The sequence below is a fragment of the Corynebacterium sp. UMB6689 genome, from assembly GCF_030215295.1.
Lineage (GTDB): Bacteria > Actinomycetota > Actinomycetes > Mycobacteriales > Mycobacteriaceae > Corynebacterium > Corynebacterium aurimucosum.
The window spans coordinates 1-115,343 of sequence record NZ_JASOLS010000002.1; the positions used below are offsets into that span (position 1 = coordinate 1).

The window sequence follows — 115,343 nt, forward strand, 5'->3', positions numbered from 1 at the left end:
TGGTCGACCGACGATGCGAGGTCGGAATCAATCAAGGTCGGCGTACCTGCCGTGTCGGCGCCGACCTTTGCCAGAGAGGCCTGCGCCTCAGCATTAACGCCCTGCGCACGATGCTGTTCAGTGGTCTTTACTCCTGCAGAATGAATCTCCCAATCGGGCGCATGCTTCTTAGCTAGGGCAGCCGCCATCTGAGACTTGCCGCGGTTGGTATTGCAAAGAAATAGTACGGAGGTCATGCCACCCTACTGTAATCGTGTTGCGGTGTGCCAGTAGGAGACCAGAGCGCTAGTTCTTCTTCACCGCGTAATACACCGGCAGGGACTTCCAGTTGAAGGTCACGTCCTGGACGTTCTCCGACCACCCGCCGACCACGTTCGGGTAGAACAGCGGGATCGAAGGAAGGTCACGCAGCAGAAGCTCTTGCGCCTGGTTGTAGAGCTTCGCGGCTTCCTCCTCATTTGCGGCGCCGTTGGCCTTCACGATCAGCTCATCGAATTCCGGGTTGGAGTACTTCGAGTCGTTGGAAGCTACACCCGTGGTGAAGTTTGGCCCGAGGAAGTTGCCCATGGAGGGATAGTCGGCGAACCACGCCGTGCGGTAGGCACCGTCCATACGCTCGCTGCGGTAGGCATCGCGGAAGGACTTGAAGTCCGGGTAGGGGTTCCCCACGGCTTGAATTCCCAGCGTGTTGCTGATGTTGTTGGCTACGGCATCGGCCCAATCTTTGTTGTCGCCGTCGGTGTTGTAGTTAATGGGGAACGAGCCTTCAAAAGCACCGTACTTCTTATCGGCCTCCGCCCAGAGCTTCTTCGCCTCCTCCGGGTTATAGTCCAGGTTCTCCGAACCGGGCAGGCTGTCGTTGTAGCCATTCAGGACCGGGGAGGTGAACTCGCGGGCCGGTGTGCGGGTGCCGTGGAAGATGGTCTCCGCGATTTCCTCGCGGTTGATAGCCATCGAGATTGCCTTGCGGCGCAGCGCGCCTTCTTCCCCACTAAAGTGCGGGGTCTCCATGTGGATGGACATCTCCAGGTAGGTGGCAGCAGGCTTGGTTTCTTGGCGGTCCCCCAAGTCCTGTTCATAGCTTCCGAAGGCAGAGGACGGGATGGCTTCGAGGACATCGAGGTTATTCGCCAACAGGTCCATGTAGGCCGCGCTGGAATCAGCGTAGAAGGTGAACTCGATGCCGTCGTTCTGCGCGGCACGGTCACCCTTGTACTCTGGGTTCGGCTCGATGATCAGGTTCTGGTTGTGATTCCATTCCTTGATCTTGTAGGGACCGTTCGACACTGGGGATTCGCCAAAGCCCTGCGGGTCCTCCAGTGCGGCTGCGGGGACTGGGAAGTAAGCGTTGTAGCCCAAGCGGCTCGGAAAGTCGCTCTCCGGCTGGGTGAGCTCGATAGTGAAGGTGCGCTCATCGATGACCTTAAGGCCCTCCATCTCCTTGACGCCTTCCCCGTAGCCCTTGATGGAGGAGAAAAAGCTCTCGTTGAGCTGTTCGTTGGCCACCGCGTAATTCCACGTATCGACGAAGGTATCCGCAGTTACGGCAGAACCGTCGGAAAATTTCAGGTCGGGCTTGAGCGTGACCTTGTAGGTCTTCTCCCCTTCCTTGTCGATGGACTCCGCCATCTCGTTGTGCACGTTACCCTCGGCGTCGTAGTACACCAACCCGGAATACAGCATGTCGACGATGCGTCCGCCGCCGTTCTCATTCGTCATTGCGGGGATCAGGCCCTGCTGCGGCTCGGTGCCCAGAACTCGGACATAGTTGGAACCACCGGCGCTATCGGAGCTATCGCTTCCGCAGGCGGTCAGGGTAAAAGCAAGAGAGGCGGCGCCGATGACGCCGAGGAGCTTGCGCATGAGAGTCCTCCTGAAAGAGTCGACCAATTATTGTGTTACATAACACTAGAACGAATTTAACATGAGGTGCTTCACATAATTGCTTGAACACAAAAAGAACCTCAGGAGAGGACTCATCTGAGCCATCCTGAGGGTTCAGCCCGCGATCGTCCGGAAAGGCCGCTCTAGGGCCCAGCACAAGCTGGGCCCTATTACGACGCCCTCCTTAGTACAACGCGCTGGCCAGCTTCGTGCGTGCGGCGAGCACGCGCGAATCACCGGAATCAAAGAGCCCAAAAAGCTCCAAGAGTCGGGTCTTAAGCTGTTCTTTCTCATCCCCGGCGGTACGCTTCATGGCCTCGATGAGGCGCTCGAAGGCGCGGTCGGGAGCACCGGCAACCACCTCCGCGTCGGCGGCATCGAACTGCTTGGACACGTCCTCCGGGGCAGCATCCGCCGCAGCGATAGGATCCTCGCTGCGGTTAGCCGGGTCCAGGCGCTTGAGTAATAGCGTGGTGTCGCGGGCCTGCTTAATCTCCACGTTGTCTGGCTCGGCAGCCAGGATCTCCTCGTAGGTAGCAATAGCGGAATCGAAATCGCCGCGGTTGAGTGCGTCCTCAGCCAGGCTCAGGCGCGGATCCGCTGCTTCTTCCTCGGGGGTCTCCCCCGCCACATCTTGGTCAGGCAAGCCCTTGAGCTGGGGGCCGAGCTTGTCGACGATCGCCGCAACCCACTGCTCCAAGTTCTCACGTGGCTGCCCGCCCTCGAAATTGGTGACCGGCTGGCCTGCAGCGATGGCGACAGTGGTCGGCAGATTCTGCACGCCGAAGACCTGCGCCACCTGGGGAACGACATCGGCATTGATGTAGCCCACGATGAACTTCAGGCCACCGGCGGCCGCCATCTCCTCGAAGTCCTTCTTGAGCTGCTCGGAGGCAGGCGAGCGCGGCGAGCCGATCAAGGCGATAACAGGTACCTCGGCAGAGCGGCGCACCAGGTCATTCTCAAAGTTCTGCTCGGTGACCTCGAAGAAGGGCTGCACACCTGCCGAGGCACCAGTAGTGCCCTGTTCCTGTGCTTTCGCCTTGGCCTCCGCCTGCTGCTTGATGGCGCCCAGGTCGAGGGCTCCTCCTACGTACGGTCCAGTCACTTGTTCTCCTCCAGGTAACGGTTAACGGAATCTACTTTTTGGGTTATCTGCCCGCTCACGCCTTCGCGGATATCGGCCTTAATCACCAAGCTCGTGCGCGGCGACACGGCGCGTACGGCATCGGTGGCCTCCTTGATGACCGCGAAGACCTCGTCCCACTCACCTTCAATGATGGTGAACATGGAGTTGGTCTCATTAGGCAGGCCGGAGGCCCGGACAACACGCACGGCTTCGGCCACGGCCTCGGACATTTCAGCGCTTTCATCACCCACAACAGTGGGGGCTACGGAAAAGGCAACAATCATGCCCGCTATCCTACCGCCGGTCCCAGCAGTGCCGGTGCCAGTGGCGGCGGTCCTCACCGCGCCCACCGGTATCCCGTGGCCACGCCACGATATGCGCCACCCCGGGAGGGATGTTCTGATTGCAACCCGGGCACACGTAGTACTTCTGAGCAGCCGCGCTGCCGACGTGCCGCATAACGAAAGGCTCTCCATTAGTCCACCGCGGCCCGGGTACAGTCTGCGATCCGAGGAAAGCACTTCCATCGCGGGGCAATGAACGCGGCTCTTCGCGGATTCTACGATTGCGGCGTGGCACTAGAACAACCGCAGCTCGTTGGATTCGATGCCGCGCAGCTCCTGGTAATCCAGGACGACGCAACGGATGCCGCGGTCCTCCGCCAAGGTCCGTGCTTGGGGCTTGATTTCCTGCGCGGCGAAGACGCCATGCACGGGTGCTAGCAGGTCATCGCGATTCAGCAACTCGAGGTAGCGCGAAAGCTGCTCGACTCCATCAATGCCCCCGCGGCGCTTGACCTCAACGGCGACAAACTCGTTCTTGGCATTCTTGGCCATGATGTCCACCGGCCCGATAGCCGTGGGGTACTCGCGACGCACTAGCGAGTACTTCTCTCCCAACGTTTCAATATGCTCGGCCAAGAGCTCCTGCAGGTGCGCTTCCACGCCATCCTTGACTAGGCCGGGATCTTCCCCCAGCTCCATAGTGATGTCCTGGTGGATCTCAGCAATGGTGATGCGTAGCTGCTCACCCTTCGGGTTCTCCACCAGCCACAGCTTTTCTCCTGTGTCTTCGCCATCGATATCCTCAATCGCCGACTCTTCAAAGGTGCATGGTGGTGTCATCCAGTTCAAAGGCTTGTAGGCGCGGTCATCCGCATGGATGGACACCGAACCATCGGCCTTGATAAGGATGAGCCGATCCGCCATCGGAAGGTGGGCGTCGAGGCGGCCGACGTAGTCTACGGAGCATTGGGCGATGACAAGACGCATGTCCTCTACCCTATCGTTGAGCGCTACTTCTTAGGTAAACGGGTAGCTCGCTGGCGCATCTGGTGATAGTCCAACTTTTCTTGGCGCTTCGAAGGGGCTGATTCGACCCACGCATTCAGGGCCATGATGCCCTGCGCATCCGAGGCAATCTCATAGTCCCTACCATCGATGCGAAGCTGGATGATTTGGTGATCCGAGGGCATAAAAGAAGCCTCGTCACCATCCATCGGGCGAGTCTTGCCCAATTCGATGTCGAGGCGATTGAAGCGCTTGTTGGCGCGCGGCATGACGGAGCGGAGCTTGAAGTAGTCCATATACTCGCCGTCATAGCGCACGAGACCATGACGCCAAGAATGAGAGTCCTTCGACGGTAGTTGGCGCAAAAGGATGCTCGTGCCGCGGGAGCGCACGGTGAAAAAGCGCACCGCCGCTAGGATGAGGAAAACCAGAACGACCAGTGCACACAGACCTAAAAGAATTGTTAGCCCCTGAAGCACCTGAGAATTCATGGAATGATGTCCTTCACAGCGAGTACGAAACGATGGATTGATTGTACCGCCGTTGACGGAAGCAACGCTAGTCCTTACCCAAGAACACGAAAGAACCCCACCCCCTCTTATCGAGGTTGTGGGGTTCCTAAGTGAGAGTGGGAAGGGCGGTCATTGCTGCCCGTCGTTTCCCTCTCCGCTCATCCGTTAGCTGTTGAGGCGGCGGGCGGCGCGCAACGCGGCGTCGCCACGAGACCTCGTCAGCTCGCGCTCAGACTTCAGGTCTTCCTGTGCCTGTGCTTCATCGACCTCAGAGGCCCAGATGGACCAATCAGCGAGGACGGTGATCTTGTTCTCGGACACGGAGAGGAAGCCACCCTGGACGGCAGCGACGAGACGATCGCCGTCCACCGGGTGGATGGTCACAACACCATTGTCGATCAACTGACCAACCATGGGCTCATGTCCAGGAAGCACGCCGATCTCACCCTCGGTGGTCTCAGCCGTCACCATGGTGGCCTTTCCGGTCCACAGCAGGCGCTCAACCGAAACCAATTCGGCGGTGATGTCAGCCATGTGCCTCTCCCTACTTCTTCTCGGTCAGCTTCTTGTACGCAGCCTCGACGTCGTCCAAGCCACCCAGGCCGTTGAAAGCCTGCTCCGGGTAGTGGTCGAATTCGCCGTTGCAGATGCGCTCGAAAGCGTCGATGGTATCGGCCAGCGGCACGTAGGAACCCGGCAGGCCGGTGAACTTCTCTGCGACGAAGAAGTTCTGGCCCAGGAAGCGCTCGATACGACGAGCACGCTGAACGGTGATCTTGTCTTCCTCAGACAGCTCGTCCATACCAAGGATGGCGATGATGTCCTGGAGCTCCTTGTTCTTCTGCAGAATACCGATGACACGCTGTGCCACCTCGTAGTGGCGCTCGCCCACGATGGACGGCTCCAGAATACGAGAGGTAGAGGTCAGCGGGTTCACTGCCGGGTAAATACCCTTCGAAGCAATACCACGGTCCAACTCGGTAGTGGCATCGAGGTGGGCGAAGGTGGTCGCCGGAGCCGGGTCGGTGTAGTCATCGGCCGGCACGTACACGGCCTGCAGGGAGGTAATGGACTTACCCTTGGTAGAGGTAATACGCTCCTGCAGCACACCCATCTCATCAGCCAGAGTCGGCTGGTAACCCACGGCGGAAGGCATGCGGCCCAGCAGGGTCGAGACCTCAGAACCGGCCTGGGTGAAACGGAAGATGTTGTCGATGAACAGCAGCACGTCCTGGTTCTGCACATCGCGGAAGTACTCCGCCATGGTCAGACCGGACAGAGCCACGCGCATACGGACTCCTGGCGGCTCGTCCATCTGGCCGAAGACAAGCGCGGTGTCCTGGAGAACGCCCATCTCTTCCATCTCGAGGAAGAGGTCGGTGCCCTCACGGGTGCGCTCGCCGACGCCGGCGAAGACGGAGGTACCGGAGAACTCGCGTGCGATACGAGTAATCATCTCCTGGATAAGAACGGTCTTACCCACACCTGCACCACCGAACAGGCCGATCTTGCCGCCCTTGACGTACGGGGTCAGCAGGTCGATGACCTTAATGCCGGTCTCCAGGATCTCGGTCTTACCTTCCAGCTGGTCGAATGCCGGCGGCTCGCGGTGGATACCCCACTGCTCGCCGTCGCGGCCCAGACCCGGCTGGTCAAGGCAGTCACCGAGGGCGTTGAAGACGTGGCCCTTGACCACATCGCCCACCGGGACGGAAATCGGCTTGCCGGTGTCGGTCACTGCGGCACCGCGGACAAGGCCGTCGGTCGGAGCCATGGACACGGCACGGACGAGGTTGTCACCGAGGTGCTGAGCGACCTCAAGGGTGACGGTCTTTGCAACAGCCTCGAGGGTCACCTCGACGGTCAGTGCGTTGTACAGTGCCGGCAGCCCGCCACGCGGAAACTCCACGTCGACGACCGGACCGATGACACGCACCACACGGCCGGCGGTAGCCGACGACTGTGTGTTCTGCTCTTGCAGAGCTGTAGTCATAATCTAGTCACTTTCTGCGCTTTCGGCGAGCGCCCCAGCGCCACCGACGATCTCTGTGATTTCTTGGGTAATCTGCGCCTGACGAGCCTGGTTGGCCACGCGCGAGAGGTCCTTGACCAGCTCGGTAGCGTTGTCGGTTGCAGACTTCATTGCGGTACGGCGTGCGGCGGACTCGGAGGCCGAGGACTCCAAGAACATCGCAAACAGGAGGCGAGAAACGTACTGCGGAAGCAACGCTTCCATCAGGGTGTCCGCATCCGGCTCGAAGTCGTAATCAGGAGTGATCTGATTATTCGGCTCGGCGTCGGAAAGCGCGGACTCACCCAGATTGTAGTCCTCTTCCTCGATAACCGGTACCACCGGCAGCAGCTGCTGCACACGCGCGGTCTGGGTCAGCATGGACTCGAACTCGGTGTACACAACGTGTACTTGGTCGAAACCGCGAACGGTCTCGCCCTCCACGTGAATACCCTCGCGGGTCTTGGCCTGGCCATTCGAACCGGCAACGAAGCCGTCGATAATGTGGCGGCGCACATCGTGCGTCTTTTCCCAGGTCGGATCCTGCGAGAATCCAGTCCAGCTGCCAGCGACCTCGGCCTCACGGAACTTGTAGAAGCCAACGCCCTTATTACCGGTGACGTAGCGGACGGTCTCGAAACCCTCGCTCTTCAGCAGGGCTTCCAGCTCGGCCGCCTTCTTGAAGATGTTGTTGTTGTAGCCACCGCACATACCGCGGTCAGAAGAGACCACGAGAATGGCGGCTACCTTGGCATCTTCGCGTTCCCGGAGCATCGGGTGATCCAGGGACGTGTGCGCCGCCAGCTTGTTGAGCACGCTGGACAGTTCACGTGCATAAGGCTGCGCCGCTTCTACCCTGGCCTGAGCCTTGGTAATGCGCGAGGTAGCAATGAGCTCCTGTGCCTTGGTGATCTTCTTGGTGGAATTGACGGACCGGATACGGTCACGCAGTTCACGAAGATTAGCCATGGTGTTCGCTCCTCCCTTCTTTTTCTAGACGGTTAATTCTTAGAGCGTGCGAAACTCTATTTGGCCGTCTTGCGGGAGACGTTGAGCTCGGTCTTGTTCACGTCATCCGCGGCGAGCGGGTCAACCGGCGCCTCGGTGCCGAGGTTGTGGCCCTCGGTGGTGCGGAAGGACGGAGTGAAGTCCTTAGCTGCTGCAACAAGTGCATCCTTGGACTCGTCGGTCAGAGCGGTGCCGCCCTGGATCTGCTCGAACACCTGCGGGGTTGCAGAGTTGAGGTGATCGTGCAGCTCCTTCTCGAAGCGGCGTACGTCCTCGACGGGAACGACGTCGAAGATGCCCTGGTCTGCGAGGAAGATGGATACCATCTGGTACTCGACAGGCTGCGGGGAGGACTCGGCCTGCTTGAGCAGCTCGACGAGGCGCTCACCGCGCTCCAGCTGAGCCTTGGAGGCCGGATCCAGGTCGGATGCGAAGGCCGCGAAGGCCTGCAGGTCACGGTAGGCAGCCAGCTCAAGACGCAGGTTACCGGCAACCTTCTTCATACCCTTGGTCTGTGCAGCACCACCAACACGGGAGACGGACACACCGACGTTAATTGCCGGACGGACGCCCTGGTTGAACAGGTCGGACTCCAGGAAGACCTGGCCGTCGGTAATAGAAATAACGTTGGTCGGAATGAAGGCGGAGACGTCGTTCGCCTTGGTCTCAATGATCGGCAGTGCGGTCATGGAACCTGCACCCATGTCGTCGGAGAGCTTTGCAGCACGCTCCAGCAGACGGGAGTGGAGGTAGAAGACGTCGCCCGGGTAAGCCTCGCGGCCCGGCGGACGGCGCAGCAGAAGGGAAATCGCACGGTAGGCCTCAGCCTGCTTGGTCAGATCATCGTAAATGATCAGGACGTGGTTGCCCTGGTACATCCAGTGCTGACCCAGAGCGGCACCGGAGAACGGTGCCAGCCACTTGAAGCCGGCGGCGTCGGATGCCGGAGCAGCCACGATGGTGGTGTACTCCAGAGCGCCGTGCTGCTCCAGGGTGTGGCGCACACCAGCGATGGTGGAGCCCTTCTGGCCGATGGCGACGTAGATGCAGCGAACCTGCTTGTTCTTGTCGCCAGATTCCCAGTTAGCCTTCTGGTTCAGGATGGTGTCGATACAGACAGCCGTCTTACCCGTCTTACGGTCACCAATGATCAACTGACGCTGACCGCGACCAATCGGGGTCATCGCGTCAATAGCCTTGATGCCGGTCTGCATCGGCTCTTCCACCGGCTGACGCTGCAGCACGGACGGTGCCTGCAGCTCGAGGACGCGGTCCTCTTCAGCGGTGATCGGGCCCATGCCGTCAATCGGCTGGCCCAGGGGGTTAATTACGCGGCCGAGGAATTCCTCGCCCACAGGGATGGAGAGAACCTCGCCGGTCCTCTTGACCTCGTCGCCTTCTTTCAGCGACTCGAAGTTGCCCAGGACCACGACACCGATGGAGTTGGTGTCAAGGTTCTGTGCGACGCCAATCACGCCGCCCGGGAACTCGAGCAGCTCATTCGCCATGACGGACGGCAGGCCCGAAACCTGCGCAATACCGTCAGCTGCCGAAATGACCACGCCGACCTCCTCACGGGAGGCCTCCGCGGAGTAGCTCGAGGTGTAGTTCGCAATCGCGCTACGGATCTCGTCGGAGGAGATCGTCAGCTCCGCCATGTTCTTCCTGCTCTCGGTAGTATCTTCCAGCAATTACTTAATCGTTTCTGTCGTTTCGGCTTATGCCATCTGCGCGCGAAGGCGGGCGATCTTGCCTGCCGTCGAGCCATCGATGACTTCATCGCCGACGCGGATGGTCATACCACCGAGGAGGCTGGTGTCAACCTCAGAGTGGATGGACATCGCACGACCATAAATTTTGCCCAGCTTTTCAGCGAGTGCTGCCCGCTGGCTATCGTTCAGCTCACCCGCAGTGGTCACGCGCGCGATGGTACGGCCCTGCAGCTTGGCTGCGGTGTCCGCCAAACCGGCGAGATCATCAATCGGGTTCTGCTCCGGGCGGCCAATGGCCTGCAGCGCGAGCGCCTCAGTAACCATCGTGACCTTGCCGTAGAGCACGCTTGCCAGCAGCCCGACCTTACGATCGGACGTAGCAGTACGGTCTGAAAGCAGCTGGGTCAGTTCGCCTTCTCGGTCAAGCACGCGCGACAGGGAGAAGAGCTCGTCTTCTACCTGGCCCAGCTTGCCCTCAAACTCAGCGCCACGCAGCAGTGCGCGGCGGCCGAGGATGATGAGGCCACGGGCGATATCACGCGGGCTCGACCACTGTGCGGCGGCGGCCTCCTGCAGCACCTGGAGTGCTACCGGGGTGACCTTCCCGCCGAAAAGGGTCTGGACCAGGGACTTGCGCTCCTCTGCGGTGGCGGCGTCGTCGGTCAGAGCGACGCGCAGTTCGCGGTCGCCGTCGAGGACGCGGACTACCTCGAAGAGGTCCTGGCCTGCCTGGGTAGCAGTCGCTACCGAGCGGTCGCTGGAGAGGAACTCATCCAGCTTGGACTCAGTGGTAGCGAGTGCTTCGCGGCTAGCTGCCTTCATCGTTGCCTACTTTCCGGCCGGTGCCACAGTGTCGAGCTCGGACAGGAAGTTATCAATCGTGGAGGACTGCTTGGTGGCGTCCGAAAGTTCGCCGCCGAGCAGCTTCTCTGCCAGGTTGATGGAGTTCTGCCCGATGTCGGAACGCAGCTCAGACACGACCTGTGCACGGGAAGCTTCAAGCTGCTTCTCGCCGGCGGTCAGGATGCGACGAGACTCTTCCTCTGCAGCTTCCTTAGCCTCTGCCTCGATCAGCTTGCCGCGCTCACGCGCCTGCTCACGAATCTCCGCAGCCTCTGCTCGAGCGTCAGCGAGCTGAGCATTGTACTTTTCCAGGGCGGCCTTTGCTTCGGCCTGCTGAGCCTCCGCACGCTTAAGGCCACCTTCGATCCGGTCTTCACGCTCCTGCAGCATCTTGTTGTATGCCGGAAGAACGAGCTTCCAGAACACAAGCAGGATGATGGCGAACGGAATGAGGGACCAGACCAAGTCGTACATCTTGGGCAGAAGGATGGAGTTACCGCTCTCCAGCGGCAGGTGCTCACTTCCCTCTGCTGCAAGGTAGTAAATGACGTTGTTCATGGGGCTCCGTTCTTAAAGTTCGATTTACTTTGTGTAAAGCGCTCTTTAGAACAGGAAGCCTGCAACGAGGCCAATCAGGGCGAGGGCCTCAACGAAGGCGATACCCAGGAACATGGTGGTACGCAGCTGACCAGCCATCTCCGGCTGGCGAGCCATGCCCTCGACGGTCTTGCCGACGAGGATACCGATGCCCAGACCCGGGCCGATGGTTGCGATGCCGTAGCCGATAGCACCGAGACCCTTGAGGGTGGACTCGTCAGCGGCCTGAGCAAGAATGATTTCGTTCATGATGAAAGTCGTTCCCTTTCAATGTTTTCCCACGGATTTGTCCGCGGGGGATGTGGTGGTTTTGGGGTATTTAGTTAACCGCGAGGTTCGCGTTGTTGTTAGTGCGAATCTGCATGCAGCGATAGTTCGATGTATACCGCCGTCAGCAGGGCAAAGATATATGCCTGCAGGAAAATGACGATAATTTCGTAAATCGTGAACAGAACCGCTGCGACCAGCGTCAGGCCACTCATGGCAGTCCAGCCGTTGAACTGGAAGAAGAAGAAGTTCGTTGCCGAGTACAACAGGACCAAAATGAGGTGGCCAGCCAGGAAGTTCGCCATCAGACGAAGAGCCAGCGTGACTGGACGCATGACAAACGTAGAGAAAGCCTCAATCGGCACAACAAGCACGTGCAGCAACGGCGGCAGGTTAGGAATAACCACCGAAGACTTGATGAACTTGCCGAAGCCAAAGCGCTTAGCACCGGCGTAGATCATGGCGATGTACGCGACGGCTGCCAGCACGATTGGCATACCAATACGAGCGTTCGGAGAGATGTTTAGAGCTGGAACAATAGTTGCTACGTTCCAGAACAAAACACCGAAGAAGATCGTGGCCAAGATCGGAAGGAATCGACGTCCTTCCTTACGGCCCAAGATGTCTTCTGCGATGTGAATTCGTACGAAGTCAATCGCATGCTCCGCTACGTTTTGCAATCCTTTAGGAACCAGCTTCGGGTTCCTAAAGGCGACAACAAAAAGGAGCACCAGAATGGCCGCCATGAACAGGCGAACCAGCATGATGCGATCCAAAGCGAACCAACCGTTGGCGAAATCGGCGAACAAGAGATCGACGACTTCACCATCATCGGTTACGTGCCCCGGGAAAAATTCTGGATCCAGTTCGGGTGCGTGAAACTCACCCTTCATGGCCAATGTCGTAACGCTCAGCGTTCTCTCCCGTGTTCGGGCCACACAGCTTGTCGAAGGCTATGTGGTGCGATGGACGTCTCAAGCTCTCTGCCCTGTCCACGGACTCCGTCGCACATCAGCGTAAACAGGGCAAGGATAAACCGTACTTTTTCGGGATAGCATGACGCTAACCCGCGGTAACCCGAAGAGAATGCTATCAGTTCGCCCTCAAGTTTTCGCACGTGGGGGCACCGTTGCGGACCTAAAGCCACAGCCCAGCACCAGAAAGCCTCATAAAAGGCCCGCATTCTGCCAAAACCCTGCTGAGTGTATTTGGTCACATACCCACGTTTTCCCACCTTGACGGGGGTAATGAGCAGGTTGAAAGACGTGTCTTACTACACAAAAAGCCACCCTCCCGGGGTCACCGGAAGCAGTGGCCTGTGATGAAGATCGAGGCACGCTAGGACACGTAGGTCACGTTGGAAGTAATCACACCCCAGACCTCGGTTCCCAGCGTCACCGCCAGCGCTAGCAACACAGTCACAAACAGCGCCATCGTGTCATAGAAGTCCAAGTCCTTAATCAGCAACAGCACCATGATGAGGATGACCACCTTGAGCAACCAGCCGCCGAGAACCACAGCCATCGTGGTCGAGGGAGTAGTCCGTGCGGTAAGGAGCACCGAAGCTGCGGTAAAGAGCACGAAGCCGCCTCCGATAGCAGCGCCGACGAGCACTCCCCAGATGCCGGGCAACCCACGAACGCCACCCCAGAGGGCCAGGGATGCGATGGTCACTACGACGAGGCCAATGGCTCCGAGGCGCAGGGCGCGCTTGAGGGGACGACGATGATCGTCATAGGGCGATAGCTCTTCGGAAGTCGTTGAATCAGTCACAGCCCCATACCCTACCTCAGGAGGGATCCGTTTCCAGCACCACGCTAGTCGAGCGCGGCCGGCGTCCAATCTTGCCCTGGCGCAGCGGAATCAAGGTCACGCCAAAGGCTACGAGGAGCGCAAAAACAGCGAGCACCACCGCGACAGGGGCTGGAACGATGGAGAAGGAAACCGCCCCGAAAGCCACCGCGGAGACCCACAAGTAGAGCACCAGAACGGTGCGGCGGTGCGTATGCCCCAGCGACAGCAGCCGGTGGTGGATATGCGCCTTATCGGCAGCGAAGGGCGAGCGCCCCTGCGAAACACGCCGAATGACCGCCCAGACAAGGTCTAGGACTGGAATAAAGACCGCAGCAACAACGACGATGACGGGTGACATCAGCGCCACGATGTCCACGGTGCCGTAGAGGGACATGTTGATCTTGCCGGATGCTGAGGTCGACGCCGCGGCGAGCAACAAACCAATCAGCATCGCTCCACTATCCCCCATGAAAATGCGGGAGGGCTCAAAATTATGCGGAAGGAATCCGGCACACACACCAACGAGTGCCGCCGCGATAATCGCCGGCGGATAGGCCGATACGGTACCGCCTTGGTCATGCAGAACAGTCAAGGAGAAGACCAGGATGGCCCCGCCGGCAATCATGCCCAGCCCAGCCGCCAAGCCGTCGAGGCCGTCGACGAAGTTGATGGCATTAATGAGCAGTACGGTAAAGAATGTGGTCAAGAGTGTTCCCTGGACCTGGTCCAGAATGACCGTGGTTCCATCACCAAAAGGCAGAAAGAGAAGCGTCCAGGTCAAGCCCAATCCGCTCATAATGGCTGCGGCAACGAGCTGCCCGATGAGTTTGACCAAAGCACTCAGTTCCAACAGGTCATCCACCACACCGACAACCACGATGGCGGCAGCGGACCAGAGTACAGCGTTCATCTCTGGCGTGACGGGCATAAACCCGCGAGTCAAGGCTGGAAGCTGGCCGGCGAGGTACACGGCGGCGGCAAACCCCGTAAACATCGCCACTCCGCCAAGCTGCGGGGTGGGCTGGGAGTGACTATCGCGCAGGCGTATCTCCGCCACCTGGCCACTGCGCACCAAAAAGGTGCGCACCAGTCCGGTGGTGAGGTAGGTAAACGCCGCGGCGACGAAGATCACCAACGCCAGCTCACGCAGCGGCACTCCGGTTCCAGCCACTGATGTCTCCTTAAGAGGATTGGGAGCCCGGGCGTGTGCGCAGGGACTCTGCAGACACTCCGATGACCTCGCCGATCTGCTCGGCGCTCAAAGCACCTTCGCGCAGCAGATACGGGTGTGAGCCGGACAGATCAATGATGGTGGAGGGCTTGCCCACCTCAGCTTCTCCCCCGTCGAGGTAGACCGTGACGGCCTTACCCAGCTGCTGCTTGGCAGCAATCGCAGTGGTCGGCGGAGTCTGTCCAGAGATATTCGCTGAGGACACCGCCATCGGGCCGACCTCGCGGAGGAGCTCGATTGCAATGGGGTGCAGGGGCATGCGCAGCATCACCGTGCCGCGGGTATCGCCCAGGTTCCACGGAAGCGAAGGCGCTTGCGGGACCACGATGGACAAACCACCCGGCCAGAAGGCCTCGATAAGCGTTTGTGCGGTGTCATCCAAAGTGGCGACAAGGCCTTTTACGGTGTCCCAGGATCCCACGAGCACCGGCACCGGCATGTCGGGGCCGCGGTGCTTGGTGGCCAGCAGGCTCGCAACGGCGTCATTATCGAAGGCGTCGCAGCCCAACCCGTAGAGCGTATCGGTGGGCATGACGACGAGCCGCCCTGACTTGGCAGCCTTGACGGCAAGGGCCATTCCTTCTTCGCGTTCTGCCGCGTCCGCACAGTTATAAATCTGTCCCTGCATTGGTCTCTCCTTTAATTCCGTTCCTATCGGCTTGTCGACCAATCTTCGACCAATCTACTGTACTCCCCGTTCGGCCGTGACAAAGCGGGCGGTGCCAGTCAGATCCTTAAGTACCTCGATGTGCGTGAACCCGCCATCCGCACGCAGGGCTTCTTGCACCTGTTCAGACGTGTCATCATCGTGTTCAATGCCCACCTTTCCGCCGGGGCGAAGCAGTGCGGCGATGGTCGGAATCATCTCTGTGATGGTCTCCATGCCGTCTGCTCCCCCAAACACCGCCTCGTGGGGGTCTTGGTAGACCTCCGGATCCAGGTCCGGGGTCTCGGGGACATAGGGCGGGTTGGTCAGCACGAGGTCGACGGTGCCGTGCAGCTCCGAAAGCACATATGGATCCGTCACGTCGCCCTGGATCAGCTGCACATCACGGTCATGACGTGCAACGTTGCGGCGGGTGTAGGCCAAGGCGGCGTCGGCAAGCTCCACTGCCCACACCTCGGCCTGCGGCACGTAGTGGGCGACGTACAACGCCAGTGCACCGGATCCGGCGCACAAATCCACGACGCGGGGAGGGTGCGCGTTAGTCTTCGTCTCCCACGAGTTAAGTTTCTTCGTCTCCCACGAGTTAAGTTTCTTCGTCTCCCACGAGTTAAGTTTCTTCAGAAACTTAACTCCCCAGTCGGCGAGCACCTCCGTCTCTGGGCGCGGGATGAACACACCGGGGCCGACCTCGAGTTCGAGGGGGCCAAACCACGCCGCTCCTAGGATGTGCTGGAGGGGCTCGCGCGCTTCACGACGCCCCACCAACGCCCCATATGCCACGTCAAAGCCGGGGATCGGAGCCTCGTTTAGCGGGATATCCATGTGGCCACAGTGAATGAGGTGGGCAGCCAACAGGCGCGCATCCCACTCGGGTGAGGGTACCCTGGCAGCGCGAAGGCGCTCCGTGGCATCACGAAGCGCCTCCTTATAGGTGTGAAAAGTCACCGTATCTAACCGTGCCTTAGCCTTCTAGCCTTCGGCCTCAAGGCGCTCCGCGCGCTCCTGGGCTTGCAGAGCTTCGATGAGATCCTGCATATCGCCGTCGAGCACGGAGTCAAGATTATTGGCCTTGTAACCAATGCGGTGATCGGTGATGCGGTTCTCCGGCCAGTTATAGGTGCGGATGCGCTCCGAGCGGTCCATGGTGCGCACCTGGGAGGCGCGCTGCTCGCCGGCCTCGGCCTCGCGGGCCTCGCGCTCCATCTGGTCCAGGCGAGCCTGCAGCACCTGCAGGGCACGCGCCTTGTTCTGAATCTGCGAGCGCTCCTTCTGACAGGTCACCACCAGGCCAGTGGGCAGGTGGGTAATACGCACAGCGGAGTCAGTGGTGTTCACGCCCTGACCACCCTTACCGGAGGAACGGTAAACGTCGACACGGATGTCCTTGTCATCGATATTGACGGAGTCGATCTCCTCCGGCTCCGGGTAGACCAGCACACCAGCAGCAGAGGTCTGGATGCGGCCCTGGGACTCGGTCACCGGCACGCGCTGTACACGGTGGACGCCGCCTTCAAACTTGAACACGCTCCACGCGCCATCGCGCGAGGGGGTCTTGGACTTGAAGGAGATGGACATATCCTTCACTCCGCCAAGGTCAGACTCGTTGAGGCCCAGGACCTCCCACTGGAAGCCTGCCTTGTCGGCGAAGCGCTCGTACATGCGGGCCAAGTCACCGGCGAAGAGCGCTGCCTCTTCGCCACCAGCACCGGCCTTGATCTCCATGATGATGTCCTCGGAGTCATGCTCATCGCGCGGGGCTAGGAGGTCCGCGAGTTGCTCCTCCAGCTGCACGACGAGCGGCTCGAGGCGGTCAACCTCAGACTGGAACTCGTGATCCTCGTAGGCCATCTCCTTGGCGTCGGCCAAATCCTGGCGGGCCTGCACCAGCTCTTCGTTGACGGCGACGATGGGGCGCAGCTCAGCGTAGCGCTTGGACAGCTTGCGGAATTGCGACTGATCCCCGGCTACGTCTGGGTCAGCCATCTGCATTTCGATGCCTTGGTACTCGGAGATGATGTCATCAACGAGGGAAACCTGGTTAGACATTACTTGTAGTCCTCCTCGTCCGTGTCTGCCGCCATGGGCGCGGACGAAGCGACCTGCATGAGGAACTCGCCGTTGGAGCGGGTCTTCTTGAGCTGCTTGATGAGCAAGTCAATGGCGGCGAAGGAGTCCAAGCCGGAGAGGATGCGGCGCAGTTTGGTCATGATGCGTGCCTCCTCCGGAACGAGCAGGAGCTCGTCCTTGCGGGTACCGGAGGGGTTGACGTCCACGGCCGGGAAGATGCGGCGCTCGGAGATAGCGCGGTCGAGCTTGAGCTCGGCGTTGCCGGTGCCCTTGAACTCCTCGAAGATGACAGTGTCACCGGTGGAGCCCGTCTCCACCATCGCGGTGGCGATGATGGTCAGCGAGCCGCCATTTTCGATGTTGCGGGCAGCGCCCAAGAAGCGCTTCGGCGGGTACAGGGCGTTGGAGTCCACACCACCGGACAGGATGCGGCCCGACGCCGGGGAGGAGTTGTTGTACGCACGGCCTAGGCGGGTGATGGAGTCGAGCAGAACGACGACGTCCTTGCCCTGCTCCACCAAGCGCTTGGCGCGCTCGATAGCCAGCTCCGCCACCGAGGTGTGCTCTGACGGAGGGCGGTCGAAGGTGGAGGCAATGACCTCACCGTTGACGCTGCGCTGCATGTCCGTGACCTCTTCGGGGCGCTCATCCACGAGGACCACCATGAGGTAGCACTCCGGGTTATTCGTGGCAATGGCGTTGGCGATGTTCTGCAGGATCGTCGTCTTACCGGCCTTCGGCGGGGAGACGATGAGCGCGCGCTGGCCCTTACCAATCGGCATGATGAGGTCGATGACGCGAGTGGTGAGGATCTTCGGGTCCGTCTCCAGGCGCAGACGCTGGTTCGGGTACAGCGGGGTGAGCTTGGCGAAGTCCGGGCGCTCCTTCGCGGTGGACGGATCCAAGCCGTTGACCGTGTCAACCTCCACCAGCTGGTTGTACTTGCGGCGGTTGCGGCCGTTGCCGTGGGTGTGGGTCGGGCCGGAAACTTTGACCTTGCCGGTCAGGGCGTCGCCTGAGCGCAGGCCAAGGCGGCGCACGAGGTTGTTGTTGACAAAGACATCGGAGCTCGCCGCGCGGTAGCCGGTGGTGCGCAGGAAGGCCACGTTGTTGTCCACGACCTCGAGGATGCCGCCGACTACCTGCACTTCATCGCCCTCGCGGATCTGCAGGTCATTGCCACCGTTACCGCCGCCATCGCGGTCACGCCCGCGGCGGTTGCGACGGTTACGGCGGTTACGGCGGCCTCCGCCGCCGTTGTTGTCATCATCGTTGCGGTGGTTATCGCGGCGGTTGTTGTTCTGGCCACCGCCGTTATTGCCGCCGTTATGACCGTTGCCACCGTTGCCGTGGTCACCGTTGTCGGAGTTCTTTCCGCCACGGGACTGGCTGTCCTCGGACTTGCCGTTGTTGTCCTCTGCGCCATTGTCATTCCCGTTGCCCTTGGACTCTCCGCGGGCCTCGCGCTCCTGACGGCGCGCACGGTTGCGGCGAGCACGGCGGGCCTGGGAGCGGGACTCGTAGCGCTGCTCGTCGTGGCCGTCCTTGTGCTCGGACTCCTGAGCACTGTCCTCACCCTTCTGGGAGTTCTCGGATTCCTGCTGTGGCTGGTCCTGTTTCTTCTTGTCCTGCTCCGGCTGCTCGGAGGCTTGGTCAGCAGCACCGGCGGGGCGCGAGGCCTTGCGGGCAGCGCGACGCGGCTGTGCGTCCTTAGCCTCGCCCTCGGCAGCAGCCTTTGCGCCGCGTGCCGGAACCTGGCCGGTGGTCAATGCAGTGATGAGGTCCCCCTTGCGCAGTCCAGAAACGCCGCGAAGTCCGCGCTCCGCAGCCAGCTTGCGCAATTCCGGCAGCTTCAGGGATGCGAGATCCTGTGCTGCGGTCTTGTCCGTATCGCTCACGGATATCCTTTCGTCGCTTCACCAACGCGCGCTGTCTTATCTGCCGCACCTGCACTGTGTGTGGTGCTGTTCCAAGCGGGCGTTGGAAGCCAGTGTGTAATTGAGATGGTCCACCGCCACCAGCGAGTTCACGCGACCGCGATCCCCGTGGGCGGTGGTTTTCTTTGGCTCTCCCCCCTCTCCGGCCCTGCGGTACGGAACATGAAGAACTCCTTGCAGAACTCCTGAAAAGTTCTCAAGGAAGCGGCCGCGGGTCAATCGCGGGGAGATATTTTAAGAAGGCGACTGCGAGCGTGTCTCTCCCCTCTCACCGTCGCGCACACCGTTGGACTGCCATGAGTTTTCACCACAGGTGTGTGCGCCGTAGAGGGAGCTCGGAGGTGCGGGGAAGGCCTTCCCCGCCAGTCGCCGACAACTATACCGCATCCTTCCACCGCGCTCACACTGACACGGCTAAAGTAGTGCGCATGCTCTCCACAATGCAGGATATCCCGCTGTCCCTCACTCGCATCCTGGAGTACGGTTCCACTGTCCACGGCCAAACCCAGGTGGTTACGTGGCACAGCGCCAATCCCGGCAATGAACGCGAAGAAACCACCTTCGCCGATATCGGCGCGCGCGCCGCTGCCTTCGCCCACGCCCTGCATGACACGCTCGGCATCACTGGCGATGAACGTGTGGGCTCCCTAATGTGGAACTGCGCCGAACACCTCGAAGTGCTTTTTGGCACCGCTTGCAAGGGGGCAGTATTTACCCCGCTCAACAAGCAGCTCATGAATGATCAGATCCGGCACATCATCAACCACGCTGAGGTCCGCGTCATCGTCGCGGATTGTCGCCTCGCCGAGCAACTGGCCCAGGTTCTAGAAGGCGTGGACTGCGTGCGTGCGGTGGTATTCACGGGTGTCGACAAGCCCAGCACCGCTCTGCCGGGCAACGTCGAGATTTATTGCTATGAGCAACTGCTGGATGGGCGCTCCACCGTGTATGACTGGCCGGTTCTGGATGAGCACACCGCCGCCGCACTGTGCTACTCCACCGGCACCACCGGTGCACCCAAGGGCGTGCTCTACTCCCACCGCGCCCTGTACTTGGAAGGTATGCAGCTGCGCTCCTCCGATTCCTTGTGCGTGACCCACGGGGAGACATTTCTGTGCTGCATCCCCATCTATCACGTGCTGAGCTGGGGAGTTCCCTTCGCGGCGTGGATGACGGGCACGCCGCTGGTGCTTCCCGACGCCGACGTCTCCCCCGCCACCCTGGCCAAAATCATCGCCGCAACCTCCCCGCGCGTGGCGCACGGTGTGCCCACCATTTGGATTCAACTCTTCGTTCACTACCTCAAGAACCCACCGGAGCGCATGACCCTGACGGAGATCTTCGCTGGCGGCTCTCCTGTGCCGCCGCAGCTCATCAAGAGCTGGGAAGAGCGCTACGGCGTGGACGTGGTCCACGTGTGGGGCATGGCGGAAACCACCACGGTGGGCACCGTGGCTCGCCCGCCTTCAGGCGCCTCGGGTGAGGCCCGCTGGGCCTACCGTATTTCCCAAGGGCGCTTCCCAGCCGCCCTGGAATACCGCGTGGTTAACGACGGCCACGTAGTCAACACGACGGACCGCAACGCCGGTGAGATTCAGGTCCGCGGCAACCTGGTTACTGGCGCCTACTACCACTCGCCCGCCTCGGAGGATGGCGGCGCTGCTCACGAGTTCCGCGGGAAAGACGTCGAGGACGCGGCTTCCAAGTTCACGGCGGACGGCTGGCTACGCACCGGCGACGTCGGCTTCGTCACCGAGGATGGCTTCCTTACCGTGGAAGACCGAGCACGCGATGTCATTCGCTCCGGTGGTGAGTGGATTTATTCCGTGCAGTTGGAGAACCTCATCATGGCCAACCCGGTGGTACTCGAATGCGCCGTCATTGGCTACCCCGACAAACAGTGGGTCGAGCGCCCGCTGGCTGTCACCGTGCTCGCCGCAGATATCAGCCCCACGATTGAGACCGCCGAGCGCCTGCGCAATGGAATGCGCTCTGAGCTGCCCTCCTGGATGCTGCCGGAGTACTGGACCTTCGTGAAATCCATCGATAAAACCTCGGTGGGCAAGTTCGATAAGAAGGACCTGCGCGCCCACCTTGCGGAGGGCGAATACAACATCATCCGTCTCAAGGGCCCGGGTGAGGCGCAGCGCCTCGATGCCGAAGAAGGCGACGGGGAAGCTTAGTCCCCTCCTATTCATTTGGCGCGCTTCGATCTAGACTTGCCAGCAATGTCCGCCCAGCCATCCCAGCCTTCGCCACGCACCTCCGTCCCGCTGACTCTGCCATTGCCGCGTGTACGGGGAGCGGGGACGCTGCCCACGGACCTGCCGGCACCAGGAACCGAGGGCCGCCGTACACTCGTGGATCGCTACGGCCGCCAGGCCCGCGACCTGCGCGTTTCTCTGACGGATCGCTGCAACCTGCGCTGCACCTACTGCATGCCCGCCGAAGGTTATGAGTGGCTGCCCACCGAACACACGCTCAGCGATGAAGAGACCATCCGGCTGATCCGCCTCGCAGTGGACAAGCTCGGCATCCAGCAGGTGCGCTTCACCGGTGGCGAGCCCCTTCTTCGCGGCTCCTTAGAGAAAATCATCGCCGCCACAAAAGCGCTCACTACCGATGAGGGCCGCCCTCCTACTGTTGCTCTCACCACCAACGGGCTGGGCTTGGATAAACGCCTGCCGGGGCTGCAGCGCGCCCGGCTGGACCGCGTCAATATCTCCCTGGACACGCTCGATCCGGAGCTCTATGCCCAGCTCACCCGACGCGACCGCCTGGCAGATGCGCTCACATCCATCGATGCCGCGCTGGCCGCCGACATGGATCCGGTCAAGGTCAATGCTGTCATCATGCCAGGCGTCAACGAATCCGCCATCCTGCCGTTGGCCCGTTTTTGTTTAGAGCGCGGCGCGCAGCTTCGTTTCATTGAGCAGATGCCGCTGGGCCCACGGGAGAAGTGGACGCGTTCCCAGATGGTCACCGCGGAGGACATCTTGGCACGCTTGGCCGAAGACTTCGAGCTCACCCCGGCTAAGAAACCCCGCGGCTCCGCGCCGGCTGCACTGTGGTCCGCGGTCTCGCGCGATGGCTCCCTCCCCACAGGACACATCGGGGTGATCGCCTCCGTGACGCGGCCCTTCTGCGGGGATTGCGACCGCACGCGCCTGACCGCAGACGGCGCGGTGCGCAATTGCCTCTTCGGCAACTCGGAAACCTCCTTGCGCGACCTCATGCGGGCCGGTGCCAGCGATGCGGAGCTCGCCACCGCGTGGGCGGGTGAAATGTGGAGGAAATTACCGGGCCATGGGGTCGATGATGAAGGTTTCCTCCAACCAGATCGCCCGATGTCCGCCATCGGCGGCTAGATTGGGTGCAATGACAAGCACTGGGACTGACTTAAGTATCGAGGAGTATTTCGACCGCCTCCACGCGCTGGTCCGCGCCCTGCCTGCGGAGCATGTCCCACTCTCGCAGGGTCACGTATTGGCTGAGCCCCTCGTCGCCCGCCTGCCCCTGCCAGCGCAAGATAATTCCGCGATGGATGGTTTCCTCATTCCTCAGCCCTCCTCACCCGACAGCCTCACCGTTCCTTTCACTCTGCCCATCGTGGGTGATGTGCCTGCCGGCGCGTCTGCCCAGGCCCCGCAGCCCGGCACTGCGCTGCGCATCATGACCGGTGGTGCAGTACCCGCGGGCTTTGATGGTCTGGTCATCCCTGTGGAGGACACCGATATTCCGCCAGGCCCCGGGCCGCTGCCCGAGACCGTTACGGTGCACCGACTTCCCGAGCGCAACCACATCCGGCGGCGCGGCTCCCACATCGAGGCCGGGCACCAACTAGCCGGTGCCGCCACGCTGGTCGACGCCTCCCTCATCGCCGCCGCCATTTCTGCCGGGGTCAGCACCGCCGTGGTCCACCGCATCCCGCGAGTGAGCATTATCGCCACGGGCGAGGAGCTGCGCAACGGCCAGCTCCCGGATTCCAATGGGCCGATGCTCGAAGCACTCATGAGTGCCACCGGGCCCGTTGACATCACCCGCACGGTATGTGGCGATTCACCCGTTGAGCTGCGCCGCCGCTTCGACAAGGCTGCCGCAGAATCCGATCTCATCGTCACCACCGGCGGGGTATCCGCAGGCGCTTTTGACGTGGTTCGCGCGGTCGTTGAGGATACTGTGGAGCGCGGCTCTTATTGGTTCGGGCACGTCAACCAACGCCCCGGCGCGCCGCAGGGCCACGCGCTGTGGAACGGCGTTCCCGTGGTGTGTTTGCCGGGCAACCCGGTGGCGGCGTTCGTCTCCGTGCATCTCTACCTCACCCCGCTTCTGCGTTCCTTGCGCGGCCTTCCCCGCCCCACCGGAGTTTTAGACCGGCCGCATCTGACGGCTGTCGCCCGGGCCGACTTCCCGCATCCGCACCGCCCGCTGATTCAGCCGTGCTCAATTGCTCTGGAGGGAAGCATTACCGCCTCTCCGCCGCCTGGTCCACGCATGCGCAGCCACCACGTTGCAGCACTGCCGGGCACGCAAGGTTTCGCGCTGCTGACGAGCTCCGTCACCGCAGGGGAGCAACTTACCGTCTACCCCTACTAGATTCAGGGTCTCCCCTTCTACAGCCCCCACCCCTCCGTTGCTGCCAAAGATCGCGCCTCAGAAACGCGGATCGGCCCACTCTTCGTCAGCTAGGCTAGGTCCACCGGAGGAAAGGACCCGCTGCAACAATGAAGTTCACTCATCTTAATGAGGCCGGCTCCGCCTACATGGTGGACGTGACCGATAAGAAGCCCACTGTGCGCACCGCCACCGCCCAAGGCGAAGTGGCATGCTCGCCGGAGGTCCTCACCGCACTGCGGGAGGGAGCCGTGCCGAAGGGCGACGTGCTTGCGGTTGCTCGAGTGGCCGGTATTGCGGCGGCGAAGAAGGTCCCGGATCTCCTGCCGCTGGCCCACACCATTGGTGTGCATGGCTGCGCAGTGGACATAGACCTGCGCGAAGACCACGTCTTCATCGAAGCCACCGTGCGCACCGCCGACCGCACCGGCGTAGAAATGGAGGCGCTGACCGCGGTGAACGTCGCCGCCCTAGCGCTCATCGACATGGTCAAAGGTGTGGATCGCTCCGCTTATATCCGGCGCTGCGGCATCACCGCGAAGTCCGGCGGTCGCTCGGGTGATTGGTCCCGTGAGCTGCCCGGCGCGGAAGGATAGAGAACAATGCCAGGTGTCATTGTTTTGGCGGGCGGACGCGGCACACGCATGGGTGGTGTGGACAAGGCAAGTATCACTCTCGCCGGTGAGCGCCTTATCGACCGCCTCCTGCGCCAGTTGCCCTATGACGCGCCGGTGGCGGTTGTCTCGCCCTACCACTTAGGCATGCCTCAAGTATGTGAAAAGCCCCTCTTTGGCGGGCCTGCCGCGGGAATCGCCGCGGGCCATGCCGCGTTGGTCGGCTCCTCAGAGTCCACCACCGCCATCTTTGCCGTCGATGCCCCGGATTCCCCACAGATGCTCCCCGCACTCGAGGTGGCTTTGGCAAGCTCCGGCGCTGATGTCGCGGTAGCCACACTTGATGGGCTGTCGCAGCCGCTGTGTGCACTGTGGCGCACCGAGTCCCTCGCCCGCGCTCTGAATGAGCTCGGCAATCCCCGCAATAAGTCAGTCATGCGCTTACTCGGACTCGCGAAGAACATCACCGAGATCGAAGGCACCGCCGCAGTGCACGATATAGATACCCTGGACGAGCTTCGCGAACGGCGCGAGCGGCGAGCTATTCAACGATGATCTGGCCGTGCTGGCCCTTCTCTGCGTTCGTCATGAGGTGGTTCACAAAGGAGTAGGTCCCCGGCTCGTTGAAGGTCATCTCCACGAATCCGCCCTGGGCGGGCAAGAGGTCCAGCGCCTGGGATCCGGAATCCTTCGCGTCCTTAATCAGGTAGGCGCCTTCCTTGTACACGGTGTCGAATTGCTCGCCCACAACGTGGAAGCTCAGAGGCAAATCCGGGCCGAGGTTAACCAGCCAGATACGCACGGTATCGCCCACCTTGGCGCGCAGCGGTGCTAAGCCCTCGTCGTATTGATTGGGATAGTAGTTGAAGGCGGCGAGGTCATAGTCGCCATTGCTGACTCGCTGCGCATCCGCACCTTCAGCTTCCCTGCCCGCGGTGGCGAGGAAAACCTCGCTTGCCGTCATGACGTACTCCGCGTCAACGTCCCCCAGTGCATCCTCACCACGCGGATCGATAATGACTGCTCCTGCCATGCCGTTGGCAATGTGTAGACTCATCGGCATCGTTGAGCAGTGATACATCCAGATGCCTGCCCGGTGCGCGACAAATTCGTATGTCAGCGACTCGCCCGGCTGAATCGTCTTCATGTTCTTATCTGGGTTGACTTCACCAGCGTGAAAATCCACCGAGTGCCCCATCGAGCCCTCGTTCTTGATGGTGATACGAAATCGGTCCCCGACCTTGCCGCGCAGGGTTGGTCCGGGTGCCTGCCCGTTGAAGAGCCACCGGGTTTGGCGCACTCCTGGGGCGACCTCAGCCTCCTCTTCTGTCATCACCCAGGTCTCCTCGTGAAGGTCGCCTTCCGCGGGAGCAAGGGAGGCACCGACGGCGTCGAAGCCCTCGCGTGCCGCCATGCGCTCGGCTGCTGAGGGCACCGTCGCCGGGGCACCAGCAGAGCCCGTGCTTGGCGACGCCCCCGCATGCTCATGGTCCCCAGATGCTGGCTCGTCGACGTTGACCATAAACGTCATCCCCTGCATTTTGTGCCCGGCGATCGTGCAATAGCCTTCCACGGATTCATCGATGATCCCAGCATCCAGCTGCACGGTCTCACCTGGTTCTACCCTTCCGGTTTCCTCACGTCCGATCTTCAAGTCATGGACCTGGTCGCCCGTGTTATGAAAATTCACCACCAGGTGGCTGCCCGCAGCCACGTTAATAGAGGACGGAACAAAGGCCATGCCGTCGACAGAGACATCCACAGTGACGGCATCGGCGGAAGCTACCAGCGCCGGATCTTGTTTCCCCATCCGCGAATTGGTCACTGCCAGTGCAATGACCGCCACCAAGGCAACAATGATGATGAGCCAGGATGCCCACTGCTTCTCAGATTGCTCCTTTTTAACGGGCACGCTTGACATGAACTTCTCCTTGAGATGACGAGACGGCCCACACTAGGGCCGCACAATTGGCGATGAGGCCTAGCCCCATCATGATAAGCCCGGCGAAGGACACGCTAGTAATGCCAGTGAGGCTCAGCACGCCGCCAAGGTTGATGAGCGCTACGCGCACGAACCCTGGAAGGTGGCCTCGCGCGGGATGAGCAGCCCCGGCCAGGATGGGCAGCATGTGGTGGAGTACCCCGGTCACGAGCTGCAGGAGGCCGGCGCCGACGAATGTGGGCATCAGGAGTAACGTCACCGCGCGCGGGTAGGCCCCGGCGAGAGTGGCCGCCGCGTCACCGGCACACAGTGCCAGCATCCATACCAGTCCCGCCATCGCGGACACGCTTGCCGTGGTCTTCACGCCACCAAGCGCACCGGCAAGTACTGGCTGAATGATGAACACAGCGGCAAGGACGGTGAGTAGCTGCGCCATGCCGGCGGCGCGGGTGAGCCCGGAGGCGTCGGCAAGCATGGCCACCCCCAGCCCCACGCAATGCACGGTCAATGCTCGACCACACCGGGCCCGGGCGGCTGATGAAATTGGCGTTCGGGTCAAGGTGGGAAGCAGCGTGACGACGGTGCCCACGATGGTCAGCAGTGCAAACCCCCACACCATGCCGCGTGAATGCGCCGCCACCAACAGCGAGTAATTACCCACCCCGTGCGCAGCCAGGATAACCAACAGCACAGAGACCACCATGAAGCACGCCGCGGCCAGATAAAAGGGCACGGTGACTGCAAAAGAGCCAGAAAGAGAGCCTCGAAGCTTAGACCACAACGCCCACAGGTGCCACGTGACTGCGACGATGACGAGTGAGGAGCCAATATCCGCGAGCATTCCCCAGTCGTAGCCTGCGCGGTCGACGAGCAACAGGACCAGACCTACCTGCACTAGGCCCACCCGTGTGCCCACCCCGCGGAACCCGACGGCTGGGGTGCGGGTCAGCGCCTCCGTGAAGTGGGTGCTGAATACGAGGATCGCGGTGGTCAGCGCTCCGAGGGTAAACGGATGGATGAGATCCCACCACACGACGGGTGCTCCCAGATAACTCGCCACGGTGATTCCCACGCCCACCGCGATCCACAAGGCCACGAGGCTAAAGGCAATGGTGTGCCAGCGCCGGCGAGCTGCCAAGGAGACGTCACGTAGAGGCACGTCTGACATTTTTATTTGCACGGATATAATCGTAGTAAATTGGTTGCACGGGCAGCAACGCCAGCTCTCCCTAGAAAATCGAAACGGAAAAGATCAATGAACTTGCCGCTTATCGACGCCTCCAAGGGCCACGACATCCCCACCCTCAACGCCTCCGAAATCCCTCACGCAGTGCGCCACGGCGCCATCCATGGGGCACTCGGCACCCTCAACGTGGGCGAAGCCATGATCCTCATTGCCCCGCACGACCCACTTCCGCTGCTCAAAGAGGTGGACCAGCGGGAGGAGGTTTTCGCTCGCGAGTATCTTAAGAAAGAACCACAAGACGTCCACATCAAATTCACGCGAACCGCCTAAAGCTTCCGTAAGCTGACTGACCATGCACCTCGCAAAGATTGCAATCCCCGTCATCGCCGCCGCGCTGACTGTTGCCGGTTGCGCCTCTGATTCCACAGAACCCTTGCAGGTGTTTGCTGCATCCTCGACAAGAGTGTTGAATGACGAGCTTGCTAGCGCCTCCGGGACTCCCCTGGCCTTCAACAACGGCGGCTCTTCTGCTTTGGTGCAGCAAGTCGATGAGGGAGCGCCCGCAGACCTTCTCCTCACTGCTTCTCGGGAGACCATGGAGAATGCACTCGCTCAGGGCAGCGTGGAGACGCCCGTGGCCTTAGCCAGCAACGTCATGGTTATGGTCGTGCCGAAAGGTAATCCTCAAGGTCTTCGCTCTGCAGCAGACCTGGAGCCCTCGGCACGCCTAGTTCTCTGTGACCCGAGCGTGCCTTGCGGAGCCATTTCCACGCGCATTATAGAGGCCAATGGCTGGCATCTGTACGCATCATCTTTGGAGAGCCAAGTCGCTGATGTCCTGGGAAAGGTTGCCTCCGGTGAAGCGGACGCCGGGTGGGTCTATTCCACCGACGCCGCCGCCAACGAGGACGTCGAGGCCATTCCGCTCGCCCACGCGGAAAACTTCCGCAATGAGATCATGGGCGCTGTGGTGGCTTCTTCATCCCGGCATGAAGAAGCCCAAGAAGTCCTCTCGCTTCTCGCGTCGGATTTTGACAGCACCTGGGAACAATTCGGCTTCACTCCGGTGAACTAGGTGTCGGGCATGATTCTGCGCGAACAGCGCCCACGAGCCCCTTGGCCGGTCATCGCCGCCGGCGCATTGGCAGCTATCTACATTCTCGCCCCAGTCCTCGCCTTGGGAGTGCGGGTGCCCTGGGGGCAACTCTCGGACACGCTAAGCTCGCCGATGACCCAGGATCTTCTCCGCGTCAGCCTGTCCGCGGCGGCGTGGTCTACAGTGCTGTCCACGTTGCTGGGCACTTGCTTGGCGCTGTGGCTGCAACAGCTACACCGCGTCTCCCACCTGGTGAGGCTGGTGGTCTACCTCCCCTTGGCCATGCCTCCCGTCGTGGGCGGCTTGGCTCTCACTGCGCTGCTGGGGCGCCGTGGGCTGCTTGGTCCTGTTCTGGAGCAGGCTGGACTGCACGTGTCTTTCGCCTTCCCGGGTGTCGTGGCAGCCCATGTCTTCGTCACGCTTCCCTTCGCGGTGGTGGCGGTGGACTCCGCGCTGCGGCAACTCGATCCTGAGGTCATCGCCAGCGCGCGCGGCATCGGCTTAGGAGCGGGAACCATCCTTCGGCGCATCATTCTCCCAGCCATCCGCCCCGCTGTGTTCACCGGTGGTGCGCTGGCTTTCGCCCGCTCACTGGGTGAATTCGGAACAACTATCACCTTCGCCGGTTCCCTGCCCGGCTCGACCCGAACCATGCCGAGCGGAATCTACCTAGAGCGCGAGGTCAGCGCGGACAATGCCTATGCCCTTTCCGCCGTGCTTATTGGAATAGCCATCCTTGCGCTCACCGCCGCCGGACTGCCCCTGTTGCTGCGGCGTCGCCGCGAGCCGAAGGTGCGCATGCTCAAGCCGATGGATCCTGCGGCACTTCGCACTGCCACCACCCCTGTGGACTCAGCCCACGATCTTTCCGTAACTATCGGCAACGCCACCACCACGTTCCGGGGCGGGCGCATGACCGCGGTGGTCGGGCCCAACGGTGCCGGAAAGACCACGCTTCTGCGTTTCATTAGCGGGCGACTCCAAGGGGCACACACCAACGCCGAACGCGTGATCATGCTTTCTCAAAACCCTGGGCTGCCGCCCACTGCCACCGTGGCTCAAGCGTTGACGATGGTGACCAAAGACCCGCAAAGGACCAAAGAGTTGATCAACGCCGCCGGACTGCAAGAGCTGGGCCATGTATCCGAGCTTTCCGGTGGTCAAGCCGCACAGGTTGCCCTCCTCCGCGCGCTGGCGGCGCGCCCGGCGGTATTGGTTGCGGATGAGCCCTTTGCCGCCATGGACGTAGAATCCGCCGCGCGTTGGCGCCACTTATTGCGCCTTTCAGCCGCTGACCGTACCACGGTCATCGTCACCCACAGCCGCGTGGACCTCGACACGCTGGCGGACGACATCCTGGTGATGGAAGCCGGCAACATCATCTCTCAAGGCTCCGCGGAGCGCCTACTGGAACGGCCCCCGTCCCGTTTTATGGCAGAGCTGGCGGGCGTCAATGTGCTTCGCGGCTACCATCAGAATGATGCATTTCAGCCAGCTCGCAACGGCGAGCACTGGGCGGCCTTTCACCAGTCTGCGCTGCGCTTCGACCCCGCTGGCGCACTGAGCGCAACCATTGTGGCCGATCTGGGCAAAACCACCCTTATTGACATTGACGGCCAACGGCTCACAGTGGGCGAGCCAGCAGGCAACAATGCTCCCAGCGACGAGGTCTCCGTGGCCCTCGACGCCACCGCCCTCACGGTCTACACCCGTACTTAATCCATGGGATTTTACCCACGTCGTCACGCAGATCGTGGTGCCTCTGAGCACCGCAGTGGAAGAGAATCAGGACCTCGGATGTAGAATCCTTCTAGAGTTTTTCAAGGAGTCACAGTTCATGTCCGCATTTGCTACGCCTAGCCCCCGCTCCTCCAGCGAGCTGTTTCCTGACACGATGAAGCTCTCCCCCAAGCAGCGCGACGTCCTCTCGGCCTTACAGAAATTCCCGCAAGGAGCACGGGCTGCCGAGATTGCGAAGAAGATGGGCATGCATGTCAACACCGCGCGCGGCCACCTGGATGAGCTCGTTCGCGCTGGCGCGGTGCGAGTAGTTACTGCTCCGGCGAAGGGGCGCGGACGCCCCTCACTGATCTTTCAAGTGCGGGTGCCGGACAACCGTTCAGTGGCGGAGGAATACGTCACGCTGATCAGCGTGCTTATCACAGCGCTGGCGGAAAAAGACCAGCTCAACGATTATTCCTCCGATCAGGCGCGGGAGCTTGGCCGCGAATGGGCCAAAACTGCGGCCACCAGCCATGGTGCTGAGGCACTCGGCTCGCTTTATCGGATGATGCGCGATATGGGCTTTGACCCGGTAACCTCGTCTGATCACTTCAACGAGGAGGGCCGCACTGATGTGGAGCTACACGCTTGCCCATTTGTCAGCGCCGGTGTGGAGCCCTCCCCCTTCGTCTGCGCCATCCACGATGGCTACTTGGAGCAGGCGGCTGCCGATTCCGGTGGGAGGTTAAGCCTGAAGCTGATCCCGAAGTCCGGAAACGGCGTGTGCCGAATCAACGTGGAAAAGGAGGCTAGCTAGCCTAACCGCGCTCGACGGAAACCGGCCCGGCGACCTCCAGCTCCAGCACGCGCAGGTTCTGTCCGCGGGCATCCTCGAGGATCTCTTCCTCGATGGGCTCGGTGTGCAAGACCATGACGGTGGGGCCAGCACCGGACAGGTAGGCGGCATAGCCGCGGTTGCGCAGGCGGTTGACCCACTCCGCGGTCACCGGCAGGACATCAGCGCGATAAGGCTGGTGCAGACGGTCGCGGGTGCCTTCCCACAGCAGGTCCGGATAGGCGGTCAACGCCGCCACGTTCACCGCAGTACGGGAGACGTTGAAGGCGGCATCGGCGTGCGTGACGTGCGAGGGAAGCACGCGGCGCACCGCCTGGGTTGATGCATGGAAGTCCGGGACCAAGGCCGTGGCCTTGATAGTCGGGTGCACGTCTAAGGTGGCGGCGCGGTACTCCGGGAGCGAGCGGCCGTCGACAGGCACGGTGGTCCAAGAGACCACGGCGTTTCCTAGCACGGAGGCCGCGGCGTTATCCGGGTGGCCTTCGAAGGCTGAAGACAGCTGAACGACTTGCTCCTCGGAGAGCGGGAAACCAGCCAGGCCATTGCCCGCGGCCACACCGGCTACCGCAGCGGAGGCCGAGGAGCCCAAACCGCGGGACTGCGGGATGTTGTTCGTGCATACCACGCGCAGGCCAGATACTTCTACGTCGGCAGCCTTCAGCGCAGAACGGATGGCCTTGACTACCAAGTGGGAACCGTCGCGAGGAAGCTCGTCGGCGCCCTCGCCGAAGATCTCTACCTCCAAGCCGGAGCGCGTGACTTCTACCTCTACGGTGTCGTAGAGGCTCAGCGCGATGCCAAGGGTGTCGTAGCCGGGGCCCAGGTTGGCCGAGGAGGCCGGGACCTGGACGGTGACCTTGGTTCCTACTTCGATATCGATACTCATTGTTTTTACCTAAGCCCCTTAGACGCCCAGGCGGATGACGGAGTGAACAGCCTTGACCTCATCGAGCTCGCCGAGGGCGGCGACGATATCCTCCAGCACCGCTTCCTTAGCCGCGTGGGTGACCACGATGAGGCGAGCGGTGGCATCGCCGTCTTCCTGGCGCACGGTGCGCAGGGAGACCCCGTGGCGGGCAAAGACACCGGAGATGGCGGAGAGCACGCCGGTGCGGTCTTCAACTTCCATGTCGACGTGATAACGAGTTTCCACTTCTCCGAACTCCGCAATAGGTAGGTTGGCATAGGTGTTCTCCCCCGGCGCACGGCCGCCGTGGACGATGTTGCGTGCCGCACCGATGACATCACCCAGCACAGCAGATGCCGTCGGGTTACCGCCGGCACCGTTGCCGTAGAACATCAGGGAACCAGCGGCCTCCGCCTCAACGAAGATGGCGTTATAGGACTGGCTGACCGAAGCCAACGGGTGCTCCTTCGGAACCAACGTCGGGTGCACGCGGGCGTTGACGGATTCCGCACCGGTCTCCTCATCCACGAGGCGCTCACAGATGGCCAGCAACTTGATGGAGTAGCCGGCCTGGTTGGCAGCCGTGATGTCATCGGCGGTGATCTTGGAAATACCCTCGCAGTAGACATCGTCGAAGGTCAGGCGGGTATAGAAGCCCAGGGATGCCAGGATGGCAGCCTTGGATGCAGCGTCGTGGCCCTCCACGTCAGCGGTGGGATCGGCCTCGGCGTAGCCCAGGCGAGTGGCCTCAGCCAGCGCATCCTCATAGGAGGCACCGGTGGACTCCATGGCGTCCAGGATGAAGTTGGTGGTGCCGTTGACGATTCCGGAGATGCGCTGGATCTTGTCACCGGCCAGGGAGCGGCGCAGCATGCCGACGACCGGGATGGCGGCGGCTACAGCGGCCTCGAAGTAAAGGTCAACGTCGGCGCGGTCGGCAGCTTCAGCGAGCTCATCCGCGTGCGCGGCCACGAGAGCCTTGTTGGCGGTGACCACGGATTTACCGGCGTTGAGGGCGGCGAGGACAAGCTCGCGCGGGAAATCAATGCCGCCGATGACCTCGACGACAAGGTCGATATCATCGCGCAGGACAAGTGCCTTGGCGTCGTCGGTCAGCAGCTCCGCCGGAACGCCCGGGCGCAGCTTGTTCTTGTTGTGCACGGCAACGCCGCGGATCTCCACGGGGCCGCCGATGCGGTGTGCAAAAGCGTCAGCGTTCTCCTGCACGAGGCGGAAAACCTCAGCGCCCACAGTGCCAAATCCAAGCAGCGCGATTCCTACGGGTTCGCCTTCGGGCTTCTTGCTACGGTTCGTCGTCATGGTGTCCCCTTGTTGAAATTGCGAAAGATTCTTACGTGCTAGCCCATCACTATACAGAACGAGCTGTCTATTTCTATACGAAATGGCCGGCACAACGTGCGACCGGCCATGTCTTTGTGAATAAAATGCGGTGAGCTGTGCCAACGCCGCGCTAATCGACGTCCAACGCCAGCAAGTCCTCCACCGTTTCCCGGCGCAGCATAAGTGAGGCTTTGCCGTCACGCACGGATACGACCGCCGGGCGCAGAGCGCCGTTATAGCGCGAGGCCATCATGTACTGATAGGCGCCGGTGGTGGCGAAAGCGAGGAGATCCCCGGTAGTGATATCCGAGGGGAAACGGCGCTCGTTGACCAGAATGTCACCAGACTCGCAGTGGAAGCCCACGATGCGCGAGTCCACCGGCTCGCCCTGGGTGCGGCGGTTGACCACGCGCACGTCATACTCAGAGCCATAGAGCGCCGGCCGGATGTTATCGGACATGCCGCCGTCCACGGAGAGGTAACGGCGCATCGGCAGATCCGCCTTGCCGGTCTCCACGTCCTTGACCGTGCCCACGCGGTATACGGTGACCGCGGAGGCACCCACCAGCGAGCGGCCGGGCTCCACCAGCACGAAGGGCGGCTTGATACCGAGCTCAGTGGCGGTGCGCTCCACGGCGTCGAGCAGGTCCTTAGCCAGCGTGGCGACGTCGAGGGCTTCCTCGTATTCCATGTAGGGAATGCCGAAGCCGCCGCCCAAGTCCAGCTCCTCAAGGGCAACACCGAGCTCGGAGTGAATGCGCTTGTAGAGGCTCAGCACGCGCTCGGCGGCCAGCTTGAAGCCATCGGCATTAAACACCGAGGAGCCCACGTGGCAGTGCAAGCCCACGAGCTTTAGGTTCGCGGATTCCAGCACCGTGCGAGCGACATCGAAGGCGGCGCCGGTGGACAGGGAAATGCCGAACTTTTGATCCTCATGAGCCGTGGCGATGAATTCGTGCGTGTGGGCATCCACGCCAGGCTTGACGCGGATCATCACCGGCTGCACACGGCCGGTGGCCGCAGCAATGCTGTTAAGCCGCGAGAGCTCCTCCGCGTTATCCAAGACCACATGGCCAATCCCCTCGTTTACGCACAGCTCAAGGTACTCATCTTCCTTGTTATTGCCGTGCGCGGTCATGCGCTCCGGCGGGAAGTCCGCGGCTAGCGCCAGCTTGGCCTCATTGAGGGAGGCCACGTCAAGGCACAGGCCCTCCTCATCCACCCAGCGCACGATGCGCTTGGTAATGAAAGCTTTAGAGGCATAGTGCACGTGGTCGGGGCCGCCGAAGGCCTGGGCCATGTCCCGGCAGCGTGAGCGGAAATCTTGCTCATCGAAAACATAGAGCGGGGTGCCGTATTCTTCAGCCAGCTCGGTCAGGGAAACGCCACCAATCGAGACCACGCCATCGGAGTCACGAGCAGCGTTGCGCGGCCACACGTGGGCCGGAAGGGAATTGAAATCAGTCATCGATACCTTGTCTTACATCTTCTCCGGTGCGCTGACCCCCACCATGGTCAAGGCATTGGCCATGACCTGGCGGGTGGCGCTGGCCAGGGCAAGGCGTGCGGAGTGAATCGACTCGGTCTCTTCACCAGCCTTCGGCAACACCTGGCACTGGTCATAGAAGCGGTGGAACACGGCGGCAAGCTCCTCGGCATAGCGCGCGATGCGGTGCGGTTCGCGCAACGTGGCAGCGGTGGCCACAACTTCCGGGAACTCGCCCAGGGTGCGGATGAGGTCGCCCTCCTTATCGTGGGTGAGGAGGTCGAGAGGGGCGTCGGCAAGCTCGGCGGTGTCGAAGCCCAGCTCTGCTGCCTTGCGCAGGATGGAACAAATGCGGGCGTGGCCGTACTGCACGTAGTAGACCGGGTTATCCGCCGACTGCGAAGCCCACAGACCCAGGTCAATGTCCAGGCTGGAATCCACGGAGGAACGCACCAGGGAGTAGCGCGCGCCGTCGACGCCGATGGCCTCGACGAGGTCATCAAGAGTGATGACGGTGCCGGCACGCTTGGACATCTTGACCGCCTGGCCATCGCGGACCAGGTTGACCATCTGGCCGATGAGGACCTCGACGGCCTCCGGGTCATAGCCCAAAGCCTGAGCGGAAGCGCGCAGGCGGGCAATGTAGCCGTGGTGGTCTGCGCCCAACATGTAGATGGCCAGGTCGTGGCCCCGGTCAAACTTATCAGCCACGTAGGCGATATCGCCGGCGATGTAGGCGGCGTTGCCATCGGACTTGATGACCACGCGGTCCTTATCATCGCCGTACTCGGTGGACTTCAGCCACCATGCGCCCTCAGCTTCGTAGAGCTTGCCGTTGTCCTTGAGCTTTTGGATGGCCTTCTCCACGGCACCGGACTCGAAGAGGGAGTTCTCGTGGAAGTAGACATCGAAGTCCACGCCGAACTCGTGGAGGGACTCCTTAATCTGGGCGAACATCATCTCCACGCCCGCGGAGCGGAAGGCTTCCTGGACCTCGGCATCGCTGCCGTCGAGGGCGTCCGGGTTCTGCTCCAGCACACCCTGAGCGATCTCCTTGATGTAATCGCCGCCGTAACCGTCCTCCGGGGTCGGCTCGCCCTTGGCGGCAGCCACGAGGGAACGAGCGAAGCGGTCGATCTGGCCGCCGTGATCGTTGAAGTAGTACTCGCGGGTCACCTCCGCGCCGGAGGCTTCGAGCACGCGGCCCAGCGAATCACCCACGGCAGCCCAGCGGGTTCCGCCCAGGTGGATCGGGCCAGTCGGGTTCGCGGAGACGAACTCCAGGTTAATCTTCTTGCCCTGGTAGGTGGTGTTGCTGCCGAAGTCTGCACCGGCATTGAGCACCTGGGCCACGATGGCGCCCTGCGCTGCGGCAGCGAGGCGAATGTTAAGGAATCCCGGGCCCGCGATGGAGGCCTCATCGATGGCGTCGTTGCCGGCGAGGGCCTCCGCCAACCACTGCGCCAGCTCGCGGGGCTGGGCACCAGCCTTCTTGGCTACCTGGAGTGCCAGGTTGGTGGCATAGTCACCGTGCTCCGGGTTGCGCGGGCGCTCCACGGTGACAGTCTCTGGCAGGACGGAGGCGTCCAGTTCATGCTCGGTGAGCACGGCAGCGGCAGTGTTCTTGATCAGGACGGAAAGATCTTCAGGATTCATAGGGCCAAAGTCTATCGTCTCCGCCGCTGGGAGGCGCTATCAGGTCGCAGAGGTTAGCAAGGTCACTCACCCCCATCAGGTGAACAATGCGGCACAGCGAAGCACCAAGTTCTACCCTAAAGGCGTTATCTGAATCGATCCAACCTTCCGCCTTCTCGCTTGGCCGACACATGCGGTGCCGCATCCTGGGGACCTCCACAAAGACGCCAGCGGGAGCCAACTGGAATTGAGTTTTATGTCAACCTTCAACATCACCACCGACGCCATTGCTGGCAACGTCGGGCTCACCGCGCTGGTGTCCACGTTGCCGCTCATCGCGTTCTTCATCATGCTCCTAGGGCTCAAGGCCCGCGCTCACACCTCGGGTGCGGTAGCGCTTCTCGTCGCGGTTCTCATCGCCATTTTTGGCATGGGCATGCCAACCGGCATGGCTTTGTCCTCCGCGGTGCGCGGCGGGCTCTTCGGCCTCTTCCCCATCGTCTGGGTGATCATTACTGCCATCTGGTTCTACGAGGTCACCGTGGCCTCTGGCCGCTTCAATGACCTGCGCAAGACCTTTGACCTCTTGGGCGATGGCGATATTCGCATCCAGGCCATTCTCATCGCTTTCTGCTTCGGTGGCCTCTTGGAGGCGCTCGCCGGCTTCGGCGCTCCGGTAGCAATTACGGCCACCATGATCCTGGCGCTGGGCGTCAAACCCCTCAAGGCAGCCACCACCGTGCTCATCGCCAACACCGCACCCGTGGCCTTCGGCGCGGTAGGCATCCCGGTGACCACCGCAGGCTCCGTGGGCGGCCGTACCGCCGAACAGACCGCTGATATCGCCGGACTGATTTCGCTGCAGGTCCTGCTCATCGCCGCCGTCGTGCCTTTCTTTATCCTCTTCATCCTTGACGGCATGCGGGGTGTTAAGGAAGCAGGTCCCGCCGCCGCTGTCATCGGCATCTCCTTCGCCATTGCTCAGTGGGCCGCGGCCACCTTCTTTGCCTACCAGCTCACCAACGTCGTGGCTTGCATTGTCTCCCTCGGCGCTGGCTTCCTCTTCCTGCGTGTGTGGAAGCCCAAGGGTGTGGACAGCCTGCGTGAGCGCATGGAGTTGCCCGCCCAAGAGGAGGTCACGGACCTCAACGGCAGCCGCATCTGGATGGCACTGCTGCCCTATGCCGTGGTCACCGCTGTCTTCGCCATCGCCACCGCGTGGCCGTCCATCTTCGGCTTCCTGCAGCTCAACGTTGCCTGGCCGCTTCTCGAAGGCACCGTCTTCGACGCCGAAGGCCACGCCATGGATACCGCGTTTAAGTTCAACGTGTTGGGCAACCCGGGCACCCTGCTGTTGATTTCCGGCATCATCGTGGCTGTTATCTACATGTCCTTCAACGAGAACGGCCGCTACACGCTGGAGGCATCGGCACCGCTAGCTAAGTTTGGCGAGGTTATCTCCCGCATGAAGTTCTCTGCGCTGACCATCATCTTGGTTCTGGCGCTGGCCTACACTATGAACTACTCCGGCCAGACCATCTCCATCGGCCAGTTCGTGGCCTCCGTCGGCGGCATCTTCGCGCTTTTCTCCCCCGTTCTGGGTTGGATCGGCACCGCTGTTACCGGTTCGGATACCTCCGCTAACGCCCTTTTTGCCAACCTCCAGGTCACCGCTGCTGAGCGCATCGGCGTTAACCCGGACCTCATGCTGGCTGCCAATACCTCGGGTGGCGTTGTGGGCAAGATGATCTCCCCGCAGTCGCTGGCCATTGCAGCCACTGCGGTTCAAATGGAGGGCGAGGAATCCCGCATCTTCAAGGCCGTTGTGGGCTACTCCGTGGCCTTCCTTGCCGTCGTGTGCATCATCGTCTTCCTCATGACCAACGTGCTGGGCTTCCTGGTTCCTTAAGTTCTCAGCCCTCAGCACCAACTACCCCCAGAATAGGGCGCTTCGCCCGCTCGGTCTGGGGGTTTTCGCTTGCCCGCGTTTTGTGTCCGCTTCATCTCTGCACGTAAGGAATTTCACAACATTAATGTTGCGATAAAACGCCAGGTAGGAGGGCTAATTCCGCCTCGATAATGTGAGTTTTGGGCGGTAGGCTCATAGATACAAACTCGAAAAATGCCCACTGCGGCTGTCCTGGTAGCGCGCATCCGAGTACACCATCGCTGTGCCAAGCACAGGACAAGCTACAGAGAGGCAGACTAAGGAGCACACGCGAATGCGAATAGCATTGTTTTCCACCTGCATCGGTGATTCACTCTTCCCCGATGCTCATAAGGCCACGGCCCTCATTCTCTCTCGCTTGGGCTATGACGTCGTCTTCCCAGAGGAGCAGACCTGCTGCGGCCAGATGCACATCAACACCGGCTACCAGGAGCAGACCCTGGGCATGATCCGCACTTATGCGGACGCCTTTGCGGATCCCTCCATCGACTACGTGGTCTCCGCCTCCGGCTCCTGCGTGGGCGCCGTGCGTGAGCAGCACGAGATGATCGCTGATCGTTTCGGCACTTCCGCCGATGTGGACGGCGCCAAGAAGGCAGCCGGCAAGACCCTGGATCTGCCGGAGTTTCTGGTCGACGTCGCCGGGGTCACCAACGTCGGCGCTTTCTTCCCGCACCGCGTGACCTACCACCCTTCCTGCCACGGCCTGCGCTTCCTCAAGTTGGGTGACCGCCCCTACCAACTGCTGAAGGAGGTCGAGGGAATCGACCTCGCCCCGCTGCCTAATGCAGAAGAATGCTGCGGTTTCGGCGGCACCTTCGCCCTCAAGAACGCGGAGGTCTCCGCAGCGATGGTCGGTGATAAGACCCGCCACATCCGCGAAACCGAGGCCGAGTACGTCACCGGCGGTGACTCCTCCTGCCTGATGAATATCGGTGGTGCTCTGGCTCGCCAGCGCTCCGGTGTTCGCGCTATCCACTTGGCGGAAATCCTCGCCTCCACCAAGGAACACCCGTGGACTCCTACCTCTGCGGCCTACTCCAAGGAGAAGATGCTCTAATGACTTCCTTCCTCGACACCACTCCTCCGCGTGCTCCTGAAGGCTACGGCAACCTGCGCGGCTCGAAGGCCTTCGTGCCGCTGGCTCACGTGGGTCTTAACAACGCCACCCAGCGCCGCAACCTGCACCACGCCACCACCACGATTCGTGATAAGCGCCAGCACGCCGTTGACGAGACCCCGGACTGGGAGCAGCTTCGCGACGCCGGATCCGCGCTCAAGGATGACGTCGCCGTACGCATGAGCGAATTGCTGCTCCAATTCGAAGAGCAGGTGACCAAGCGCGGAGGCATCGTCCACTGGGCACGCGACGCCAAGGAAGCCAACGAGATTATCGAGGGCCTTATCCGCGAAACCGGTGAGACCGACGTGGTCAAGATCAAGTCCATGGCCACCCAAGAAATCGCACTCAACGAACACCTGGAAGAAGCCGGCATCCACGCCCAAGAGACTGACCTGGCGGAGCTCATCGTCCAGCTGGGTGAGGACAAGCCTTCCCACATTCTGGTCCCGGCTATCCACCGCAACCGCGCGGAGATTCGCGATATCTTCGTCAACAAGATGCCAAATACCGATGACTCGCTCAAGGCCGAGCCGGCGGAATTGGCTGAAGCATCCCGTCAGTTCCTGCGCGAGCAGTTCATGAAGGCCAAGGTCGCCATCTCCGGCGCTAACTTCGGTGTGGCAGAAACCGGCACCATCAACATCGTGGAGTCTGAGGGCAATGGCCGCATGTGCCTGACTCTGCCAGAGACCCTCATTACCGTGATGGGTATTGAGAAGCTGGTCCCGACTTTCCAGGACCTCGAGGTCTTCCTCCAGCTTCTGCCGCGCTCCTCCACTGCAGAGCGCATGAACCCGTACACCTCCATGTGGTCTGGTGTGACCGAAGGTGACGGCCCGCAGAACTTCCACATCGTGCTGCTGGACAACGGCCGCACCGCTGCTCTGTCCTCCCCTAAGGGCCACGAGGCGCTCAAGTGCATCCGCTGTTCTGCCTGCCTGAACGTCTGCCCGGTCTACGAGCGCGCCGGCGGCCACGCCTATGGCTCCGTCTACCCGGGCCCGATTGGTATCTCCCTGACGCCACAGCTGACTGGCATGAAGGACCACAACGATCCGTCGGCAAGCTTGCCCTATGCCTGCTCCCTGTGTGGTCGCTGCGACGAGGTATGCCCGGTGCGCATCCCGCTCTCCCAGGTCATTCTGGAAAACCGCTACCAGAAGGTCACCCACGCCACCCCGCCGGTCGAAGAGAAGCTCTTCCAGGTAGTTGAGCTGGTGTGGAAGAACCCGAAGATCTGGAACCAGATCACCCACATGGTGGCGCTCGGCCGTGTCCTCGGTGGTTTCAACGGGGTCATCGACAAGCTACCGCTGTTTATGTCTGGTTGGTCCGAGGTACGCGATACCGCCGTTCCGCCGAAGAAGTCCTTCCGCCAATGGTTCGACACTGACGAAGCTCAAGAACTCCTCGCCCAAGCCAAGAAGGAGGGCATCAAGTGACCACCGCCAAAGAGGAAATCCTCAACCGCATTTCCGCCGCCCAGAAGCAGGCCGGCCTGCCGGACCACGTAGACATTCCGCGCGAGTACCAGAAGGAAGGCACGCTCAACGAGGATGAGCTGCGTGAGATGCTGGTGGACCGCCTCGAAGACTACAAGGCTGACGTGCACGTCACCGATGAGTCTGGGTTGAATTCCACCCTCGTGGGCATCCTGAAGGAGCGCGGCTGCTCGAACGTCGTCTACGCACCCGGCATGGACGCTGGGCTTCTGGACGGCTTCGAGGGAACCATCACTCCTGATGACAACGCCAAGGACCCGCGCGAGCTCGACGCTGTCGATGCCGTGGTGACCGAATCTCACGTCACCTCCGCGCAGACCGGCACCATCGTGCTCGAGTCCAATGAGACGTGCGGCCGCCGCGCGCTGACTTTGGTTCCGGACCGTCACGTGTGCATCGTTCGCAAGGAGCAGATCGTGTACGGCATCCCGGAGGTTGTCTCCCGTATGAACCCGGAGCGCCCAGCGACGTGGATCTCTGGCCCGTCTGCTACCTCGGATATTGAGCTCTCCCGCGTGGAGGGCGTCCACGGCCCGCGCGATCTCATTGTGGTGATTGTTAAGTAATGTGACGTTCGGGTGCACCCACCCTTTTTGAGCACTCGGCTCACATCGCCCCCGGCGCATAGGATAAGGCCCGTACCAACTAACGATTTGAGGAGCCTTATTCTATGCGTCTTTCTCGTGTTTTAGGCTCGGTGCTGGGGCCCGTGGCTATCGCTGCTGGTCTGGTTGCCGCGCCCGCTGTCGCTCACGCAGACCAACCCACCATCAATTGGGGCCCGTGCCCGGAGGGGGTCACCGAAGGGCGCGCCGAGTGCGGTCACGTTACGGTTCCGACCTATCACGGTGCGCCGGAAAAGGGCACCATCGATGTCGGCCTCATCCGCCTCAAGGCCACGGGCAACCGCCAGGGCGCCCTATTCACCAACCCTGGCGGTCCGGGCGGTGACGCATACAGCTGGGCTAACTTTGCGGCGTGGCCTGAGGAAATCAAGCAGGGCTACGACATCATTGGCGTCCAGCCCCGCGGTTTGCGCGAATCCGGAGAAGTGAACTGCTCGTCCAGCGAAGTACGCGGAAACCCGCTAGCGCAGCTGACACAGATCGGCGCGATTACCCGCGATGACTGTGAGAAGAACACCCCGGGCTACACCGACTCCCTAACCACGGAGAACACCGCTAAGGACTGGGAGGTTGTTCGCCAGGCGCTCGGTGAGGAGAGAATCAACATCGCCGGTCTTTCCTACGGCACTTTCCTAGGCTCCACCTACGCCACGCTTTACCCGCAGCACACCGACAAGGTCGTGCTGGACTCCGGCATGAATCCGAAGATGGCATGGAACCAGATCTTCGTCTCCCAGCAGGCAGGCTATGAGAATGCCCTCCATGACTTCTTTGCGTACGTGGCCAAGAACGACGCCACCTACCACGCCGGTACCACGCCGCTGAAGGCTTATGAGCGCTGGTCCCAGATCGTGGCCAAGGAAGCAGGCGTGCGCCCGACTGTGCTTCCCCCGAACGCCCAGATTGGTGACCTCCCGCCAGGACTGGAGTTCGCAGGCCAGCCGGGCGCCAACGTCATGACCGCCACGGGAGAGCTGCGTGTACAGGCAGAGCACCTTGCGGGCAAGGTACGCAACCCGCAGGCTGTTCAAGCTGCCTCGCCGACGCTGAGCGCGACCCGTGAGCTCCTTCCCCGCCCCGAGACGTGGGACGCACTGGCCAAGCACATCGGCGGTGTTGAGCCTATGAACTTTGAGGAGCAGGCGGCACAACAGCCTCAACAGGATCCAGAAAAAGCCCAGCAGCAGCTCGTCAATGCAATGAGCATGCAAAACATCATTATGTGCAATGAGAATACCGCGCCGACGGATCCGACTCTCATTCCGGCGTTCCTGTGGTCGAACTACGTGACGATTGACCCGTTCACTCTGTTTAATTCGATGTACGCCTCTGGCGCGGGTTGCGGCGGTCGCGCGCCGGTCAGCACCCCGATTGCCGTCTCCGGTGAGAAGCTGCAGACCAAGCCGCTGCAGCTGCAGGCTACCGGTGACCCGCAGACCCCGTACGCCTTCTACCGCGGCCTCTCCGATCCGATGCAGTCCCGCGTGGTGACTGTGCACGGCCCAGGCCACGGCCACTTCGCCATGGGCAACAAGGCCGTCGACCAGATTGTGGTTGATTACCTGCGCACCGGTGAGGTCCACACTGCGGATGCGCCGGGCTTCTTTGACCAGCCCGAGGCTCAGTAACAGCCCGCCTAGCCAGAAAGGCTGCGGGAACAATGAAGGCGCGGCTTACCTAGCCGCGCCTTTCCTCCCACCACACCCCCATCGGCGTGAGGCCAATTACTGCGCTTCAGTCTTTATAGGCTAGAATCGCATCGTTGGCATTTCGCCAGCGATGCCCTTGTAGCTCAGCGGATTAGAGCATCGGTTTCCGGTACCGAAGGTCGCAGGTTCGATCCCTGTCAGGGGCACTTTTCATGCCCACATCTCTCTCATCAGGCCGCACCCCGGCCCTCATTTTCAACGATGCCACGAGTGCGGGAAAGCCTTTCGCTCTCTGCATTCCCCCAGACCTGAAACCCGCAACCTGCAGGTGGGCGTCGCCCAGCGCTGGGTGACACCCCACCTCCCACCAGGAGGTTGCGGAATCCAAGTCTGGGGATATAGAACTAGCGCAAGCGCGCCTCGATATCCGAGACCACTTCCTCCGGGTTCTTCGCCGAAGCGATAAGAGAGTCCGGGCCATGCTCTATATGAACCGTTGGCCCAGAAACGATATAAGCCGGTGCTCCGTCGACAACACGCGGGCCCGCACCTTCCTTGAGCCCAGTCTCGGGACCGATGCTTGCCCCGGTGATATCACTGAGTGGAATCCTCTTCGTGAATATACCCAGGATGGAAACAGCTACGTCGTCGTCACTCACGACGATCTTCACCCGCATCATGATGCAAGCCACGGTTGCAACGATCACCAAGGCACCGAAAAGGACTGCTGCCCACGTAGAGTCAATCATCGTGGGAACCACAGCTGCCACGACGGCAAGGCCAACGATGATTCCCAGCCACTGGAGCGGGCCGTTGAGATAGCGAACGTAGATGTGAGAGTCCATGGCGTTCACACTATCGGATGAATACACCCTTCGCGCTCACCGAAGCCGCGGACGGCGACTGATTGAGACCGACGGTGAGCGCGAAGGGCGAAGAATTGCTTACTCGGAGACTCACTTTCAGGCTCAACACTGCCCTAGTTGCCAAAGTTCTGGCCAGATCTTGCGGCGAACGCGATGGTTTTGGCAGCTAGGGCAGTTGCGCCGCCTGGGCATGGTTCTGCGCATGCATGAAACCCTCCCCAAACCACGGTGGCTTTCGGCTCAGGGGAACAAGGTTGAGGGGTGCGGCAGGTTGGAAGAACGAAGCCCCAGCAGACATTGCTGCTGGGGCTTGACGTCAAGCTGCTCTCCCCCGCCGGGCGGTGAAAAGAGAGCGAACCAGTTTACTGGGTGATGTACTGATTGACGATTGGCTGGGTGATGTCCAGGGTGCCGTGCTCGACGTAGTACATGCCGAACATCAAAGCACCAAGCAGCACCACGGAGAGAAGCATGGAGGGAATCCACTGAACGAAGACGGATACCCAGCCGTCAGCCTTGTCACGTGCAGCTGCTTCGCGCTGCTCCTGAGCCATATCGCGCTCGACGATCATGTTTAATCCTTTCACTTAGCTCCCCTAGCCAGACTGCATTCTCACGGAATGCCTTCTCTTCACTGCACGGGGGATGCTCGCCCTTTAACACAGAGTATCTTAGCAGTTTATGCAGAGCCGCCCGTAGTTAAACGCAGATCTTTCAGAACGCATCCGCCTTTAGTTTGACGCCGACTGTGGCCTAGACCCCAGGATCCTCATTGTTATTGAGCGCTTCGACGAAGTCTTCACGGTCCTGGAGCATGCTCTCAATATCTTCTTCCGCGCCAATAATCCACAGCTGCGAGGCATCATCGAAGGTTAGTGCGCCCTCCGGATGCTGCTCAAGGGCTGCCTCAAGCGCGGTGGCTTGTTCCTCGGTGAGCTCTTCCAGATCCTCAACCGAACCCACCTGCACGCTGAGTTCCTTCAAGGGAGTGATGCCGTACGTAACGTATTGGCGCTGCGGATGCTCAAACAGTTCTTGTCCCATCATGGTGTGGGAAGGTCACCTCCTGGTGAATTAACGGACGGGCCCTACTCTACCCGCGCCAGGCACGGCTAGTCTGCGTGGAGGCCCAGGCGTTCGTCCGGAACGAAGCCGTCATAGCCCGGAAGATTATTCTCCGACAGGACGCCCTTGCAAAAGCGCAGAAGCGCCGGAACATCGGCAGGATCGAGGTGATCAAACACCATGCGACGCACCGACTCGACGTGCTCAGGAACTGCCGCCTCCAGGCGTTCCCGGCCGGCCTTAGTCATGACGACCTCAACGCCGCGTGCATCGCCTGCGCACTTTTCCTTGCGCACCAAACCGCGCTTTTCCATGCGTGTGATCTGGTGGGAGGCGCGGGAGCGGTCCCACTCCAATTCTGAGCACAACTCGCGCAAACGCAGCATGTGATCGGGTGCCTCCGAAAGCGAGACGAGGACCGCAAACTCCGCCGCGGAGATATCGCTGCAGGCTAAGAGGGTTTCCTCCATGCCGCGATTAATCTTGCGAATGCTGGCGAGAATGTGCCGCCAGAGGTCCTGTTCGCTTTCCGTGAGCCATCGAGTGTCCGCAGTCATGGCTCACACCCTACACTCCATGACTTAAGCGCTTGTAAGTCTCTCCATATCTAGGTCCATGCGCCCCGGTACCCACGAGTAGCGCTGCGGCATACAGGTCAGCACGATGACCTGAGTGTTTTTCCCGGCCTTGCTGAACAACGCCGCCATAAGCTGAAGGCGCTGCGAGTCGGTAGACCCTAACGCGTCGTCGATGACGACGGGAACCGGTTCGCCGGACACTAGCTGAGCGATGGCAAAGCGTGTCAGGATGCTCAGCTGTTCTTTAGCACCGCCGGAGAGCGCGTCGAAGGACACGGTCTCACCGTTACGGCTGCGAGCTTGGACCTTGAGCTCTTCGGAGAGCTCGAAGTCCACGTCACCGCCAAAGACGGTGCGAGCCAAACCATTAAGAGCCGTGACAAAGGGCGCAGCATAGCGCTGGCGGGCGGCGTCGCGGTGGCGCAGCATGAGCGTACGCAGGTAGCGCGCGGCATTCGCACGGCGCTCGACAGCGGCATGGCGCTCACGAGCCACTTCGAGCTCCGCGGCAGCTTTCTCTGCATCCTCAGCTGCACCAGAGTGCATAGTGATAAGCCCGTTAAACTCGCGCATATCGCCAACCGCCGCATTGACCGCTGCGTTCAGCGAATCAACGTGCGTGTGTGCTCCCCTAGCTAGCTGCTCTGCGGTGTCGACATCCACGGTGGACATCTCCTCCAAAGCCGCCTTCTCCTTCGCCAGCTCAGTCCGTGCTGTCTCAATCGCGGCGGTCACCTCGGCATCACTGAGCTTGGCGCGGGCGGCCTCTACGGCTGCGGCCTGAGCATCACGCTGCATCGTGGCCTCCTCCGCACGGACCATCGCCACCTCCAGTGCGGCGCCCGCCTTGTTCTCGCGGTAGGGTGCCAGGGCGCGGTCGAGCTCATCCAGCTTCCTGCGCAGCTCCTCTTCTTCCTGCTCCACGACGTCGAGCTCCCGCGGCTGTGCGGTGGAATCGGTAGAGCCGCCGGGCCCCTCGGTGTCCGCAACATCGGCCGCGCCCGCCTCGAAGCGAGCACGCAACTCACCCAGGTCCTCCCCACCCAGTGCCGCAGTGAGTTCGCGGGCCGCGGTATCGGCAGCGGATGCTAGCTCTATGTGTTTTTCGTGGGTGGCACGGGCGGCCTCCACGTCCTCGCACCCGGCGTCTTCCAGCAGGCGTGTGAGCTCCGCTCGGGCTTTCTCCACGCCTTCTTCACCGCTATCGCCCGCACCGGCTGCATAGCGGGCGGTAATGTCGCCGATCTTCAGCGTGGTGCCCTCGCGCAGTTCGACTGCCAGTTCTTGACCGCTCTCCAGCGCACATTCTTCGCCATCTACGCTAAAGGAGCCCTCGCCAGAAAAGTAAAGCTTGGCCGCCGCAGCCGCGCGCAGGCGCTCCTGGACGGTGACCTCGCGTGCAGCGTCCTCCAAGGCCTGAAGGTTCGGAACGTCGGGAGTCGCGGCCAGTTCACGGCGGCGGGACGCCAAAGTCTCTTCCAGTTTGTTCAGTGCTTCGAGGCGGGTACCCAGGGCCTCGCGTTCAGCGCGTTGCTGCGCGCGGCGGGCGCGCTGGCGCTCCTCGCGCACGGCCTCATAGCGCTGGTGGACCTCGGCGTGCACTTCTTCCAGCTTCGCTCGGGCGGCGGCTTCTTCCTCGGCCCTCTCGCGGGCTTGAATAACCGCTGCGGCGGCACGCTCAGCAGCCTCGGCAGCTGCGGCATGCTCAGCAACCACAGCTTTACGGCGCTCCGCTTCCTTCTCCGCGCGCGTCACAGCCTCCGCCGCCCGAGCCACCGCCGCCTCCTGCGCGGTGACTTTCTCCTGGGCGGCCCGAGCGGCGAGCAGCTCACCGTCACGGCGCTCGCATTCTTCCGCGGCTGCCGGCAGAGCGGCTTCAGCCTCGGCTTTCTTCAGCTCGGCGGCTTCATAGCGCTCCACCACGCCGTCGAGTTCGCGCAGGGCGGCCTCGGCGGCAGCGTGCTTCTCCTCAGCATCCGCCAGCGCAGCAATGGCAGCCTTATAGTCTCCTGCCGGCTTGTCTGTCTTCGCGGTGAAGTACTCCTTATATTCCGCTTCGATGCGCGTGAGCAGTTCAGAATCTTCTGCCGCGGCACTCGCCCCGGTTTCTTCTTCGAGTGCGGCGGTTAGGGAAGGAATGCCCACCGCGGCGATGCCTTGGTGGGGGTCGTCCTGGCGGACGAAGAGGGCGTCGAGAAGCGCGCGGTCCACGTTCTCACTAAGGATGCGCTCCAACTCCCCATCCGCCTCGGCACCGGTCCACTGGCCCGGGCGCGGGGAGAAAACATGCAGCTCCGAGGTGCGCTTCTTCACCCACCGCTTGCGAATACGGAAGCGGTAAGGCCCCACGGTTGCCTCCAGCGTGACCTCAGGTCCCACATCGCGGCCGGCAGGCTGGAGCGCCCTCACCGGCTTGGAATTTGCCGTGTGCTTTTCCGTGAGCACGAAATCGATGGCCTCCACCAGCGTGGACTTTCCAGCTTCGTTCGGCCCACCGATGACCACCACCCCGGTCTCCGGGAGGTCCTTGATCTCGAGGTGCTCCACGCCTCGGACGTTGTTCAGTTCAACAGAATGCAGCTGCATCATGGTTTAGGCTCCCTTCGCGCTGAGGCGGAACAGCAGGTTGGCGGCGTCGCGGGCAGTGGGATTATCTAGGTCCTCGAGAAGCTCCGCTAGCGCATCGGCGGCGTACCCGCTCAAACTCAGCTCTCCGAGTTCTTCTTCTGAGGGCGCCAGATGCAGGTCCATGGTCCTCTTGCGCGGCTTGAGGGAGGCAAAGACCTCCTCCATCTCCGCCAGGCCCTGCTCCAGACGGGCCTGCGCGCTCAAGCCCACGGTGCCACGCAGGCTGTACTTCACCGCAGTACGAATCTTCTCCGGAACGGCATCGAGCTCCGCAAGAAAAGCCTCGACCTCCTCCAGTGAGTTAACGTCCGCATCAATCGCCCGGAAGTCCCAGCGGCCAACGTGGTGCTTGGCCACGTCCACCCGCTCTCCCTCAACGGTCACCACCAAGGCGTTGCCCGAATCGCGCTCCCTATCGTCGAAGGCCGTGGTCTCCGGGCTGCCGGAGAACCATACCTTGCCGGTAGAACCGAGAGATTCGGTGGAGTGTGTATCCCCCAGCCCCAGGTAATCGATAACACCCTTATCCAGGCACTCTTCCACGAAGGCGAGGTCGATCGTATCGGCATCCGAGTCCTCGCCCGCGCCCGCGCGGGATTCCACCTGGCCGTGGCCCACCGCGATGCGAACCGCGCCCTCCTCGGCAGGCTCTAAAGGCTCCAGCGCACGGCGCACGAGGTCATAATTAGCCCGCTTAGACAGGTAAGGGGCACCAACGATCTCCAAGCCTGGGCGAACCTCAATCGGCTCCGAATCAGCGATCACGTGCACGTTATCCGCAAAGGAGTTGAAGAAGATGGAATCCGCCACGAGCGGATCATGGTTGCCGGGCAGCAGGTAAACAGGAACCGGCAGGCGCTTGAACATATCCTTCGCGCGCAACAGCGTGGTCGTGCTCAAGGAGTTGTGCTCGAAGACGTCACCGGCCACAACGATGAACTCGGCACCCGTCTCGGTGGCCAACTCCCCCAGCCGCAAGACCGCTGCTTCGCGGTCATCATCAAAACGCGATTGCGCCGCGGGACTTAAAAACCAGCGGGTCATGCCCAGCTGGAAATCGGAGGTGTGGATGAACGTGACCGCGGCCATGCAAACTCCCTACAACGTTATCCAGGGCTGGTGCTCAAGCCGCTGCCCTGGGGTGGCAATGTCTAGTGCGTCAGATGATAGTAAAGGTCCTCGACATCGGAGACTGCCCGAAGCAAATCTATGTTCGTATGGCTGACAGAACGCATGGCCTTGCGCAGCAGTTCCGGGTCGGAATCATCCACGGCTGGAGCAGTTTTGGGCTCCGGCAAGAGCGGCAATTCTCGCCCCTCCCAGAACAAGGCATTGCGGTCCTCGGCAGAGATTTCAGAGGCCGCAGAAGCGGAATAAGAGTCCTCCGAGGCCGCCTTGGCCTGCTCCATGACCGCTTGCTCGAGCCGCGCGAAGTCGAGGCCACGCAGGGCAAAAATCACGGAAGGATCGGCATCCATCCGGGCCGCGAGGCGGTCCGCCACCGCCACGACGTGCTTGCACACATATTCCGGGTCGGGGCAGGTGCAGGAGAAACGGAGCTCGTCGGGGTATTCGGCGATGAGAATGTCGAGGGAGGCGTCGGCAAGCATGCCTTCCTTGGCCTTCGCTACGGAGTTGGGGGTACGTGCGAACATCTCCGACAGCCGCCCGATGTCCTCGTTATTGCGGTAGGGCACCTGGATGAGCACCGCGAAAGGCTCGTTCTGGGAGCCCGCGACCTTTCCGTGCACCGCGCCATTGCGCACATCGAGGCCCACGACATGGCCCTCGGTGGCGTACTGGCGCCCGCGGCGAATGCGACCGGAATCCGTTTGCTGGTTGACAAAGTTGAGCAGGCGCGTGGCCGCCGGCTGCATGGTGCGCACGCGGTCGACGCGGTTGACCTCCTCCGGCGTGCTCACGCGCTTGCGGGTGCCGAAGTTGGCGTAGATGACGTTGTTGTCCTCAGGACTCTTCGGTGCCATTTACTTCTCCTGTTCCCTATAGCTCATGAGATCCGCCAGCTGCTCGGGGCTCAGCTCCGTGAGCCAGCCCTCGCCTTCGCCCACAACGGCACCGGCCAGCTGCGTCTTGCCGTCGAGGATGTCCTGGATGGATTCCTCCAAGGTACCGGCGGTGATCATCTTGTACACCTGCACGTTGCGCTGCTGGCCAATGCGGAAGGCGCGGTCCGTGGCCTGGTTCTCCACCGCCGGATTCCACCAGCGATCCATGTGCACGACAATCGACGCCGCCGTGAGGTTCAAGCCGGTACCACCCGCCTTGAGCGAGAGCAGCATGACGGGCGCACCATCATCGGCCTGGAATTCCTCCACCATCTGGTCGCGCCGGTTCTTGCTCACCCCGCCGTGGAGGAAGGGAATCTCGCAGCCCAGCTGCTCAGACAGGTAGGGCTGGAGAACGTCACCGAAGGCCTTGTACTGGGTAAAGATCAGTACGCGCTCCGAGGATTCGATGGCCTGGTCGATGATCCGCATGAGTTCTTCCACCTTGCCGGAGCGATGCTTGCCTTTGATGGTGACGGCGCTGCCATCGGCCAGGAAGTGCGCCGGGTGGTTACAAATCTGCTTAATACGGGTCAGCGAAGCCAAGATGAGGCCGCGGCGCGAGATGCCCTCCTTCTTCTTTCCCAGAGCCTGCTCCACGTCATTGACCAGAGCCTTATAGAGGGCAGCCTGCTCATCAGTCATGCGCACGGTGATGATCTGCTCAGACTTCTCCGGCAGGTCATCGATGATATTCGGGTCCGTCTTGAGGCGGCGCAGGATGAACGGGCCGGTGAGCAGGCGCAGGCGCTCCGCCATGACATCGCTTCCTTCGCGCTCGATGGCCTTGGCAAAGTGGTTGCGGAAGAAGGAAGCTGAGCCCAGGATCCCGGGGTTGCAATAGTCCAGGATGGAGCGCATTTCCGACAGCCGGTTCTCAATCGGCGTACCGGTCAGCGCCACGCGGTGCCGCGAGGGGATGGCGCGCACGGCCTTGGAGGAGCGCGTGGAGGCGTTCTTGATCGCTTGGGCTTCATCGAGGACCACGCGGTCCCACTCCACCTTGCTCAAGGTCAGGAAGTCTCGGCTGACCGTGCCATAGGAGGTGATGACGATATCGGCGTTCTGCGCCGCTGTGACCAGCTCCTCGCCCTTCAGGCGCCCGGTGCCATGTTGCACCATGACCGTAAAGTCCGGCACGAAGCGCTTGGCTTCCCTAGCCCAGTTGCCCACCACGGAGGTCGGGGCAACCACCAGGGTGGGCTTCCACGCCTCTGCTTCCCTCTCTGTCTCATGGGCGGCCTTTTCTACCGCCAGCAGGGACAACAGCTGCAGCGTCTTGCCCAAACCCATGTCATCTGCCAGCACCGCGCCGATATTGTTGCGGGACATCCAATACAGCCAGTCGACGCCCCGGCGCTGGTACTCGCGCAGCTCGGCATGGACCGTATCGGGGATCTCCACGCGGTCGGGCGCGGTACTATCCATCCCACCGAGCAAAGAGGTGTGCCACTCAGATCCGGTGAACGCTACTGGGTCCTCCGCCATGGATTTCAACGCCATCTCGCGTAGGTCCGCAAGCGTGACCGCTTCCTCTTGCTCGCCCTCGTTGAATTCCTTGCGGCGGCGCTCCACCTCCGCAACGAGCTCTTCCCAGCCAGGCTGTTCCAGCTGGCGGGCCATCTCCGCGGTCGCGGCGAGCTGCTCCAGTTCCTTTAGGGCGCGCTTACGGGCGGTATCGGCCAGTTCGCGCATGTACTGCGAGATCTTGTTGAGGGCCTGTGTATCCGCCATGACCCACTCGCCACGCAGACGAATCAGGCCGGACTTGGAGGAGATGAGCTCGTGCATTTCGGCGTCGGTAAGCTGCGTATCCCCCACCGAAAGCTTCCAGTCATAGCTGAACAGCTTCTCCATACCGATGTGCGCCTTGGTGGCGGCATCAGCAGGATCGCGCACCTCTGTGGTTTCCAGCTTGGCTTTGGTCTCCATGTGGGACCAGGACTTGGGCAGCAGCACGGTAAAGCCGGCTTTGCGCAGGGCGGCGGCGTCGTGGGTGACAAAATCCACGAGCTGTTCCGTGGTCAGGTACACATCCCAGTCCCCCGCATTCCGGCTCGCCGGCGCGGAATTGTACTTCAGCCGCGGAGCCACATCGAAGGCGTGACGACGGGCTTCACGCAGCTTCTCGACGCTCCCCCGGTCCAACTGGTCTTGGCGCACCGGGAGGGGTGAATCGGTCCCGGAGCGAACCAGCAGACGGATGGGCCACGCTGCGTCCTCGACGGCGACATTATCATTTGGTGGCTCCTCCACGAGGAACACCAGCTGCAGATCGACGGAGGTAATGGAGTCCTTCCACTCGTTGAGCCCGCGCAACAGCTGGGCCCGCCCTTTCTTCACGGGCGCGGTTTTCAGCAGCGCTTGGGCGAAGTCGTGCCAGGGGGCAGCACGTGGGGCGTCGATCTGCGGGCGCAGCTGGGCATAGGCAATCCAGTGCGTGAGCTCATCGGCCAAATCATCAGACAGGGCCCGGTTATTAATGGACAGGATGCCGGGTGCAGACGCCAGCATTTCCGCCAACCAGCTGCGCTCGCCCAAACCGGAGGCCAGCTGCCACATCGGATACCACTCGCCGGCTTGGTAGGACAGGCGGATGGTCACGCGGCCGGCGCGGACAAAACGGTAAAGCCCGCGGTAGGCGCGGATGAGCCACAGGAGATCCGGCGCGATGGTCGCACGCTGCTCCACGGAGACCGCTTGGCTATCGGTGTCGAGGTATTCCAGCTTGGCCAGTGTTTCCACCGCTTCATCTGGGGCGAACATGGCCATGGGCACCATGAGGGAGACATCCTTGCCCTTCGGCGTACGCAGGGAGACTCGCGCGCGGTTGCGGAAGGTCTTCTTGCTCAGGATGCTATCGACCACATCCGGGAAAGTTCCCTCTGGGACTGCTGAGGGCATGATGATCTTGTGCCCTTCGACCTGTTCGATCCATAGGCTCAGGCCGGAGACGGGCAGCCAGAGGCCATGCAGCAGGTAAGAAGCCATAGGGGCCAGTTTAGCAGCACGCCTTCTGGGGGTCAGGGTTGCAGAAAGTTCCCAAGTCCAGCCCAAATAAGCAATCGTTACAGTCTCGTTACATAACGACGTAACACCAGTAAGACCGTACATTAAGCTGTGACCAAGGTAACCAAATACTGGTCAACCAGCCAATTTTCAGTTGGGTAGGAGCTTGTGCCTCGTTAGCGTGGTGAGGTCCTATTTTTTAATCTCAATCTCAAGGAGAGATCAGTGCAAGACTCCACTTGGTATGTCGTTGCGATGATCATCTACCTGCTTGCCATGGCCGCTATCGGCTTCTGGAGCTACAAGCAGACGGATGAGTATGACGACTACGTTCTCGCCGGCCGCGGCCTTCACCCGTTCGTAGCCGCCCTGTCCGCCGGCGCTTCCGATATGTCGGGTTGGCTGCTCATGGGCCTGCCGGGCGCTTTGTTCCTGACCGGTATGTCCGAGCTGTGGATGGCCATCGGCCTCCTCATCGGCGCTTGGGCCAACTGGAAGTGGGTCGCGCCGCGCCTGCGCTCCTACTCCGAAATTGCCGGCAACTCTATTACCGTCCCCTCCTTCTTTGAGAACCGCCTGCACGATAAGTCGCGCATGCTGCGCATCATCGCGGCGGCGATCATTATCTTCTTCTTCACCTTCTACGTCTCTTCCGGCATGGTGGCTGGCGGCCGTTACTTCGAGTCCAGCTTCGGCGGTGACTACATGGTCGGCATGCTCGTCGTGGCTGCCGTGACGGTCTTCTACACTTTCGTCGGTGGCTTCCTTGCGGTGTCCTACACCGATACCGTCCAGGGCCTGCTCATGTTCGCCTCCCTCATCATCGTGCCGATCATGGTGCTCTTCTCCTTGGACAACCCGGGCGAGATCTTCAGCTTCGCTGCTGAGAACCCCTACGCCACCAATGGCGTTATTGAGAACCCCGATTACTTCTCCCTGTTCTCTGGCGTATCCGCCGCCGTCATCATCGGTAACTTGGCTTGGGGCTTGGGTTACTTTGGCCAGCCGCACATCATCGTGCGTTTCATGGCGCTGCGTAAGCCTTCCGATGCCCGCGCGGGCCGCTTCTACGGTGTCAGCTGGATGGGGATTTCCCTGATTGGCGCTATCTTCGTGGCGCTGTCGGGTACCGTGTTCTTCACCCAGACCGGCCACTCCATTACTGACCAGGAAAACTACGAGACCATCTTCCTGGACATGGCTCAGGTCATGTTCCACCCGCTGTTTGCTGGTCTGGTTCTGACCGCCGTTCTCGCAGCCATCATGTCCACGATGTCCTCCCAGATGCTGGTTGTCTCCACCTCCCTCATCGAGGACCTCTACCTCATCTTCGCTAAGAAGAAGCCGCGCCAGGAGGTTCTGATCAACCTCTCCCGTACCGCCGTCGTGGCCATCGCCATCATCGCTGCCGTGCTGGCCATCAACCCGTCGGATTCGATCCTGGGCCTAGTTGGCTTCGCCTGGGCTGGCTTCGGCTCCGCCTTCGGCCCAATCGTCCTGCTGGCGCTGTACTGGAAGCGCCTCAACTCCACCGGCGCTATCGCCGGCATGCTCACCGGTGCGATCGTGGCCATCGGCTGGGGCATGAGCCCGCTGGGCGATACCCTCTACGAGCTGGTTCCGGGCTTCATCTCCGCTCTACTCGTGGCTGTCGGCGTTTCCCTGGCTACCAAGGCCCCGGATGCGAAGGTCACCCAGGAGTTCGAGGAGGCTACCCGCTTGGCCAAGCTCGTTGAGAAGAACGATGACTTGGACTTCGAGGAGGCCGCAGAGAAGGTTCAGAAGTAACCCTCCTCTCTCCCCGATCCTTCTGCGCAAACCCCGCTTCAGCAGTCCAGTTACTGCTGTGGCGGGGTTTCGCTTGTGATTGACTCGGATGGCTCTACAAGGTCGCTACTCAAAAGCCTCTATTCAAAAGGCATTTCTCAAAAGGTGCCTTTGCCTCGAAAACGCCGTGTGCGAGCCTCTAAAAGGTGCCTTTGCCCCCAAAGAAACCTTCTGACTAATGCCTTTTGGGAAAAGCCGTATGGCTGCCCCACCTAACCCGTTTCTACAGTCACGTGCTTCCTGCTTATTCGGGAACCGCTCATACACCCCAGCAGTCTAAAAGTGCATGAACCTGCGCGCGGCCTATATCGGTTTCCTCTCTATAGCCACCGTGGCCTACGGCGGCTACCACCTCCTCCCCGGCCCCGACCTGGGTGTGACTACCGTGCCTGCGCGCGTGGAGGCCCCTGGCTATGACCGCGATGACTTCGGCGGCTGGGCTCCCGGAACCCGCGATAATGTCAAAGCCGCGCAGACCACCAACGGCACACTCTATGACCCCTATTCCCGCGCTCCGGCGCCGGCGCGCGTGGAAGTCGACCACGTCTTTCCGCTCTCAGCGGCCTGGGACCTTGGCGCATCAACGTGGCCGCGTGATAAGAAAATGGCCTTCGCCAATGATCCGCTCAACCTCGTCGCTACCGCCCGCAATTTGAACCAAGCCAAGTCCGATTCCTTGCCGGCGGACTGGCTCCCACCGGCTGATCGTTGCGACTATTCGCAGCGGCTTGCCGCTGTGGCCCGCAAGTATCAACTCCCGCTTCCCTCCCGCGACTATGCGGTCATGCGCCACCAGTGCCGATTCGATTTCATCTCACAGCACCGTTAGACTTTCGCTGGGAAAAGCCCCGTACAGAAAGGTAAAGCGCACTCCCCATGACTAGCTTGCTCATTTTCCTCCACGCCTTCGCCGCTATCTTGTTGGTCGGTACCGTATGTATCTCCACCTCCGCCTTCCCAGCACAGCTGGCAAAGGCTGGCGCTGGTGATGCTTCGGCTGCTGGTGCCGCCGGCATTCTCAACAAGATCACCTCGACCTATGGCTATATTTCCGCCATTGTTCCGGTTATTGGCCTGGCCGTTTTCCTTACCGACCTGGATGCCTACAAGTCCCAGGTCCAGTTCCACATTGCCCTTCTGCTCTCCGTCATCGCTTGGGTCATTCTGCTCGTCGTGGTTATCCCGAAGCAGAACAAGGCCATGGCTGCGATTGCTAGCCCGGGCAGCGCCGATGTGGCCAAGCTGAAGAAGCAGCTAGCTATGTTCTCCGGCATCTTCAACCTGCTGTGGGTTGTCTGCGCCATCCTGATGTACGTCTAAACTTTCCGGTTTAGCCCTCAATAGCAAAACCTCCCAAGCCCTCAATGAGAGTTTGGGAGGTTTCTTCTTGTGCAGCATTAAGGCCGCTGCGATGCCTGGCAGAGACTAGTCGCGCCAGCCGCCGCGGCGCCCACCACGATCACGACCGCGTCCACCGCGGTCACGGTCGCGGTATCCGCCGCGCTCACCGCGTCCACCACGGCCACGTCCACCGTAGCCGCCGCGGCCGCGATCATCGTCGAAGTTCCGGCGCGGTGGGCGGCCGGTGTCCTTCTGAATCTTGATGAGCTGTCCGGAGATACGGGTGTCCTTCAGACGCTCCAGCACTGCCGGGTCCAGGTTCTTCGGCAGGTCCACCAAGGTGTGGCCCACCGCGATGGTGATGCGGCCGAAGTCCTTGGAGGACAGGCCACCTTCATTGGCCAGCGCACCCACGATGGCTCCGGGGCGCACGTTCTGGCGCTTGCCGACGTCCAACCGGTACGTCTCAAAGTCCCCGTCCGGTCGGCGCGGGCCGCGGTCACGGTCGCGGCCAGCGCGCTCACGGCCACGGCCACGCCCGTCGCGTTCGAAGCGGTCGCGCTCGCGACGGTCCTTCTTGGATACCGGACGCTCCTTGAGCAGGAAGTCCGTCCCGCCCTGTAACTGCACGGCCAGAGCAGCAGCGATATCATCCATCGCCACGTTCTCAGCCGCGGAGTACTCGCGCACCATGTCACGGAAGAACTCGAACTGCTTGTCCTCCTGCGAAGCGCCGATGGAAGCGAAGAACTTCTCCTTGCGCTTAGCGTTGACCTCATCCGCGGTCGGAAGGTCCATCTCCTCCAAGCGGGCATTGGTCACGCGCTCGATGGAGCGCAGCATGCGGCGCTCACGCGGGGTGACAAACAGGATGGCCTCACCAGTGCGGCCAGCACGGCCGGTACGGCCGATGCGGTGCACGTAGGACTCGGTGTCATTCGGGATGTCGTAGTTGACCACGTGGGTAATGCGGTCCACGTCAAGACCGCGAGCAGCCACGTCGGTAGCCACCAGGATGTCCAGGCGGCCATCCTTGAGCTGATCGACGGTGCGTTCACGCTGCTGCTGGGCAATATCACCATTGATGGCAGCAGCGTTGTAGCCGGCCTCCTTGAGGCTGTCGGCCACGTCCTCGGTCGCGTGCTTGGTGCGGCAGAAGACGATGATGGCGTCGTAGTCAATGACCTCGAGGATGCGGGTGAAGGCATCCATCTTGTGGCGGTGCGGGGTCAGCAGGAAGCGCTGCGTGATGTTGTCATTCGTGCGGCGCTCCGACTTCACAGTGACCTCAGCGGGGTTGTTGAGGTACTGCTTGGACAGGCGGCGAATCGAGTTCGGCATGGTGGCCGAAAACAGTGCGACCTGCTTTTCTTCCGGGGTGTCCTCAAGAATGCGCTCGACGTCTTCCTGGAAGCCCATGTTGAGCATCTCGTCCGCCTCGTCGAGGACGAGGAAGCACAGCTGTGAGATGTCCAGGGAGCCCTTCTCCAGGTGGTCGATGACGCGGCCTGGGGTGCCGACGATGATCTGGGCGCCACGGCGCAGCCCGGAGAGCTGAATGCCATAAGCCTGGCCACCGTAGATAGGCAGAACCTCGATGCGACCCAAGTGGTCAGCGAAGGACTGGAAGGAGTCCGCTACCTGGAGGGCCAGCTCACGAGTGGGTGCCAGGACCAAAGCCTGCGGGTAGCGGGCCTCGGTATCGATCTGGGAGAGAACCGGCAGCGCGAAGGCTGCGGTCTTACCCGTACCCGTCTGGGCGAGGCCGACGACGTCGCGGCCTTCCATGAGGATCGGGATGGTTTCTTCCTGAATTGGGGATGGCTTGGTAAAGCCCACCTTGGACACGGCTTCCTGAACGTCATCGGGAAGGCCGAGGTGTGCAAAACCCTGGGAGTTGTCGTTGGCTGATTCTTCTTCAGCGCCGGTGTCCTCAGGGTTATTCGCAGCCCCGGTGTCCTGGTTCGACACCTGCGAAGCGTCCAATGCTTCGCCACCTTGCGAGTTTTCCTGAGATTCCGACTTATTGAATTCTTCCGGCTCGTTGACGCCGCCGGTGGCGTTATCGGTAATGCTCATTGCTCACACCAGAGTACGGTACCAACATCCAATTAGCTATTTCGCCGAAGAATTACCCGAGCTTTTCCACTAGGGGCTACTCTTTCGCAGCGTAACGCGTGGCTCGGTCACCGTGTTTGCCGCGCATGATGACGTGCCCAGACTCGATAAGCTTGCCCAGCGCGTAACGCACCTGGCCGCGGGTGAGCTGCGTACTGTTTACGATGTCCACGAGCGAGAGCTCGCCCTTCCGGCGCAACGCAGCAAGCACAAGTGCGGGGTTTCCGCCGAGCTTGGCGACGAGCCCGTCTTCCACCACACTGCCCTCACTGCCTATGCTCGCAGGCTCCGGAGCAGACAGAGAGGAAGCGTTAGCGCCGTGCGGTGCCGCGTCATGTTCGTCATCGCCTCGCCCTGCCCTCCAGAGGATCACGGTGAAGCGCACACCAGTGTCGATGAGGGTGGGCGGACGCAATCCAGCTTTCCGAAGCGATTCAAAAACCACCCGCATTCCTCCGCCCTGGCCCTCAATGACACGCTCGCCGTCCTCAAGCCGCAGCTTCGTGCTCAATGTGTATAGGCGCGGGTTCACAGCGACGGGTGACAGCATCTTTCCCCTAAGCTCTTCCACGGAGATGCCCCGCAATCCACCGGGGCTGGTCACAATCAGTGCTTGGCGGGTCAGCCGGACAGTGACAAATTTGCCGGCGCCTAAGCTTTCTGGGCCAAGGTCGCGGTGGACCACGGCATTAGCGATGACTTCACGAACAGCCTCCAGCGGTAGTTCTGGAACCTCGCGCAGGTGGCCATCTGTGCCATAGACCAAGTCAGTGTCGATATTCCTGTGCACCCACGCCACGGCTCCATCCACCAGATCCGGCACAGGGCCGTAGAATTCCTCCAGATTCCGGGTACGCGGTCCTTCTTCCCCCGCTGGGTATTGCACGGCCGCAGAAATATGCAGGTCGGGAAAGAATCCCTGCGGAAAGCGCCCCAGAGCGTATAAACCTGCCACACTCAGCTGCCCTTGGGAATCAACCACGCGGAATAGCTCCAGCAGCTCGGCATCGCTCGCACCCCGCAAACGAGGGGTGGCGCTGCGCAGCTCCGCCACCGCCTCCTTAAGCACCGAAGCATCACAGACTTCTAGGTTTGACCCGGGAACCGGTGCTGAGTCATAGGCAATGGCCTCGCGAGCGTGCAGCTTATCCACCGCGACCATGCGAAGATCATTGGCGCTCATGACGTAGTCACCATCCGCCATTCGCAGGTAAGGCCGACCCCGATAGAGTGCCGGCCGCTGGTGCGGCAGCACGCCTTCGACGTGTCCAAGCACGACAGCTCGCCCTTCGACGTACAGGGTCTGAGTCTCAATGAAGGGCGCGGGTTCCACTAGAGTGCGTGCCTGATCCGCCAGCGCGCTTTCGATGGCGCCGGGATCGTCCACGCCGTGCACCGCAAAATCGGGTTCCGCCACTCCAATAATGACGGTGCCACCGCGCGGCATGTTGGCGAAGGCACACAGAGTAGCCCCGAGGGACTGCGGCATTCCCCCGCGTCCCGACTTCACTTCCACGGTCGTAGTATCCGACTGCAAAAGGCGACAGTGCTCGAGGTAATCCTCGAGCTCATCAACCGTCCACATCATGCCTGCAGAATACCGCAGACTACAAAGTTTTACACTCTAGAGTGCAAGACTTTACGTTCTAGACTTCACGGCCACCCACGAAGGTCTTCCAGGTCATCGGCATGCCCGGGCGATAAGCCAGGTGGATAGCGCTCGGGGCATCAAGCACGTGCAGGTCCGCAGCAGCGCCCACCACCAGCGAGCCTTTAGCCGGGCGGCCTTGCGCGTCCTTTCCTGAGCCAACATCCTGGCGGCGCAGCGCGGTGGCACCGCCCAGCGTGCCGGCGGCGATGGCCTCATCAAGCGTGAGGTGCTGCTGGAGCACAGCCGTGGTCACGCAGAAGTTCATCGAGGAGGTATAGGAGGTGCCCGGGTTGAGGTTGGAGGCGATGGCGACGGTCGCGCCGGCATCAATAAGCTTCCGGCCCGACGCCAGCGGCTCACGGGTAGACAGATCGCAGGCTGGCAGCAGCGTGGCCACCGTATCGGAGGAGGCCAGCGCCTCGACATCGGCATCGCTGAGGTAGTTGACGTGGTCCACGGAGGCAGCGCCCAACTCCACCGCGAGTGCTACGCCTGGGCCCTCGCCGAGCTGGTTGCCGTGCACTCGCACGCCTAAGCCCCGGGCCTTGCCCGCCTCGAGCACGCGGCGCGACTGCCCCTCGTCGAAGGCGCCGCGCTCGCAGAAGACATCGATCCACTGCACGTGCTCGGCCACACCGTCCAGCATCGGGCCGACAACCTCGTCGAGGTAAGTCTCGGCTTCCGCTCCCGGCGGCACGAGGTGTGCGCCGAGGAAGGTAACGTCATCGACGTGGCGAGCCGCCACGCGAGCGGCCTCCACCTCGGATTCAGTATTAAGACCGTAGCCGGTCTTCGTCTCCAAGGTCGTCGTACCCCCGCGGCGGGCGGCGGCAATGCGCTCCACCAACAGCTTTTCCAGGCGCTCCTCCCCCGCCGAGCGGGTAGCGTCCATGGTCACCGCGATGCCACCGGCCTGGTAGGACTCACCCGCCATGCGGGCTTCGAACTCGGCGGAGCGGTCGCCGTCGAAGATCATGTGCGTATGAGAATCCACCCAGCCCGGCAGGACCGCGCGCCCGCCCAGGTCGACTTTCTCATCCGCGGCCGGCGCCTCGGACGCCGGTCCGATCCAGGCGATGGTGCCGTCGGTGTTGGCGATGAGGGAGGCGTCGGCAAGCGTGCCTGCCTCCGACACCGTGCGCAGCTCTGAGATTCCAGTAAACAGGGTGGACATGATCTTCTTTTCCTCTCTTATCTAGTCGCGGGCCTTGAATTCCATCGGGATACGCACGCCGCGCTCGTCGGCGACTTCCTTGGCGCGAGTGTAACCGGAATCCACGTGGCGGATAACACCCATGCCCGGGTCGTTGGTCAGCACCGCGCGCAGCTTGGCGGCGGCCAGCTCGGTACCGTCGGCCACGGTGACCTGACCGGCGTGGATGGAGCGGCCCATGCCCACGCCGCCGCCATGGTGGATGGATACCCAGGTGGCACCGGAGGAGACAGCGGTCATGGCGTTGAGCAGCGGCCAGTCGGCCACGGCATCGGTGCCGTCGAGCATGGCCTCGGTCTCGCGGTACGGGGAGGCCACAGAGCCGGAGTCGAGGTGATCACGGCCGATAACGATCGGCGCCTTGATCTTTCCTTCCTTGACCAGGTCGTTGAAGAGCAGGCCAGCCTTGTGGCGCTCGTTGTAGCCCAACCAGCAAATACGTGCCGGCAGGCCCTCGAACTCCACGTACTCCTCGGCGGCATCAAGCCAGTTGTGCAGGTGCTCGTTGTCCGGGAAGAGCTCCTTGAGTGCTTGGTCGGTGACCTTGATGTCCTCAGGGTCGCCGGAGAGCGCTGCCCAGCGGAAGGGGCCAAGACCCTCACAGAAGAGCGGGCGGATGTAGGCCGGGACGAAGCCTGGGAACTCGAAGGCACGCTGGTAGCCGGCCTTGCGGGCCTCGTCGCGGATGGAGTTGCCGTAGTCGAAGACCTCAGCACCCTCGTCTTGGAATTCCACCATGGCCTGGACCTGGGCTGCCATGGCCTCGCGGGCCTTCTTGGTAAAGGTGGTCGGGTCCGCCTTGGCCTCGTTGTGCCAGTCCTCCACGGTGATTTCGGTGGGCAGGTAGCTCAGCGGGTCATGCGCGGAGGTCTGGTCCGTGACGATGTCCACGGTGAATTCACCCGCGCGCTGGCGGCGCAGCACCTCCGGGAAAACCTCGGCGGCGTTGCCCACGAGACCCACGGACAGCGGCTTCTTGTTCTCCTTGGCGTCGAGCACCAGCTTGAGCGCCTCATCCAGGTCGGTAACAACCTCATCGAGGTAGCGCTTGTGCTGGCGGCGCTTCAGGCGGGTCTCATCCACATCGACGATGAGGCAGGCGCCGCCGTTCAAGGTTACGGAGAGCGGCTGCGCGCCGCCCATGCCGCCGCAGCCACCGGTCAGCGTCAAAGTGCCGGCGAGCGTGCCGTTGAAACGCTTCTTGGCCACGGCCGCGAAGGTCTCAAAAGTGCCCTGCAGGATGCCCTGGGTAGCGATGTAAATCCAGGAACCGGCCGTCATCTGGCCGTACATCATCAGGCCCTCGTCCTCGAGCTTGCGGAAGTGCTCCCAATTGGCCCAGTCGCCCACCAGGTTGGAATTCGCGATGAGCACGCGCGGCGCCCACTCATTGGTCTTCCAGATGCCGACCGGCTTGCCGGACTGCACCAGCAACGTCTCGTCGGACTCGAGGTTCTTGAGGGACTCCACGATGGCATCAAAAGCCTCCCAGCTGCGGGCAGCACGCCCGGTGCCGCCGTAGACCACGAGGTCCTCGGGGCGCTCAGCAACCTCAGGGTCAAGGTTGTTCATGAGCATGCGCAGCGGGGCTTCGGTCTGCCAAGACTTGGCGGTGATTTCGGTTCCGCGCGGGGCGCGTACTTCGCGGGGTTCAGACATGACTTCCTTTCGCTCGTGCTTTTCGACGCCCTCCCAAACCCCCAAGGCCGGTTCCCCGGGGCTGTCCCTAGTGGGGCTTGGTCAGCGTCACACAGGACAAGTTACTGTGACCCACAACCATGAGCCAGGACACTTTTGGCCTAGCTGTCTCAGATACGAGACTGCCGCGTGACCGGTGGTCTGCCCCCGTCTTGCCTACACCCGCCATGTCCGTCTGACACCCAGTAACCCAGCAACGCCCAAAGCCAAAAGTGCAGACCTGGAAGTGCAGACCTGCTGGGCAGGTCTGCACTTCCAGGTCTGCACTTTTGAAATCAAGGGCGCATGAAAAAGCCCCATGGCATACGCCATGGGGCTGGGGGTGGAGTTAGCGCAACGTGCCGACAGCCCCCTCTACCGCAGCCACCAGCGCACCTTCCTTGACCAGGCGCACGGTCTCTTCGATCTCCGGGGACAGATAGCGGTCGGTGCCCGGACCTTGGACGGTCTGGCGCAGAGCATCGATGACCGCGCCGGTACCCTTGGCGGGCTGGCCCTCGCGCATATCGATGGCGCGGGCGGCAGTGAGGATTTCAATGGCGAGGACGCGCTGCAGACCGTCTACGGCCTTGCGCAGCTTGCGGGCACCCGACCAGCCCATGGACACGTGGTCTTCCTGCATGGCCGAAGACGGAATGGAGTCCGCCGAAGACGGGTTGGCCAAGCGCTTGAGCTCAGAGACGATGCCCGCCTGCGCATACTGCGCAATCATGTGGCCGGAGTCCACGCCCGGGTCATCCGCAAGGAAGGCGTTAAGGCCGCGGTTACGGGCGACGTCGAGGAAGCGGTCGGTGCGGCGCTCCGAAATAGAGGCCAGGTCAGCCACGACGATGGCCAAGAAGTCCAGCGCATAGGCCACCGGCGCGCCGTGGAAATTGCCGTTGGAGACCACGCGTCCATCCTTGGCCACCACCGGGTTGTCGACGGCCGCGGCCAGCTCGCGCTCAGCAACCGTTGCTGTGTGCGCCACGGTATCGCGGAAACCACCGGCCACCTGCGGGGCACAGCGCACGGAGTAGGCGTCCTGTACCTGCTTCTTCTTGAATTCCTCGAGGGCGGCCGCGAGAATCTCCGAGCCCTCTGCGACCTGCAGGATATTGGCCGCGGCATCTGCCTGGCCCGGGTGCGGGCGCAGCTGCTGCAGGTCATCGGCGAAGACCACGAGCGTCCCCAGCAGGCCTTCCACCGTCATCGCGGTGGCGATGTCAGCGGTCTTGGCAAGCTCGCGCAGGTCAGTGATAGCCAGGCAGAGCTGCCCCAGCATGCCGTCGGTGCCGTTAATGAGTGCTAAGCCTTCCTTCTCCCGCAGCTTGAGCGGTTCAATGCCCGCAGCCGACAGCGCCTCGGCGGCCGGGGTGACCTGGCCGCCATCGACGCGCACCTCACCCTCACCCAGCAGCGCCAGCGCACAGTGTGCCAGCGGCGCCAAGTCACCGGAGCAGCCCAGGGAGCCGTATTCGCGGACCACCGGATGGATATTGGCGTTGAGCACCGCGGCATAAGTTTCCGCCACCACCGGACGCACGCCGGTACGTCCAGTGCACAGGGTGGACAAGCGCAGCAACATCAGCGCACGGATGACCTCTTGCTCAACTTCCGGGCCCGTTCCCGCCGCATGCGAGCGCACGAGTGAGAGCTGCAGTTGCGCGCGCATCTCCTCCGGAATGTGGCGCCGCGCCAGCGCACCGAAGCCGGTGGAAATACCGTAGACCGGGGTCGGATCCTGGGCTAGTTCCTCGACGCGCTCGCGGGTCGAGGCGATTTCCTCAATCGCATCCTGGGAAATCTCCACCTTCGCGCCGTAGCGTGCCACGGCCACGACTTCTTCGATACTCAGCGCCCCGATACCCACGGTCACGGTGGAAGGATAAGAATTAGACATGTAAGGCTCCTTTAACGTCGCTGCGTTACCCACGTCCCACCACCCACGTGGAAGGGAAGAAGGCACGTGAAAACACGTACTCGTTTTCACAAGAATAGAAAAATAGTGATACGCGCGACAGCCTTACGCGTTGCGCTCATAGTACAACAGGCTGCCCGGCGCGCCAATACCTCGGGCACTACCTGTTAGCGGCGCCCGTACATCCTCTCGGCCACCTGCTGCGCAGCCGCGTGCAGTTGCTGCGCGGCATCAGTGGCATCAGCTGCGCCCACGGGAAAAGTCACCGCGAGTGCCGCTGCTGGCCTGCCCACGTGGTCAACCACCGCCACGCCTACCGACGCCTGCCCGCGCGCCACCACCTCGACCTCTTCGGCCCAACCGCGTTCGCGTACCTGGCGCAAGATTTCCTTGTACTCCCCAAAACCTAAGGACCCCGGGACAAATGCTGCACGCCACTCTGCTTCTGGAAGCAATGCCAACATGGCCCGCCCAGAGGCCGTCCGCTGTGCCTGCAGCCGCACGCCCTTCTCCGTCACCAGTGACAGCGCCCCCGGCGCGCGCACCTCGTTGAGGTAGAGAATCTCCGAGCCCGCCAAACGCGATAAGTGCCCCGATCCCCCAACACTGCTGGCAATCCGCTCGAGGTGCCCCTGGGTCGCCCGCACCAAGGGCTGCTGCGTGGCATAGGCCGCGGCCATCGAGTAGGCAGCAAGCCCCAACCCGTAGGTTTGGTTCTCCGGCAGGTGTACCACGAACCCCGCGTCCACCATCTCCTTGAGCAGGTGGTAAGTAGTTGAGCGCGGCAGGTCCAGCTCACTGCGGATGCGCGCGGCGGAAATCGGCACGTCGATGGTAGACAGCAGCCGGAGGATCTCCAGTGCATTGCGCGCCGCCGGGACTCGGGAGGTACTCATGGGCCCACATTCTAATGAGCCCTCGTACAAGCCCCAGCTAAGTCACCAGGAAGGCAATCGGCGTCGCAATGATGATGGTCAGCACCACGCGCTCGAACCAGATGACCACGATCTGCCACAGCTTGATCGGAATCTTGGTGGCCAAGATGCACGGCACCAGCGCGGAGAAGAAGATAATGGCGGAGATAGCCACCACGCCGATGACGAACTTGAGCACCATGCTTTCTGAGCCCGCCACAGCCGTCGCCGGCAGGAACATCTCCGCAATGCCCATGGCCGCGGCCTTACCCGCCAGTTCCGGTTCCGGTAATTGAACAATCCAGGCGAACGGGTAGAACAGGTACCCCAGCCAGTCGAAGAGAGGGGTGAAGTTTGCCAGCAGCAAACCAATCAGGCCCACGGACATGATGGAGGGCACAATCGCCGACGCCATGCGTACGCCATCGCGCAGGTTCTCCCAAATGGCAGCGCCTAAAGACGGCGCGCGGTCCAGCGCCAGCAGCGCTTCCCGCCAGGCGGCCTTAAAGAAATTGCCCTTTACCGGCTTTTCCGGGTCCGGCTTTACACCATCTACGTAGTCATTAGGAATCCTACTCAGCGGCGGAATCCACACGGTAATCGCCGTGACCAGGAAGGTCACCACAAGGGATACTGCGAAGTACACGCCCCACATATCCATCAAGTCCAGCTGCTTGGCCACGATGACCATGAACGCTGCCGAGACCGTCGAGAAGCCCGTTGCGATGATGGAGGCCTCACGCGCGGTGTAGCCGCCGCGCTGGTACACACGGTCAGTAATGAGGATTCCCAAAGAGTAGGAGCCCACGAAGGAGGCTACCGCGTCGATGGCGGAGCGCCCCGGTGTGCGCCAGAGCGGGCGCATGATGGGCTGCATAAATACGCCCACGAATTCCAGAAAGCCGTAGCTGATGAGCAGAGCTAGGAATGCGCCGCCGATGGGTACGATGAGGCCGACGGGTGTCGCAACCGAATTCCACAGGAAGGGCACGATGTCCTCGTTGCCGAGTACCCCTGGAAGCTTTCCGATGACCATCAAGAAGGAGACCACCAGGCCCACCACGTTGAGCGCGGTAAAGACCGCTTGCAGCGGGCTTTCCTGCCAGTTTTTATTCACGATACTGCGCACCGTGCCATAGAGCGCTAGCGCCAGGATGAACCAGGGCACCAAGACTTCGGCATAGGTGCGGATGATGGTGACCACGTGGTCAAGCGGGATGGATTTCTTCCCGTCATAACTAATGGGAAAGAAGAATACGAAAGCGCCGATAGCGCTGTAGACAAAGAGGCGCCAGATGCCCTTCTTGGAGGGCACGTCATCCTCGTTCTCGTAGAAGGCGTCAACGATTGCGTCTTCAGAGTTCATGTTCTACCTCACGGTGGTGGAAACGACACGTCATTAGCACGGCCACGCACGCGCCCTTTAAAGGAACGCGCCAAGCACACACGCCGCTACACAGCGATTGCTTCTAGCCATGCCCACGCGACAGCCACACGCAGGTCTCCCACATACTAGCGGCACCCCACACAAATGTCACGCACGTCACCCCCACGCACGAAATGAGGCGTCCACCATAGCGCCGGATCAAGCTACCCACCACAAAATTGACCCCGCGTCTCAACTAGAGGAAAGTAGCTCCCAGACCCACTCGCACCAACCACTCCCCACATTCGCGGTGCTAGAACCAACTAGCGCCCGCACAGGGGGACAGAGGAGGACGCATCCCCGTGGCAGAAACCACCACCAAGCGCGCCGGCTTGAAACACCGGCACCTGCACTTCATCGCCTTAGGCTCAGCTATCGGCACCGGCCTGTTCTACGGTTCTGCCGGCGCCATCCAAGCCGCCGGCCCCTCGGTCCTCTTGGTCTATCTCCTCGGCGGCGCCGTGGTTTATTTCCTCCTGCGCGCACTCGGTGAGATGTCCGTGCACCACCCCGTTACCGGCTCCTTCGCCGAATACGCCCGCACCTTCTTAGGCCCCTGGGCCGGCTACATCACCGGCTGGATGTTCGCCTTCGAGATGGTCATCGTGGCCCTCGCCGACCTCACCGCTATCGGCGTCTACATGCAATTCTGGTTCCCCGGCTCACCCAAGTGGGTGTGGGTCGCCGCCACACTGCTTCTCGTCGGCGGCGCCAACCTCGCCACCGTCAAGGCTTTCGGCGAGCTGGAATTCGCCTTCACCATCGTCAAGGTCGGCGCGGTCATCGCGATGATCCTAGGTGGCGTGGCTGTCTTAGTCTTCGGCCTCTCCACCGCGGAGACCACCGGCCCGGCCAACCTCGTCAACGATGGCGGCTTCTTCCCCAACGGCGTCTCCGGCATGGTCGCCTCCTTCATCCTCGTTCTCTTCGCCTTCGGCGGCACGGAGATCGTCGGCGTCGCCAGTGCGGAGGCAGAAGATCCCGCCAAGTCCGTGCCCAAAGCCGTCAACACCATCCCGGTGCGCATCCTGCTGTTCTACGTCCTGGCCATCCTGGTCATCCTCATGATCAACCCCTGGCGCAGCATCACCGGTGAGGAAAGCCCCTTCGTCCAAATCTTCTCCACCCTTGGCGTCACCTGGGCTGCCGCCGCACTCAACGTCGTTGTCATCACCGCGGCGGTTTCTGCCATCAATGCGGATCTCTTCGGTGCCGGCAACGTTCTCACCGGCCTAGCACGCCAGAACCTCGCGCCAAAGGTCATGGCCAAAAAGACCCGCGGGGTGCCGGTCATGACCATGATCATCCTGCTTATCGTCATGATTATCGGCACCGGACTCAACGCGCTCATCCCGGATAACGTCTTTGAGGTCATCGCCTCCCTGGCCACGTTTGCCACCATCTACGTGTGGCTGATGATCCTCTTGGCCCACGTGGCTTCCCGCCGCCAGATGCCCACCGAGGAACGCGCCAGCCTGGAATACACCGTCCCCTTCTGGCCCTGGGGCCAATACTTCTCCATCGCCTTCATCATCTTCACTTTTGGCATCATGGTGTGGCAGGAGCAATACCGCCCGGCACTCGCCACGGGCGTTATCTTCATCCTCCTTATGACCGCCATCTTCTACCTCACCGGCCGCCGCAGCGCCGCCGCGAGCACCCCACAGGAAGCAGCCCTGCAAAATACAGCCGAACAAAGAACAGACGCGAAAGGATAACCATGAACACCGTTGATGCCCCCGCCTACTCCCCTGCCCCCGAGTGGTCCGGCCGCTCCGATGGCCCAGGCCCCGAGCATGCGCGGTGGCACAGCGTAGTTCGTCCCCTCGACCTAGCGAACCCCCAGGAACGCCCCGGCGTGGCACTCCTGGGCTTTGCCTCCGACGAGGGCGTTGAGCGCAATCATGGCCGCCCCGGCGCGGCTGCGGGCCCGGCTGCCCTGCGCGGCGCCTTGGGTTCCCTGGCGCTGCACCATCCGCATCCGCTGTACGACGCCGGCACGATCACCACCCAAGCCACCGACCTGGAGGCCGCCCACGAGCGCCTCTCCGATGCGGTGGAATCACTCTCACGCGCCGGGCACCTGCCTATCATCCTCGGCGGTGGACACGAGACCGCCTTCGGCTCCCACCGCGGTGCTTTCCGCGCCCAGGGGCCTCTGCAGATCATCAACCTGGACGCGCACTTCGATCTCCGCACCGCGGACGTGCCTACCTCCGGCACCCCGTTTAAACAAATTTCTGAGCTGGTGGGCCGGGAGGACTTCGACTATTCCGTCCTGGGAATCTCCCGCCCCAACAACACGCCCGTGCTTTTCCACGAAGCCTCCGCCCTCGGCGTCACCGTCGTCCTCGACGAGGATTTGCTCAGCATGGATCGCTCCCAGCTGCGCACAACCATCGACAGCATCTGCTCCGGCACCAAGCCCATCCACCTCTCCATCGACTTGGATGTCCTCCCCGCCGACCAGGCACCGGGTGTCTCCGCCCCCGCTGGCCTCGGCGTGCCAGTAAACACCATCCGGGCACTGGCGCTGAGCATCGCCGCCACGGGACGCCTCGCGCTTGTCGACGTCGTCGAGCTCAACCCCACCTTCGACACCGACAGCCACACCGCCAAGCTGGCCGCGCGGTTGATTGATGACATTGTGACAGCGCACTTTTCTGCTACCACAGGAGCGAATTCCTAGATAAGGCGCGGGCCAGCCGGCATACTAGTGCCCATGAGTTCACCGATTCGTGTTGTCGGAGCCGTCTTCGTAGACGGCAATCGATTCCTGGCCTGCCGCAAAGCTCCAGGAAAATCACTAGCCGGCATGTGGGAGTTTCCGGGCGGCAAGATTGAAGAAGGCGAGACGCCTAAGCAGGCTCTCGCACGTGAAATCAAAGAAGAGCTGTCCGTCAGCGCACATGTTGGTGACCAGGTCACCACGACCGTCTACGAGTATGATTTCGCCACCATCGAGCTCACGACGTTCCTGTGCACCAAGGAATCTGGGGAACTCGTTCTTAGTGATCACGATGCCACCCGTTGGGTCACCCCTACTGAGGCCCGGGAACTCGACTGGGCCCCTGCAGATATCCCCGCCGTCAAACTGCTTTCTTCGCGCCTATGAGTTCCGAGTCGATTCTGCCGTTTGGCATCTACGAAACCCCGGTCACCGCCCGAGTCCAGGAGCGAATCGAGGAAACCAAGCGAGCTCGGCCCACGGCAGCAACCGGCATCGCCCACGGTTCCAAGAAGGATGTCGACCCGCGGTTCGCCGCGGCAGTGTCCCAGCATTTTGCCAAGGCCCTCGAGCGCAAGCTCACAGAGTTATCAAAGCCCGAAGAGCGTGTGGCCCTCATCAATGGGCTCGCGCAACACCTCGGGGTGGATGAGTCCATCTCCGCCGAGGAACTGCTTTACGCCATCTATAGATCAGAGCTCGAAGAGGCCCCGAAACTCCCGGAAGTCTCGCTCAACTCCAGCGCCTTGTTCACCAACAGCGTGGACGACACCAACATGTCAGTCGAGATTGCCCGCGAGATCCGAACGGCCGACTCCGTCGACCTATTGTGCGCTTTCATCAAGACTTCAGGCATCGCGGTCATCAGCGATGAATTGGAATACCTCAGGGATCACCAGATCCCGCTGCGCGTCATCACTTCGACGTACTGCGGGGCGACCGAAGCCGCCGCCGTGCGCCGCCTCGTGGAAGACTACGGCGCTGAAGTCCGGATCTGCTACGAAAGCAAGACCACACGGTTACATGCCAAAGCCTGGCTTTTCCGCCGTCAGTCCGGATTCGACACCGCCTTCATCGGTAGCTCAAACCTCTCGCGATCAGCGCTTGTTGACGGTTGGGAATGGAACGTCCGGGGCTCTCGTTCCTCCACGCCGGAGATAATCGAAAAGTTCATCAAGACCTTCGACAGCTATTGGTACGACACTCATTTCAAAGCATTTGACCCGGACCAAGACTTCGAGCGCCTCAAGGAGGCCCTCGGCAGCGCCAGATTTCTTGAAGCAAAGCCCGGTGAAAAGCTCGAACTCTCAGGCCTTCGCGTTGAGCCCTATCCCTACCAGGAGGAGATGCTCGAAGCTTTAGATTCCGAGCGCGAAGTTCACGATCGTCATCGCAATCTCCTCATTGCCGCTACTGGTACAGGCAAGACTGTTGTGGCAGCACTGGACTACCGCCGCCTATGCGAGAAGCTGGGGCGCAGGCCACGATTGCTGTTCATTGCGCACCGGCGCGAGATTCTTACCCAGGCCCAGCGGACCTATCGCGAGGTGCTTAGCACCGCAGGTTTTGGCGAGCTCCTCGTCGGCGACACGCAGCCCGGCCAGTGGGACCATGTCTTTGCGAGCATCCAGTCTCTGCATAGCAAGCGCCTGTCAAACATTGCACCGGACCATTTTGAAGTCGTCGTCATTGACGAGTTTCACCACGCTGAGGCCCCGACCTACCGCGCAGTTCTTGACTACCTGCAACCGCGCGAGCTCTTGGGGCTAACCGCCACGCCGGAGCGCGGTGACGGCGAGAACGTACAAAAGTACTTCGACTACCGCGTGGCCCATGAACTCCGCCTCTGGGATGCATTGCGTCTCCAGCTTCTCGCCCCGTTGCACTACTACGGAGTCGACGATGATACTGACCTGACGAGCTTGACCTGGAACCGCGGGAAGAAGGATTACCAGGTTTCGGAGCTGAGCGAGTTTTACATCAAGACCGGTGAAAAGCGCACTCGGTTCATCATCAACGAGCTCAACCGCCGCATCTTCGATCTCTCCGACATGAAGGCCCTCGGATTTTGCGTATCCATCGCCCATGCCGAATACATGGCGGAGCAATTCAATCTTTTCGGCATCCCAGCTCTGGCGGTCAGCAGCAAGCTCAGCCTTGATGAGCGTCGCCGCGCCATTGAACAGCTTCGCGAAGGCACTATTAAGATCATCTTCGCCGTCGATATTTTCAACGAAGGCGTCGACATTCCATCGATCAACACGCTGCTGCTTCTGCGCCCAACGCAAAGCCCTGTGCTCTTTGTCCAACAACTTGGCCGCGGGCTGCGTCTCCATGAGGGAAAGAATGCCTGCACTGTCTTTGATTTCTTGGGTGTACAGCACGAAGAATTCGATTTCGAAGAGCGCTTCAAAGCTCTAACTCCTGCTCGCGGAAAGAACTTGGCCAAGGAGGTAGAGCAAGGATTTCCTACCGCCCCGCCAGGCTCCAACATCACCTTGGACCGTGTAACGACCGAGCGCGTTCTCAAGAACATCAAGCGCTTAGCCCGTAACTCCATTAAGAAAATACGAGCACTTATTTCTGATTACGGCACAACGGACCTCGCCAGTTTCACTAACAGCTCCGGAGTTCCGCTAGAAGACATCTACCGCCGCAAGGGAATTACGTGGACCACGCTGCTGCGCGATGAGAAGCTTCTGCCCTCCGTCCCTGCGAGCGAGCACGAAGAGTTTCTACTCAGCCGAATCCGGGTGCTGTTACACATCAACGATCCCAACCGCGTAGCGGCCTACAGTCTCCTGGTTTCTCCGGATGGGCCCACCCAAAAGGACATGACTCCCGAGCAGGTTCGGTACGCCACCATGCTCGTGCTGGCGCTGTGGGCGAACTCAAATACGCCGGTACCGGAATCCTTGGACGAGGCCCTCGGAATCATCCGCTCATGCCCTTCCTTCGTCGCTGAGGTAACTCAGGTCATGCAGCTCACGCTCGACCGCTCCCGCGTCATTCCAGAAAAGTCAACGAACAGCGTCTTGGAAACTCACGCCGACTACAGTCTTGCCGAGCTCGTCGGAGCTTTGGACGATGGCCCGTTGCGCAAATTGGCAAATCTGCCGCGCGAAGGTGTACGGCGCTTCGATGCATCAAACACCGACCTCTTCCTGGTCACCTTTCAAAAAGACGAGAGTGTCAGTGCTTCCACGAATTACCGCGATTACCCACTGGCGCCTGATCGTTTGCACTGGGAATCCCAATCCACTACGTCGCTCAAGTCCGCAATGGCCCGACGCTACATCCACCACCACGAACTCAACGGCAACATCATCATCGCCACGCGTTTTACCAAGCGGAACAAGGTGGACACGGCGTCGGCATACACCTTCTTAGGAAATGTCGATTACGTCTCGCACAGGGGCGAGAAACCCATCCAGTTTGAATGGAGCCTTCGCCGCGATATGCCTAAGCAGCTCTACACCGCCGGGCGCACTGTGGCTTAAACCTCAATTATGGTCAGGTTATGAAGTTGACGCCGTAAGCACCGTTAAATTAAGGTTTCCTTAGCAGATTAAGAAAAGATTAGTCTCTGATGCCGTGGTACAGAAGTGTGGAGGACGGTTATGGCAGCCGCGAGCGAGCGTAGCCGGAAGAGGTGGAGCCGCCCAGATAACGGTTCTGAAACTTCCATCTATGGCTTTACGCGCTTTCGGGAGCGCAGCTTCAAAACCGGCACCACCCCTCGCTGGGCTGCGTGCAGCAAGAAAGCGCGCCGCACCCACTAGAACTAAACGGCCCTGAAGACTCTGCCAGAAAGATACTGACGGAGCCTTCCAGTCTTTTGTCTATTAACGCCGCGGGCGGTAGCGGTGGCGCAGGCCCTGCAGGATTCCCTTTCTCTCCGCCAATGTGTCGCGTCCGAAAATCCACGCCACAACGCCAGCTGCAGCAACTACCGCACAGAAACCAAAGGCTGTCTCAAACCCGTACCTATCCGCCAGCAGACCAATGACGATGGGGCCTAAGATTTGCCCAAAGTCGCCTGCCATCTGGAATGTCGACAGCACCTGACCACCCGAGCGCTTCGAGCCGACGATATCCGCCACGGCTGCCTGCTGCGAAGGGGCAATAAGGCCCGAGGCGGCGCCGGACAGGGCGGAGAGGATGAGGAGGGAGACGATGTTCGTCGCCAAGCCCAGCGTGCCCACGAACAACGCGGAGCCCACAAGTCCCGCAACGATGAGTGGCCGGCGCCCCACGCGGTCCGACCAGGAGCCGGAGAACTGCAAGACGATGGCATTGCCCGCGGCAAAGGCCGCTAGCGCAACGCCTGATGTAGATGCACCGTTGGCAAAAATGGCGGCCGCGAACAGTGGCAGAACCGCTACGCGCACACCCATATTGATCCAGCCCTGGGCGAAGTTCGACGTCAGCACTGCACGGTAAGCAGTATCCGCCCAGGCTTCCTCCAAGCGCATGGGCGTAAGGTGACGCCGACGTTCATCGGCCTCATTGACTGAGGGCATAAGGATCCACACAACGAGTGCGGCGATGGCGACGCCAACGCCATAGATAAAGAAAGGCCAGCGGAATCCTAAGAAAGAGAGGCTCGCGCCCACGAGCGGGCCAATCACGTTGCCAAGAAGGAAAGACGTGGCATAGGTTGCCGAACAGCGCCCGCGAATGCTGGGTGGTGCTAGGCGCACAATGAGCCCCATCGCCGCGACAGTGAACATCGTCGAGCCAATGCCGGCGATAGTGCGCAGCGCAACGATCTGCCAATACTCCTGCGCCACGCCCACTAAACCGGTGGTCACTGCCACGGTGAACAGGCCCGTCACGTAGACGCGGCGCGTGCCGACGCGGTCGATGAGGAACCCGGCGGCGGGTGCGAAGACAAGGCGGCTAGCAGAAAAGACGGAGACTACGAGACCAGCCGCAGCCATTGAGACGTCGAAGCTGACGATGAACTGCGGCAGCAGCGGTGCAATGAGCCCGTACCCCAAGGCGATGATGAACCCGGCGGTGACCATGACCCAAATTTCCCGCGGGATTTTTACCTGCGGTTCTGCAGTATTTTTCATATCGCCACTCACTCTAGCCCACGACGTCAAATCGTCGAACAATAGTTCGACACTTTGACGTGGAATGTCCGCACAGGCATCTAGTGTGTGCGCCATGAAGAATTACAGCAGCATTCCCCAGTCCGTTCAGTCCCCGTCCACGCTCAGCCCCGGTGAGCTGACCACGGAGATCCTCTACCACCACCATGAAACTCTTCGCTCCATGGAGAGCATCATCCGCCATCCTCGCTCACTCGCGCGGCCCACTCCGCAGTGGCGGCCACCATCGAAGGTTCTGCCACCAGTGGCCATAGAAGGCGGCGAATCGCTACCGCTGACTTTTACTGTGTCGCGCCACCGCGTGGGCGAGCGGGCCAAGGCCCGCGTGCTGGGTTATGGCGAAAAGCGCGTGCCTTCTTATCTCATTACCGTACGCATCACCGATCCGACTGGACGTCCCGTTACTCCCTCGCTAGCGGAAGCCTGGGTGCGGGCACTGGTCCCAGAAGAGCTTGTCTCCGCAGTTCATGAGATTTCCAGCAGCAGTGCGGCGACGTTTGTGTGGCTGGTAGATAGCACCTACACCCCGGTGCATTCACCGCTTTCCCTCTTCGAAGGCTTCAGCCAAGCCGCCTAATACTCTCTTGGCTCCTGTCCAATGCGGGTGTGGCCCGAGTGGGTGGAGCCACGCAGCTACGAGAGCTCTGAGAGCTTTTAGAAGTAGCGCTGTATCCGGCCCAGGAGGTTGCGGGGTGGTTCCTCATCGAGGGAAAGCGTGAACCTGTCCTCCGTTAAGACGCGGTCTCGGGATGGGCGCGTCTCCGGATAGTCATAAAGACGGAGGATGGGCTGCGGCGCTAAGCGAATAGCTACGCAGACTACGAGGACCGTGAACGTTTTATCAATCACGTCGGAGCTCAGACTCTGCAAGAGAACTGCCAGGCGTCCGTCATGCAAAATTAGCTCCCACAGGGCCATGAGCTTGATGGGTCCGCTTTGTCCATACTCACCGGGCAAGAGCAAGGTACACATCGTGGTCAACAGCCCAGCAACTACTCCCACACCAGCGCCGGCGAGCATCATGACCATCATGCGCTTAAAGGCACCACGGCGCGCCAGCCAACCAAATAGGTAGGCCACCACCAGGGCCACCGGTAGGTACACCAAAAGCAGCGGGTTGTTGATGCTGGCCGAGCACGCAGTCAAAAGCGCCGTGCCCATTCCCAAGACGGGTCCGTAGACAATTGCCACGAATGCCGTGCCCATCATGTCCAAGTACAAGGGAACGCTCACGTTAAAAATCAACGAGGACAGCACAAGGTTCACTATCACCGCCAGCAACGGGTTGAGCAATGCGTGATGACCTAAAGAACGCCACTGTGCGGCAAGGAAAAGAACGGCGCCGAGCACTGTCAGGCACCACACACTGATGGAGAGGACGGAGCCAAAAACATAGTCCCCGCTACCGTAGTTCGAATTCAGCGACAGGACCCAAGCCAGAGCCGCACACACTAGGGCGGAGCCAACACACAGGCGTTGGCTCCACGATGCCTTCTTGTCCGGCATGTGTTTTGGTTGCTCCTCATTAACGTAGGGAAAAGTACGCACCTACCCTACCCTGGGAGCTTTTAGTCCTCGGAGTCACCGTCGCTATCGGCGTCCTCTGCTCCGTCCTCGTCGTAATCATCGTCTTCGTCATCATCGTCTTCGAAGAGAACGTCATCGTCCTCATCATCGGCGCCGAAGATGTCATAAACCTCAGGCTCGTCGAAGTCATCGTCATCGATGCTCACTAGCTGTGCTTCCCAATCTAAGGCTTGATCGGAGACCAAGCTGAGCACATCGAAGAGGCGGTCGAAGTCGGTGTAGGTACCCAGTTCGAGTGCCTCAGCCGGGACCTCAATGATGGGGGCTAGCCCGCCGTCTTCGTCGTCTGCATCGCCGAAGATGGCAACGCGCTCTTCCTCACTCATGTCCTCCGGGCTGTCGATATCCCAGAGCTTACTGATCGCCTCATCCTCCAGCTCATCGAGCTCTTCCTCATCGAAGTCGAAGGAGAGGAAACGCACGATCGCGCTCGGGACACCGTCGATGGTTTCCACGAGCACGCGCAGCTCCGAGTCGTTGGCAACTTCCGCCACGACCAGATTCGGGTTGAACTCATCCTGAAGAAACTCCAACTCAGCGATGCGTTCATCGGTGCCTTCCAGCAGGTCACGCAGCACCGTCACCACCTGGTCCGTGGCAATGTGGCGGGATACGGCCTCAACCGCATCGTCCACAGAAAACGCCACGGACACCAAAACGGCCTCGAAGTCTTCATCATCTTCATCCACATCGGCCGCGGCAATGTAGACGTTGGCCGCCGGCAGGATGGGGTCAATTTCCACAAACTGGATTTCCAAATCGGAGGTGATGGGCACGAACATCACATCGTCGTTGACGCGGGACTCAATGCCCTCCCCGTCCAGAGCAGAGGCGATATCTTCAAAAAAGCTCATGTGATTAACATCCGTCCATGTGGGAGTCTCACCCGGGCTGCTGCCAAGGCCCCACACATCTTACCTGCGATCTCCGTCAATAGCTCTCCTCATCGAGCAGGAATCCCAGTTCCTTCAGAATCTCCGGGCGCCCAGTACCCCACTCCAACATGTCATAGGCCTCCCATGCTTGGCGACGCCCCTCCATCGGCGCCTCCTCCACGCGCGGCTCCACATCAAAAACCATGGTCGAGCGCTGCGGCGCGCGGTATTGCGGCCAGTTGTCTAGAGGCGCTCCGCCCCGAATGAACTCGCCCCACTGCGCCTGCATGGTCTCGGTCACGTCCTCCATTTCGGAAGGCTTAGCAATGCTGTTTAGGAAGGACACTCTCGACGCCCCTGGATCGCCAAAGATGTTGGATAGCTCCATCGAATGCATCGCACCCAAGCCTAACCAGCGCAGCGCCGCTGGCGCGAAGTCGAAGCGGTACATCCACGTCGGATAACGCCGTGCGTGGTCGGAGGCCACGCGGACAGTAGGAGCCCAAAAGAGGGCGTCGGTCAGCAGATCCCCGAAATCGCGGCGGGAGACGGCACCGCCGTAGGCCGCGATGACATCCGGTGCGCTCTCCGGATCAAAGGAAGCAAGAAGTCGGAGGGCCGCTCGCTCTCGGGCGCTCTGGCGTTGGAAGAGGAATTTTCCAAAGCTGGCCTCACCGGAGTTGGTTCCCACCAGCAGCGGCACCGGGTGTTGCTTGCCGTCCTCAAAGGCTTCGATGGGATGTTGCGGGATGAGGTCGCTGTCGACAGTCGGCGCATAGCAGGAGTTCAGGTACAGCAACTCGCCCGCGCGCCACATCATGGACTGGCCAGAGCGCACGAGGTCCGCGAAGTCCTCGCGGCGCAGATCATCGGCGGTGGTATCGCGCGGCAAGGCCATCTTGTGAACCAGCTCGCGGGCCCAAAACACTGACTGCGCTCGTGAATGAATCATGCCGATCGGCGGCGACTGCGCAATCGCGCGGTGAAAAAGCCCTTCTGCACGCGGCACCGCCATGAGAGTGAGGACGGCCGCGCCGCCGGCGGATTCACCCATGAGAGTCACGTTTTCTGGGTCCCCGCCGAAGGCCGCGATATTTTCGCGTACCCATTCCAGCGCTAAGACTTGATCCGCCACAGCCGGGTTGGCACAGGCCTCACCGCCAAGACTGCGGACGTCGAGGTAGCCCAAGGCACCTAAGCGGAAATTCACCGAAACATAAACAACGTCCATCTGGGCTGCGAACTCGAAGCCGCGCAGCATCAGCATGTGGGAGGAACCCACAATGAAACTGCCGCCATGCAAATACACTACGACGGGCAGCTTCTCCCCTGCCTTAGAACCCGACGGTGTATCGGGTGAACCCGTATCGTGCGGCCGGACGACATCAAGGGTCAGGCAATCTTCTGCACCCTCGATGCGGTCGGTCCAAGAGTACACCGGCTGCGGGGCCACGTGCCCGAACTCACGGCAATCCCGGATTCCTTCCCACGCCGGGGCAGGCCGCGGTTCCATGAAACGGTTGGCGCCCGAGGTATCTGCGCCAAAAGGGATACCGCGCCACGAGCGGACAGGAGCGCTGAGCGGGCGGTCCGTGCGTAACTCTTCCTCGATGCAACCTCGTACCCAACCGCCGGTGGTGAGCACCGTGAGATCGTCGGCAAGCGCGGTGCGTGCCGCCTCCTGTGCGGCGAGGGCACGGGCGTGGAGGGAATCTGCAAGCAAGCGCGCCGCAGCCGCGCTGACCTCACGCGGAGGGAAAGGCTCAAACTCGCTCATGCCTCATACCCTAGTGCGCCACCCTGCTAGCGCGCTGGATAAAGCTTTTTCGATACGGTGGTAAACATACAGTTCAGATTCACAATCAGATTTAGTTAAAAAGTTAGGTGAGACAATGTTGGACAAGGTCTTTAACAAGGAGAAAGAGGGCAAGGACATTAGTCGCCGGGATGCATCGGTCGATCAGGCCGGCTCCGCAGAGGCTGTGGGTACCTTGGAGGTGGATGAGGCCAACCGCATCACCAAGGGATTCCTGGCGGCCATCGACAAAGTCGTCTCCGTCCAGTCCTCCGTCATCATCAACTATGTCGAGGGCCTAAAGAAGCGCAACCCTGATGCCAGCCCTGCGGAGCTGCAAGAGCTCATCGACAAGCATTTCATGAACATCATCACCGGTACCGGTGCTGCCGCGGGCGCCTCCGCGGCTATCCCTGGCATCGGCCTGGTCACCGGCGCAGCCACTATCGGCGCGGAATCCCTGGTCTTCCTTGAAGCCGCCGCCTGGTACATTCTCGCCTCCGCGCACCTGCGCGGTGACAACATCCGGGATAAGGAGCGCCGCCGCGCGCTGGTCTTGGTGGTGCTCACCGGCTCCCAAGGCAGCGCGTTGGTTGATACCTTTGTGGGTGATGCAACCTCGCTGTCGGGCGTCACCTCCGCTGCTACCCTCTCGCGTTTTTCCGGCCCTACCCTCAGCGGTCTCAACGGCCGCCTGACCAAGCTCTTCATGAAGCAGGCCACCAAGAAGCTCAAGTGGGCATGGGTATCCAAACTGCTGCCGATGGGTGTAGGCGCGGTGCTGGGAACAACCGCCAACCGTAAATTGGGCCGCCAAGTAATCAACCATGCGGGCACCCAACTCTCCCCCCTGCAGGGGGAATAAAAGGGGCGAAACCCGCTCAGGTTAGTGAGCAAACTTACAAGGGCCGTATCATAAGGAGAGACACTTTTCGGGGTGCCTTTCGCACCCGTGGATTGGCCTACTAGAGTCGAATAAAGACAAACTTAGAAGCACAGAAAGAGGCGAGCATCTGCCGTGAGCAACTCGAGCATCTATGGCCCGAATGCGTGGCTGATTGACGAACAGTTTCAGCAGTACTCCAAGGACCCGAACTCCGTAGACAAGGAGTGGCGCGAGTACTTTGAGGCCAACGGAGCACCGAAGTCGGCCGCACAGTCCAAGGCTGCGAACGCTCAATCCAGCACCCCCACCAAGAAGAAGGACGCGGCGCAGGCTGCGCCGAAGAAGACCCAGGCTGAGGAGAAGTCTTCCGCTGTTCCAGGCGCTAAGGCACCGAGCGATTCCAAGGCTTCCGCCGCATCCAAGAAGGACGCGAAAAAGACGGAGAAGAAGTCCGAGTCCCCGCTGGACCGCATCAAGGAGGCACCGGAGCCGGGCTCCCGCGTACTCAAGGGCATGTTCAAGGCCATTGCCAAGAACATGGACGAGTCCCTGGAGATCCCCACCGCTACCACCGTGCGTGACATCCCGGTCAAGCTCATGTGGGAAAACCGCGCGATGATCAACGATCACCTCAAGCGCACCCGCGGCGGCAAGATCTCCTTCACCCACATCCTGGGCTACGCGCTGGTGAAGGCCGTTCAGATCCACCCGGATATGAACGTCCGCTACGAAATCCAGGACGGCAAGCCCACCGTAGTTCAGCCGGAGCACATCAACCTGGGCCTGGCTATTGACCTTCCGCAGAAGGATGGCTCCCGCGCCCTCGTCGTCGCCGCCATCAAGGAAGCGGAAAGCAAGACCTTCTCCGAGTTCATCGATGCCTACCAGGACATCGTTGACCGCTCCCGCAAGAACAAGCTGACGATGGATGATTTCTCCGGCGTCACCATCAACCTGACCAACCCGGGTGGCATCGGTACCCGCCACTCCATCGCCCGCCTGACCAAGGGCTCCGGCTCCATCATCGGTGTGGGATCCATGGATTACCCGGCCGAGTTCGCTGGTACTTCTGCCGACCGCTTGGCAGACCTCGGCGTCGGCCGCCTAGTTACCCTGACCTCCACCTACGACCACCGCGTTATTCAAGGCGCGGAGTCCGGTGAGTTCCTGCGTACCGTGGGCCAGCTCATCCTGGATGATGCCTTCTGGGACGAGCTCTTCGAGTCCATGGGAGTTCCCTACCAGCCCTTCCGCTGGGCTGCCGACGTGCCGAACACGGGCGTCGACAAGAACACCCGCGTCATGCAGTACATCGAGGCCTACCGCTCCCGTGGCCACCTTCTCGCGGACATCAACCCGCTGGGTTGGAAGCAGCCGGGCCTGCCCTGGCCGGATCACCGCGACCTCGACCTGGCTACCCACGGCCTGACCATCTGGGATCTGGACCGCACCTTCAACGTTGGCGGTTTCGGCGGCAAGGAGACCATGACGCTGCGCGAGGTGGTTACCCGCCTGCGCTCCGCCTACACCCTCAAGGTTGGCTCCGAGTACGCCCACATCCTCGACCGCGATGAGCGCGGCTGGCTGCAGGAGCAGATTGAGGCCGGCATGCCGAAGCCGACCAACTCTGAGCAGAAGTACATCTTGCAGAAGGTCAACGCCGCTGAGGCTTTTGAGAACTTCCTGCAGACCAAGTACGTGGGCCAGAAGCGCTTCTCCTTGGAGGGCGCTGAGTCCCTCATTGCCCTGCTGGATTCCATCGTGGACACCGCAGCAGGCCAGGACCTCGACGAAGTTGTTATCGGCATGCCGCACCGCGGCCGCCTCAACGTCCTTTTCAACATCGTGGGCAAGCCACTGGCAGATATCTTCGGTGAGTTCGACGGCAACTACAAGGGCGGCCAGATGGGCGGCTCCGGTGACGTGAAGTACCACCTGGGCGCAGAGGGCGAGCACCTGCAGATGTTCGGTGACGGGGAAATCAAGGTCACCCTGGCTGCTAACCCGTCTCACCTCGAGGCCGTCGACCCGGTCATGGAAGGTATCGCACGCGCCAAGCAGGACATCCTGGACAAGGGTGCTGAGGGCCACACTGTTGTGCCGATCATGCTCCACGGCGATGCATCCTTCACCGGCCTGGGCGTGGTCCAGGAGACCATCAACCTTTCCCAGCTGCGCGGCTACACCACCGGCGGTACCGTCCACGTGGTGGTTAACAACCAGGTTGGTTTCACCACCACCCCGGATTCCGGTCGCTCCACGCACTACGCCACCGACCTGGCCAAGGGCTTCGATTGCCCGGTCTTCCACGTCAATGGCGACAACCCGGAGGCTGTTGTCTGGGTGGGCAAGCTGGCCACCGAGTACCGCCGCCGCTTTGGCAAGGACGTCTTCATTGACCTCGTTTGCTACCGCCTGCGCGGCCACAATGAGGCCGATGACCCGTCCATGACCCAGCCACGTCTCTACGACATCATCGATGACCACAAGTCCGTCCGTGAGCGCTACACCGAAGAGCTCATCGGCCGCGGTGACCTCTCCGATGAAGAGGCAGAGGCAGCTGCACGTGACTTCCACGACCAGATGGAGTCCGTCTTCGCTGACCACAAGAAGGCACAAGAGGCTGGCCCGAAGGAGCAGACTGGTATCACCTCCTCCCAGGAGCTGACCCGCGGTCTGGACACTTCCATTACCGCTGAGGAGATCGCCGAGATTGGTGATGCCTACGGCAACCCGCCAGAGGGCTTCGAGTACCACAAGCGCGTGGCCAAGGTGGCCAAGGAGCGCCAGAAGTCCTCGCGCGAGGGAGGCATCGACTGGGGCTGGGGCGAGCTCATCGCCTTCGGTTCCCTGGCTAACTCCGGCAAGGTCGTGCGCCTGGCCGGTGAGGATTCTCGCCGCGGTACCTTCACGCAGCGCCACGCGGTGGCCTTCGACCCGCGCACGGGTGAGGAGCACAACCCGGTTGCTCACCTGGCGAAGTCCAAGGGCAATGGCGGTAAGTTCATGGTCTACAACTCCGCGCTGACCGAGTTCGCCGGCATGGGCTACGAGTACGGCTACACCGTGGGTAACCCGGATGCTGTCGTGGCCTGGGAGGCACAGTTCGGTGACTTCGCCAACGGTGCGCAGACCATCATCGATGAGTACGTCTCCTCCGGTGAGGCGAAGTGGGGCCAGCTCTCCAGCCTGATCCTGCTGCTGCCGCACGGCTACGAGGGCCAAGGTCCGGACCACTCCTCCGCCCGCATTGAGCGCTTCCTGCAGCTGTGCGCTGAGGGCTCCATGACGGTGGCTCAGCCTTCCACCCCGGCTAACCACTTCCACCTGCTGCGCCGCCAGGCTCTTGGTGAGATGAAGCGCCCGCTGGTGGTCTTCACCCCGAAGTCCATGCTGCGCAACAAGGCCGCAACCTCCTCCGTGGAGGACTTCACTGAGGTCAAGAAGTTCCAGTCCGTTATCAACGACCCGAACTTCGTAGACATCAACGGCAAGAAGGTCGGCGATACTGACAAGGTCAAGACCATCATGCTGGTTTCCGGCAAGCTCTACTGGGAGCTGGCCAAGAAGAAGGAAGCCGATGGCCGCGATGACATCGCCATCGTTCGCGTGGAGATGCTCCACCCAATTCCGTTCAACCGCCTGCGTGAGGCTTTCGAGGCTTACCCGAACGCAACGCAGATTCGCTTCGTGCAGGACGAGCCCGCCAACCAGGGCCCGTGGCCGTTCTACAACGAGCACCTGCGTGAGCTCATCCCGGACATGCCGGAGATGGTCCGCGTGTCCCGCCGCTCGCAGTCCTCGACTGCTACCGGTAACGCGAAGGTTCACCAGATTGAGCAGAAGAACCTGCTCGAGGAAGCCTTCGATGTCTAAAGGCGCTTAACGCCACAGGCGCTGGCGCACAGCACAGCGCCGAGCAAGGCCCCGGCCACCACGAACTCACAGCGAGTGCGGTGGCCGGGGCCTTTTCTTGCTTGTGTAACCCGGGGTGCCTCCCCTACCAGACCACAAAAGCCGCGCTGCGCGCTCAGCCACCCGCCCCTCGCGCTCAGCTACCCGCCCTCTGTTCTCCCTTAATCGCCCTTCGCGCTCACCGTGAGCCTCAAACAGCAACCACAAGCTCTCCCGGTGAGCGCGAAGGGAGACACGCATAAGAACCTCTTCTCAGAAACTCCACGAAATGTTGGCCAGAACTGCACGATGAGATCAAGCTGTGGCGAAACCTCTAAGCGGTCTTCGCACGCACCAGCGCGTTCGACCACGATGGCGCCCCAGCTGCCGACGATCGCGGCAGAACCCACGGCAGCACTAAGAGAGTCGTTGAGCTGGACAGCGAGCTCCCCAATCTTGCTCACCTCGGGTCGAGTGGTGCTTCACGCCGAAAGCAGACAGACCTAACTCGATATGACCCCGAATTTCGAAAATGCTTTTCGACTGCCGCAGTGCAATTGAGCAAAAAGAAACGCCCGAGCTATTGCTCGGGCGTTTACTCGTGGTCTACTCAACCACTGCCGTGGGCCGGAAGGGCCCCTGCGGACACCTAGCGTTTAGGAGTCCTTGCGGCGGCTAGGACGCAGAATCAGAGCTGCACCAGCGATGAGTGCCAGCGCCACACCAATGAGGCCCAGGACGTTAGCACCGGTGTTGGCAAGCTTGCCAGACGAGGTGCTCTTGGAAGAGGCCGGGGTGCTCGTGGTCGCGCTTGGCTCGCTGCCCTGGCTCGGCTGAGCACTCTGGGTCTGCTCGGACGTCGGCTGTGCTTCCTCGCTCGGTGCCTCTTGTGCCTTCGGCTCCTCAGGCTTCAGCGGCTCAACTGGCTTGGCCGGCTTCGTCGGCAGCTCCGGAAGGTGCGGAAGCTTAAAGAAGTGGGCCAATGCCGGCGGGATAATCACCAGCGGGATGAGCGGCCACAGGCTGCTGAGGTTCGGGATGCTCGAGGTACCTGGCTTGCCTGGCTCGTCCGGGTTGCCTGGCTCATCGGGGTTGCCTGGCTCATCGGGGTTGCCTGGCTCATCGGGGTTGCCTGGCTCATCGGGGTTGCCTGGCTCGTCCGGGTTGCCTGGCTCATCGGGGTTGCCTGGCTCGTCCGGGTTGCCTGGCTCGTCCGGGTTGCCTGGCTCATCGGGGTTGCCTGGCTCGTCCGGGTTGCCTGGCTCATCGGGGTTGCCTGGCTCATCGGGGTTGCCTGGCTCATCGGGGTTGTCCGGCTTGTCCGGGTTGTCCGGCTTGTCCGGGTTGTCCGGCTTGTCCGGGTTGTCCGGCTTGTCCGGAGTGTCTGGGCCCGTCGGCTTATCGCAGTTGCACTTGGTGCCAACGCGGATCTTGCGGTCCTGCTTATCCTTCGTCACCGTCTCGGTAGTCTCCGGATCGCCCACAGGCTCACCGTTTACAAGCTTCCAAGTCTTGGAAACTTCCTTCTCACCATTGACACCAGGCTGGTCCTCTTCGACCTTGCCCGCTTCGAGGTTCGGGTCGTACTCAATGATGGTCTCGTACGGAATCTCCTCGGTGTGCTTGTCCGTCAGCTCGGTCTGGTTCTCAGCCGGACCAACCTCGATGATGCGCGGGGAAGGCTTGCTGACTTCCTCAGAAGACTCCTCCTTGCTCACCTCGCCGTTATCAACAGTCACCGTGACGCTGTGCTTGATCTCACCAGGTGTGCCTTCTTGGACAACCTTGGTCTCACCCGGCTGCAGGTCCGGGTTCACGCGAATCTCGGTCTCGTACGGGGTCTTCTCAGTCCATTCGACCTTGTCGGAAACAGGGTCCGCCTTGGTGCCCACACGGATGATCGCGTTGCTCGGCTCCTTGGTGCGCTCGGTGGTCACGGTCGGCTCGCCGGAAGGCTTACCGTCCACGATCTTCTGAGTGGAAGTGACGACCTCAGTACCCAGCTCGCCCTGCTTATCGACGACCTGCTCGCCCGCCTTCAGATTCGGATCGAAGACGATTTCAGTCTCGAACGGAACAGACTTCTCCAGCTTGGTCACTACCTCGCTGTCGTCAATCTTCGGACCGTATTCGATGATCTGCTCAACCGGCTGCTTGGTTACCTGCTCGGTGGTGTTCACCGTGGAGGTGTTGTCCTTCGCGGTGAAGTCGGCTGTGAATTCCTTCTCGCCGTATTCGCCCTTCTGGACAACCTTCATCTCACCCGGCTTCAGCTCCGGGTTCACGCGCACGATCGTGTCGTACGGCAGCGGCGCAACCCAAGTTGCCTTGTTGGTTGCCTCAGCCGGCTTGGTGCCGACAGTGACAATCTTCTCAACCGGCGTCTCGATGATCTCTTCAGTAATCTTCGGGTCGCCCGGCTTGGAGTTGACGATGTCGCGTTCGATCGTCACCTTCTTCTTGCCAGGCTTGCCTTCCTGAGTGACCTTGGATTCGCCCGGCTTCAGGCTCGGGTCGTAGACAACCTTCACCTCGTATGGAACCTCAGTCTCAATGGACTCAGTGTTCTTACCGGTGGTCTTGGTACCCACACGGATGATTTGCTTCGTCGGCTCCTTGGTGCGCTCAGTGGTTACCTCAGGATCACCATCCGGCTTTCCGTCCTTGATCTTCTGGGTAGAGGTGACAACCTCGGTACCGGTCTCACCCTGCTGATCAACCTTCTGCTGACCCTCTTCAAGAGAGTCATCGAAGACAATCTCAGTCTCGAACGGAACCGGCTTCTCAACCTTGGTCACCACAGTGGTGTCCTCAGCGGCCGGACCGTACTCAATGATCTCGTTGACCGGATCCTTGGTCTGCTTCTCCTCCGGGGTCACAGTTGCCTGATCACCCTTAGCGGTGAAGTCAGCAGTGTAGGTCTTCTCACCAGGCACGCCCTTCTGGACAACCTTGATCTCACCCGGCTTCAACTCCGGATTCGGACGAGTCTCAACCTCGAACGGAACCTGAGCAGTCCAGGTCACCTTCTCCGAAGCCTCAGACGGCTTCGTACCAACCTTGATCACCTGATCAACAGGCTGCTTGGTGATTTCCTCGGTGACCTGCGGATCACCCGGCTTGGAATTGGTGATGTCGCGCTTGACCGTCACCGTCTTCTCACCAGGAACACCCTCGGTCACAACCTTAGACGTGCCTGCAGGCAGGTTCGGATCGAACTCGATCTTCACACCGAACGGAACCTCAGACTTAACAGTCTCGGTGTTCTCACCAGTGGTCTTGGTGCCGACGCGGATCTTGGCCTTCTGTGGGGCCTTGGTCTGCTCGATGTTGATGCTCGGCTCGCCGTCCGGCTTGCCGTCCTTGATCTTCTGGGTGGAGGTAATGGTCTGCTCACCCGGGACGCCCTCTTGGTCAACAACCTGCTCGCCGGACTCAAGGGTGTCGTCGTAGACGTACTCGATCTCGAACGGGACCTCTTGGGTCTTCTTGCTGGTCAGCTCCTGATCAGGGAGAGCCGGGCCGACCTCGATGATGCGAGTAACCGGTTCCTTGGTGGTCTCTTCCTCAGCAACCTGAGCCTCAGAGCCCTTGGAGGTGAACTTAGCGGTGTAGGTCTTCTCGCCGTTCTCGCCTTCCTGGACGGTCTTCATCTCGCCAGGCTTGAGGTCCGGGTTCTCGCGAACCTCAGTCGGGTACGGAATCGGGAACTTCCAGGTCACGTCCTTGGCGCTCTCGGCAGGCTTGGTGCCGATAACGACGACCTCGTTGACCGGAGCCTTCGTCTGCTCCCAGGTGCCGTCCTTGTGCATCTTGGCTGCACCCGGCTCACCCTTGGTTTCGACCTTGTACTCACCAGCAGGGAGGGACTCGTCGAACTTGTACTCGACCTCGAACGGTTCCTCACGCTCCGGAAGTCCGAGGACATTGACGACAGCGTATGCAATATCCGTAGAACCGTCTTCGTAGGTCACGGTAACCGGAATCTTGACTTGATCGCCCGCCTTTGCATCCGCAGGTGCGGTCGCGGTGATCTGGCCATTGTCGTCAATGCTGACATTCCAACCGGCAGGAACATCACCCAGCTTGTATGGGTTTTCCTTCGCGACGTTGACGTTTTCCGGTTTTTGAAGATCAACTGGCAACGTTGCGGTCTCACCTGGATAAACCGTTTCTACAGGGTAAACCGGCTCTGCTTCCCAGTTGTTGGACAACTTCACCACGGTGGTGACTGGCACCAGCGGGGTGGAGCCGTCCGGGGTGGTCACAGTGACGTTGATGGTCTTCTTGTCACCCGGCTTGGAGTTTGCCGGTGGGGTGGAAGATACAACACCCGTGTTCGGGTCAACCGTGTACTTCCAGCCGTCAACTTCCTGCTCAAGGATCGGCTGATCATTCTCGTCCTTGCCGAAGGAGAACTTGGAACCCTTAGGTGCGTCCTGTACCTGGTGGTTCACAGCCTGGTTCGGAGCGGTGACCTGGACGTCGTAGGTCGGAGAGAAGTCGCTCCTCAAAACAACGACGGTGCCCTTGACTTCCTGCGGCTTGTCAGCGTTGTCGTAGTACGCGAGAACCGGGACGTCCAGGATGTAGCCCTCAGGAGCGGTGCGCGGAATCGTCGTGGTGATCTCACCAGTGTTCTCGTCAATCTTGACGGTCCACGTGCCACTGTCATCCGTGTGGGTGTACTCAGTCTTGCCTTCCGGGAAGGTGTAGCGCTTCGGCGCTTCGTCGGTCGTGTTACCGCTCAGGCCGCGCTCCGGAATCTCAGGCTTGAGGGAGACCTTGGCAGTCGGCTTATTGGTGACCGTGTCGTAGTTCGGGATCTTGATGTCGACGATCGCCTGGAACTGGGTCTCGATCTCGTCCGTGGTCTGGTCCGGGTAGGTCGCCTTCACCTTCGGGGTGATGATGGTCCCCGGTGCAACAGAGTCGTCCGCCTTCGCGGTGACCTTGCCGGTGTCATCGACGGTGACGGTCCAGCCATCCGGGACAGTGGACTCGTCGATTTCGAACTTGGCCGGGTGGACCGGCTTGTGGCCCTTCATGATGGACTTGGTTCCCACCTGAGCGGTGATGTCCTCATTCAGCTTGCCCTTGGACAGACCAGGGCGCACCAGGTCGGTGACCTGGGTGTTGTTCGGGTCGACCACGACGAGCAACTCGAGCTCATCGGTGGAGCCGTTGGAGTACTCGACGGTGATCTTCGGGCGTGCGAAGGTGCCCGGGCGTGGGTTCTCCGGAGCGGTGACGGTGACGTTGTAGTCCTCGTCCATCTCCACGGTCCAGCCCTCGTAGACGTACTTCTCGTCCAGGGTGGCCTTGGCCTCGAAGCCGTCATCACCCTTCTTCTTCGCCAAGTCCTTGATCAGGTCAGGGGTCTGGGTGAAGGTGACCTTCTGCGGCTCGGTCGCGATCGGGCCGGTAGCACTATCGACGCCGGAGATGATCGAAGCGTCCGTCTTGTCGTACTTCGGGTCGTGGTACTCGGTGTCATCCAGCGAGAACGCCTTGGAGTCGATGACGTTCGCCTTGCTGTAGCGGTCCAGCGAGTTGGAGCTGTCGAAGGCTCCATCATGTTCGAGCCACTCATTGTTGTTCTTAGCTGCAGCCTTGAGCTGCTCCACGCTACGCGGATTTGCCAGAACGGAGAAGTTGACGTTCTTGTCGGTCGCCAGGTCGGTACCGCGGTACTCGGGCCAGGTGAAGTAGATGTCACCGTTGGCGTCGATACGCAGGTTTTTGGTACCGCCAGATGCTGCCGGGTCGGTGGTGCCGATGAACGCGCCGTTGCCGTCGTAGGCCTCTACGACCATGCGGGACATGGAATCGTCCGTGCCGCCGCCCGTCACATCCGGGATGTTGATCTTACCGACCTTGGTTTCATCGCCAGGGACAATGACGTGTTTTTCGAAGCTCTCCCACGAAACCGTGATCGGGTTACATTCGATGTTCTCGCTCGGCCACGGGTTCACGATGGCCGTAAAGGATGAGCTGGTTCCCTGGGTGGCCCTAGCCTTTGTGGTAGGATTTTCCTGCGTATAGTTGCCCTGCCAGGCGTAACGTACCGGGTTTGCGGCAGTGGCCTCAGCGAACTGCTTGACTTTCGCATCGGTCAGTTTCGCGTTGAGGTTCAGGTTTCGCTGTTGCCTAGAGCCATCAATCTTGAGGAATTCGTCGGCCTTGTATGTGACCTTGCCGCCAAGGGTCTGGCCCGCGTCCATAGCGGGAATTTGACCTGTGTTGAGGTACCCACCCATAAGGCCTGAATTGGTAAAGCCCCAATCAGCGAACGTGCGGTCCTTCGAGTTATCAAAGGAGACGCTCAAGCCCCAGGCTTTCTTGTTGGGGCTGCTATCACTCGGCTCAGAGGTATACCAGCTGAAACCAGCCTGGCTGCCCTCCGGGGTTTTTCCGAGACAGTACACGAACCGGCCGGCAGGTCGGAGGCCTTCTGGGCGTCCTTCTCCACCGCGCCGGACTTTTCGCGGATGCCGCCAGAGAGCTCCGCAGCGGTGGCGTCTGGGACCACAGTATTAAAAGAGGTGATGCTGAGGCCGCTCAGCGCGAGTGTAATAGCAGAAAGAGCTGCTACTCCTTTACGGGAAGAGCGCCGCCCGGCGGAGCCACTTCGTGGTGCATTCATTCCTTAGGTCCTTTCAAGTGCAGTACCCTGCCCCACCCCACAGTGCGGAAACCCGAAAGCCGCGGCGGCTTATCAAGACATTTCCTCACAAATCCCCTTAAGAATTGACAGGGAATAGGCAGATGAACGCCAAAAATTATACCCTCACACACATAAAACCACAAGAAAAATAGGGCTTTACCTGGAATCTTTAAGAATAAGTCCACAAGCGTATGGGAGCTATAGATTCCCCTTAACCGCCCACCCTGTGAGACACCTATCCGTATCTGCACGTAAGGAGCGGGCGGTGCGGCGAGACGTCGCCAAGCAGGGCGTGTCCAGCGCTGTTTTATACAGTCCCGTATCGCCACCCCAGGCGCCGAGGACTGCGCCCTATAGCTTGTATCTCCTAGGATTCCTTGTGAACCAGATCCGACCCACCGGAAGAGTTGGAGTCACCTTCCTCGTTGAGGTTCTGCATAAGATTGGCCTCCATCCAGGCGCGCACGGCCCCCTCAAAGTCCTCAGAATCTTCCACTTCCTGCACGACTTCATCAAGATCCTGCGCGGTGAGGAACTTGGTGAAGGAGGCTATCTCCAGCTTCTCATCGCGGTTGAATAGCCCATCCTGGTAGACCACGACGTAATTCTGTGGAAGCTCCGGCTTAGAGCTAGGGCAACCTTCAGCACCGGCTGGCTCCACCACGGAGACCTCTGGCGGCAAGGAGGCCATGAGAGCGATGTGGGTGCGCTCCAAAAAATCCACGTCCTTGGTGCCTTCTCCCTTGGCAGCCACGTAGTCCTTGGAAACCGCGCGGGCTTCCTCCGGGTTGTAGACGCTTAAGAATTCACCCGTGCAGCCGACGAAGAAGTTGCCATTAGTGCTTACCCCGCTGACATGTTCCCCTCCCTGGCGCACCAGCATGTGGTCCTGGGATACGGTGGCCGCGCGCCCCTCATCGCGCAGGGTCTGGCGGTAGATTTCCGCCAGGACGCGCTGCTCATGGGATGTCGGGTCAATCATGATGGTGATCGGCGCCGAAGCCACTGGGTCCGGCTCCGGCTTGGGTTCATACCCAGAGCAGGCGCTTAACGACGCCCCCACAACCCCCACCGTTAGCACCCCAACAACGCGGGCGAAGGTGCGGGAACGTGCAGCAAAGCGGGGCATCACAATCAGGCGCATTCTTTCCATTCAACCGGACATGCAGCACACATGTCGCTGTTCTTCAGGGTTCTTAAGTCCGCAGCGCTGGGCCGCAGCATCTGGCTGAATCTTACACACCCTGCTGGCCGGAGCGCGGTGTGGCTCTCCCCGATAGCAAGTGACTAGACTAATGCGCGTTATGACTAGCGCTATTACTGAATCTTCCGTTCGCGACGCGCTCACCCGCGTCGATGACCCAGAAATCGGCCGCCCCATCACGGAGCTCGGCATGGTGAAGTCCGTGACTGTTAACGCCCCCGACGTCGACATCGAGCTTTATCTCACCATCGCCGGCTGCCCGATGAAGGGCACCATCGAGTCCAATACCCGCGCAGCCGTCGAAGAGCTCGACGGTGTCGGCAACATCAGCATCTCCATGACTCCGATGAGCGACGAGCAGCGTAAGGAGCTCAAGCAGAAGCTGCGCGGCGGGCAGGCCGAGCCGGAGATCCCCTTTGCCAAGCCCGAGTCCACCACCCGCGTATTCGCGGTGGCTTCCGGCAAGGGCGGCGTGGGCAAGTCCTCCGTCACGGTGAACCTGGCCGCAGCCTTGGTCAACAAGGGGCTCAAGGTGGGCATCGTGGACGCGGATATCTACGGCCACTCCGTGCCCAGCCTGCTGGGTTCCACGGCGGGCCCCACAGTGCTTGACGACGAAATGCTGCTTCCCCCCATCTCCCACGGCATTAAGCACATTTCCATTGGCCAATTCGTCGAGGGCAATGCGCCCGTCGTCTGGCGCGGACCAATGCTCCACCGCGCCCTGCAGCAGTTCCTCGCGGACGTCTTCTGGGGCGACTTGGACGTACTCCTGCTGGACCTGCCGCCGGGTACTGGTGACGTGGCCCTATCGGTGGCCCAGCTCATCCCCAATGCGGAGCTGCTCATCGTGACCACCCCGCAGGCTGCTGCGGCCGAGGTGGCTGAGCGTGCCGGTTCCATCTCCCAGCAAACGCGCCAGCGCGTGGCCGGCGTGATTGAGAACATGGGTGCCATGGTCATGCCGGATGGCTCCACCATGGATATCTTCGGCTCCGGCGGCGGAACAGTGGTGGCCGAGCGCCTCAGCGTCCTACTGGGCCACGAGGTTCCCCTATTGTCCAGCATCCCGCTCGATCCGAGCCTGCGCGCGGCTGGCGATGCCGGAACCCCCATCGTCATCTCCGCGCCCGACTCCCCCGCTACCCAAGCCATCACCAAGGTGGCGGATTCCATTGCGGTGCGCTCCGATTCCCTCGTGGGTAAGAAGCTCGGCTTGGGTGTGACCCGCAAAGGCTAAATAGCCTTTAGGTGACATCCTCCCAGGAGGAGCTGCCCTCGCCGGTGGGCGCATTCCCACCGCGCGGGGGCTGTGTCGTTTTAGTCGCCTTCTCCCCCGTCGGCTGTTGTACTCCGGCGTTCAGGTCCGGGTAGACCTCCGAATAATCAAAAGTCGGCCGGCCAGGGGTCTGCTGCGGCGCTGGCTGCGCCGGACCCTGCTGCGTGTGCGCGGGTTGGTTGTTCATATCCGCATCGTGCTCATACGGGCTGGTGCTCTTCTTGATGTCCTCCGCCATCTTCTTGGGGTTGAAATCATCCCAGGCGGAGTCGTCGCCGTCGAAAAGCGCCTTGGTGATAGCCCCGCGCGGTCCCATGCGCGTCCACTCCGCCGCCTGGCTGAGAGGTACGCGGAGGTCATCGAACTCCGCGCCGAGACCACTCATCTCACCGTTGAGCTCCGCCTTAGCGTTCGCAATGGCCTTGCGCGCGGCGTAGATAGCTGCGCGCACGTCCATAATCACGCCGGGCAGGCGCTCGGGACCGATGATGACGAGGCCGAGGAGCACGATGACAAGGATCTCGACCCAACCAATTGAGGAAAACACGAAACTATCTTAACTACTTCGATGAAGGAGACAGGGTGACGGGCGCGCGGGAGGCTTCGGGGTTTGAGTTATCCCCTTTGGTTGTGCCGGATGGCGCGCACGACCATCTCCACCTTGTCCAGAAAGTCCTGGCGTGGCTGGTGCGTGGGCGCTTCCGCATCCGGCCCGGGGCCGGCGCCCTGGTGGGCGATGCCCGCGAGCTTCGCCATGAGTGAATCCGGCGCCTTGACGTGGGATTCCACGCTGCATTCGCGCACCCACTCGGCAGCATTGCGCTGGTGGTGAATTTCTGCGCGGCATTCCGGGCAGTGCACGAGGTGGATGCGTACGCGGTGGGCATACTTGGCCGGCATTTCGCCGTCGACAAAAGCGACGACCGCCTCGGGCCCTAAATGGCCGATAGTATCTGCCCGCTGGGCGCGGGACTTTGCCTTATCGCGGACTTTGGCTTGGGCCTCGGTGAAGAACCCGGACAGGCTCAGGGAATGCCCGTCGCTGCTATGTCCTTCTGCTTTCACCTCAACGTCACCTCACCTCAGTGCATGCTCTTGTGCAGTGGCCTAGTGCTTAGCTGCGGGAGTCTAGCCCTCTAAGATTCAAACGCTGCCCAGTCTAGCGGGTACGCAGCAGGCTGCGCGTGTCTGCGTTTGTCTGGGCTTCCTTTTCCAGCGCGGCACGCAGCTGGGAGCGGCCGCGGTGGATGCGCGAACGCACAGTACCCATCTTCACGCCGAGGGTTTCAGCGATTTCGTCGTAGCTCATACCCACGACATCACAGAGAACCACCGCCACACGGAAGTCCGGCGCCAGGTTATCCAGGGCTGACTGCAACGCCGGATCCAGGTTGGCCACCGTGTAGGCCTGCTCCGGGGTCATATCTGTACCTGGGACACGCTCATAATCCTCCGGCAGGGCTTCCATGCGGATCTTGGAGCGGTGGCGGACCATATCCAAAAAGAGATTGGTGGTAATCCGGTGCAGCCAGCCCCCAAAGGTTCCTGCTTGGTACTTATCCAAGGAGCGGAAGACACGCATGAAGGTTTCCTGCGTGAGGTCTTCGGCATCGTGCTGGTTACCAGACAGGCGATACGCCAAGCGATAGACATCATCGGCGTGCTCAGCCACGAGCTCACTCCACGAAGGCATCTCGGCCTGGCCGGCGTCGAATGCAGCGGTTCCGGTCAACTCCTCAACTTCAGCACTGACAGCATGGCTGCCAGTGGCAGAGGAATCGGTGGAACGGTGAGCGTGCTCAAACTCGCGCTGCTGTGTGGTCATGGCGAATATCTTTCTATAGTGCGCGTCGAAACTCCAGCCACGGCCCTGTGAGCAGCCTGTGAATCCGTCACACCTCTTACATGCGCTTCTTGCGTCACAGCTGAGGAGAGTTGCGGGCGATTCTCGGCACGCAGCTGAGGCGATTTCACTATGGTTTTCTTTGTGACTACTACGGCTTATGACGCAATGCGTACCTATATCGAATCCACCAGCGAGGTCTCCGAGGTGCTCGCCGGCGCCCGCGCCCATGCGGAGGAGTACGGCCTGCCGGCCCCGGATGAAGCCACCGGCCAGCTGCTCAGCACGCTCGCGGCGGCTTCATCCGGCACCACCTCCCGCCCGCAAGCGGTAGCGATCACTCCCGCAGCATCCGTCGTGGGCCTCTACTTGCTCGCCGGCATGCCGGAGAACGGAATCCTTACCTGCATTGACCCGGAAGCCGAGCACCAGGCCAGCGCCAAGAGAACTTTCCGCGAGGCCGGCTACTCCCCTAGCCGTGGGCGCTTCTTGCCCTCGCGTCCCCTCGACATCATGGGCCGCCTAGCCAATGACACCTACCAGGTGATTTACGCCGAGGTCCCAGCGCTCGATATGCCCGCGCTGCTCAAGGCCGCTTGGCCTCTACTGCATCAGCACGGCACCTTGGTGTTGGCCAATGCGCTTCTCGACGGCACCGTCGCCGACCCCTCCCGCACCGACCGCGACACCGCCGCCGCCCGCGAAGCCGACGAATACGCTCGCTCTCTCGAGGGTGCTGCCGTCACTCGCCTGCCGTATGGGGCGGGCCTAACACTCATCACCAAGCTGTAGTCGCCTTCTGAAACTGCCCGATCTGCCAAAACCATCGCCCGTTTTTCGATCGGCACGGAGATTTTCGTCATCTAGGGCACCGTTGGTTTAGCCACTGATACGTCTCCGAGCTAAACCCCGCCCTGTGTCGTCGGTGTCCTTTTTGCGCCGACTTTTTATTCCTTCTCCGTTCCCCCCCACCCTTCGCGCTCACCGTGGGGGCTTCGCTAGGCGGGCTGCGCGCTCTCGGTGAGCGCGAAGGGAGTGTACTGAAAGGTGCGGTGTTGCAGGGCGTTGTTGCGCAGGCTCCTGAAGCATTCCGAGACTCGTCGGCGCCACCAAAACCACGAAAGGCGGACGTGGAGTGGACTTCAATCCACCCACACGCCCGCTTAAGGCGCTGCGCTGTCTCGCGGCTTAGACCTTTACGTTCTTGCCCACGACAACCACGCCGCCCTCAGACACCTTGAATCGCTCCTCATCGCGCTCGCGGTCAACACCAATGATGGCCCCGTCGCTGACCACCACGTTCTTATCCAAGATGGCATGACGAACTACCGCGCCCCGGCCAATGCGCACGCCTGGCAGGATGACGGAGCCTTCCACCGTCGCGCCATCCGCCACGTGCACGTCTGAAGCCAACACGGAGTTGCGCACCGTACCACCGGAGACGATGCAGCCCGGAGCCACCATCGAAGACTGCGCAATACCGTTCTGCACGAACTTCGCCGGCGGGAAGTTGGAATCATCCGTAGAGTGAATGGGCCACGAACGGTTGTACAGGTTGAAAATCGGGTGCACCGAAATCATGTCCATGTGTGCCTCATAGAAGGAGTCGATGGTGCCAACATCACGCCAATAGCCATGGTCACGCTCCGTGGCACCGGGCACCTCATTGGCCATGAAGTCATAAACATGCGCCTGCCCACGCTCCACAAAATAAGGAATGATGTTGCCGCCCATGTCATGTGCGGAGTCCTCATCCTTTTCGTCTTCCAGCAAAGCGTCGATAAGCGCCTGCGTGGTAAAAACGTAGTTGCCCATGGAGGCGTAGGTCATGTTCGGGTCGTCCGGGGTCGCCGGAGGATTGGCAGGCTTCTCGACGAACTCCGTAATCGTGCCCATCCCATCCGCCTGAATGCAGCCAAAGGCAGAAGCCTCAGAACGCGGGACGCGGATGCCCGCCACCGAGCAGTCCAGGCCAGTCGCGATGTGCTCCTCCACCATCTGCGCTGGGTCCATGCGGTAGACGTGGTCAGCACCGAAGACGATGACATAATCCGGCTTCTCGTCATAGATGAGGTTCAGCGACTGCAGGATCGCATCGGCCGAACCGTTGTACCAGCGCTTACCGCGGCGCTGCTGAGCGGGCACGGAAGCGATGTACTGCGGAGTCGGACCAGACAGGTTCCACGCTTGGGAGATATGGCGGTCCAGAGAGTGGGACTTGTACTGGGTCAGCACAGCAATTTTGAGGAATCCGGCGTTGACAAGGTTCGACAGCACGAAGTCGATCAGGCGATAGGAACCACCGAAAGGAACGGCGGGCTTAGCGCGGTCTTCCGTCAGCGGAAAGAGGCGCTTTCCCTCGCCGCCGGCAAGGACAATAGCAAGGACATTAGGAAGGCTTCTCACACCACCCAATTTATAGACGTTTTCTGGATCGCGCAGAAGAAGTGCGTTTGTTTCTACCCCCCATTGTCCACCTCACACCCCGCCCGCTGCTTTCCGACGAACCACCGCACCGACCTGTCCATCAAGGTTTAGCGCGAGCTGTGGATAATCCGTATTCTGGCGAGTATGAGAGCCGGAATATTTTCTAAGGAGTATCCGCCAGAGATTTATGGCGGAGCGGGCGTCCACGTCGCAGAGCTCACGCGCTTCATGCGCGAGATTATTGATGTCTCTGTGCACTGCATGGGTTCTGAACGCGATGAGAAGGACGTCTTTGTACATGGCATTGATCCTGCGTTGAAGGAGGCCAATGCCGCCGTGCAGACGCTTTCCACGGGTCTGCGTATGGCCAATGCCGCTTCTGATATCGATGTGGCTCACTCCCATACCTGGTACACCGGTCTAGGTGGCCACCTTGCCGGCCGCCTATACGGCATCCCCCACGTGGTCACCGCGCACTCGCTCGAACCGCACCGCCCATGGAAGCGCGAGCAACTCGGTGGTGGCTATGAGATCTCCTCGTGGTCCGAGAAGAACGCTATGGAATATGCCGATGCCGTCATCGCCGTGTCGGCCGGGATGAAAGATTCCATCTTGGATGCCTACCCCCGCATCGACGCCGACAAGGTCCATGTAGTCCTTAACGGCATTGATACTCAGGTCTGGCAGCCGGGTGAATCCACGGTGCTGGATGAGCTGGGCGTCGACAAGCAGCGTCCCATCGTTGCCTTCGTGGGCCGGATTACTCGGCAGAAAGGCGTCAAGCACCTGCTCAAGGCTGCCCAGAGCTTTGATGCAGACATTCAGCTTGTGCTGTGTGCTGGCGCGCCGGACACACCGGAGATTGCGGCAGAGACCGAAGCCCTCGTGGAGGAACTGAGCGCGCAACGTGACGGCCTGTACTGGGTCAAGGACATGCTCTCGCGCGAGCAGATCAAGCAGGTCTACTCCGGTGCGGACGTTTTCGTGTGCCCCTCTATTTATGAGCCGCTGGGGATTGTCAACCTTGAGGCAATGGCCTGTGGCACCGCGGTTGTGGCCTCCAATGTGGGTGGCATCCCTGAGGTCGTCGTGGACGGCGAAACCGGCGTTCTGGTCAACTATGACGTAAATGACGAAGCCACCTTTGAAGCTGATCTGGCTGCCGCTGTGAACCGTGTCGCCGCCGATAAAGAGCTGGCATTACGATTCGGTTCCGCCGGCCGCCAGCGCGCCATCGAGGACTTCTCGTGGGCTACCATCGCGCAGCAGACCGTGGACATTTACCGCTCGTTAATGTAGGAAGGACTGCCGTGACGCATAAAGAAACGCACCATCGCCCAGAACTTCACTTCGTTCCCGATAGCGGGATCCTCGACGCCCCCGCAGGAATCGTTCGGGACGGTCATACCTGGCACTTGTTCCACCAGTACCGTCCTGATGCCGGCCAGCCTGCGCGCTGGGGCCATTCCACCTCTGAGGAAACGGCCTTCGAGTGGCTGGAGTGCGACGACGTCCTCGCCACCGTTGGCGGCGAGCTATCGCTGCGTGCAGGATCCGTGGCGGAAGGAAAGGACGCTCTCAACCTGTACTTCACGTCGGTGACCTCGGTCGGCACTAGCGTGCGCTTGGCGCGCTACACCGACTACGCCGATGAATGCATCGTGTCAGATGACCCTTCGGCGCTCGACCCAGACGTTGTCCGCTTCGGGGAAGCCGTAGGCGCCCACACCAATTATGACCGCTTCCGCTCGCCCTCCGTGGTCCCGGACTGGGCTAAGGAAGACCGCGAAGAGGGACACGATGGCTGGCTTATGCTGGCGCTGACCGGGCATTCCGACGCACCAGTACCGGTAATCCTGGACAGCCCCAATGGCGAATCCTGGACGCTCCTCGGGCCCTTGAGCTTCGATGGTGATCCTGGCTTTAAGGAGGACGAAGTTCCGGCCACCTCTCCCATCCCGCCGGTGGTTTCACCGCGTCTGGTACGCCTGCGCGACGAGGTGGATAGGGAAATTTACGACGTTCTCTTCGTGACCTTGGAACGCGAGGGCCGCGATGTCTCCGGATATATCGTGGGCCGCCTTGATGGCACTGTGTTCACCGTGGCGAAGGGCTTCCAGCGCGTGGACTTTGGCCATGATTTCTCCCGTCCGCGCAACACCAACACCACGACCGGAACAATTCCGCAGGATTGCCGCTACGACCGCGCAGTCATCCTCGGTCTGCTCAACGGCAACGGCCGCGGCGATGATGCCACCAAGCACCCCACGTGGGAGGCTGAGGGCTGGGCTAATAGCTTGTCCCTGCCGCGCGCGGTGACGCTGCAGGGCGGCGTGCTGTTCCAAACCCCGGCGGAGGGGCTGCCGGATGCTGTAAAGCTTTCGGATTACGCACAGTCTTGGACGGGCGTCCTCGAAGTACCTACGGGTTCGAGCGTGACCGTGACGCTGAAGGACGGCTCTGGCGATACCGCTGCGGTCATTCGCCATACTGGTGAAGAAATCAGCCTGGACCGCTCCATGTCCAAGGCCTTCGATAACTACTTCAAGGACTCCGCTCCTGCGGTAGCGCCGCTGGCTGAGGGGGATTCGGATACCCTCACCGTCATTCAGGATGGTGCCAGCGTTGAGGTCTTCGTCGACGGCGGTTTGGTGGCCATGAGCTCCCGTGTCTACTTCGATGGTGGTTGCTCCGCCATCGAAGTCAGCACCAATGGCAAAGCTGTCATTGAACAGTCCTGGAGCCGCAAGGGTACCAAGCGTTCCTAATCGCATCGACTGCGAGACGGCATATAGGAGGAGGACCGAGTTGTCTCGGTCCTCTTTTTAATGCGCCCCCTACCCTTCGCGCTCACCGGGGTTCTCAAACAACCACCGCGGGCGCTGCCGGTGAGCGCGAAAGGAGATTGAGGCGGAGGTCTATGCAGATGCCTTCGAGCGCCGACAAGACCACGCAACATCAGAGCCACAACGAGCCAGGCCGGGCCTCACCCCGCCCTTCGCGCTCACCGCGGACCATAAACTTCCTCCACGCTCATCCCCGGTGAGCGCGAAGGGAGACCACGGCGGACTGGGCAGCTGCAAGCCCCCCTTCGCGCTCACCGTGGACATCAAACAACCACCGCGCCCACTCCCAGTGAGCGCGAAGGGTGGTTTCGAAGAGACGCAGCGAAGGAAGGCCCTAAAAGGAGCGTCAGCAATTAGGCCGAGCGCAGGCGATCCAGGCGAGCGTGAGCCGTCACGGTCAGCGACTGCGGCAAGGAGGCCATGCGCTCTGCCAGCTCTTCCGGACTGATGTGGCGCGCCGACGGGCTCATACCAACCTGTGCGGCGATGGAGGCCTTATCCAAGACGATGGGGAAGGAAATATCGACCGGGTCGGCCGCCTGCTCCAAGAAACCTTCCGCCTGCGCGTAAAGGCGTTCCACCTTGCCTTCTTCCACGCCGAGGATGCCCAGAGGCTCCCGCAGCTCGTCCAGATGGCCCGTCTGTGGAGTCAGCACGATGACCTCCCCGCCCGGTGCAAGGACACGCTGGAACTCCGCCGGATTGCGCGGGGCGAAGACCACCGAGATGGCGTGAATCGAATCATCCTTTAGCGGAAGGCGCTCCCATACATCCGCAACCACGGCGCCAACTCGCTCATGCGACTTGGCCAAGTGCTTAGCCGCGTGCGTAGAGATATCCAGGCCAACGCCGCGTGCGCCCTCAATCGAATCAAGGGTGTGTGCGAGGTAGTAACCCGTACCCGCGCCGACCTCAAGGAGCGCAGGGGCGGTGTCCGCATTCAGGCCAGCCGCATGTTCAGCCGCATCCTGGGTCTCCAGAGAATCCTGCACCGCACCGGTGACTGCCTCCACGAAGGGAGCAAAGTGTCCCATGGCCAGGTAGGTTTCGCGGGCGTTGACCATCGCGGCATCATCGCCTTGGTGCTTCAAACCGGCACCAGCTGCCAGCGTGACGTAGCCCTGCTTGGCCACATCATAGGAATGGCCGGTCTCCGACACGAGGCGGGAAAAATCATCCGCACCCTGCAGGGCGCTGCCATCGGCGGGATCGGCCAGAATATCGACGATATGTGAAAGCATGCTCCTAGACTAGCTAGAAACTGCTACGAGGAGTGAACCCAGCTCCGCTGCTTCTTCTTTGCTGAGCTCAATCACAATGCGCCCACCCCCGTCAGAAGGAATGCGCATGACAATCTTGCGGGACTCCTCTACCGCTTCCATCTCTCCACCAGTGGTACGGGGCTTCATCGCTGCCATATTGAGTCTCCTTCGACTGAGTTTTGTACGTCCCTCTAGTCTAGCCCTTTTTCAGCCGACGGCGGCAGGCTCGTTCCCACAGGCTTCCCCGCAAGCTCCCTCAAGGCCTCGTCCAAGGACGAGTCAAAGGGTTAAGCCGAAGACTCGGCAGAAGCGTCAGACGCTGTCGCCGGCGCTGCCTTTAAACGGCGCTCCACCGCAGCTAGGAGGGCATCCACCTGGTCCTGACGGTAGCCGCGCGCGACCACGTCGAAACGCAGGTCGTCGAAACGCCCCTCGTCGAGGGCACGCAGATTTTCATAGTCGGTGTCCACAGCCTTGTCGGGGGCCTCCATAACAGGTCCCCGCCCCACCAGGCTTCCCCACGCCCACGTGCCAATGATCACGAGAGCGATGAGGACAACGATCAGCAGCATCCAGGACAACATGCGCTAAATCTTACCCAGCAGCGGCGGTCGTTGGGCAACGGGCCCGACCACGCCCGCGCGGGAGAGGATGGTGCGCGAAACTACATCGGCCATCGGGGATAGCTCATGGAGCGGGCGGTTGCGGTGGGCGCGAGTGCCCAGGTCCACTTCGGCGATGGCGTGGGGGCCGTGGCGCTTGGCGACGTCTATCAGTAACCCCGCTTCCACCCCATAGCCCGCGACGAAAGGCAACCCCACAGCCGCATCGCGGCGAATCGCATACTCCCCGCCCAAAGGCTGATCAATGTGCGCGAGCTCTGGGAAAAACATGCGCAGAAGCGGCTTGGCGCTCAGCTCCGTGACCCGCCCGCCACCTGTGGGCTGACCGTTCAGGCTGCGTGTATAGCGCGCCTTGACCAGCTGCACGTGGGGGTCCACAAAAGGCTCACTTAGCGCGGTCACCATGCCGGGGGCGGCGGATTCTAAATCCGCATCGATGAAGACGACGACCTCGCCCCGGGCCGCGGCCACCCCGCGCCACAAGGACTCGCCCTTGCCAGGCTGCGGCGGCTCCTCCACCACGTCGCGCCAATTGCACACCCGAGCCCCAGCCGCGGCTGCCTGTGCCGCGGTCCCATCGGTGGAGTCGGCGTCGACGACGATGACCTCTAACGGATCGTCGGCCAGGCAGGCGCGCACCACGTGGGCGACGGTGCGCTCCTCATTAAGCGCAGGGATAACTACGGAAACGCTGACAGACATGGCTTAGGCTAGCCCCCGGGTCGTCGCCAAGGGCGCCATCTGGCCCTGGATGGCGGCGGTCATCCGAATGACATCGAGTGTCGGGGCCACCTCATGGACCCGGAATGCCGCGACGCCCCGTGCCGCCGACCACGCCGTTGCCGCCAGTGTGCCCGCGACGCGCTGGTCCACGGCGCGGTCGAGGGTCTCACCCACAAAGTCCTTGTTCGACAAGGCCATGAGCACCGGCCAGCCCGTTGCCACGATCTCCTCTATGCGCCGCAACAACTCCAAACCGTGGAATGTGTTTTTGCCAAAGTCGTGTGTGGGGTCGATGAACGTCAACTCCTCCGGACAGCCGAGGTCGGCGGCGCGCTCAGCTAGCCGCGTGGTCTCGGTGATGACATCGGCGACCACATCGTCGAAGTGCACACGATGCGGGCGGGTGCGTGGGGTCACGCCACCGGTGTGCGAGCACACGTAGCCCACCTTGTGGTGGCCAGCCACCTCGATGAGCTCAGGGTCCCAGCCGGCCCACGTGTCGTTGACCAGACCAGCACCGGCGGCGATAGCCGCTTCTGCTACCTCAGCGCGCCACGTATCCACGGAAATCAGCGCCTCCGGGCGGCGGCAGTGCAGCTCCGCGATGGTGGGCACGACGCGCTCGATCTCCTCGGCCGCGTCGACGTGCTCACCCGGGCCGGCCTTGACTCCGCCGATGTCGATGATGGAGGCGCCGTCGTCAAGCGCCTGCTCAGCGCGCTGGATGGCGGGGTCGAGCTCGAAGGTGGCGCCCTTGTCGTAGAAGGAGTCGGGTGTGCGGTTCACAATCGCCATGACCCGCGCGAGGTTGTGCGCTTGGGTCACTTCTTTTCTTGCTCCCGCAAGCGCTTGTCCGACATCACCTTGTGCGCGGCCAAGATGTGGGCGACGGCTTCGTCGATATCGTCGGTGATCAAGAAGAGATCGAGGTCTTCAGGGTTGATGAACCCGCCCTCGGCCAAGGTTTTCTTCATCCACTCCACCAGACCGGACCAATATTCGGTGCCCATGAGCACGATGGGATAGTTGGTCACCTTGCCGGTTTGGACCATACACATGACCTCGAAGAATTCATCCATGGTGCCCATGCCACCCGGTAGGCAGATGAAGGCCTGGGAGTACTTGAGGAACATGGTCTTGCGGGCGAAGAAGTAGCGGAAGTTAAGACCCAGATCCACGTAGGGGTTCAGGCCCTGTTCGTGCGGCAGCTCGATGCCCAAGCCCACAGACAGCCCGCCGGCCTCATGCGCGCCGCGGTTGGCCGCCTCCATGATGCCGGGGCCACCGCCGGTGATAACGGCGTACTTGGCCTCTACTAGGCGGCGGCCCAAAGCCACTCCCAGCTGGTAATTCGGATCATCCTCCGGGGTGCGCGCAGAGCCGAAGACGGTCACGGCCTTGGGCAGCTTGGCCAGCGCGTCAAAGCCGTCCACGAACTCGCCCTGAATGCGCAGGACGCGCCAGGGATCGGCGTGCTGCCACTCATGATCCGCACCGGACTGCAGCAGGCGCTGGTCAAAGGTGGAGGACTGCTCTCCAGCAGTGCGCACGAGAAGAGGTCCGCGCAGAGTGCGCAGTTGCTCAGGCGTCATAGTGGTCTTATCCCTTCAGGTAATTCAAGAGTGCGGTCGAGACTTCGGTGATCTGAACGACGGGCACTTGCTCGTCCTTCTTGTGGGCAAAGCCCGGATCCCCGGCGCCGAAATTGACGGCTGGGGTCCCCATCTCGGAGAAACGGGCCACATCGGTCCAACCATACTTGGCGCGGACGTTGCCGCCGACGGCGTCGACAAGCGCGCGTGCCGCCGGCTGGCCCAAACCGGGCAAGGCCGCACCCGCGATGTCATCGACCTCCACGGTGATGTTCTCGTGCTCGCCGAGGACCTCCATCAGGTGCGCCAGCGCCTCCTCGGAGCTGCGGTCGGGGGCGAAACGGAAGTTGACGAACATCCAGGCCTCATCCGGGATGGTATTGGTGGCCACACCCGATTCGAGGTGGACGATGTTGAGGCCTTCCTTGTAGGTGCAGCCGTCAATCTCAACGTCGCGGGGCTGGTAGTTGGCCACGTTGAGCATCACCGGTGCCAAGGTGTGCGCGGCATTGGAGCCGAGCCAGGCGCGGGCTGAGTGCGCGCGGGTGCCGTGGGCGGTCACGCGCACGCGGATGGTGCCCTGGCAGCCGGCTTCGATCATGCCGCCGGAAGGCTCACCCAGCAGCGCTAGGTCTCCCTGCAGCCACTCCGGGTGATCCTTTTGCAGGTGGCCCAGACCGTTGAATTCGGTGGCGACCTCCTCGCCCTCATAGGCAATAACCGTGAGATCGTGCTTGAGCTCATCGGAATTGTACAGCTGCGCAAAAGCGTTGAGGTAGACAGCCATGCCGGACTTCATGTCAACGGTGCCGCAGCCATACATGATGCTGCCATCCTCCAACATGGTGTGGGGCACGTTATCGGCTAAGGGCACGGTATCGATGTGGCCGGCGAGGACCACGCGGCTTTTAAAGCCCCGATTCGTCCGGGCACAGACGGTGTTACCGTAGCGTTCCACCTCTACTTTGCTCTGGTCCAGACCACGCAGAGCTTCTTCGACCGCATCGGCGATCGCTTGCTCGTGGTGTGAAGGGCTGGGGATATCCACCAAGGCCTTGGTCAGCTCAATGGGATCGGAGAAGAGATTTAAAGTCACAACCCGCCATGCTAGCGCCCCCGGTTGCTTAGTGCATTGCGTAAAGTACTTCCCGTTGCAAACAATCAACAGCGTTGAAGGTGATTTCCCTATGGCTGCGGCCACTCAACTCAAAACCCGCCACCTCACCATGATGGGGCTCGGCTCCGCGGTGGGCGCGGGCCTCTTCCTGGGCGTCGGCTTGGGCATCCAGGTCTCCGGCACTTCCGTCCTTATTTCCTATGCGGTGGCTGGTGTGCTCATCGCCTTGGTGATGTGGATGCTCGGTGAGATGGCCGCCGCCCGCCCTTCGTTGGGTGCTTTCTCCACTTATGCGGGCCAGGCTTTCGGGCCGTGGGCGCGGTTCACGCTGGGCTGGATTTACTGGTTCATGCTGGTCATGGTGATGGGCGCAGAGATTACTGGTGCCGCGGCAATCGTCGCCAACTGGTTCGGGGTAGACCCCTGGATTCCAGCATTGGTGGCCGTAATTCTCTTCGCCATCGTCAACTTTGCCGCCGTGGGCGGCTTCGGCGAATTCGAGTTCTGGTTCGCCATCATCAAGGTTGCCACCATCGTGGCCTTCCTCGGCATCGGCGTGCTCATGGCACTGGGCATCCTGCCGGGTATGGATCTCTCGGTGGCGGGCCACAACTTTACGGAGAACTTCCTCCCCAATGGCGGCCCCGGCTTTGCTGCCGGCCTGCTCGCCGTGGCTTTCGCATTCGGTGGCATCGAACTGGTCACCATTGCCGCAGCTGAGTCCGAAGACCCCGCACACAACGTGGCCACTGCCGTGCGCGCCATCATCGTGCGCATCATGGTCTTCTACATCGGCTCCATCCTGGTCATCACCATGGCCTTGCCTTTCAGCTCTATCCAGGACGCCGATGTGGCCGCGGACTCGCCCTTCACGTTGGTCCTTGCGGCCGCGAAAATCCCCTTCGCCGCGGGATTCATGGAGGCGATCATTGCCCTGGCGCTACTCTCCGCCTTCAACGCGCAGATCTACGCCACCTCCCGCTTGGTCTATGACATGGCTAAGGACCACAGCGCGCACCACGTCTTTTTGAAGACCAACGCCTCCGGCTCCCCCATTTATGCGGTGGTGCTCTCCATCGTCTTCGCCTTTGCATCGGTAGCTCTGCAGTACTGGAACCCGCCGGGACTTCTGGCCTTCCTCTTCAACGCGGTGGGCGGTTGCTTGCTGATCATCTGGTGCTTCATCGTGGCTTCCTACATCAAGCTGCACCCTCAGATGAAAGCCAATGGAGAGCTCACCACGCTGCGTGTTCCGGGCTTCCCGTGGCTGCCATGGATCACCGCCCTGGCGCTGGTGGGTCTTACAATTCTCATGCTTTTCGATCCCTCCGCCCGCAACCAAGTCCTCGCCGTCCTCATCCTGACCGTGGCCCTGGTTGTGATATTCCACCTACTTCCGGGTAACTCAAGGCGCGCGGCGGACGCGTAACTGCTAGGGTGTGAGCCTATGACTTCAGCATCCGCACGCGGCCTGGCAACCATTACCCACGACGGCACCGTCCTGGACGTCTGGTTCCCCGCAGTTCACACCGATATCTCTGTAGAAGCCAGCGGCACCGAGCGCTTGGAGGAGGTTCCGCAGCAGTTCGCTGACCTGGTTGGCCCCGACGAGGAGCGCGGCGTTGCCCGCATCGCGGTGGAGACCTCCATCAAGGATCTGGACGAGGCTCCCGCCGACACCTACGACGCTTACCTGCGCCTGCACCTGCTCTCCCACCGCGCAGTCAAGCCTCACGGCCTGAACGTAGACGGGATCTTCGGCAAGCTGGCCAACGTCGTGTGGACCAACTACGGCCCCTGCGCGGTTGCCGATTTCCAGATGGTCCGCGGCCGCCTCGCTTCCCGCGGCCCGGTCGTCGTCTACTCCGTCGATAAGTTCCCGCGCATGGTGGACTACGTTGTCCCCTCCGGCGTGCGCATTGGTGACGCAGACCGCGTTCGCCTAGGTGCCCACCTTGCTGAGGGCACGACCGTGATGCACGAGGGCTTCGTCAACTTCAACGCCGGCACCCTGGGCGCCTCCATGGTCGAGGGCCGTATTTCCGCAGGCGTCGTCGTGGGCGATGGCTCCGATATCGGCGGCGGCGCCTCCATCATGGGCACCCTGTCCGGTGGCGGCAAGGAGGTCATCTCCATCGGTGAGCGCTGCCTGCTCGGCGCGAACTCCGGCGTGGGCATTTCGCTTGGCGACGACGCCGTCGTCGAAGCCGGCCTCTACGTCACCGCCGGCACCAAGATTGCCGTCTTTGGCAAGATCGCGGCGGCCCTAGGCCTGTCTGAGGGCGACACCATCAAGGGTTCCAAGCTCTCTGGTGTTTCCGGCGTGCTGCTGCGCCGCAACTCCGTGACCGGCGCCGTCGAGGCCGTCGATTGGAAGTCTGAGGCTGTGGCTCTCAACGAGGACCTGCACAAGAACTAAGCGCTGCTGCTTGAGGCCCCCGTTTCTGCGGGGGCCTTTCGTGATCCCAGATTCATTCCCTCGCCCACGTCCCTGCGCCACGGGCACCCCTCGATGCCCTACCGCCGACAGCCGCGGCCTAGAATGCTAAAGGTGACTGCTCAAAACGATTCCTCCTCTCGCTCACTCGGCAGCGGCTTGAAGGTCCGCCACCTGACCATGATGGGGCTGGGCTCCACCATTGGCGCTGGCCTTTTCTTAGGCACCGGTGTAGGCATTTCTGCCGCTGGCCCCGCGGTCCTTTTGGCCTACCTCATCGCTGGTTTCCTTGCCATCCTAGTCATGCAGATGCTCGGTGAGATGGGCACGGTCATCCCCGCATCCGGCTCCTTTTCCGAATACGCGGAGCACGGCATCGGCCGCTGGGCAGGCTTTACGCAGGGCTGGATTTACTGGCTCGCCACCGTCGCTGTCCTTGGCGCGGAAATCACCGGCGCCGCCGGATTCATCGGCGCGTGGTTTAACTGCCCGCCCTGGATCCCCGCGGCCATCTGCGTGGCACTCTTCGGCACCATCAATCTTTTGCGCGTGCGCTTGTTCGGCGAGTTCGAGTACTGGTTCGCCTTCATTAAGGTTGCCGTCATCATTGCTTTCCTCATTATCGGCGCACTATTGATTTTCGGACTGCTTCCCGGCCATACCTTCATCGGCACGTCTGTTTTCCTTACCGATGGCTTCATGCCCAACGGTTTCGGTGGTGTGGCCGCTGGTCTGCTCGCCGTAGCTTTCGCCTTCGGTGGCATCGAGGTCGTCGCCATCGCCGCGGCGGAATCCGAGGATCCCGAGAAATCCCTCGTCAACGCCGTGCGCACTACAATTACCCGCATTTCGGTGTTCTACCTGGGCTCTGTCCTCGTCATCACCTTCCTCCTGCCCTATTCCTCGCTCGGCTCCGCGCAGTCGGCCGCCGAGTCGCCGTTCACCATGGTCTTGGACCGCGCGGGAATCCCAGGCGCGGCAGCCATCATGGAAGTAGTCATCGTTCTCGCACTGCTTTCCGCTTTCAACGCGCAGATTTACGCTTCTTCGCGCATGATGCACTCGCTGGCCTCCCGCGGTGAGGCGCCCAAGCTCTTCGCCGCCACCGACCGCCGCGGCGTCCCGACTGCGGCCATCGCGCTGTCCGTCATTCTTTCCGCGGTGATGGTCGTCCTGAACTATGCGGATACCGGGTGGCTGCTGTCCTTCATGCTCAATGCCGCTGGAGCCTCGCTGCTTATCGTGTGGGTGTTCATCGCGGTGAGCCAGTTGCGCCTGCGCCCCCAGCTCGAGGCCATCCACCCACTGCCGGTGCGAATGTGGGCCTACCCCTACCTCACGTGGTTCGCGTTAGCTCTCTTCGCAGCCATCGCGGTGCTCATGCTTAGCGACGCCTCAGCCCGCATCCAACTCTTCTCCGCCGCCACCATGTTCGCGGTACTCGCAGTTGCAGGTGTCATCAACGCCAAGGCCCGCGGGATTGCCCCGACGTCTCGCCTGCCCCTACCTACGGCCGAGGAGCTCGAGGCCCGCTAGCCGGCCCACACCCTTCGCGCCGCCCCTCTCCCCCTCGCGCTGCGCCTCACTACCGGGCCCCTCCTTCCGTTCGCGCTCACCGGCGCACGACGTCGCGCTGCTTTCCCGCTCCCCGTGGCCGCAAAGGGTATAGCGCGTGAATAATCCCTTCAGCACGCGTCTTCACACCGCAGCTCCACCCCTTCGCGCTCACCGGCGATGGCTAGCACAGCGGCCGAGGCCTCCTCGTGAGCGCGAAGGGTACGCGGCCCCGAAGCCGTCATATCCAATGCCCCTCCCGATCCTTCGCGCTCACCGACATCGATCGGGCAGCCTGTCCAAGGCTGCCTGTGAGCGCGAAGAGGTTTTAAGGGAAGTAAAACTACCTAAATTGCGGACACAACAACCTTTACCGCCGAAATCAGCGTCTCGGGGCTGAGTTATCCACAGGCGGGAAATTGACCGTCGACACGTCGTTAAGCACTGCATACCTTGAGCGTCATGAAGGCATGGACGACCGCGGAGCTTCGCGCGCAAGGCTTGAGCAAGGAGGCAATCAGGCGGAAGCTTCGCGCGGGGACGCTCTTTCGCGTGCACCGTGGGATTTATAGCGACGAGTGGTCGCCGCTAGCTGTGGCGCGGGCTCTGGCGCACGGGCTCAGTCGAATACATTTCACGGGCAAGACCGCGCAGGAGATTCACTTGGGGAGGAAGCTGACCTTTCCACTGGAAGCCGAAGGTCCGCGCACGCTCCAGGGCAAGAATTTTCGGGTGACACATTCACGCCTGGCGGCTACTGCAAAGGTGAATGGCCTGCCTGTTGTTCAGGTGCTGTGGGCAGCTCGTCGTATGGCCGCTAACTGCAGACAACTGCTGGAAGAATATTATCGCGGCAAGACTGGCCCTGAGCGTTTGGACAATGACCGGCGGAGAATGCGTCGGGTCCCTCGGCGTTTGAAAGAGACGATACGCCGCACGCCCATCGGTACGGACAGCGTGCCGGAGCGCCAGCTCAGTCGAGGCCTTAGCGCAGACGGAATCTTTCCTGAGCACAACGCGCTCATTGCGGGCTACCGCTTTGACCTGAAGATTGGCAAACTCATCGTGGAGGTCGACGGCTGGGAGCACCACAAACATAGTCGTGCGTTTCAGGCAGATCGCTCGAAACAGAACGCAGCAGTAGCTCATGGGTATACGGTTTTGCGCTTTACTGCTGACGATATCCGCTACCACCTCGACGACGCCGTTCTACTCATCAAAACCATGCTTGAGCAGCTCAAAGGACGGAATCCGACGTTGCCGGCTGTGGTGACGCAACCCTATTGGACATGGCACTTGTGTATGTAACTCTTGAATTTATGACAAGCATTCTTTACACTTGGTCACGCAAGCACGACATACTGTAAAGGAAGCCACATGGCCGAGCATCACAATATGGTCCGCAAATGGCGGCGCTGGCTCGAGATGTCCCAAGCCGAACTCGCCGAACGAGCCGGCGTATCCCGCCAAACTATCGCCAATATCGAACGCGGCAACTACTCGCCCTCTGTCTACCTAGCGCTAGACATCTGCCGCGAACTAGGAAAAACCGTCGAAGAAGTCTTTGGAGATGAACAACATGATTAACGCCATTGCCAACTACACGCTCCGCGAGATCGACCGCGCTTCCCGCGACGAATTCGAGCGCGAGACTTTCTACAAGGCCTACGCCATCTCTGCGCCGCCTGCACAGTTCCTCGAGTTCGTTGTCGCCGCCATCCTTGCCTGGGTCCTCCCCGGTCAGATGAGCATGCTGAGCTTCCTCGTCATCGTGCCTTCTGTCTTAGGAAATACCATCGGAACTACGTGGCTGCGCAAACGCGTTGCCGCTCCGCTTGTCGGCCGTAATTGGTCCGCGATGGCGATTTACTTCATACCGATAATCGCGATGATCGCGGGTACCGCATTCAACGCCTATGCACCAGCTGACGGCCACATTCCCTCCGCTTATCTAGCCGGCGCCGCAGTTGGCGCTATCACCGTCCTCATCCTCGCACCCTTCATCCGCCGCTATCAACACCGTCGAGACCAAGCCCGCCTCGACGCCGAGCTCGACGATTAGACCGCACTGCGCGGCCTATCCCCTTCCCGCCCTTCGCGCTCACCGCGGACGGCGGGTTCTCGTTTTTACAGGCGCTGGTGAGCGCAAAGGGAGAATCAGGCGACTACCGCACTAACCCGCAGCTATGATCCTCCCACCTGCCGAAACATTAGTACCTGCTGCGCCGCTGGCACCGGTTCCGCTGCCATCTCCCTTCACGCTCACCGTGTGCGGGAACTAGCGATTCTTTTAGACGCCGGTGAGCGCGAAGGGCGGGCCTCCAGCTTCCATCCCTAAGCGCTCACCAGCGCGATGGCACGCCTCCACGCCAGGTTCCCGGTGAGCGCGAAGGGAGCATTGCTTGCCGACGCCCCCCTTCCCGCTCACCGCAGCATGTAAAAGTCCCCGGCGGCCAACGCTGGTGAGCGCGAAGGGCAGGCGCGGGGCAGGTGCACTGCGGAAGGGCAAGCGGGTTGGCGGAAGGGCAGGCAGGGCGGAAGGGCGGGGCGAAGGGCCGATATTAAGCCGGCGCGGTCTCGTGGACCACGACCGGTGCCTTGGGCTTCGAACGGAAGGTCCACAGCTTATTGAAGATGAAATTGATGGGCATGGCTACCACGATAGAAATGGCATTGGCCCAGTAGTACATCGTGCGGAAGCCCGTCGAGTCATCGAAAATATGCGGCGGCAACTGCAGCGGCGAGGTCGGATTCATCAGCAGGTACTGCACCGCGAGCGTGACCAGGTAGGCGCCGATACCCGTGATGAGGAACGGGAAAAAGCCACGTAGCCAGGACACCTTGTTGACGGACTTGAACGTCCACATGCGGTTGAGCTGGTAATTCCAGGTATTCGCCACGAGGAAGGCAATCGTGGAAAAGAACATGAACCAACGCACGTGGAACTGTGTGCCGAAGAGATTGAACATCGCGTCATGCGGCGTAGCGCCAAACCAGGCCAAACCGCATTTCGCAGCCACAATCGAGGTCGCAATGTTGACCAACGTGCCCGAGCCGCCGACCAGACCAAACTTGATGAACTGGCCGAGATTCGAGGCAAAGCGAGCAAAGCTCAGATCCGCCATGGACACGCCCTTCGTACAAAATGCTCAATTATGATGAATAAAACTTCGTACAAGTTTAGTCCGTCGCTCAGCGCAAACTAAAATGCGCGCCGCAATAGCGCCCAATCTCACAGCTTAAACTCACGCTTCTCGCCCGAAAGCGGGTCCTTAAAGCTCATCGCAATGTGGGAAAGCTGCAGCGGCGTTGAAAAGTCATAGAGGGACAACCCGCGATCCACCGGATAGGTATCATCCCCCACGAGCGGATGGCCCAGGTGATTGAGCACCACGCGAATCTGGTGGGTGTGCCCGGTCAGCGGCCAGACATCGGCCACCTTTCCTCGAACGCGCACCCGAGTCACTGTAGGCGTGCCGGAAGGATCCACGCGGACCTGGCGCTCGCCCCGCACCCGCCGCATGCCCAGCCGCACCGTGCCGTCGAAGGAGAAGGGCGCGGCCACCCGAGCTCGATAATGCTTCACCACCGCCCGCTCCTGAAAAAGCTGCTGGTACGCAGCGCGCGTGCGCGAATTACGCGAACACAGCACCAACCCCGATGTCAATCGGTCCAGCCGGTGCAGCGGCACAATAGAGTCCTCCCCATAGTCCACGCGCAGGCGGGTCTGGAGGGTCTCGCGCACGATGCGCCCATTCGACGTCGTAGGCAAAAAGTGCGGCTTGTCGACGACTATCAGGTCCCCATCCTCATACACCACGCGATAGTCAAAGGGAATAGGTTCTTCGGCAGGCGCCGGAGGGTGATACCACGCCAGCGTTGGACCGGGAAGCACAGTGCCAGGTTCTAAGCGGGCACCAGGCGAAAACGCGGAATCGCCCGCCTCACCTGCCCAATAGGTAGGAGTGGCGGGCACGATGCCGGTGAGCATCACCTTGCGCGGGCTAATCCCCTCCCGCGCCGGCGGGCGAAAGACCACTTACTCAGCCAAGCGCGCGACGGCTGCGGCAATCCGCTCATCGGTGCCGTTCAGGCCGATGCGTACGTACTGCTCGCCCGCTGGGCCGTAGAAATCACCCGGTGCCACGAGGATGCCGCGCTCGGCCAGCCAGTCAACGGTCTCGCGGCAGTTCTCACCACGGGTTGCCCACAGGTAGAGCCCAGCCTCGGAGTGCTCGATTCTAAAGCCCGCGCCGGTCAGTGCGCGCATGAGTTCTACACGGCGCGCGGCGTAGCGCTGGCGCTGGAGGGCTTCGGAGGGGTCGTCGTCAAGCGCGGCAACCATGGCCGCCTGAATGGGGCCCGGCACGATGAGCCCTGCGTGCTTGCGCAGCTCCAATAGCTCCGCGATGAGCTTGGCATCGCCCGCGAAGAAGCCCGCGCGGTAGGACGCCATGTTCGCGCTCTTGGACAGCGAATGCATGGCGATAAGCCCCGTATTGTCCCCATCGGTCACGCGCGGATCCAGGATGGACACCGGCGGGTTCTCATCATCCCAGCCCAAGCCCATGTAGCACTCATCTGAGGCCACGATGGCATTGTTCTCGCGCGCCCAAACGACGATCTCACGCAGCTTCTCGACGCCCAACACCTTGCCCGTCGGGTTCGACGGCGAGTTGATGAACACCAGCGAGGCGTCTTCGAAGTCATCGTCCGCACGCAGGGGCTTAGCACCGGCCAAGAGCGCACCGACTTCATAGGTGGGATAGGCCACCGTCGGGAAAGCTACGGTCTCACCACGCATGCCCAGCAAAGTGGGCAGCCAGGCGATGGCCTCCTTGGTGCCGATGACCGGCAGCACCGCGTCCACATTCATGTTGTAGCGGCGCTGCAGCGCCTTCGCGATGGCCTCCCGCAGCTCCGGGGTGCCCTGGGTCTGTGGGTAACCGGGAGCCTCGGCCGCTGCGGACAGTGCTAACTGCACGCCAGGGGCGACCGGATCAACGGGGTTGCCAACTGATAGGTCAACGATCCCGTCTGGGTGCGCCTGGGCCTTCTCCTTGGCACCGGCGAGCGAGTTCCACGGAAAATCCGGGAGTGTGTGTCCAAGCGGCGTGCGGCTCATGTTCTACTCCTGGTTCTGGGGCGGGAGCGCAGAGATCATCGGCACGTCAAAGTCCTGCGGGCCGAGTGCAGCTGCACCGCCCGGGGAGCCGAGGTCATCGAAGAAGGCGGCGTTGGCGTCGTTGTAATCCAGCCACTCATCCGGGACATCATCCTCGTAGAAGATGGCCTCCACCGGGCAAGCCGGCTCGCAGGCGCCGCAGTCCACGCACTCGTCCGGGTGGATGTAGAGCATGCGCTTGCCCTCGTAGATGCAGTCGACCGG

At 61.4% G+C, this 115,343-nt stretch carries 97 protein-coding genes and 1 tRNA gene (1 of these 98 running past the window's edge); 35 read left to right on the plus strand and 63 right to left on the minus strand.

The features are described from left to right. The 21 genes from QP363_RS01000 to rho form a co-directional block, all read right to left on the minus strand. The coding region (locus QP363_RS01000; RefSeq protein WP_369180679.1) for a low molecular weight phosphatase family protein at positions 1–236 on the minus strand (236 nt) is incomplete at its 3' end. Between the two features lie 49 nt (positions 237–285). Further along, positions 286–1,863, minus strand: a complete 1,578-nt coding sequence (locus tag QP363_RS01005) for an ABC transporter substrate-binding protein (protein WP_070710985.1) — start codon at positions 1,861–1,863, stop codon at positions 286–288. Between the two features lie 205 nt (positions 1,864–2,068). Next, positions 2,069–2,992, minus strand: a complete 924-nt coding sequence (locus QP363_RS01010) for a tetratricopeptide repeat protein (protein ID WP_284761979.1) — start codon at positions 2,990–2,992, stop codon at positions 2,069–2,071. Beyond that, on the minus strand, positions 2,989–3,297 hold the full coding sequence (locus tag QP363_RS01015) for an MTH1187 family thiamine-binding protein (protein WP_070443826.1): 309 nt from the start codon (positions 3,295–3,297) through the stop codon (positions 2,989–2,991). Before QP363_RS01015 ends, QP363_RS01010 begins: the two co-directional genes overlap by 4 nt. 10 nt (positions 3,298–3,307) lie before the next feature. Beyond that, complete coding sequence (locus QP363_RS01020) at positions 3,308–3,592, minus strand: hypothetical protein (protein ID WP_083276401.1); 285 nt, start codon at positions 3,590–3,592, stop codon at positions 3,308–3,310. Next, the gene (nucS, locus tag QP363_RS01025; RefSeq protein WP_070443823.1) at positions 3,592–4,284 is read right to left on the minus strand and encodes an endonuclease NucS; all 693 of its coding nucleotides are present in this window, start codon (positions 4,282–4,284) and stop codon (positions 3,592–3,594) included. The genes QP363_RS01020 and nucS overlap by 1 nt, the downstream gene beginning before the upstream one ends. 23 nt (positions 4,285–4,307) lie before the next feature. Beyond that, positions 4,308–4,793 (minus strand): DUF2550 domain-containing protein, encoded by a 486-nt coding sequence (locus QP363_RS01030; protein ID WP_070645973.1) that lies wholly within the window; start codon positions 4,791–4,793, stop codon positions 4,308–4,310. Positions 4,794–4,979: 186 nt separating this feature from the next. Continuing rightward, positions 4,980–5,348: a F0F1 ATP synthase subunit epsilon gene (locus QP363_RS01035; RefSeq protein ID WP_070443818.1), complete on the minus strand. Its 369-nt coding sequence runs from the start codon at positions 5,346–5,348 to the stop codon at positions 4,980–4,982. Positions 5,349–5,358: 10 nt separating this feature from the next. After that, positions 5,359–6,807: a F0F1 ATP synthase subunit beta gene (gene atpD, locus QP363_RS01040; RefSeq protein WP_010187062.1), complete on the minus strand. Its 1,449-nt coding sequence runs from the start codon at positions 6,805–6,807 to the stop codon at positions 5,359–5,361. A gap of 3 nt (positions 6,808–6,810) precedes the next feature. Further along, positions 6,811–7,794 (minus strand): F0F1 ATP synthase subunit gamma, encoded by a 984-nt coding sequence (locus QP363_RS01045; RefSeq protein ID WP_070443815.1) that lies wholly within the window; start codon positions 7,792–7,794, stop codon positions 6,811–6,813. 56 nt (positions 7,795–7,850) lie between these two features. Next, positions 7,851–9,491, minus strand: a complete 1,641-nt coding sequence (gene atpA, locus QP363_RS01050; protein WP_070443812.1) for a F0F1 ATP synthase subunit alpha — start codon at positions 9,489–9,491, stop codon at positions 7,851–7,853. 60 nt (positions 9,492–9,551) lie between these two features. After that, on the minus strand, positions 9,552–10,367 hold the full coding sequence (locus tag QP363_RS01055; RefSeq protein ID WP_070443809.1) for a F0F1 ATP synthase subunit delta: 816 nt from the start codon (positions 10,365–10,367) through the stop codon (positions 9,552–9,554). A gap of 6 nt (positions 10,368–10,373) precedes the next feature. Beyond that, positions 10,374–10,946 (minus strand): F0F1 ATP synthase subunit B, encoded by a 573-nt coding sequence (locus QP363_RS01060; protein WP_070645975.1) that lies wholly within the window; start codon positions 10,944–10,946, stop codon positions 10,374–10,376. A gap of 45 nt (positions 10,947–10,991) precedes the next feature. Beyond that, positions 10,992–11,234 carry an ATP synthase F0 subunit C gene (locus QP363_RS01065; protein WP_010187073.1) on the minus strand — a complete coding sequence of 81 codons (243 nt, stop codon included), beginning with the start codon at positions 11,232–11,234 and terminating at the stop codon, positions 10,992–10,994. A gap of 98 nt (positions 11,235–11,332) precedes the next feature. Further along, complete coding sequence (gene atpB / locus QP363_RS01070) at positions 11,333–12,145, minus strand: F0F1 ATP synthase subunit A (RefSeq protein WP_070645977.1); 813 nt, start codon at positions 12,143–12,145, stop codon at positions 11,333–11,335. Positions 12,146–12,590: 445 nt separating this feature from the next. Beyond that, complete coding sequence (locus tag QP363_RS01075; protein WP_070710982.1) at positions 12,591–13,025, minus strand: hypothetical protein; 435 nt, start codon at positions 13,023–13,025, stop codon at positions 12,591–12,593. A gap of 16 nt (positions 13,026–13,041) precedes the next feature. After that, positions 13,042–14,217 (minus strand): MraY family glycosyltransferase, encoded by a 1,176-nt coding sequence (locus QP363_RS01080; protein WP_070443800.1) that lies wholly within the window; start codon positions 14,215–14,217, stop codon positions 13,042–13,044. Positions 14,218–14,227: 10 nt separating this feature from the next. Next, entirely contained in the window at positions 14,228–14,905 is a 678-nt protein-coding gene (locus QP363_RS01085) for an L-threonylcarbamoyladenylate synthase (RefSeq protein WP_070443797.1), read from the minus strand. Between the two features lie 54 nt (positions 14,906–14,959). Beyond that, the gene (gene prmC / locus QP363_RS01090; RefSeq protein ID WP_284761980.1) at positions 14,960–15,889 is read right to left on the minus strand and encodes a peptide chain release factor N(5)-glutamine methyltransferase; all 930 of its coding nucleotides are present in this window, start codon (positions 15,887–15,889) and stop codon (positions 14,960–14,962) included. A 24-nt stretch (positions 15,890–15,913) separates the two neighbouring features. Then, positions 15,914–16,990 carry a peptide chain release factor 1 gene (prfA, locus tag QP363_RS01095; protein ID WP_070443792.1) on the minus strand — a complete coding sequence of 359 codons (1,077 nt, stop codon included), beginning with the start codon at positions 16,988–16,990 and terminating at the stop codon, positions 15,914–15,916. Continuing rightward, positions 16,990–18,909: a transcription termination factor Rho gene (rho, locus tag QP363_RS01100; RefSeq protein WP_284761981.1), complete on the minus strand. Its 1,920-nt coding sequence runs from the start codon at positions 18,907–18,909 to the stop codon at positions 16,990–16,992. The genes prfA and rho overlap by 1 nt, the downstream gene beginning before the upstream one ends. A gap of 467 nt (positions 18,910–19,376) precedes the next feature. Between rho and QP363_RS01105 the strand changes: the two genes are divergently transcribed. The 5 genes from QP363_RS01105 (at position 19,377) to QP363_RS01125 (ending at position 24,731) form a co-directional block, all read left to right on the plus strand. Continuing rightward, positions 19,377–21,131, plus strand: coding sequence for a long-chain fatty-acid--CoA ligase (locus tag QP363_RS01105; protein WP_284761982.1), 1,755 nt, complete (start codon positions 19,377–19,379; stop codon positions 21,129–21,131). Positions 21,132–21,176: 45 nt separating this feature from the next. After that, positions 21,177–22,316 carry a GTP 3',8-cyclase MoaA gene (gene moaA, locus QP363_RS01110; RefSeq protein WP_201828360.1) on the plus strand — a complete coding sequence of 380 codons (1,140 nt, stop codon included), beginning with the start codon at positions 21,177–21,179 and terminating at the stop codon, positions 22,314–22,316. 10 nt (positions 22,317–22,326) lie between these two features. Continuing rightward, entirely contained in the window at positions 22,327–23,544 is a 1,218-nt protein-coding gene (locus QP363_RS01115) for a molybdopterin molybdotransferase MoeA (RefSeq protein ID WP_284761983.1), read from the plus strand. 128 nt (positions 23,545–23,672) lie between these two features. Next, the gene (moaC, locus tag QP363_RS01120) at positions 23,673–24,158 is read left to right on the plus strand and encodes a cyclic pyranopterin monophosphate synthase MoaC (protein ID WP_070710978.1); all 486 of its coding nucleotides are present in this window, start codon (positions 23,673–23,675) and stop codon (positions 24,156–24,158) included. 6 nt (positions 24,159–24,164) lie between these two features. Then, on the plus strand, positions 24,165–24,731 hold the full coding sequence (locus tag QP363_RS01125) for a molybdenum cofactor guanylyltransferase (RefSeq protein ID WP_070710977.1): 567 nt from the start codon (positions 24,165–24,167) through the stop codon (positions 24,729–24,731). Here the strand turns inward: QP363_RS01125 and QP363_RS01130 are convergent. After that, entirely contained in the window at positions 24,718–26,097 is a 1,380-nt protein-coding gene (locus QP363_RS01130; RefSeq protein ID WP_284761984.1) for a multicopper oxidase domain-containing protein, read from the minus strand. The genes QP363_RS01125 and QP363_RS01130 overlap by 14 nt on opposite strands. Continuing rightward, on the minus strand, positions 26,078–27,277 hold the full coding sequence (locus QP363_RS01135) for a beta-carotene 15,15'-monooxygenase (RefSeq protein WP_201828363.1): 1,200 nt from the start codon (positions 27,275–27,277) through the stop codon (positions 26,078–26,080). The genes QP363_RS01130 and QP363_RS01135 overlap by 20 nt, the downstream gene beginning before the upstream one ends. 96 nt (positions 27,278–27,373) lie before the next feature. Here QP363_RS01135 and QP363_RS01140 point away from each other — a divergent pair, with 96 nt between their 5' ends. From QP363_RS01140 to QP363_RS01155, 4 genes are all read left to right on the plus strand, one after another. After that, positions 27,374–27,634: a DUF2249 domain-containing protein gene (locus QP363_RS01140; protein ID WP_201828364.1), complete on the plus strand. Its 261-nt coding sequence runs from the start codon at positions 27,374–27,376 to the stop codon at positions 27,632–27,634. A gap of 22 nt (positions 27,635–27,656) precedes the next feature. Beyond that, positions 27,657–28,379, plus strand: a complete 723-nt coding sequence (modA, locus tag QP363_RS01145) for a molybdate ABC transporter substrate-binding protein (protein WP_284761985.1) — start codon at positions 27,657–27,659, stop codon at positions 28,377–28,379. A gap of 9 nt (positions 28,380–28,388) precedes the next feature. After that, positions 28,389–30,119: an ATP-binding cassette domain-containing protein gene (locus tag QP363_RS01150; RefSeq protein ID WP_284761986.1), complete on the plus strand. Its 1,731-nt coding sequence runs from the start codon at positions 28,389–28,391 to the stop codon at positions 30,117–30,119. Between the two features lie 118 nt (positions 30,120–30,237). Further along, positions 30,238–30,939, plus strand: coding sequence for a metalloregulator ArsR/SmtB family transcription factor (locus QP363_RS01155; RefSeq protein ID WP_070443763.1), 702 nt, complete (start codon positions 30,238–30,240; stop codon positions 30,937–30,939). Between the two features lies 1 nt (position 30,940). Here the strand turns inward: QP363_RS01155 and thrB are convergent, their stop codons facing one another. The 4 genes from thrB to argS all read right to left on the minus strand — a co-directional run bounded on the left by thrB (position 30,941) and on the right by argS (position 36,368). Beyond that, positions 30,941–31,864 carry a homoserine kinase gene (gene thrB / locus QP363_RS01160; protein ID WP_070443760.1) on the minus strand — a complete coding sequence of 308 codons (924 nt, stop codon included), beginning with the start codon at positions 31,862–31,864 and terminating at the stop codon, positions 30,941–30,943. Positions 31,865–31,882: 18 nt separating this feature from the next. Continuing rightward, entirely contained in the window at positions 31,883–33,205 is a 1,323-nt protein-coding gene (locus tag QP363_RS01165) for a homoserine dehydrogenase (RefSeq protein WP_070646010.1), read from the minus strand. A gap of 151 nt (positions 33,206–33,356) precedes the next feature. Further along, complete coding sequence (lysA, locus tag QP363_RS01170; protein ID WP_284761987.1) at positions 33,357–34,694, minus strand: diaminopimelate decarboxylase; 1,338 nt, start codon at positions 34,692–34,694, stop codon at positions 33,357–33,359. A 12-nt stretch (positions 34,695–34,706) separates the two neighbouring features. Beyond that, the gene (gene argS / locus QP363_RS01175) at positions 34,707–36,368 is read right to left on the minus strand and encodes an arginine--tRNA ligase (RefSeq protein ID WP_070646017.1); all 1,662 of its coding nucleotides are present in this window, start codon (positions 36,366–36,368) and stop codon (positions 34,707–34,709) included. A 235-nt stretch (positions 36,369–36,603) separates the two neighbouring features. Between argS and QP363_RS01180 the strand changes: the two genes are divergently transcribed. The 6 genes from QP363_RS01180 to QP363_RS01205 all read left to right on the plus strand — a co-directional run bounded on the left by QP363_RS01180 (position 36,604) and on the right by QP363_RS01205 (position 43,401). After that, positions 36,604–38,256 carry an L-lactate permease gene (locus tag QP363_RS01180; RefSeq protein ID WP_284761988.1) on the plus strand — a complete coding sequence of 551 codons (1,653 nt, stop codon included), beginning with the start codon at positions 36,604–36,606 and terminating at the stop codon, positions 38,254–38,256. A gap of 313 nt (positions 38,257–38,569) precedes the next feature. Beyond that, positions 38,570–39,355 carry a (Fe-S)-binding protein gene (locus tag QP363_RS01185; RefSeq protein ID WP_010187137.1) on the plus strand — a complete coding sequence of 262 codons (786 nt, stop codon included), beginning with the start codon at positions 38,570–38,572 and terminating at the stop codon, positions 39,353–39,355. Next, positions 39,355–40,860, plus strand: a complete 1,506-nt coding sequence (locus QP363_RS01190) for a LutB/LldF family L-lactate oxidation iron-sulfur protein (RefSeq protein ID WP_070646023.1) — start codon at positions 39,355–39,357, stop codon at positions 40,858–40,860. The genes QP363_RS01185 and QP363_RS01190 overlap by 1 nt, the downstream gene beginning before the upstream one ends. Further along, positions 40,857–41,486: an LUD domain-containing protein gene (locus QP363_RS01195; protein ID WP_070646026.1), complete on the plus strand. Its 630-nt coding sequence runs from the start codon at positions 40,857–40,859 to the stop codon at positions 41,484–41,486. Before QP363_RS01190 ends, QP363_RS01195 begins: the two co-directional genes overlap by 4 nt. 104 nt (positions 41,487–41,590) lie before the next feature. Continuing rightward, positions 41,591–43,174: an alpha/beta fold hydrolase gene (locus QP363_RS01200; RefSeq protein WP_284761989.1), complete on the plus strand. Its 1,584-nt coding sequence runs from the start codon at positions 41,591–41,593 to the stop codon at positions 43,172–43,174. Between the two features lie 153 nt (positions 43,175–43,327). Continuing rightward, positions 43,328–43,401, plus strand: a tRNA-Arg gene (locus QP363_RS01205). Between the two features lie 198 nt (positions 43,402–43,599). Here the strand turns inward: QP363_RS01205 and QP363_RS01210 are convergent. The 8 genes from QP363_RS01210 to QP363_RS01245 all read right to left on the minus strand — a co-directional run bounded on the left by QP363_RS01210 (position 43,600) and on the right by QP363_RS01245 (position 53,389). Further along, positions 43,600–44,040: a hypothetical protein gene (locus tag QP363_RS01210; RefSeq protein ID WP_201828374.1), complete on the minus strand. Its 441-nt coding sequence runs from the start codon at positions 44,038–44,040 to the stop codon at positions 43,600–43,602. Positions 44,041–44,423: 383 nt separating this feature from the next. Then, positions 44,424–44,633: a hypothetical protein gene (locus QP363_RS01215; RefSeq protein ID WP_070710964.1), complete on the minus strand. Its 210-nt coding sequence runs from the start codon at positions 44,631–44,633 to the stop codon at positions 44,424–44,426. Positions 44,634–44,814: 181 nt separating this feature from the next. Beyond that, the gene (locus QP363_RS01220) at positions 44,815–45,108 is read right to left on the minus strand and encodes a molecular chaperone GrpE (protein ID WP_070644741.1); all 294 of its coding nucleotides are present in this window, start codon (positions 45,106–45,108) and stop codon (positions 44,815–44,817) included. Positions 45,109–45,173: 65 nt separating this feature from the next. Then, complete coding sequence (locus QP363_RS01225) at positions 45,174–45,683, minus strand: MarR family winged helix-turn-helix transcriptional regulator (protein ID WP_070644742.1); 510 nt, start codon at positions 45,681–45,683, stop codon at positions 45,174–45,176. 24 nt (positions 45,684–45,707) lie between these two features. Beyond that, entirely contained in the window at positions 45,708–48,293 is a 2,586-nt protein-coding gene (locus QP363_RS01230) for an AAA family ATPase (protein ID WP_284761990.1), read from the minus strand. Positions 48,294–48,296: 3 nt separating this feature from the next. Next, positions 48,297–49,421 (minus strand): metallophosphoesterase, encoded by a 1,125-nt coding sequence (locus QP363_RS01235; protein WP_284761991.1) that lies wholly within the window; start codon positions 49,419–49,421, stop codon positions 48,297–48,299. A 62-nt stretch (positions 49,422–49,483) separates the two neighbouring features. Further along, entirely contained in the window at positions 49,484–50,317 is an 834-nt protein-coding gene (locus tag QP363_RS01240) for a hypothetical protein (protein ID WP_284761992.1), read from the minus strand. Next, positions 50,318–53,389, minus strand: coding sequence for a DEAD/DEAH box helicase (locus QP363_RS01245; RefSeq protein ID WP_284761993.1), 3,072 nt, complete (start codon positions 53,387–53,389; stop codon positions 50,318–50,320). It abuts the gene before it with no gap. A gap of 243 nt (positions 53,390–53,632) precedes the next feature. On the opposite strand from QP363_RS01245, the gene putP reads away from it, so the two are divergent. The 3 genes from putP (at position 53,633) to QP363_RS01260 (ending at position 56,554) form a co-directional block, all read left to right on the plus strand. Continuing rightward, positions 53,633–55,195, plus strand: a complete 1,563-nt coding sequence (gene putP, locus QP363_RS01250) for a sodium/proline symporter PutP (RefSeq protein ID WP_284761994.1) — start codon at positions 53,633–53,635, stop codon at positions 55,193–55,195. A gap of 325 nt (positions 55,196–55,520) precedes the next feature. Beyond that, positions 55,521–56,063: an HNH endonuclease family protein gene (locus tag QP363_RS01255; protein ID WP_070443707.1), complete on the plus strand. Its 543-nt coding sequence runs from the start codon at positions 55,521–55,523 to the stop codon at positions 56,061–56,063. A 47-nt stretch (positions 56,064–56,110) separates the two neighbouring features. Continuing rightward, entirely contained in the window at positions 56,111–56,554 is a 444-nt protein-coding gene (locus QP363_RS01260) for a DUF2269 domain-containing protein (RefSeq protein WP_070443704.1), read from the plus strand. Between the two features lie 105 nt (positions 56,555–56,659). Here the strand turns inward: QP363_RS01260 and QP363_RS01265 are convergent, their stop codons facing one another. From QP363_RS01265 to QP363_RS01295, 7 genes are all read right to left on the minus strand, one after another. Continuing rightward, the gene (locus QP363_RS01265; protein ID WP_284761995.1) at positions 56,660–58,654 is read right to left on the minus strand and encodes a DEAD/DEAH box helicase; all 1,995 of its coding nucleotides are present in this window, start codon (positions 58,652–58,654) and stop codon (positions 56,660–56,662) included. Between the two features lie 76 nt (positions 58,655–58,730). Further along, positions 58,731–60,281, minus strand: a complete 1,551-nt coding sequence (locus tag QP363_RS01270) for an ATP-binding protein (RefSeq protein ID WP_284761996.1) — start codon at positions 60,279–60,281, stop codon at positions 58,731–58,733. A gap of 58 nt (positions 60,282–60,339) precedes the next feature. Then, complete coding sequence (gene hutI / locus QP363_RS01275) at positions 60,340–61,518, minus strand: imidazolonepropionase (RefSeq protein ID WP_284761997.1); 1,179 nt, start codon at positions 61,516–61,518, stop codon at positions 60,340–60,342. Between the two features lie 21 nt (positions 61,519–61,539). Beyond that, entirely contained in the window at positions 61,540–63,216 is a 1,677-nt protein-coding gene (locus tag QP363_RS01280; RefSeq protein ID WP_284761998.1) for a urocanate hydratase, read from the minus strand. A gap of 367 nt (positions 63,217–63,583) precedes the next feature. Further along, positions 63,584–65,137, minus strand: a complete 1,554-nt coding sequence (gene hutH / locus QP363_RS01285; RefSeq protein WP_070710956.1) for a histidine ammonia-lyase — start codon at positions 65,135–65,137, stop codon at positions 63,584–63,586. A gap of 185 nt (positions 65,138–65,322) precedes the next feature. Further along, positions 65,323–66,051, minus strand: a complete 729-nt coding sequence (locus QP363_RS01290) for an IclR family transcriptional regulator (protein WP_070443682.1) — start codon at positions 66,049–66,051, stop codon at positions 65,323–65,325. A 37-nt stretch (positions 66,052–66,088) separates the two neighbouring features. After that, positions 66,089–67,435 (minus strand): YjiH family protein, encoded by a 1,347-nt coding sequence (locus QP363_RS01295; protein ID WP_070644752.1) that lies wholly within the window; start codon positions 67,433–67,435, stop codon positions 66,089–66,091. A gap of 362 nt (positions 67,436–67,797) precedes the next feature. Between QP363_RS01295 and QP363_RS01300 the strand changes: the two genes are divergently transcribed. The 4 genes from QP363_RS01300 to QP363_RS01315 are packed head-to-tail and all read left to right on the plus strand — an operon-like array spanning position 67,798 to position 73,723. Beyond that, complete coding sequence (locus QP363_RS01300) at positions 67,798–69,213, plus strand: amino acid permease (RefSeq protein WP_070718789.1); 1,416 nt, start codon at positions 67,798–67,800, stop codon at positions 69,211–69,213. 2 nt (positions 69,214–69,215) lie between these two features. Further along, positions 69,216–70,184: a formimidoylglutamase gene (gene hutG / locus QP363_RS01305; protein ID WP_070718788.1), complete on the plus strand. Its 969-nt coding sequence runs from the start codon at positions 69,216–69,218 to the stop codon at positions 70,182–70,184. 33 nt (positions 70,185–70,217) lie between these two features. Then, the gene (locus QP363_RS01310; RefSeq protein ID WP_284761999.1) at positions 70,218–70,610 is read left to right on the plus strand and encodes a (deoxy)nucleoside triphosphate pyrophosphohydrolase; all 393 of its coding nucleotides are present in this window, start codon (positions 70,218–70,220) and stop codon (positions 70,608–70,610) included. After that, a complete protein-coding gene (locus tag QP363_RS01315) occupies positions 70,607–73,723 on the plus strand; it encodes a DUF3427 domain-containing protein (protein ID WP_284762000.1) in 3,117 nt (1,038 codons plus the stop codon). The genes QP363_RS01310 and QP363_RS01315 overlap by 4 nt, the downstream gene beginning before the upstream one ends. 345 nt (positions 73,724–74,068) lie before the next feature. Here QP363_RS01315 and QP363_RS01320 read toward each other — a convergent pair whose 3' ends face one another. Next, the gene (locus QP363_RS01320; RefSeq protein ID WP_070710952.1) at positions 74,069–75,304 is read right to left on the minus strand and encodes an MFS transporter; all 1,236 of its coding nucleotides are present in this window, start codon (positions 75,302–75,304) and stop codon (positions 74,069–74,071) included. 94 nt (positions 75,305–75,398) lie between these two features. Between QP363_RS01320 and QP363_RS01325 the strand changes: the two genes are divergently transcribed. Next, positions 75,399–75,920, plus strand: coding sequence for a hypothetical protein (locus QP363_RS01325; RefSeq protein ID WP_236659285.1), 522 nt, complete (start codon positions 75,399–75,401; stop codon positions 75,918–75,920). Between the two features lie 77 nt (positions 75,921–75,997). Here QP363_RS01325 and QP363_RS01330 read toward each other — a convergent pair whose 3' ends face one another. The 3 genes from QP363_RS01330 to QP363_RS01340 form a co-directional block, all read right to left on the minus strand. Continuing rightward, entirely contained in the window at positions 75,998–76,849 is an 852-nt protein-coding gene (locus QP363_RS01330; RefSeq protein ID WP_284762001.1) for a hypothetical protein, read from the minus strand. 62 nt (positions 76,850–76,911) lie between these two features. Further along, positions 76,912–77,784: a DNA primase gene (locus QP363_RS01335; RefSeq protein ID WP_070710950.1), complete on the minus strand. Its 873-nt coding sequence runs from the start codon at positions 77,782–77,784 to the stop codon at positions 76,912–76,914. A 76-nt stretch (positions 77,785–77,860) separates the two neighbouring features. Further along, positions 77,861–79,582: a carboxylesterase/lipase family protein gene (locus QP363_RS01340; RefSeq protein WP_284762002.1), complete on the minus strand. Its 1,722-nt coding sequence runs from the start codon at positions 79,580–79,582 to the stop codon at positions 77,861–77,863. Positions 79,583–79,697: 115 nt separating this feature from the next. Between QP363_RS01340 and QP363_RS01345 the strand changes: the two genes are divergently transcribed. After that, complete coding sequence (locus QP363_RS01345; protein WP_216380470.1) at positions 79,698–80,465, plus strand: hypothetical protein; 768 nt, start codon at positions 79,698–79,700, stop codon at positions 80,463–80,465. Between the two features lie 153 nt (positions 80,466–80,618). Beyond that, a complete protein-coding gene (locus QP363_RS01350) occupies positions 80,619–84,362 on the plus strand; it encodes a multifunctional oxoglutarate decarboxylase/oxoglutarate dehydrogenase thiamine pyrophosphate-binding subunit/dihydrolipoyllysine-residue succinyltransferase subunit (protein ID WP_284762003.1) in 3,744 nt (1,247 codons plus the stop codon). Positions 84,363–85,036: 674 nt separating this feature from the next. Here QP363_RS01350 and QP363_RS01355 read toward each other — a convergent pair. Both QP363_RS01355 and QP363_RS01360 read right to left on the minus strand, forming a co-directional pair. Then, complete coding sequence (locus QP363_RS01355; RefSeq protein ID WP_308937176.1) at positions 85,037–90,808, minus strand: G5 domain-containing protein; 5,772 nt, start codon at positions 90,806–90,808, stop codon at positions 85,037–85,039. 606 nt (positions 90,809–91,414) lie between these two features. After that, positions 91,415–92,191 carry a hypothetical protein gene (locus QP363_RS01360; protein WP_284762005.1) on the minus strand — a complete coding sequence of 259 codons (777 nt, stop codon included), beginning with the start codon at positions 92,189–92,191 and terminating at the stop codon, positions 91,415–91,417. A gap of 160 nt (positions 92,192–92,351) precedes the next feature. Here QP363_RS01360 and QP363_RS01365 point away from each other — a divergent pair, with 160 nt between their 5' ends. After that, entirely contained in the window at positions 92,352–93,491 is a 1,140-nt protein-coding gene (locus QP363_RS01365) for an Mrp/NBP35 family ATP-binding protein (protein WP_284762006.1), read from the plus strand. 7 nt (positions 93,492–93,498) lie between these two features. Here the strand turns inward: QP363_RS01365 and QP363_RS01370 are convergent, their stop codons facing one another. From QP363_RS01370 to sigE, 3 genes are all read right to left on the minus strand, one after another. Further along, positions 93,499–94,077: a Sec-independent protein translocase TatB gene (locus tag QP363_RS01370; RefSeq protein WP_284762007.1), complete on the minus strand. Its 579-nt coding sequence runs from the start codon at positions 94,075–94,077 to the stop codon at positions 93,499–93,501. A gap of 68 nt (positions 94,078–94,145) precedes the next feature. Then, complete coding sequence (locus tag QP363_RS01375; protein ID WP_070711804.1) at positions 94,146–94,595, minus strand: anti-sigma factor; 450 nt, start codon at positions 94,593–94,595, stop codon at positions 94,146–94,148. Between the two features lie 94 nt (positions 94,596–94,689). Continuing rightward, a complete protein-coding gene (gene sigE / locus QP363_RS01380) occupies positions 94,690–95,355 on the minus strand; it encodes an RNA polymerase sigma factor SigE (protein WP_070443151.1) in 666 nt (221 codons plus the stop codon). Positions 95,356–95,517: 162 nt separating this feature from the next. Here sigE and QP363_RS01385 point away from each other — a divergent pair, with 162 nt between their 5' ends. Further along, positions 95,518–96,165 carry an O-methyltransferase gene (locus QP363_RS01385; protein ID WP_070443206.1) on the plus strand — a complete coding sequence of 216 codons (648 nt, stop codon included), beginning with the start codon at positions 95,518–95,520 and terminating at the stop codon, positions 96,163–96,165. A 396-nt stretch (positions 96,166–96,561) separates the two neighbouring features. Here the strand turns inward: QP363_RS01385 and glgC are convergent, their stop codons facing one another. Next, the gene (gene glgC, locus QP363_RS01390; RefSeq protein ID WP_070443154.1) at positions 96,562–97,779 is read right to left on the minus strand and encodes a glucose-1-phosphate adenylyltransferase; all 1,218 of its coding nucleotides are present in this window, start codon (positions 97,777–97,779) and stop codon (positions 96,562–96,564) included. A 165-nt stretch (positions 97,780–97,944) separates the two neighbouring features. Here glgC and glgA point away from each other — a divergent pair, with 165 nt between their 5' ends. Both glgA and QP363_RS01400 read left to right on the plus strand, forming a co-directional pair. Continuing rightward, positions 97,945–99,099 carry a glycogen synthase gene (gene glgA, locus QP363_RS01395; RefSeq protein ID WP_284762008.1) on the plus strand — a complete coding sequence of 385 codons (1,155 nt, stop codon included), beginning with the start codon at positions 97,945–97,947 and terminating at the stop codon, positions 99,097–99,099. Positions 99,100–99,110: 11 nt separating this feature from the next. Beyond that, the gene (locus QP363_RS01400) at positions 99,111–100,568 is read left to right on the plus strand and encodes a GH32 C-terminal domain-containing protein (RefSeq protein ID WP_284762009.1); all 1,458 of its coding nucleotides are present in this window, start codon (positions 99,111–99,113) and stop codon (positions 100,566–100,568) included. A 431-nt stretch (positions 100,569–100,999) separates the two neighbouring features. On the opposite strand, the gene QP363_RS01405 is transcribed toward QP363_RS01400, so the two are convergent. The 7 genes from QP363_RS01405 to dapE form a co-directional block, all read right to left on the minus strand. Continuing rightward, the gene (locus tag QP363_RS01405; protein WP_070443160.1) at positions 101,000–101,887 is read right to left on the minus strand and encodes a methyltransferase domain-containing protein; all 888 of its coding nucleotides are present in this window, start codon (positions 101,885–101,887) and stop codon (positions 101,000–101,002) included. A 9-nt stretch (positions 101,888–101,896) separates the two neighbouring features. Then, positions 101,897–102,064 (minus strand): DUF3117 domain-containing protein, encoded by a 168-nt coding sequence (locus QP363_RS01410; RefSeq protein WP_010187237.1) that lies wholly within the window; start codon positions 102,062–102,064, stop codon positions 101,897–101,899. A 131-nt stretch (positions 102,065–102,195) separates the two neighbouring features. After that, positions 102,196–102,492 (minus strand): DivIVA domain-containing protein, encoded by a 297-nt coding sequence (locus QP363_RS01415; protein ID WP_284762010.1) that lies wholly within the window; start codon positions 102,490–102,492, stop codon positions 102,196–102,198. 3 nt (positions 102,493–102,495) lie between these two features. Beyond that, the gene (locus QP363_RS01420) at positions 102,496–103,233 is read right to left on the minus strand and encodes a glucosyl-3-phosphoglycerate synthase (RefSeq protein WP_070443164.1); all 738 of its coding nucleotides are present in this window, start codon (positions 103,231–103,233) and stop codon (positions 102,496–102,498) included. A gap of 3 nt (positions 103,234–103,236) precedes the next feature. Then, positions 103,237–104,049, minus strand: coding sequence for a dihydropteroate synthase (gene folP / locus QP363_RS01425; protein ID WP_168166683.1), 813 nt, complete (start codon positions 104,047–104,049; stop codon positions 103,237–103,239). A gap of 26 nt (positions 104,050–104,075) precedes the next feature. Next, complete coding sequence (locus tag QP363_RS01430) at positions 104,076–104,846, minus strand: TIGR00730 family Rossman fold protein (protein ID WP_070443168.1); 771 nt, start codon at positions 104,844–104,846, stop codon at positions 104,076–104,078. A 7-nt stretch (positions 104,847–104,853) separates the two neighbouring features. After that, positions 104,854–105,942: a succinyl-diaminopimelate desuccinylase gene (gene dapE / locus QP363_RS01435; protein ID WP_070730907.1), complete on the minus strand. Its 1,089-nt coding sequence runs from the start codon at positions 105,940–105,942 to the stop codon at positions 104,854–104,856. A gap of 91 nt (positions 105,943–106,033) precedes the next feature. Here dapE and QP363_RS01440 point away from each other — a divergent pair, with 91 nt between their 5' ends. The 6 genes from QP363_RS01440 to QP363_RS01465 all read left to right on the plus strand — a co-directional run bounded on the left by QP363_RS01440 (position 106,034) and on the right by QP363_RS01465 (position 112,016). Next, on the plus strand, positions 106,034–107,392 hold the full coding sequence (locus QP363_RS01440; protein WP_284762011.1) for an amino acid permease: 1,359 nt from the start codon (positions 106,034–106,036) through the stop codon (positions 107,390–107,392). 18 nt (positions 107,393–107,410) lie between these two features. Next, positions 107,411–108,382: a 2,3,4,5-tetrahydropyridine-2,6-dicarboxylate N-succinyltransferase gene (dapD, locus tag QP363_RS01445; RefSeq protein WP_070443173.1), complete on the plus strand. Its 972-nt coding sequence runs from the start codon at positions 107,411–107,413 to the stop codon at positions 108,380–108,382. Positions 108,383–108,505: 123 nt separating this feature from the next. After that, positions 108,506–109,936: an amino acid permease gene (locus tag QP363_RS01450; RefSeq protein ID WP_070711789.1), complete on the plus strand. Its 1,431-nt coding sequence runs from the start codon at positions 108,506–108,508 to the stop codon at positions 109,934–109,936. A 480-nt stretch (positions 109,937–110,416) separates the two neighbouring features. Further along, positions 110,417–111,262, plus strand: coding sequence for a type IV toxin-antitoxin system AbiEi family antitoxin domain-containing protein (locus QP363_RS01455; RefSeq protein ID WP_070711783.1), 846 nt, complete (start codon positions 110,417–110,419; stop codon positions 111,260–111,262). 69 nt (positions 111,263–111,331) lie between these two features. Then, complete coding sequence (locus QP363_RS01460; protein WP_070443181.1) at positions 111,332–111,541, plus strand: helix-turn-helix transcriptional regulator; 210 nt, start codon at positions 111,332–111,334, stop codon at positions 111,539–111,541. Continuing rightward, on the plus strand, positions 111,525–112,016 hold the full coding sequence (locus tag QP363_RS01465) for a transcriptional regulator (protein WP_284762012.1): 492 nt from the start codon (positions 111,525–111,527) through the stop codon (positions 112,014–112,016). The genes QP363_RS01460 and QP363_RS01465 overlap by 17 nt, the downstream gene beginning before the upstream one ends. A gap of 499 nt (positions 112,017–112,515) precedes the next feature. Here the strand turns inward: QP363_RS01465 and QP363_RS01470 are convergent, their stop codons facing one another. From QP363_RS01470 to fdxA, 4 genes are all read right to left on the minus strand, one after another. Further along, a complete protein-coding gene (locus tag QP363_RS01470) occupies positions 112,516–113,079 on the minus strand; it encodes a GtrA family protein (protein ID WP_070718725.1) in 564 nt (187 codons plus the stop codon). Positions 113,080–113,186: 107 nt separating this feature from the next. Further along, positions 113,187–113,993: a pseudouridine synthase gene (locus QP363_RS01475; protein ID WP_284762013.1), complete on the minus strand. Its 807-nt coding sequence runs from the start codon at positions 113,991–113,993 to the stop codon at positions 113,187–113,189. Then, positions 113,994–115,079: a succinyldiaminopimelate transaminase gene (gene dapC / locus QP363_RS01480; protein ID WP_144657175.1), complete on the minus strand. Its 1,086-nt coding sequence runs from the start codon at positions 115,077–115,079 to the stop codon at positions 113,994–113,996. It abuts the gene before it with no gap. Between the two features lie 3 nt (positions 115,080–115,082). Then, positions 115,083–115,343, minus strand: partial view of a ferredoxin gene (gene fdxA / locus QP363_RS01485; RefSeq protein ID WP_070443193.1) — the 3' portion only. Its footprint extends 63 nt past the window's final position; 261 of the gene's 324 nt are visible here — the last part of the coding sequence; the start codon falls outside the window, past its right edge — the gene reads right to left on this strand; its stop codon occupies positions 115,083–115,085.

Bases quoted from the DNA above. Each gene is read 5' to 3' on its own strand.
- QP363_RS01125 (WP_070710977.1), top strand. From the start codon at position 24,165: ATGCCAGGTGTCATTGTTTTGGCGGGCGGACGCGGCACACGCATGGGT.
- QP363_RS01320 (WP_070710952.1), bottom strand. From the start codon at position 75,304: ATGAAAAATACTGCAGAACCGCAGGTAAAAATCCCGCGGGAAATTTGG.
- QP363_RS01230 (WP_284761990.1), bottom strand. From the start codon at position 48,293: ATGATGCAGCTGCATTCTGTTGAACTGAACAACGTCCGAGGCGTGGAG.
- QP363_RS01345 (WP_216380470.1), top strand. From the start codon at position 79,698: ATGTTGGACAAGGTCTTTAACAAGGAGAAAGAGGGCAAGGACATTAGT.
- QP363_RS01415 (WP_284762010.1), bottom strand. From the start codon at position 102,492: ATGTTGTCCTGGATGCTGCTGATCGTTGTCCTCATCGCTCTCGTGATC.
- QP363_RS01030 (WP_070645973.1), bottom strand. From the start codon at position 4,793: ATGAATTCTCAGGTGCTTCAGGGGCTAACAATTCTTTTAGGTCTGTGT.
- sigE (WP_070443151.1), bottom strand. From the start codon at position 95,355: ATGACCACACAGCAGCGCGAGTTTGAGCACGCTCACCGTTCCACCGAT.
- QP363_RS01410 (WP_010187237.1), bottom strand. From the start codon at position 102,064: ATGGCAGCGATGAAGCCCCGTACCACTGGTGGAGAGATGGAAGCGGTA.
- QP363_RS01220 (WP_070644741.1), bottom strand. From the start codon at position 45,108: ATGATGGGACAAGAACTGTTTGAGCATCCGCAGCGCCAATACGTTACG.
- atpB (WP_070645977.1), bottom strand. From the start codon at position 12,145: ATGAAGGGTGAGTTTCACGCACCCGAACTGGATCCAGAATTTTTCCCG.
- QP363_RS01215 (WP_070710964.1), bottom strand. From the start codon at position 44,633: ATGATCGTCGAGCGCGATATGGCTCAGGAGCAGCGCGAAGCAGCTGCA.
- argS (WP_070646017.1), bottom strand. From the start codon at position 36,368: ATGAATCCTGAAGATCTTTCCGTCCTGATCAAGAACACTGCCGCTGCC.
- hutG (WP_070718788.1), top strand. From the start codon at position 69,216: ATGAACACCGTTGATGCCCCCGCCTACTCCCCTGCCCCCGAGTGGTCC.
- QP363_RS01150 (WP_284761986.1), top strand. From the start codon at position 28,389: ATGATTCTGCGCGAACAGCGCCCACGAGCCCCTTGGCCGGTCATCGCC.
- modA (WP_284761985.1), top strand. From the start codon at position 27,657: ATGCACCTCGCAAAGATTGCAATCCCCGTCATCGCCGCCGCGCTGACT.
- QP363_RS01270 (WP_284761996.1), bottom strand. From the start codon at position 60,281: ATGATGTGGACGGTTGATGAGCTCGAGGATTACCTCGAGCACTGTCGC.
- prfA (WP_070443792.1), bottom strand. From the start codon at position 16,990: ATGTCTAACCAGGTTTCCCTCGTTGATGACATCATCTCCGAGTACCAA.
- QP363_RS01325 (WP_236659285.1), top strand. From the start codon at position 75,399: ATGAAGAATTACAGCAGCATTCCCCAGTCCGTTCAGTCCCCGTCCACG.
- QP363_RS01255 (WP_070443707.1), top strand. From the start codon at position 55,521: ATGAACCTGCGCGCGGCCTATATCGGTTTCCTCTCTATAGCCACCGTG.
- QP363_RS01405 (WP_070443160.1), bottom strand. From the start codon at position 101,887: ATGCTTTCACATATCGTCGATATTCTGGCCGATCCCGCCGATGGCAGC.
- QP363_RS01200 (WP_284761989.1), top strand. From the start codon at position 41,591: ATGCGTCTTTCTCGTGTTTTAGGCTCGGTGCTGGGGCCCGTGGCTATC.
- folP (WP_168166683.1), bottom strand. From the start codon at position 104,049: ATGGCGATTGTGAACCGCACACCCGACTCCTTCTACGACAAGGGCGCC.
- nucS (WP_070443823.1), bottom strand. From the start codon at position 4,284: ATGCGTCTTGTCATCGCCCAATGCTCCGTAGACTACGTCGGCCGCCTC.
- QP363_RS01115 (WP_284761983.1), top strand. From the start codon at position 22,327: ATGACAAGCACTGGGACTGACTTAAGTATCGAGGAGTATTTCGACCGC.
- QP363_RS01280 (WP_284761998.1), bottom strand. From the start codon at position 63,216: ATGTCTGAACCCCGCGAAGTACGCGCCCCGCGCGGAACCGAAATCACC.
- QP363_RS01465 (WP_284762012.1), top strand. From the start codon at position 111,525: ATGAACAACATGATTAACGCCATTGCCAACTACACGCTCCGCGAGATC.
- dapC (WP_144657175.1), bottom strand. From the start codon at position 115,079: ATGAGCCGCACGCCGCTTGGACACACACTCCCGGATTTTCCGTGGAAC.
- QP363_RS01060 (WP_070645975.1), bottom strand. From the start codon at position 10,946: ATGAACAACGTCATTTACTACCTTGCAGCAGAGGGAAGTGAGCACCTG.
- QP363_RS01295 (WP_070644752.1), bottom strand. From the start codon at position 67,435: ATGAACTCTGAAGACGCAATCGTTGACGCCTTCTACGAGAACGAGGAT.
- hutH (WP_070710956.1), bottom strand. From the start codon at position 65,137: ATGTCTAATTCTTATCCTTCCACCGTGACCGTGGGTATCGGGGCGCTG.
- QP363_RS01460 (WP_070443181.1), top strand. From the start codon at position 111,332: ATGGCCGAGCATCACAATATGGTCCGCAAATGGCGGCGCTGGCTCGAG.
- QP363_RS01340 (WP_284762002.1), bottom strand. From the start codon at position 79,582: ATGAGCGAGTTTGAGCCTTTCCCTCCGCGTGAGGTCAGCGCGGCTGCG.
- QP363_RS01015 (WP_070443826.1), bottom strand. From the start codon at position 3,297: ATGATTGTTGCCTTTTCCGTAGCCCCCACTGTTGTGGGTGATGAAAGC.
- glgA (WP_284762008.1), top strand. From the start codon at position 97,945: ATGAGAGCCGGAATATTTTCTAAGGAGTATCCGCCAGAGATTTATGGC.
- thrB (WP_070443760.1), bottom strand. From the start codon at position 31,864: ATGAGTATCGATATCGAAGTAGGAACCAAGGTCACCGTCCAGGTCCCG.
- QP363_RS01225 (WP_070644742.1), bottom strand. From the start codon at position 45,683: ATGACTGCGGACACTCGATGGCTCACGGAAAGCGAACAGGACCTCTGG.
- QP363_RS01130 (WP_284761984.1), bottom strand. From the start codon at position 26,097: ATGTCAAGCGTGCCCGTTAAAAAGGAGCAATCTGAGAAGCAGTGGGCA.
- atpD (WP_010187062.1), bottom strand. From the start codon at position 6,807: ATGACTACAGCTCTGCAAGAGCAGAACACACAGTCGTCGGCTACCGCC.
- hutI (WP_284761997.1), bottom strand. From the start codon at position 61,518: ATGTCCACCCTGTTTACTGGAATCTCAGAGCTGCGCACGGTGTCGGAG.
- QP363_RS01055 (WP_070443809.1), bottom strand. From the start codon at position 10,367: ATGAAGGCAGCTAGCCGCGAAGCACTCGCTACCACTGAGTCCAAGCTG.
- QP363_RS01155 (WP_070443763.1), top strand. From the start codon at position 30,238: ATGTCCGCATTTGCTACGCCTAGCCCCCGCTCCTCCAGCGAGCTGTTT.
- lysA (WP_284761987.1), bottom strand. From the start codon at position 34,694: ATGACTGATTTCAATTCCCTTCCGGCCCACGTGTGGCCGCGCAACGCT.
- QP363_RS01245 (WP_284761993.1), bottom strand. From the start codon at position 53,389: ATGGCTTCTTACCTGCTGCATGGCCTCTGGCTGCCCGTCTCCGGCCTG.
- atpA (WP_070443812.1), bottom strand. From the start codon at position 9,491: ATGGCGGAGCTGACGATCTCCTCCGACGAGATCCGTAGCGCGATTGCG.
- QP363_RS01450 (WP_070711789.1), top strand. From the start codon at position 108,506: ATGCTAAAGGTGACTGCTCAAAACGATTCCTCCTCTCGCTCACTCGGC.
- QP363_RS01335 (WP_070710950.1), bottom strand. From the start codon at position 77,784: ATGAGCTTTTTTGAAGATATCGCCTCTGCTCTGGACGGGGAGGGCATT.
- moaA (WP_201828360.1), top strand. From the start codon at position 21,177: ATGTCCGCCCAGCCATCCCAGCCTTCGCCACGCACCTCCGTCCCGCTG.
- QP363_RS01240 (WP_284761992.1), bottom strand. From the start codon at position 50,317: ATGGCACCGAAGAGTCCTGAGGACAACAACGTCATCTACGCCAACTTC.
- QP363_RS01365 (WP_284762006.1), top strand. From the start codon at position 92,352: ATGACTAGCGCTATTACTGAATCTTCCGTTCGCGACGCGCTCACCCGC.
- QP363_RS01140 (WP_201828364.1), top strand. From the start codon at position 27,374: ATGAACTTGCCGCTTATCGACGCCTCCAAGGGCCACGACATCCCCACC.
- QP363_RS01065 (WP_010187073.1), bottom strand. From the start codon at position 11,234: ATGAACGAAATCATTCTTGCTCAGGCCGCTGACGAGTCCACCCTCAAG.
- QP363_RS01315 (WP_284762000.1), top strand. From the start codon at position 70,607: ATGAGTTCCGAGTCGATTCTGCCGTTTGGCATCTACGAAACCCCGGTC.
- QP363_RS01265 (WP_284761995.1), bottom strand. From the start codon at position 58,654: ATGAGCATTACCGATAACGCCACCGGCGGCGTCAACGAGCCGGAAGAA.
- QP363_RS01105 (WP_284761982.1), top strand. From the start codon at position 19,377: ATGCTCTCCACAATGCAGGATATCCCGCTGTCCCTCACTCGCATCCTG.
- QP363_RS01045 (WP_070443815.1), bottom strand. From the start codon at position 7,794: ATGGCTAATCTTCGTGAACTGCGTGACCGTATCCGGTCCGTCAATTCC.
- QP363_RS01290 (WP_070443682.1), bottom strand. From the start codon at position 66,051: ATGAGTACCTCCCGAGTCCCGGCGGCGCGCAATGCACTGGAGATCCTC.
- QP363_RS01085 (WP_070443797.1), bottom strand. From the start codon at position 14,905: ATGCAGGGACAGATTTATAACTGTGCGGACGCGGCAGAACGCGAAGAA.
- QP363_RS01005 (WP_070710985.1), bottom strand. From the start codon at position 1,863: ATGCGCAAGCTCCTCGGCGTCATCGGCGCCGCCTCTCTTGCTTTTACC.
- QP363_RS01190 (WP_070646023.1), top strand. From the start codon at position 39,355: ATGACTTCCTTCCTCGACACCACTCCTCCGCGTGCTCCTGAAGGCTAC.
- QP363_RS01035 (WP_070443818.1), bottom strand. From the start codon at position 5,348: ATGGCTGACATCACCGCCGAATTGGTTTCGGTTGAGCGCCTGCTGTGG.
- moaC (WP_070710978.1), top strand. From the start codon at position 23,673: ATGAAGTTCACTCATCTTAATGAGGCCGGCTCCGCCTACATGGTGGAC.
- QP363_RS01455 (WP_070711783.1), top strand. From the start codon at position 110,417: ATGAAGGCATGGACGACCGCGGAGCTTCGCGCGCAAGGCTTGAGCAAG.
- QP363_RS01430 (WP_070443168.1), bottom strand. From the start codon at position 104,846: ATGACGCCTGAGCAACTGCGCACTCTGCGCGGACCTCTTCTCGTGCGC.
- QP363_RS01180 (WP_284761988.1), top strand. From the start codon at position 36,604: ATGTCAACCTTCAACATCACCACCGACGCCATTGCTGGCAACGTCGGG.
- QP363_RS01235 (WP_284761991.1), bottom strand. From the start codon at position 49,421: ATGGCCGCGGTCACGTTCATCCACACCTCCGATTTCCAGCTGGGCATG.
- QP363_RS01470 (WP_070718725.1), bottom strand. From the start codon at position 113,079: ATGGCGGATCTGAGCTTTGCTCGCTTTGCCTCGAATCTCGGCCAGTTC.
- QP363_RS01310 (WP_284761999.1), top strand. From the start codon at position 70,218: ATGAGTTCACCGATTCGTGTTGTCGGAGCCGTCTTCGTAGACGGCAAT.
- QP363_RS01260 (WP_070443704.1), top strand. From the start codon at position 56,111: ATGACTAGCTTGCTCATTTTCCTCCACGCCTTCGCCGCTATCTTGTTG.
- QP363_RS01440 (WP_284762011.1), top strand. From the start codon at position 106,034: ATGGCTGCGGCCACTCAACTCAAAACCCGCCACCTCACCATGATGGGG.
- dapD (WP_070443173.1), top strand. From the start codon at position 107,411: ATGACTTCAGCATCCGCACGCGGCCTGGCAACCATTACCCACGACGGC.
- QP363_RS01420 (WP_070443164.1), bottom strand. From the start codon at position 103,233: ATGTCTGTCAGCGTTTCCGTAGTTATCCCTGCGCTTAATGAGGAGCGC.
- QP363_RS01330 (WP_284762001.1), bottom strand. From the start codon at position 76,849: ATGCCGGACAAGAAGGCATCGTGGAGCCAACGCCTGTGTGTTGGCTCC.
- QP363_RS01210 (WP_201828374.1), bottom strand. From the start codon at position 44,040: ATGGACTCTCACATCTACGTTCGCTATCTCAACGGCCCGCTCCAGTGG.
- QP363_RS01165 (WP_070646010.1), bottom strand. From the start codon at position 33,205: ATGACGACGAACCGTAGCAAGAAGCCCGAAGGCGAACCCGTAGGAATC.
- QP363_RS01185 (WP_010187137.1), top strand. From the start codon at position 38,570: ATGCGAATAGCATTGTTTTCCACCTGCATCGGTGATTCACTCTTCCCC.
- QP363_RS01360 (WP_284762005.1), bottom strand. From the start codon at position 92,191: ATGCGCCTGATTGTGATGCCCCGCTTTGCTGCACGTTCCCGCACCTTC.